92 protein-coding genes (2 of these 92 cut by a window edge) are annotated in these 115,343 nt (G+C 63.9%); 22 read left to right on the forward strand and 70 right to left on the reverse strand.

Annotated elements, in window-relative coordinates; genetic code table 11:
• Positions 1-557 carry the beginning of an SLC13 family permease gene (locus tag KIH76_RS01900; protein WP_219068997.1) on the reverse strand. It extends 640 nt beyond the left edge of the window, so 557 of the gene's 1,197 nt are visible here — the first part of the coding sequence; its start codon is at positions 555-557; its stop codon lies beyond the left edge, outside the window.
• A 180-nt stretch (positions 558-737) separates the two neighbouring features.
• Entirely contained in the window at positions 738-3,014 is a 2,277-nt protein-coding gene (locus KIH76_RS01905) for an alpha-L-arabinofuranosidase C-terminal domain-containing protein (protein WP_219068999.1), read from the reverse strand.
• A gap of 195 nt (positions 3,015-3,209) precedes the next feature.
• Here KIH76_RS01905 and KIH76_RS01910 point away from each other — a divergent pair, with 195 nt between their 5' ends.
• From KIH76_RS01910 to phnX, 5 genes are all read left to right on the forward strand, one after another.
• Positions 3,210-4,079: a MurR/RpiR family transcriptional regulator gene (locus tag KIH76_RS01910; protein WP_219069001.1), complete on the forward strand. Its 870-nt coding sequence runs from the start codon at positions 3,210-3,212 to the stop codon at positions 4,077-4,079.
• A gap of 293 nt (positions 4,080-4,372) precedes the next feature.
• Positions 4,373-5,185: an ABC transporter ATP-binding protein gene (locus KIH76_RS01915; RefSeq protein ID WP_219069003.1), complete on the forward strand. Its 813-nt coding sequence runs from the start codon at positions 4,373-4,375 to the stop codon at positions 5,183-5,185.
• Between the two features lies 1 nt (position 5,186).
• Positions 5,187-8,069, forward strand: coding sequence for an extracellular solute-binding protein (locus tag KIH76_RS01920; RefSeq protein ID WP_219069005.1), 2,883 nt, complete (start codon positions 5,187-5,189; stop codon positions 8,067-8,069).
• Between the two features lie 126 nt (positions 8,070-8,195).
• Positions 8,196-9,404, forward strand: a complete 1,209-nt coding sequence (locus tag KIH76_RS01925; protein ID WP_219069007.1) for a 2-aminoethylphosphonate--pyruvate transaminase — start codon at positions 8,196-8,198, stop codon at positions 9,402-9,404.
• A gap of 211 nt (positions 9,405-9,615) precedes the next feature.
• Positions 9,616-10,398: a phosphonoacetaldehyde hydrolase gene (phnX, locus tag KIH76_RS01930; RefSeq protein WP_219069009.1), complete on the forward strand. Its 783-nt coding sequence runs from the start codon at positions 9,616-9,618 to the stop codon at positions 10,396-10,398.
• A gap of 225 nt (positions 10,399-10,623) precedes the next feature.
• Here phnX and KIH76_RS01935 read toward each other — a convergent pair whose 3' ends face one another.
• From KIH76_RS01935 to pdxS, 4 genes are all read right to left on the reverse strand, one after another.
• A complete protein-coding gene (locus KIH76_RS01935; RefSeq protein WP_219069011.1) occupies positions 10,624-11,613 on the reverse strand; it encodes an isoaspartyl peptidase/L-asparaginase family protein in 990 nt (329 codons plus the stop codon).
• A gap of 41 nt (positions 11,614-11,654) precedes the next feature.
• Positions 11,655-13,319: an aminotransferase-like domain-containing protein gene (locus KIH76_RS01940; protein ID WP_219069013.1), complete on the reverse strand. Its 1,665-nt coding sequence runs from the start codon at positions 13,317-13,319 to the stop codon at positions 11,655-11,657.
• 128 nt (positions 13,320-13,447) lie between these two features.
• Positions 13,448-14,086, reverse strand: a complete 639-nt coding sequence (gene pdxT / locus KIH76_RS01945) for a pyridoxal 5'-phosphate synthase glutaminase subunit PdxT (RefSeq protein ID WP_219069015.1) — start codon at positions 14,084-14,086, stop codon at positions 13,448-13,450.
• A gap of 39 nt (positions 14,087-14,125) precedes the next feature.
• On the reverse strand, positions 14,126-15,001 hold the full coding sequence (pdxS, locus tag KIH76_RS01950; RefSeq protein ID WP_219069017.1) for a pyridoxal 5'-phosphate synthase lyase subunit PdxS: 876 nt from the start codon (positions 14,999-15,001) through the stop codon (positions 14,126-14,128).
• A 282-nt stretch (positions 15,002-15,283) separates the two neighbouring features.
• On the opposite strand from pdxS, the gene KIH76_RS01955 reads away from it, so the two are divergent.
• Positions 15,284-16,588, forward strand: a complete 1,305-nt coding sequence (locus tag KIH76_RS01955; protein ID WP_219069019.1) for an MFS transporter — start codon at positions 15,284-15,286, stop codon at positions 16,586-16,588.
• A gap of 16 nt (positions 16,589-16,604) precedes the next feature.
• Here the strand turns inward: KIH76_RS01955 and KIH76_RS01960 are convergent, their stop codons facing one another.
• The 6 genes from KIH76_RS01960 to KIH76_RS01985 form a co-directional block, all read right to left on the reverse strand.
• Positions 16,605-16,829, reverse strand: a complete 225-nt coding sequence (locus tag KIH76_RS01960) for a helix-turn-helix domain-containing protein (RefSeq protein WP_219069021.1) — start codon at positions 16,827-16,829, stop codon at positions 16,605-16,607.
• Between the two features lie 58 nt (positions 16,830-16,887).
• Positions 16,888-17,568: a hypothetical protein gene (locus KIH76_RS01965; RefSeq protein WP_219069023.1), complete on the reverse strand. Its 681-nt coding sequence runs from the start codon at positions 17,566-17,568 to the stop codon at positions 16,888-16,890.
• Positions 17,569-17,656: 88 nt separating this feature from the next.
• Positions 17,657-19,966, reverse strand: a complete 2,310-nt coding sequence (locus KIH76_RS01970) for an LTA synthase family protein (protein WP_236036743.1) — start codon at positions 19,964-19,966, stop codon at positions 17,657-17,659.
• Positions 19,967-20,072: 106 nt separating this feature from the next.
• Positions 20,073-22,226 carry a DNA primase gene (dnaG, locus tag KIH76_RS01975; protein ID WP_219069025.1) on the reverse strand — a complete coding sequence of 718 codons (2,154 nt, stop codon included), beginning with the start codon at positions 22,224-22,226 and terminating at the stop codon, positions 20,073-20,075.
• A 193-nt stretch (positions 22,227-22,419) separates the two neighbouring features.
• Positions 22,420-23,697 (reverse strand): deoxyguanosinetriphosphate triphosphohydrolase, encoded by a 1,278-nt coding sequence (locus KIH76_RS01980; protein ID WP_236036744.1) that lies wholly within the window; start codon positions 23,695-23,697, stop codon positions 22,420-22,422.
• Between the two features lie 72 nt (positions 23,698-23,769).
• Positions 23,770-24,723, reverse strand: coding sequence for a nucleoside hydrolase (locus KIH76_RS01985; RefSeq protein ID WP_214374229.1), 954 nt, complete (start codon positions 24,721-24,723; stop codon positions 23,770-23,772).
• 417 nt (positions 24,724-25,140) lie between these two features.
• Here KIH76_RS01985 and KIH76_RS01990 point away from each other — a divergent pair, with 417 nt between their 5' ends.
• Both KIH76_RS01990 and KIH76_RS01995 read left to right on the forward strand, forming a co-directional pair.
• Entirely contained in the window at positions 25,141-25,575 is a 435-nt protein-coding gene (locus KIH76_RS01990; protein WP_219069029.1) for a hypothetical protein, read from the forward strand.
• A gap of 180 nt (positions 25,576-25,755) precedes the next feature.
• Complete coding sequence (locus KIH76_RS01995) at positions 25,756-26,658, forward strand: acyl-CoA thioesterase (protein WP_214374227.1); 903 nt, start codon at positions 25,756-25,758, stop codon at positions 26,656-26,658.
• A 6-nt stretch (positions 26,659-26,664) separates the two neighbouring features.
• Here KIH76_RS01995 and KIH76_RS02000 read toward each other — a convergent pair whose 3' ends face one another.
• From KIH76_RS02000 to KIH76_RS02050, 11 genes are all read right to left on the reverse strand, one after another.
• Positions 26,665-27,207, reverse strand: coding sequence for a DUF3180 domain-containing protein (locus tag KIH76_RS02000; protein WP_214374226.1), 543 nt, complete (start codon positions 27,205-27,207; stop codon positions 26,665-26,667).
• Positions 27,204-28,760 carry a 2-amino-4-hydroxy-6-hydroxymethyldihydropteridine diphosphokinase gene (folK, locus tag KIH76_RS02005; protein WP_214374225.1) on the reverse strand — a complete coding sequence of 519 codons (1,557 nt, stop codon included), beginning with the start codon at positions 28,758-28,760 and terminating at the stop codon, positions 27,204-27,206. Before folK ends, KIH76_RS02000 begins: the two co-directional genes overlap by 4 nt.
• A 47-nt stretch (positions 28,761-28,807) precedes the next feature.
• Positions 28,808-29,689 (reverse strand): dihydropteroate synthase, encoded by an 882-nt coding sequence (gene folP / locus KIH76_RS02010; RefSeq protein ID WP_214374224.1) that lies wholly within the window; start codon positions 29,687-29,689, stop codon positions 28,808-28,810.
• 26 nt (positions 29,690-29,715) lie between these two features.
• Positions 29,716-30,282, reverse strand: a complete 567-nt coding sequence (gene folE, locus KIH76_RS02015; protein ID WP_214374223.1) for a GTP cyclohydrolase I FolE — start codon at positions 30,280-30,282, stop codon at positions 29,716-29,718.
• A gap of 115 nt (positions 30,283-30,397) precedes the next feature.
• Positions 30,398-32,467 (reverse strand): ATP-dependent zinc metalloprotease FtsH, encoded by a 2,070-nt coding sequence (ftsH, locus tag KIH76_RS02020; RefSeq protein WP_219069031.1) that lies wholly within the window; start codon positions 32,465-32,467, stop codon positions 30,398-30,400.
• Positions 32,464-33,027 carry a hypoxanthine phosphoribosyltransferase gene (hpt, locus tag KIH76_RS02025; RefSeq protein ID WP_214374221.1) on the reverse strand — a complete coding sequence of 188 codons (564 nt, stop codon included), beginning with the start codon at positions 33,025-33,027 and terminating at the stop codon, positions 32,464-32,466. Before hpt ends, ftsH begins: the two co-directional genes overlap by 4 nt.
• Complete coding sequence (tilS, locus tag KIH76_RS11510; RefSeq protein ID WP_236036745.1) at positions 33,002-34,267, reverse strand: tRNA lysidine(34) synthetase TilS; 1,266 nt, start codon at positions 34,265-34,267, stop codon at positions 33,002-33,004. Before tilS ends, hpt begins: the two co-directional genes overlap by 26 nt.
• Positions 34,268-34,335: 68 nt before the next feature.
• Positions 34,336-35,835: a D-alanyl-D-alanine carboxypeptidase/D-alanyl-D-alanine-endopeptidase gene (locus tag KIH76_RS02035; RefSeq protein WP_214374220.1), complete on the reverse strand. Its 1,500-nt coding sequence runs from the start codon at positions 35,833-35,835 to the stop codon at positions 34,336-34,338.
• An 18-nt stretch (positions 35,836-35,853) separates the two neighbouring features.
• Complete coding sequence (locus KIH76_RS02040; protein WP_214374219.1) at positions 35,854-37,524, reverse strand: ABC transporter permease; 1,671 nt, start codon at positions 37,522-37,524, stop codon at positions 35,854-35,856.
• On the reverse strand, positions 37,521-38,612 hold the full coding sequence (locus tag KIH76_RS02045; RefSeq protein ID WP_420829246.1) for an ABC transporter ATP-binding protein: 1,092 nt from the start codon (positions 38,610-38,612) through the stop codon (positions 37,521-37,523). The genes KIH76_RS02040 and KIH76_RS02045 overlap by 4 nt, the downstream gene beginning before the upstream one ends.
• 105 nt (positions 38,613-38,717) lie before the next feature.
• Positions 38,718-39,641: a glycosyltransferase family 2 protein gene (locus KIH76_RS02050; protein ID WP_214374218.1), complete on the reverse strand. Its 924-nt coding sequence runs from the start codon at positions 39,639-39,641 to the stop codon at positions 38,718-38,720.
• Between the two features lie 104 nt (positions 39,642-39,745).
• Here KIH76_RS02050 and KIH76_RS02055 point away from each other — a divergent pair, with 104 nt between their 5' ends.
• Both KIH76_RS02055 and KIH76_RS02060 read left to right on the forward strand, forming a co-directional pair.
• A complete protein-coding gene (locus KIH76_RS02055) occupies positions 39,746-41,299 on the forward strand; it encodes an AI-2E family transporter (RefSeq protein ID WP_219069032.1) in 1,554 nt (517 codons plus the stop codon).
• Positions 41,299-42,525: a glycosyltransferase family 2 protein gene (locus KIH76_RS02060; RefSeq protein WP_219069034.1), complete on the forward strand. Its 1,227-nt coding sequence runs from the start codon at positions 41,299-41,301 to the stop codon at positions 42,523-42,525. Before KIH76_RS02055 ends, KIH76_RS02060 begins: the two co-directional genes overlap by 1 nt.
• Positions 42,526-42,611: 86 nt before the next feature.
• Here KIH76_RS02060 and KIH76_RS02065 read toward each other — a convergent pair whose 3' ends face one another.
• The 3 genes from KIH76_RS02065 to KIH76_RS02080 all read right to left on the reverse strand — a co-directional run bounded on the left by KIH76_RS02065 (position 42,612) and on the right by KIH76_RS02080 (position 46,814).
• Positions 42,612-43,613 carry a hypothetical protein gene (locus tag KIH76_RS02065; RefSeq protein ID WP_219069035.1) on the reverse strand — a complete coding sequence of 334 codons (1,002 nt, stop codon included), beginning with the start codon at positions 43,611-43,613 and terminating at the stop codon, positions 42,612-42,614.
• A 773-nt stretch (positions 43,614-44,386) separates the two neighbouring features.
• Positions 44,387-45,538 carry a lactaldehyde reductase gene (fucO, locus tag KIH76_RS02075; RefSeq protein WP_219069039.1) on the reverse strand — a complete coding sequence of 384 codons (1,152 nt, stop codon included), beginning with the start codon at positions 45,536-45,538 and terminating at the stop codon, positions 44,387-44,389.
• A gap of 445 nt (positions 45,539-45,983) precedes the next feature.
• Positions 45,984-46,814 (reverse strand): sulfite exporter TauE/SafE family protein, encoded by an 831-nt coding sequence (locus KIH76_RS02080; protein WP_214374213.1) that lies wholly within the window; start codon positions 46,812-46,814, stop codon positions 45,984-45,986.
• Between the two features lie 68 nt (positions 46,815-46,882).
• On the opposite strand from KIH76_RS02080, the gene KIH76_RS02085 reads away from it, so the two are divergent.
• Entirely contained in the window at positions 46,883-47,653 is a 771-nt protein-coding gene (locus KIH76_RS02085; RefSeq protein WP_214374212.1) for a type III pantothenate kinase, read from the forward strand.
• A 217-nt stretch (positions 47,654-47,870) separates the two neighbouring features.
• On the opposite strand, the gene KIH76_RS02090 is transcribed toward KIH76_RS02085, so the two are convergent.
• Both KIH76_RS02090 and KIH76_RS02095 read right to left on the reverse strand, forming a co-directional pair.
• Entirely contained in the window at positions 47,871-49,250 is a 1,380-nt protein-coding gene (locus tag KIH76_RS02090; RefSeq protein ID WP_219069189.1) for an ABC transporter substrate-binding protein, read from the reverse strand.
• 183 nt (positions 49,251-49,433) lie between these two features.
• Positions 49,434-51,515 carry a beta-galactosidase gene (locus KIH76_RS02095; RefSeq protein ID WP_219069041.1) on the reverse strand — a complete coding sequence of 694 codons (2,082 nt, stop codon included), beginning with the start codon at positions 51,513-51,515 and terminating at the stop codon, positions 49,434-49,436.
• A 226-nt stretch (positions 51,516-51,741) separates the two neighbouring features.
• On the opposite strand from KIH76_RS02095, the gene KIH76_RS02100 reads away from it, so the two are divergent.
• Positions 51,742-52,731 (forward strand): LacI family DNA-binding transcriptional regulator, encoded by a 990-nt coding sequence (locus KIH76_RS02100; protein WP_219069190.1) that lies wholly within the window; start codon positions 51,742-51,744, stop codon positions 52,729-52,731.
• Here the strand turns inward: KIH76_RS02100 and KIH76_RS02105 are convergent.
• The 6 genes from KIH76_RS02105 to KIH76_RS02130 form a co-directional block, all read right to left on the reverse strand.
• The gene (locus tag KIH76_RS02105; protein ID WP_219069043.1) at positions 52,728-53,462 is read right to left on the reverse strand and encodes a pseudouridine synthase; all 735 of its coding nucleotides are present in this window, start codon (positions 53,460-53,462) and stop codon (positions 52,728-52,730) included. The two genes, KIH76_RS02100 and KIH76_RS02105, sit on opposite strands and share 4 nt — an antisense overlap.
• A gap of 337 nt (positions 53,463-53,799) precedes the next feature.
• Complete coding sequence (gene glmS, locus KIH76_RS02110) at positions 53,800-55,692, reverse strand: glutamine--fructose-6-phosphate transaminase (isomerizing) (protein ID WP_214374209.1); 1,893 nt, start codon at positions 55,690-55,692, stop codon at positions 53,800-53,802.
• Positions 55,693-55,811: 119 nt separating this feature from the next.
• Complete coding sequence (locus tag KIH76_RS02115; protein WP_219069045.1) at positions 55,812-56,978, reverse strand: ABC transporter permease; 1,167 nt, start codon at positions 56,976-56,978, stop codon at positions 55,812-55,814.
• Positions 56,966-57,655, reverse strand: a complete 690-nt coding sequence (locus tag KIH76_RS02120; RefSeq protein ID WP_219069191.1) for an ABC transporter ATP-binding protein — start codon at positions 57,653-57,655, stop codon at positions 56,966-56,968. Before KIH76_RS02120 ends, KIH76_RS02115 begins: the two co-directional genes overlap by 13 nt.
• A gap of 47 nt (positions 57,656-57,702) precedes the next feature.
• Complete coding sequence (locus KIH76_RS02125) at positions 57,703-58,578, reverse strand: efflux RND transporter periplasmic adaptor subunit (RefSeq protein ID WP_219069047.1); 876 nt, start codon at positions 58,576-58,578, stop codon at positions 57,703-57,705.
• A 157-nt stretch (positions 58,579-58,735) separates the two neighbouring features.
• Entirely contained in the window at positions 58,736-59,278 is a 543-nt protein-coding gene (locus tag KIH76_RS02130; RefSeq protein WP_219069049.1) for a hypothetical protein, read from the reverse strand.
• 198 nt (positions 59,279-59,476) lie between these two features.
• Between KIH76_RS02130 and KIH76_RS02135 the strand changes: the two genes are divergently transcribed.
• The 3 genes from KIH76_RS02135 (at position 59,477) to KIH76_RS02145 (ending at position 61,667) form a co-directional block, all read left to right on the forward strand.
• Positions 59,477-60,148, forward strand: coding sequence for a LuxR C-terminal-related transcriptional regulator (locus tag KIH76_RS02135; RefSeq protein WP_219069051.1), 672 nt, complete (start codon positions 59,477-59,479; stop codon positions 60,146-60,148).
• On the forward strand, positions 60,145-61,338 hold the full coding sequence (locus tag KIH76_RS02140; protein WP_219069053.1) for a sensor histidine kinase: 1,194 nt from the start codon (positions 60,145-60,147) through the stop codon (positions 61,336-61,338). The genes KIH76_RS02135 and KIH76_RS02140 overlap by 4 nt, the downstream gene beginning before the upstream one ends.
• A gap of 80 nt (positions 61,339-61,418) precedes the next feature.
• Positions 61,419-61,667 carry a helix-turn-helix transcriptional regulator gene (locus KIH76_RS02145; protein ID WP_219069054.1) on the forward strand — a complete coding sequence of 83 codons (249 nt, stop codon included), beginning with the start codon at positions 61,419-61,421 and terminating at the stop codon, positions 61,665-61,667.
• Positions 61,668-61,931: 264 nt separating this feature from the next.
• On the opposite strand, the gene KIH76_RS02150 is transcribed toward KIH76_RS02145, so the two are convergent.
• Positions 61,932-62,333, reverse strand: a complete 402-nt coding sequence (locus tag KIH76_RS02150) for an HI0074 family nucleotidyltransferase substrate-binding subunit (protein ID WP_219069056.1) — start codon at positions 62,331-62,333, stop codon at positions 61,932-61,934.
• Positions 62,320-62,607 (reverse strand): nucleotidyltransferase family protein, encoded by a 288-nt coding sequence (locus KIH76_RS02155; RefSeq protein ID WP_219069192.1) that lies wholly within the window; start codon positions 62,605-62,607, stop codon positions 62,320-62,322. Before KIH76_RS02155 ends, KIH76_RS02150 begins: the two co-directional genes overlap by 14 nt.
• A gap of 108 nt (positions 62,608-62,715) precedes the next feature.
• Here KIH76_RS02155 and KIH76_RS02160 point away from each other — a divergent pair, with 108 nt between their 5' ends.
• A complete protein-coding gene (locus tag KIH76_RS02160; RefSeq protein ID WP_338023533.1) occupies positions 62,716-63,279 on the forward strand; it encodes an ATP-binding cassette domain-containing protein in 564 nt (187 codons plus the stop codon).
• Between the two features lie 214 nt (positions 63,280-63,493).
• Here the strand turns inward: KIH76_RS02160 and KIH76_RS02165 are convergent, their stop codons facing one another.
• From KIH76_RS02165 to KIH76_RS11670, 10 genes are all read right to left on the reverse strand, one after another.
• A complete protein-coding gene (locus tag KIH76_RS02165) occupies positions 63,494-64,324 on the reverse strand; it encodes an amino acid ABC transporter ATP-binding protein (protein WP_219069060.1) in 831 nt (276 codons plus the stop codon).
• Between the two features lie 22 nt (positions 64,325-64,346).
• Positions 64,347-65,330 carry an amino acid ABC transporter permease gene (locus tag KIH76_RS02170; protein ID WP_214374206.1) on the reverse strand — a complete coding sequence of 328 codons (984 nt, stop codon included), beginning with the start codon at positions 65,328-65,330 and terminating at the stop codon, positions 64,347-64,349.
• 301 nt (positions 65,331-65,631) lie between these two features.
• Positions 65,632-66,564: an ABC transporter substrate-binding protein gene (locus KIH76_RS02175; protein WP_420829241.1), complete on the reverse strand. Its 933-nt coding sequence runs from the start codon at positions 66,562-66,564 to the stop codon at positions 65,632-65,634.
• A gap of 253 nt (positions 66,565-66,817) precedes the next feature.
• The gene (locus KIH76_RS02180) at positions 66,818-67,774 is read right to left on the reverse strand and encodes an ABC transporter substrate-binding protein (RefSeq protein ID WP_214374205.1); all 957 of its coding nucleotides are present in this window, start codon (positions 67,772-67,774) and stop codon (positions 66,818-66,820) included.
• A 135-nt stretch (positions 67,775-67,909) separates the two neighbouring features.
• Positions 67,910-68,389, reverse strand: coding sequence for an SsrA-binding protein SmpB (smpB, locus tag KIH76_RS02185; protein WP_214374204.1), 480 nt, complete (start codon positions 68,387-68,389; stop codon positions 67,910-67,912).
• Positions 68,390-68,508: 119 nt separating this feature from the next.
• Positions 68,509-69,948, reverse strand: a complete 1,440-nt coding sequence (locus KIH76_RS02190; protein WP_214374203.1) for a CHAP domain-containing protein — start codon at positions 69,946-69,948, stop codon at positions 68,509-68,511.
• 109 nt (positions 69,949-70,057) lie between these two features.
• A complete protein-coding gene (gene ftsX, locus KIH76_RS02195; protein WP_214374202.1) occupies positions 70,058-70,981 on the reverse strand; it encodes a permease-like cell division protein FtsX in 924 nt (307 codons plus the stop codon).
• Positions 70,978-72,444 (reverse strand): cell division ATP-binding protein FtsE, encoded by a 1,467-nt coding sequence (gene ftsE / locus KIH76_RS02200; protein WP_214374201.1) that lies wholly within the window; start codon positions 72,442-72,444, stop codon positions 70,978-70,980. Before ftsE ends, ftsX begins: the two co-directional genes overlap by 4 nt.
• Before the next feature lie 82 nt (positions 72,445-72,526).
• The gene (prfB, locus tag KIH76_RS02205) at positions 72,527-73,654 is read right to left on the reverse strand and encodes a peptide chain release factor 2 (RefSeq protein WP_214374200.1); all 1,128 of its coding nucleotides are present in this window, start codon (positions 73,652-73,654) and stop codon (positions 72,527-72,529) included.
• Positions 73,655-73,766: 112 nt separating this feature from the next.
• Positions 73,767-73,898: a hypothetical protein gene (locus KIH76_RS11670; RefSeq protein WP_338023534.1), complete on the reverse strand. Its 132-nt coding sequence runs from the start codon at positions 73,896-73,898 to the stop codon at positions 73,767-73,769.
• A gap of 88 nt (positions 73,899-73,986) precedes the next feature.
• Here KIH76_RS11670 and dapD point away from each other — a divergent pair, with 88 nt between their 5' ends.
• Positions 73,987-75,006, forward strand: coding sequence for a 2,3,4,5-tetrahydropyridine-2,6-dicarboxylate N-succinyltransferase (dapD, locus tag KIH76_RS02210; RefSeq protein ID WP_219069062.1), 1,020 nt, complete (start codon positions 73,987-73,989; stop codon positions 75,004-75,006).
• Between the two features lie 144 nt (positions 75,007-75,150).
• Here the strand turns inward: dapD and KIH76_RS02215 are convergent, their stop codons facing one another.
• The 15 genes from KIH76_RS02215 to KIH76_RS02285 all read right to left on the reverse strand — a co-directional run bounded on the left by KIH76_RS02215 (position 75,151) and on the right by KIH76_RS02285 (position 99,834).
• Positions 75,151-75,636, reverse strand: coding sequence for a GNAT family N-acetyltransferase (locus KIH76_RS02215; RefSeq protein ID WP_219069064.1), 486 nt, complete (start codon positions 75,634-75,636; stop codon positions 75,151-75,153).
• The gene (locus tag KIH76_RS02220) at positions 75,629-76,201 is read right to left on the reverse strand and encodes a glycoside hydrolase family protein (RefSeq protein WP_219069066.1); all 573 of its coding nucleotides are present in this window, start codon (positions 76,199-76,201) and stop codon (positions 75,629-75,631) included. The genes KIH76_RS02215 and KIH76_RS02220 overlap by 8 nt, the downstream gene beginning before the upstream one ends.
• Before the next feature lie 101 nt (positions 76,202-76,302).
• Positions 76,303-78,711 carry a glycoside hydrolase family 2 protein gene (locus KIH76_RS02225; protein ID WP_219069068.1) on the reverse strand — a complete coding sequence of 803 codons (2,409 nt, stop codon included), beginning with the start codon at positions 78,709-78,711 and terminating at the stop codon, positions 76,303-76,305.
• Between the two features lie 9 nt (positions 78,712-78,720).
• Positions 78,721-81,075, reverse strand: a complete 2,355-nt coding sequence (locus KIH76_RS02230; RefSeq protein ID WP_219069070.1) for a glycoside hydrolase family 95 protein — start codon at positions 81,073-81,075, stop codon at positions 78,721-78,723.
• A 22-nt stretch (positions 81,076-81,097) separates the two neighbouring features.
• The gene (locus KIH76_RS02235; RefSeq protein WP_219069072.1) at positions 81,098-83,143 is read right to left on the reverse strand and encodes a hypothetical protein; all 2,046 of its coding nucleotides are present in this window, start codon (positions 83,141-83,143) and stop codon (positions 81,098-81,100) included.
• Between the two features lie 96 nt (positions 83,144-83,239).
• Positions 83,240-85,267: a right-handed parallel beta-helix repeat-containing protein gene (locus tag KIH76_RS02240; RefSeq protein WP_219069074.1), complete on the reverse strand. Its 2,028-nt coding sequence runs from the start codon at positions 85,265-85,267 to the stop codon at positions 83,240-83,242.
• 49 nt (positions 85,268-85,316) lie between these two features.
• Positions 85,317-86,984: a glycoside hydrolase family 43 protein gene (locus KIH76_RS02245; protein WP_219069076.1), complete on the reverse strand. Its 1,668-nt coding sequence runs from the start codon at positions 86,982-86,984 to the stop codon at positions 85,317-85,319.
• Positions 86,985-87,017: 33 nt separating this feature from the next.
• Entirely contained in the window at positions 87,018-89,048 is a 2,031-nt protein-coding gene (locus tag KIH76_RS02250; RefSeq protein ID WP_214374191.1) for an alpha-glucuronidase, read from the reverse strand.
• 55 nt (positions 89,049-89,103) lie between these two features.
• Positions 89,104-90,813, reverse strand: a complete 1,710-nt coding sequence (locus KIH76_RS02255; protein ID WP_214374190.1) for a glycoside hydrolase family 43 protein — start codon at positions 90,811-90,813, stop codon at positions 89,104-89,106.
• Positions 90,814-90,860: 47 nt separating this feature from the next.
• Entirely contained in the window at positions 90,861-92,003 is a 1,143-nt protein-coding gene (locus tag KIH76_RS02260; RefSeq protein ID WP_219069078.1) for a family 8 glycosyl hydrolase, read from the reverse strand.
• Positions 92,004-92,042: 39 nt separating this feature from the next.
• Entirely contained in the window at positions 92,043-93,959 is a 1,917-nt protein-coding gene (locus tag KIH76_RS02265) for a sialate O-acetylesterase (RefSeq protein ID WP_219069080.1), read from the reverse strand.
• A 71-nt stretch (positions 93,960-94,030) separates the two neighbouring features.
• On the reverse strand, positions 94,031-96,154 hold the full coding sequence (locus tag KIH76_RS02270) for a glycoside hydrolase family 3 C-terminal domain-containing protein (RefSeq protein WP_214374186.1): 2,124 nt from the start codon (positions 96,152-96,154) through the stop codon (positions 94,031-94,033).
• A gap of 13 nt (positions 96,155-96,167) precedes the next feature.
• Complete coding sequence (locus KIH76_RS02275) at positions 96,168-97,136, reverse strand: carbohydrate ABC transporter permease (protein ID WP_214374185.1); 969 nt, start codon at positions 97,134-97,136, stop codon at positions 96,168-96,170.
• 13 nt (positions 97,137-97,149) lie between these two features.
• On the reverse strand, positions 97,150-98,133 hold the full coding sequence (locus tag KIH76_RS02280) for an ABC transporter permease (RefSeq protein WP_214374184.1): 984 nt from the start codon (positions 98,131-98,133) through the stop codon (positions 97,150-97,152).
• 102 nt (positions 98,134-98,235) lie between these two features.
• Entirely contained in the window at positions 98,236-99,834 is a 1,599-nt protein-coding gene (locus tag KIH76_RS02285; RefSeq protein ID WP_219069082.1) for an extracellular solute-binding protein, read from the reverse strand.
• Between the two features lie 305 nt (positions 99,835-100,139).
• Between KIH76_RS02285 and KIH76_RS02290 the strand changes: the two genes are divergently transcribed.
• Positions 100,140-101,183, forward strand: coding sequence for a LacI family DNA-binding transcriptional regulator (locus KIH76_RS02290; RefSeq protein ID WP_214374182.1), 1,044 nt, complete (start codon positions 100,140-100,142; stop codon positions 101,181-101,183).
• 5 nt (positions 101,184-101,188) lie between these two features.
• Here KIH76_RS02290 and KIH76_RS02295 read toward each other — a convergent pair whose 3' ends face one another.
• A complete protein-coding gene (locus KIH76_RS02295) occupies positions 101,189-102,211 on the reverse strand; it encodes a LacI family DNA-binding transcriptional regulator (RefSeq protein WP_236036746.1) in 1,023 nt (340 codons plus the stop codon).
• A gap of 290 nt (positions 102,212-102,501) precedes the next feature.
• Here KIH76_RS02295 and KIH76_RS02300 point away from each other — a divergent pair, with 290 nt between their 5' ends.
• Positions 102,502-103,923 (forward strand): carboxylesterase/lipase family protein, encoded by a 1,422-nt coding sequence (locus KIH76_RS02300; RefSeq protein WP_214374180.1) that lies wholly within the window; start codon positions 102,502-102,504, stop codon positions 103,921-103,923.
• 367 nt (positions 103,924-104,290) lie between these two features.
• Here the strand turns inward: KIH76_RS02300 and gnd are convergent, their stop codons facing one another.
• Together gnd and KIH76_RS02310 are read right to left on the reverse strand one after the other, a co-directional pair.
• On the reverse strand, positions 104,291-105,184 hold the full coding sequence (gene gnd, locus KIH76_RS02305; protein WP_214374179.1) for a phosphogluconate dehydrogenase (NAD(+)-dependent, decarboxylating): 894 nt from the start codon (positions 105,182-105,184) through the stop codon (positions 104,291-104,293).
• Between the two features lie 54 nt (positions 105,185-105,238).
• Entirely contained in the window at positions 105,239-105,856 is a 618-nt protein-coding gene (locus tag KIH76_RS02310; protein WP_236036747.1) for a gluconokinase, read from the reverse strand.
• A 196-nt stretch (positions 105,857-106,052) separates the two neighbouring features.
• Between KIH76_RS02310 and KIH76_RS02315 the strand changes: the two genes are divergently transcribed.
• Positions 106,053-106,793 (forward strand): FadR/GntR family transcriptional regulator, encoded by a 741-nt coding sequence (locus tag KIH76_RS02315; RefSeq protein ID WP_214374178.1) that lies wholly within the window; start codon positions 106,053-106,055, stop codon positions 106,791-106,793.
• A 127-nt stretch (positions 106,794-106,920) separates the two neighbouring features.
• On the opposite strand, the gene KIH76_RS02320 is transcribed toward KIH76_RS02315, so the two are convergent.
• The 4 genes from KIH76_RS02320 to KIH76_RS02335 form a co-directional block, all read right to left on the reverse strand.
• Positions 106,921-107,403: an S-ribosylhomocysteine lyase gene (locus KIH76_RS02320; protein ID WP_214374177.1), complete on the reverse strand. Its 483-nt coding sequence runs from the start codon at positions 107,401-107,403 to the stop codon at positions 106,921-106,923.
• 206 nt (positions 107,404-107,609) lie between these two features.
• Positions 107,610-109,649 (reverse strand): RecQ family ATP-dependent DNA helicase, encoded by a 2,040-nt coding sequence (locus KIH76_RS02325; protein ID WP_219069086.1) that lies wholly within the window; start codon positions 109,647-109,649, stop codon positions 107,610-107,612.
• Positions 109,650-109,792: 143 nt separating this feature from the next.
• Positions 109,793-110,974, reverse strand: a complete 1,182-nt coding sequence (locus tag KIH76_RS02330) for a cystathionine gamma-synthase (RefSeq protein ID WP_214374175.1) — start codon at positions 110,972-110,974, stop codon at positions 109,793-109,795.
• A 123-nt stretch (positions 110,975-111,097) separates the two neighbouring features.
• Positions 111,098-112,117 (reverse strand): pyridoxal-phosphate dependent enzyme, encoded by a 1,020-nt coding sequence (locus tag KIH76_RS02335; protein ID WP_219069088.1) that lies wholly within the window; start codon positions 112,115-112,117, stop codon positions 111,098-111,100.
• A gap of 673 nt (positions 112,118-112,790) precedes the next feature.
• On the opposite strand from KIH76_RS02335, the gene KIH76_RS02340 reads away from it, so the two are divergent.
• Complete coding sequence (locus KIH76_RS02340; protein ID WP_214372275.1) at positions 112,791-113,090, forward strand: DUF2089 family protein; 300 nt, start codon at positions 112,791-112,793, stop codon at positions 113,088-113,090.
• Between the two features lie 64 nt (positions 113,091-113,154).
• Positions 113,155-113,532, forward strand: coding sequence for a hypothetical protein (locus KIH76_RS02345; protein WP_219069091.1), 378 nt, complete (start codon positions 113,155-113,157; stop codon positions 113,530-113,532).
• 121 nt (positions 113,533-113,653) lie between these two features.
• Here KIH76_RS02345 and KIH76_RS02350 read toward each other — a convergent pair whose 3' ends face one another.
• Together KIH76_RS02350 and KIH76_RS02355 are read right to left on the reverse strand one after the other, a co-directional pair.
• Positions 113,654-114,124: a hypothetical protein gene (locus KIH76_RS02350; protein ID WP_219069093.1), complete on the reverse strand. Its 471-nt coding sequence runs from the start codon at positions 114,122-114,124 to the stop codon at positions 113,654-113,656.
• A gap of 111 nt (positions 114,125-114,235) precedes the next feature.
• A protein-coding gene (locus tag KIH76_RS02355) for a PIF1 family DEAD/DEAH box helicase (RefSeq protein WP_219069095.1) crosses the window boundary here: on the reverse strand, positions 114,236-115,343 show its 3' portion. 308 nt of this gene lie beyond the right edge of the window; only the last 1,108 of its 1,416 coding nucleotides appear in the window; its start codon lies off the right edge, out of view — the gene reads right to left on this strand; the stop codon is at positions 114,236-114,238.

Genomic DNA, 115,343 nt, shown 5'->3' on the forward strand with positions numbered 1-115,343 from the left:
TTCCTGCCGAATACGATGCACGAGATGATGACGAGCATCACCGCGGCGGTGGCCGAATACGGCGCCATGATGCCGATCATCTCCAGCGCGGGCATGCCGGTGAGCGCCTTCAGGTACAGGTTGTGCGCGTTGCCGATCGGGGTGAGCATGCTGCCCACGTTCGCGCCGATGGTCATGAGCGTGCCGACGAGCACGGCGTGCTCCTCCATGTCGGCCATGATGAGCACGGAGATCGCGAACGGGATGAACGTGACGAGCGCGACGTCGTTGGTGATGAGCATCGCCGAGAAGAACGTGAGCGAGATCAGCGTGATCACGAGGCCTCGCGCGGTGCCGACATGGTGCAAGAGTCGCGAGCCGATGATGCGGAACACGCCGATGCGCTGGAAACCGCACACCACAAGCATGAGGCACACCAACTGGCTGATCGTGCTCATGTGCACGTAGTCCTTGTAGTCGGCGTCCGGCGGGACGATGAAGCAGGAGATGATCGCGAGCACCGTGGCGACGATCAGGATCGTTTCGCTTTTGAGCAGCTCGATGGCCCAGCGACGCATTGTTCCTCCGAAGTTCACCGTTCGTTAACTTCAGCGATTTTAGCGGAGCGCCGGCCCAAGTACGTAGCTTCGCCGTGTTGTTTTCCGACCGATTCCAGCGAAAACAGCCGCTCAGCCTTACGGCCCGTAGCCCTGCGATTCCGACCGAACGGGATTGCGGCACGGCCGTCCGGAGTCGTCTCAGGAGAGGCGCACGAGGGTGAGGCTGTACGGCGGCAGCGCGAGCGAGACGTGCACCGGTCCGGAGCCTTGCGGCAGCACCGAATCGCGTACGGCGCGCGTCACGCAGTCGTGGCCGGCGCCGATGTAGCCGAGCGTGTTGCGCGCGTATGGGTCGGCGGTCAACGTTTCGACATGCAGCGAACGCAGGGTCTCGGCGGTACCGGCTACCGGAATGGTGACGTTGAGCGTCACGCCGATGCGGGTGCCGCCGGTGTTGACGAGTTTGATGAAGCGCTGCGCACGGTTGCAGACGCGATCGTTGTCACCGGTCTGCACGCGAACGTCGCCGGAACCTGCGGCGTCGGGGTCGTCGCCGGTTGCACAGACATATAGATCGTCCGTCTCCTCGTCGCTGTGGCAGTCGCAGATGAACGATCCGTAGTTCGTGGAGAACAGTCGTTCCGCCTCGTAGTTGACGCTGGGCTGTACATGCGCCGGGTTGAATTCGATGAGGTTCTGCTCCCAGCCGTGGCCGGTGACGTGCGACAGCAGCGGTGCGTACGATGTCATCTTCACAATGTCGGCGTTACGTTCGCATCCGGTGAGGAACGCGGCTTCGGCGAGCGCGGATCGCCATTGGCTGGCGTGGTCGTAGTCCTGCGGCTGGGCAGCGAAGTAGCCGTTGGCCGAGTATTCGCCGAAGTACACGCCGGTACTGTCTCGCCGGTAGTCATCGAAGCGGCGGACCTGGGAGATGAACCATTCCGGCGAATGATACGCATGTTCGTCCACGAGGATGGACGGATGGCCGAATCCGGGTTCGCGCGCAGTCGCGTCACGGTTCCCGGCGCCCGCCGGGGCCGCTTCCACGCCCGGCACCTGGCCGGCCGCGACCTGGTGCGCATGGTTCCAGGCGCGGCTCATCGGCAGACGGAACGGGAACAGGCCGGCGCTCATCACGCACAGCATGTGCGGGTCCTTGGCATGGATGGCGCGGCTGATCGCGTCAAATTTCTCGATGTAGTCTGCACCGAAGTTCTCGTTGCCCACGCCGATCATGTCAAGTCCGAACGGTTCGGGATGGCCCATGTCGCGTCGCACGGCGGCCCATGCGCTCGTGTCGGGGTCGCCATTGGCGAAGTCGATGAGGTCGAGATAGTCCTGCACGACGACGCTGCGGAACCAGTCGGAATCGGTGTCGACGTGTTTGGGATCGCGGTAGGGCGACTGGCAGGTGAGCCCCGCGAACAGGGTCGGCAGGGGCTTGGCGCCGAGATCCTCGCACAGGCAGAAGTATTCGTAGAAGCCGAGCTGGTAGCTTTGCGAATACGTGGAGCCGTCTGGCGTTTTGAACGCCCACATGTTGGCCTGCTGGCGGCGGGCGGGCGGCGCGCCGACCGTGTCCTTCCACCGGTATTCGTTGCCGGGCGTCACGCCTTCGACGATGCAGCCGCCGGGGAAGCGCACGAATGCGGGCCTGAGCGCGGCGATCGATTCGACCAGATCGCGACGCATCCTGCCGAACCGCCATTTCGGGTCGCCGGCGCCCCAGTAATCGGCGTCCATGAGCGAGACGAGGTCGAGATCAAACGAGGCTCCCTGCCCGCCGGTCACGTCGATGTGCAGCTTGCCATAGCCGGCATGGAGGCCGGGCAGCCGGTGCCGCACCTGGATCCATCCGTCGTGCAACAGCTCGCCGGCGAACCGGTCGACGTCGAATCGCACGTCGTCGGTGAGCGGCCGATCGTCGGCGCCGAGCACGACGACGTGCAGCGAGACCGGCGTGCCGTCGACCGACGGTGCGACCGGTCGAATGCATGCGCAGAATTCGTAGTCATGGCCGTATGCGATCGACATCGCGCAGGAATCCGCGTAATCGCCGTCGCCGTTGTATCCGAGGTTTTCGATCGACGCGGCGTCTCGCTCAACGCCGGCCGCGTCGCCGTGCGCGGCGTCCACCGTCAGCCGCACGTACCGGCTGTTGCGGTGGATGGGCGGCGCCGGACAGTCCGTGACGATCCGCTGGCCGTGATCCCCGCGGATCTCGGTGCCACAGCTGGTCGCGGACAGTCCGTCGAACCGCCAGTTGCGCAGCGGGTCGGCCTCGGTGCGCCACCGGTCGGCGCCTTTGAGCCGCAGCGATTCGTGACGCAGGTACACGCCGTCGAAACTGTAGTTGTTTACCATGTTCGCGTTCAGGCCGCCGTCCGCGCCATGGTTGATGTCTTCGAAGAAGACGCCGTAGAGCCGCTCGCTGGCCGGCTGCGTCGGCGCGCCCACCGTTATCGTCACCATGCGTTCCATTATCGCGCGACCGCGGTCCATCGCCGGCGCCGGTCTCGTCACGGGAATCCGCGCGGCGTATCGGCGTGGCGGAGTGGAAGTGTTCAATGCGTGTTCACCTTGCGGCCAACTTTCCACCGGCGCCGGGACACTCGCGTCGCATAAGCTGAGACACGAATCGAATCAGGGGCGTGAAGGAGATGTTTCATGCAGTCTTCGGTCGGCATCCGCGAGCGCATCGACCACGTGTACCCGTCGTTGCGTCCCGCGGAACGGGCGGTGGCACAGTATGTTCGAGATCATATCGCCGAGGCGGCGGAACTCACCGTCGGCCAGCTCGCGCAGGCGGCGCGGGTCAGCCAGCCGACGGTGATCCGCTTCTCCCGCAAACTCGGGTTCGGCGGGTACCGCGAGCTGCGTTATGTGCTGCGCCACCCGGAGGCCGAACGGCGCGTGACCTTCGACCCGCTGGAGGGTTTCGATCTCAATCCGTGGGATGATCTGGACTCCGTGCCGCTCAAGGCGGTCAGCAGTGCGAAGACGCTGCTGGACGACCTGTCCTCGTCGCTGGATCAGTCAGCGTTCCGCAAGGCGGTCACGCTGATCGCCGGCGCATCGCTGGTCGACATCTACGGCGTGGAGAACTCGCTCGTCCCGGCCACCGACCTGTTCACCAAGCTCGGCTATCTCGGCCTGAAGGCCAGGCTGAATACCGACGCCTACCTGCAGCAGATCGGCGCGGGCCATCTCGAGACGACGGACACGGCGATCGCGTTCTCGTATTCGGGATCGTCGTCGGATACGGTCAAGGCGCTGCGTCTGGCGAAGTCGCAGGGCGCGCACACGATCGCCGTCACCAACGCGGCCGGCACTCCCCTGGCCAGCTGGGCCGACGTGTGCCTGTACGCGGGCCGCGGCGAGCATACGATCTACGGCAACGCGATCTTCTCGCGCGTGGCGCACACGGCGATCGTCGACATGCTGTACATGGGCGTGATCCTGAGCGACTACGGCCGGTTCTCCACCGAGCTGGACCGTTCCGGCAAGATCATCGCCGACCGCGCGTACCGCGACTGACCCCTGCGCATCGTCGCCCGTGGCTCATGTCGCTCGCCGACTTCGCCACGCAACGCCCGCAAAACTACGAAACTACAACGTTGTGGCGTAGTTTTACTCATTGTTCACCATACTTTTATTGAGCTTTCCCCTCAACCGGCCTTGCGCGGCCGATTCGTGCCCGACCATGGAAACTGCGGCATGAAGTTCGGTCGCGACATAACTGAATACCGAACGGGGACGTCGGCGATCCGGCCGGCGTCGATAGCGCGCAGGCCGCCACGAGCAGTCTGCCGGAAGGCAAGTTGAGAAATATGCTCGAACTGAAAAACATCACCAAATCCTTCGGGGACACGCACGTCCTCAACGGCATCAGCCTGACGCTGGGCGACGGCCAGATCATGTCGATCCTCGGCCCGTCCGGCGGCGGCAAGACCACGCTGCTCAACATCATCCTCGGCATCACCGATCCGACCAGCGGCCAGATCATCTACAACGGCGAGGACTTGACGCAGGTGCCGATGGAGAAGCGCGGGTTCAACATCGTGTTCCAGGACTACGCGCTGTTCCCGAACCTCACCGCGTACGAGAACATCACGTACGGCCTGAGGAACAACCCGGGCATCTCGTCGGAAAGCGAGATCAAGGAGCTGATCTCGCTGCTCGGCCTCGAGGAGCATCTGGGCAAGCGCATCGACGAGCTGTCGGGCGGCCAGAAGCAGCGCGTCGCGCTCGCCCGCACGCTGGTGATGAAGCCGAAGCTGCTGCTGCTCGACGAGCCGCTGTCCGCATTGGACGGCGTGATCAAGGAGTCGATCAAGGCGAAGATCAAGCAGATCGTGGAGCAGTACAAGCTCACGACGATCATGGTCACGCACGACCCGGAGGAGGCGTGCACGATGAGCGACCGCGTGCTCATCATCAACCACGGCAAGATCGCGCAGTACGACACGCCCGAGAACATCATCGAGCATCCGGCATCCGACTTCGTGCGCAAGTTCATCCTGCACCAGCTCGAAGTCAAGCGCAACAATATCTACACGCTGTTCAACGAGGGCGACGCGCACGAGCCGGCCGCATCCGATGCCCAGCCGGCCAGCGCGACCGCCACCGCGCAGGAGGCCTGACATGTCCGCCGAATCGATCCAGGCGGCCAACCAGCTGCCCAACATCCGCCCCGAAATCGTCAACTACGAACGCCGCCCGAAGGCCCCGAAGCAGACCGAACTGTGGACGCTGCTGGTCATCGTGGCCATCGCGTTCGCCGCGTTCCTCGTCGTGCCGATGGCGCTCGTCATCATCCGCTCGTTCACTACAGCGGACGGTTCCGCGACGCTCGCCAACTACGCGGCCGTGCTCTCGCGCCCCGAATTCACGCGTTCGATCACCAATTCGCTGGCCGTGTCGTCCGTCTCCGCGCTCGTGGCCGTGCTACTCGCGTTCCTGCTCGCATACACGATCAACTGCACGAACCTGCCCGGCGGATTCAAGCGCGCGATCGGCCTGCTCTCCCAGCTGCCGATGCTGCTGCCGACCATCACGTACGGCTTCGCGATCATCTACTCGTTCGGCAAGCAGGGACTGATCACCCGACTGCTCGGCGGCCACCAGCTGTTCGACATCTACGGGTTCAACGGCCTGCTGCTCGGCTACGTGATCTACACGCTGCCGACCTGCTTCCTGCTGATCAACAACAGCTTCCAGTTCGTCGACAAGAAGTTCATCATCGTCTCGCACATCATGGGCGACAAGCCCTTGACCACGTTCCTCAACACGGTGCTGCGCCCGCTGATCGGCACGATGGCCGTCGCGTTCATCCAGTCGTTCTTCCTCGCATTCACCGACTACGGCATCCCGACGTCGGTCGGCGGCGAATACGACGTGCTCGCGATGACGCTGTTCAACCAGATGCTCGGCTCCATCCCGAACTTCAACCGCGGCGCCGTGATCGCCGTGTTCATGCTGATCCCCTCGATCATCTCGATCATCCTGATGACCGTGCTCGAACGCTTCGCGATCCGATACAAGCAGATCAGCCAGATCGACCTGCCGAAGGGGCCGCGCCGCGACTGGGCGTGCGGCATCGCCTCCGTAGTGGTGCTCGTGTGCACGCTGTCAGTGTTCGCGGTGATCCTGCTCATCCCGTTCGTCTCGGAATGGCCGTTCAACACGGCGCCGACGTTCGCGCACATCGCGAACATGTTCACCGATCCCGAACTCACGCAGGTGTTCACGAACTCGCTGTACGTGGCCGTGATGACCGCGATCATCGGCTGCCTGTTCGCGTACGCGGCCGGACTGGTGACCTCGCGCTCCAAGCTGCCGAACTGGGCGAAGCGTTCGGTCGACGCGATCTCGGCGATCATCAACACCGTGCCCGGCATGGTGCTCGGTATCGCGTTCCTGTTCGCGTTCTCCGGCTCCGGCCTGCAGAACACGTTCTGGATCCTGATCGCGGCGAACATCATCCACTACTTCGCCACCCCGTACCAGATGATCAAGGATTCGCTCTCGAAGATGAACGCCGGCTGGGAGACGACCGCCAAGCTCATGGGCGACAACTGGATCAAGACGATCGTGCGCGTGGTCACGCCGAACGCGCTGCCGACCATCCTGCAGGTGTTCGGCTACTACTTCGTCAACGCGATGGTCACGATCTCCGCGGTCGTGTTCCTGACCGGCGCCCGCACGCAGGTCATCACCACGAAGATCTCCGCGCTGCAGCACATCGCCAAGTTCGACGACGTGTTCGTGCTCTCGCTGCTCATCCTCGTGACGAACCTCGTCGTCAAGGGCGTGGTCGCGTTCGCCACGCGCGACCGTTCCGCCGAACGCGCCCGCGCCGCGGCCCGCGCCACCGTGCGCACGCCGCAGGTCGCCGCCGCACGGTCCACCGTCGCCGCCGACACGAAGCTGACCGCCGCGGTGCAAGCCGCCGAGAACGGCACGCCGGACTTCCCATTGCCGACCAGCGGCAACCGCCGCGCCCGCAACGCATTCACCGCGGGACTGTCGGCCGTGCTCGCCGTGCTGCTCGTCAGCTTCGGGTTCGGCGCGACCTCCACCGCCTCCGCCAACGGGCAGGTCGTGATCTACACGAACGCCGACGACGAGGCCGTGGTCGCCTTCCAGCACGCGCTCGACAACAACGGGTTCAAGGACCAGTACATCATCCAGAGCTTCGGCACCTCCGAGCTGGGCGGCAAGATGCTCGCCGAAGGCAAGGCGCTCGAGGCCGACATGCTCACCATGAGCTCCTACTACGTCGATTCGGCGCAGGAACGCAATCACATGTTCGCGCGTCTGACCGACGTGAAATCGCAGCTGCTAGGCACGTCCGAGAACTCGAAGGCGCCAGACTACCGCCGCCCGACCACCGCCCAGGAGGGCGCGATCATCGTCAACACGAAGGCGCTTGAAGCCGCCGGCGTGGACGCACCGAAGAGCTTCAAGGATCTCGCGGACCCGAAGTATGCGGGACTGATCTCCGTGCCCGACATGGAGGGTTCCTCGACCGGCTGGCTGATGATCCAGGCCATCGCGGACGCGTACGGCACCGGCGAGGAGGGCAAGGCCATCCTCACGGCGATCTACCGCAACGCCGGCCCGCACCTCGAACAGTCCGGCTCCGGCCCGCTCAAGGCCGTGCGTTCGGGCGAGGTGGCGATCGGCTTCGGCCTGCGCCACCAGGCCGTCGCGGACAAGAAGAAGGGCCTGCCGATCGACTACGTCGACCCCGAGGAAGGCAACTACTCGCTGACCGAATCGGTGGCAGTGCTCGACAAGGGCAAGGCGACGAACCCGAAGGCGCAGCAGATGGCCGCGGTGATCATCGACCAGGGCCGCAAGGAACTGCTCAAAACGTATCCGACGCCGCTGTACCAGGGCGAGAAGGCCCCGGCCAACGCATCCAAGCGTTCCAAGACGTTCCCCAAGCCCCTGACCGTCGACCTGCTCCAGCAGCACCAGGACTTCTCCGCCGAGTGCAAGCGCATCGCGCAAGGCAAATAAACGGTTACGCAACCAACAGAACTACAGACAACACGCCGACGGAAATCGTAAAACTACGTAGAAGATTACAGGAACTACGCAAGTGACTACAGTCGGCAATCGGAAACAGGAAAGGAACCAATCATCATGGCAAACGAATACAAGCTCCTCACTCCCGGCCCGCTGACGACCACGCGCACCGTCAAGGAGGAGATGCTCTTCGACCACTGCACGTGGGACGAGGACTATCAGCAGATCACGCAGAAGATCCGCCGCCAGCTGCTCGAGCTCGCGCACTGCGACCCGTCCGAGTACACCGCCGTGCTCATGCAGGGCTCCGGCACGTTCGGCGTGGAAAGCGTGCTGACCTCCGTGATCGGCAAGGACGAGAAGGTGCTGCTGTGCACGAACGGCGCGTACGGTGACCGTCAGGTGAAGATCTGCGAGCACGCCGGCATCAACTACGTCCAGTACGCGGAACCGTACGATCGCATCCCGGACGCGGCGAAGGTCGACGAATACCTGCGCAACGATCCGACGATCACGCACGTGTCCATGATCCACTCCGAGACCACCTCCGGCCTGCTCAACGACATCGCCGCGGTGGCGACCGTCGCCAAGGCGCATGGCTGCACGTTCATGGTCGACGCGATGAGCTCGTTCGGCGGCGTGGACATCCCGGTCGCCGGCTGGGGCATCGACTTCCTCGTCTCCTCGGCGAACAAGTGCATCCAGGGCGTGCCGGGCTTCAGCTTCATCATCTGCAACAAGGCGAAGCTCGAGGCGTCCAAGGGCAAGGCGCGTTCGCTCTCGCTCGACCTGTGGGACCAGTGGAACACGCTCGAGAAGGCGAACGGCAAGTGGCGTTACACCTCGCCGACCCACGTGGTGCTCGCGTTCTCCAAGGCCCTCGACGAGATGTTCGCCGAAGGAGGCATCCCCGTGCGCTCCGCCCGCTACGCGCTCAACAACCACCTGCTCATCGCGCGCATGAAGGCGCTCGGCTTCCGCGTGTTCCTGACCGAGCACCAGGGTCCGATCATCACCACGTTCCTGTACCCGGACGGCACGAAGTTCGACTTCCACGACATGTACGAGTTCATCAAGGAGCGCGGCTACGCGATCTACCCGGGCAAGCTCACCACCGAGGAGACGTTCCGTCTGGGCAACATCGGCGAGATCTACGCCGACGACATCGAGAAGGTGACCGAGCTGCTGGCGCTGTACATGGGCGAGCGCGGGCTGCTCGAGGCGGCCACCGGCTCGGATTCCGTGCCGGCCGCGATCGCCGCGATGGACGCCGCGGGCGAGCCGATCAAGGCCGCTGCCCCGGCCGGCGTGAAGCTCACCGCCTGAGACGAAGATACCGTTCAACCGCATCGGGTGTGACGGGGCGGCGGAGCGGTATGCGTTGCCCGATACGCTCCGAAGCCGCTCGGCTTCGCGCAGGCATGTGCTCGCGCAGCTTAGCACATGCCTGCGCTGCTTATGATCTGGCAACGCATACCGCCCCGCCACACCTCGGGATTTCGAGTTATTTGCCATCTACTTCGTAAGGAACAGTATTATGACCAATCGTTTTGAGGCCGTGATTTTTGATTGGGCCGGCACCACCGTGGACTATGGGTGCTTCGCACCGGTACGCGCGTTTCAGGAGGCGTTCAAGGAGTTCGGCGTGACGCCGACCATGGAGGAGACGCGCAAGCCGATGGGCATGCTCAAGCACGACCACATCAACACGATGCTGCACATGGACCGCATCGCCCGCGCGTGGGAGGACGAGCACGGTTCGGCGCCGACCGACGCGGACGTGGATGCCGTGTACGCGCATTTCGAGCCGAAGCTGCTGAGCATTTTGCATGAGTTCGCCGACCCGAAGCCGGGCGTGGTGGACGCGGTCGCCGCCCTGCGTGAGGCCGGCATCAAGATCGGCTCGACCACCGGATATACCGACAAGATGATGGACATCGTCGTGCCGCAGGCTGCGGCGAACGGCTATGCGCCGGACTGCTGGTTCAGCCCGGATTCCACGAACGGGTTCGGCCGCCCCTACCCGTACATGGTGTTCCGCAACCTTGAACGGCTCGGCGTGACCGACGTGCGCCGCGCCGCCAAAGTGGGCGACACGCTCTCCGACATCCGCGAGGGCAAGAACGCCGGCGTGTTCACGATCGGCGTGACGGAAGGCAGCTCGCAGATGGCGTTGAGCCAGTCCGAGTTTGAGGCGCTCTCCCCCACTGATCAGGCCGCGGCCCGCGCCGCCGCGCGTGACGCGTTCGTCAAGGCCGGTGCCGACGCCGTCATCGACACGATGGCCGAACTGCCGACGCTGCTCGCTCAGCTCGCCTGAGCCTGCATATCTGTCATCTCGGGCCTCTTGATCGTCAAACCACCGCGCACCTGCCGGAAGTTTGACGATCGAGAGGCTGTTTTGTCTCCGCACAGAGGTCGGTTTGACGATCGAGAGGCCGGTTGAGACGGCCATACGATCGAGATGCGTCTGTATACGGCCGATACGGCGTACTCCAAGTCCGGGCAGTTCCCGATCCAACCGTTCGCAAGAGGCGGGCGCGTTTCACCCGTTGACGCGCTCTCCGGCGGCGCTACGGTAGCCGAAATTCATCATTTCGCTGTTGTAGGCCACCACGCCGCGGCCGGTCGCGGGCAGCACGATCATGCCGCCGTCGCCGTGATGCGCGGCGACCTCCTCGAGCGTGGCCACGGCCGCGTCATGCACGGATTCTCCGGCGAAGCGCACGCGGTCGGCCACCTGATGCGCCGCGACCGCCTTGATGAACGCCTCGCCGATGCCGGTGCACGAGACGGCCACGGTGCGCTGGTCGGCGAATGTGCCGCATCCGGGCAACGGGGAGTCGCCGACGCGGCCGTGCATCTGGTTCGTGATGCCGCCGGTGGAGGTGCCGGCGGCGATCCGCCCGGCCGCATCGCGCGCTACCGCTCCGATCGTGCCGTGCTTCTCGTCGCCGATCACGCCGCCCTGCGCCTCGGTGCCGCCGGCCTCGCCGGCCCGTTTCGCCCATGCGTCGCCGCCGGCCTGCGCCTCGGCCAGCGAGCGCCGCCGCGCTTCGGTGACGAAATACTCGTTCGGCCGCGTCTCCACGCCCCATGCGGCGATCTCCTCGTCGGTCGGGTCGGCGAACAATACGTGCTTGGTCTGGTTCTTGACGGCCTGCGCCGCGTCGATCGGGTTCTTCACCGTGCCAACGCCGGCGACCGCCCCGACTTCGCCGTCGCCGTCCATCAGGCATGCGTCCATGCGCGCCAGTCCGTCGCCGGTGAGCGCCGCGCCGCGTCCCGCGTTGAATTCGGGCGCGTCCTCCATCACGTGGATGGCGGCGACCACCGCGTCCTCGGCCGCGCCGCCCGCTTCCAGCACCGTGTATCCGGCGTCCAACGCGCGCCGCAGATCGGCCTGCACCTGCGCCGATCGTTCCGGCGTATGGTGTTTGCCCCGATCGCCCGCCCCGGCGTGGATGATCAACGTGATGCCGTTCTCGTTGCCCGCCGATTCGACGGTCGCCAACGCGGCGGAATGTTGTGTCATGATGTGCCTCCCGCAAATGCCGCCGACGGTTTCCCGTCGGCCTATCGGCTTCGATTATCGGCCATATCGCAGATCACGCGCACGCCGTGTTCGATATCGGATGCGTCGGGCCGTACGAAATTGAGCCGGATGTGTGTGTCGTCGGTTTCGTCCACGTCGAATACGCCGCCCGGCATGAACGTGACGCCGCGCGACCGGCAGTCGGCCAGCAGGTCCAGCGCGCGCACGCCGTCCGGCAGCGTGACCCACACGTAGTAGCCGCCTTCGGGCACGATCCAGCGCATGCCGCGCGGCGCATGCCGTTCCAGCGTGTGCACGGCCGTGTCCCTCCGCGCGCGGTACGCCGCGGTCAGGTCTCGCACATGCGCGGCGATCCGACCTTCCCGCAGCAGTTCCAGGCAGATGCGCTGCGACGACGTGCTCGTATGCTGGTCGACCATGCGCCGCAGTGCGGCCAGTCGCGCGATCACATGCGGATCGGCCACCACCCATCCAGTGCGCAGCCCCGAAGTCACGGTTTTCGAGAACGTCGACAGGTACATCACGTAGCCCGCGTTCTCCATGCCCGTAAGCGGCACGGGCCGATCGTCCGGGCTCCCGTACCACAGTTCCCCGTACGCGTCGTCCTCGATGATCAGGCACTGGTATCGCCGCGCCACGTCGACGAGTTCGCGCCGCCGTGCAGTCGGCAATGTGGTGCCAGTCGGGTTCTGGAATGTGGGCACGGTGTAGATGAGTTTGGGATGGAAGCGCGCGCAGTAGCCGTCGAGCAGGTCGGTGCGCATGCCGTGTTCGTCCATCGGCACGCCGACGATGCGCGCGTCGGCCGAGCGGAACGCCTGCAGCGCGGGGAAGAACGTGGATTGTTCGACGAGCACGCGGTCTCCTGGGTTGACGAACGCACGCACGATCAGGTCGATGCCCTGTTCGGAGCCGGAGAGCACCATCACGTTGTGCGCGTTGCAGTGCACGCCGCGGGTGCGCATGTGGTCGGCGAGCAGGCCGCGCAGTTCGCCGAAGCCTTCGATCGGCGATTCGGGCTGGCCGTCGAAGTCGTGCGAGGCGAACGCTTCGAGACTGACGGCACGCAGCAGGTCGTCGGGAATGTCGGCCGGGTTGGGCGAGCCGGTCGCGAAGTCGACGCTCGTGCCGTTCGCGCCGGAGCCGCCGCGTTGCGCACGTTCCGCTTCGGCGATGTCGTGGTAGGTGAACCGGTTGGAGTAGTCGCTGAACAGCACCGACCACGGCGGGCGGATGACGGTCGGTTCGGGATTGGCCGCGACGCGCTGCGTGTCGCGGATGGTGACGACCTGCGAGCGGGGACGGCCCGGGGTGCCGGATGCCACGGGCGATGCCGGCGACGGAGCGAAGGACCATGCGTCGGACGAAGTCTCTGGCGCGTCTGACGAGAATGAGGATGACGTCGATGCCCCCGATGGAGCCGGTACCGGCGTAGACGCCGACGCCGCCACGGGCAGCACGAACGTGCCCTTGCCGACCCTGGACGCGATCAGTCCTTCGTCCTTGAGCTGCTGGTACGCCTGCAGGATGGTGGCGCGGTTGACCGACATCCGCGCGGCGAGCTCGCGTTCTGGCGGAAGCCGGTAGCCTTCGGCGAGCGCGCCGGAGACGATCTGCTCGCGCAGTTCGCCGGCCAGTTGCCGGTACATCGGCACGGTGCTGTGCCGGTCGAGTCGCAGCTGCATGCGTTCACCCCCCTGTTCGTCGTCATGCGACGCCGTCTCCCGTCACCCTACCTCTTCGTGGCGGTTTTCGCTCGGCGACTGACCCGTCATCGAACTAAAACCGCCGCGAAGGACGGGGCCGGCGACGGCTACAGCGAGAGGAACAGTTCGTGCAGCCGCGTGTCGTCGGTGAGTTCGGGGTGGAACGCGGTGGCGAGGATGTTGCCCTGCCGCAGCGCGACCGGATGTTCGTCGACACTGGTCTTGACGACGGCCTGCGATCCGACCGAAACGACGTAGGGCCCGCGGATGAACACGAGTGGCAGATCGGGCAGATAGTCCGGTTCGCCCGGCCGGCCGAAGTCGGCGGTGGCGGCGAACGAGCCAAGCTGCCGGCCGTACGCGTTGCGGCGGACGGTCGCGTCGAGCGCGCCGAAGTACACGTTCGGATCGTTGTCGAGACGATTCGCGAGCAGGATCATGCCGGCGCAAGTGCCGAACACGGGTTTGCCGGCGGCGATGTGCCGTGCGATCGGCTCGAACAGGCCGGTCGAATGCAACAGCTTGCCCTGGGTGGTGGATTCGCCGCCGGGCAGGATGACGCGGTCGATTGACGCGTCGAAGTCGCTGGCGGCGCGCAGCAGTTTCCACGGTGCGCCGAGTTTGTCGAGCACGGCCGCGTGTTCCGCGAACGCGCCCTGCACGGCGAGGATGCCGGTCACGCCGTGCTTCGCGGTTTCGGCGTCGGCGGATTCCTCTTTGGAGATGTATTGGACGGCTACGACCATGAACGAACCTCCGATCGGGTCAATGCAACGGACGCGGGGTCACTCGCCGCGGGCGGCCATGATGGTCTGGATCTCGTCCTCGTTGATGCCGACCATCGCCTCGCCGAGGTTTTCGGACAGTTTGGCGAGCAGATCGGCGTCCTGCCAGTTCGCGGTGGCCTGCACGATGGCGGCGGCTCGCTTGGCCGGGTCGCCGGACTTGAAGATGCCGGAGCCGACGAATACGCCTTCGGCGCCGAGTTCCATCATGAGCGCCGCGTCGGCCGGGGTGGCGACGCCGCCGGCCGCGAAGTTGACGACGGGCAGACGGCCGTTGTCGTGCACGTACTTGGCGAGGTCGTACGGCACGGCGAGCTGCTTGGCGGCCTCGTATACCTCGTCGTCGCGCAGCGAGACCAGTTCGTGGATCTGCTTGGTCATGGTGCGCATGTGGCGCACAGCCTGGATGACGTCGCCGGTGCCGGGCTCACCCTTGGTGCGGATCATGGCCGCGCCTTCGGCGATGCGGCGCAGCGCCTCGCCGAGGTTCTTCGCGCCGCATACGAACGGCACGTCGAACTGGTTCTTGTCGATGTGGTACACGTCGTCGGCCGGCGAGAGGACTTCGGATTCGTCGATGTAGTCGATGTCGATGGCCTGCAGGATGCGCGCTTCGGCGATGTGGCCGATGCGTACCTTGGCCATGACCGGGATGGACACGGCGGCCTGGATGCCCTTGATCATGGCCGGGTCGGACATGCGCGAGACGCCGCCGGCGGCGCGGATGTCGGCCGGGATGCGTTCGAGCGCCATGACGGCGCACGCGCCGGCGTCCTGCGCGATCTTGGCCTGTTCGGGCGTGGTCACGTCCATGATGACGCCGCCCTTGAGCATTTGGGCGAGGTTGCGGTTGAGTTCGGCGCGGTTCTGCGTCATGGTGTCCCCCTGTGGTCGGCCGGTCGCAAACGGCCGGAACGTGTTCGTGTATGTGCGATTGGCAACGCGACCATTATCAGATGCGCACATTGCCCGCATATGGACCAGTCCAATTCGGATCAGACCAATCCGATGGCTGTGCACCCGACCAATCCGATCGGGCCGCGCAGCCCTGCCCGGCATCACGGCGCACAAGAATTCACCTTCGCTTCACCGCAACACACCGCCCGGTCAACGGCGGCGACGATTCACGCGTCTACTACTGGAATCATGAAGATCAGGATGACATCTCCCCGCCTGAACCTCTCCCAAACGTTCTCCATCGGCTTCGGCATGCTCGCCATCGCCGCCGCATGGGCCATGTACAACGCGTTCGTCCCGATCAAGCTCAAGGAACTCGCCATTCCCACCGCCATCGTCGGCGTCATCATGGGCATCGATAACCTGTGCGGGTTCACCATCCAGCCGTTGTGCGGCATCCTGTCCGACAAGGTGCGCACCCGTTGGGGCCGGCGCATCCCGTTCGCCCTGTTCGCCATCCCCGCCGCGGCCGTATGCCTGATGCTCATCGCCGCCGCGTCGAACGCCCCGCTGACGATCGTCGCGGTCGTCGCCTACGCGGTGCTCATGTCGACCTGCCGTGCGCCGATCGTCGCGCTCATGCCCGACGTGACCGCGCCCGGCCAGCGCAGCACGGCGAACGGCATCATCAACTTCATGGGGTCGATCGGCAACGTGCTCGCGCTCGGCGGCGGCAGTCTCCTGTACCGGCGTTACGGCATGTCCGTCACGTTCGTCGCGGGCGCGTTCATCATGGTCGGCGCCGTGGCCGCGCTGACATGCCTGGTGCGCGAGCCGGCCGAGTACCGCACGAAGCCGCATGAGCCGGCACGGCTGCCGTTCGTCGGCTGGAGGGAGTTCCTTGACGCGGCGGTTCCGCAACTCGATCTTGACGCGGACGCCCACCGCAGGTTCCGCACGATCCTGCTGGTCTTGTTCCTGTACACGATGGGGTCGAGCGCGATCGAAACGTATTTCACGCTGTATGCGACGCATGATCTGGGCATGGATGCGGGTGCGGCGAGCGGCGGATTGGTCTGGTTCGCGGTCAGCGGCATCCTGTTCGCGATTCCGGCCGGTTGGCTGGGCACGCGGTTCGGCCGGCGTGCGACGATGAGCGCCGGCCTGGTATTGGCGACGGTGATGCTGGCGCCGATGCCATGGGTCGGCCGTGCCGAACTGCTGCCGTGGCTGGCGTTCGCGTTCGGGATCCTGTGGATGATGGTGCTGGTCAACGCGTTGCCGTGGGCGACCGAACTGGGCGGCACCGAGCATAGCGGCACGATGACCGCGTACTACTATCTCGCCACGTCGTCCGGCGCGGCGATCAGTCCAACGCTGTTCGGCCTGGTGCAGCAGGCGACCGGCTCATACCGGTGGATGTTCCTGTATGCGATCGCCGGATTCGCGGCGGCGCTGGCCCTGATGCCGTTCGCCGGCGAGACGGGCGGCACAGTGATCCTGTCGTCCGCACGATCCGCCGACTGGTCACGCGATGGCGAATCTCCCGCTTATGCCGTCGCGTGATTGATGCCCATCGCCGTCACGCCTCGTCGCCATCCGGCTCGTATGCAAGGATGTCGCCGGGCTGACAGTCGAGGGCTTCGCAGATCGCGGCGAGCGTGCTGAACCGGATGGCCGAGACGCGGTTGTTCTTGATCTTCGACAGGTTCACGTTCGTGATGCCCACCTGATCGGCCAGCCAGTTCAGCGAACGCCCACGCTCGACCATCATCCGGTCGAGCCGAAGCACGATCCGCCCGCTCATCGTCCACCTCCGTCCGCCGCAGTCACCGCGATCACCGCGATCAAATCCGCCGTGACGATCACAGCAGACCGTCCACGTCGTTTTGCAGCGCGGCGCCGTAGCCGAACACCCGCGCGAACATGAACGAGAGGACGCCGAGCATGATGAGGACGGCCGTGGATGCGCCGCCGGTCACGGACACCGCGCAGCCGAGCAGCGCGCAGATGCCGGAGACGACGAGTGCGGAGACGGGCGCTGCGATGAGGTACCAGCCGACGCGGTCGAGCCGTTCGATCGGCACGGTGCGGAACGGCGATGGCGTGCCGGAGTCGGTATCGGCGTAACGCGCGCGCTCGCGCAGCCAGTCGCGCAGGTTCGCCAGCAACGCGGCGAGTTCGCCGAACACGAGCGCAAGCAGCACGAGGATGGCCGTGCGTTCGAAGCTGACGAGCACGACGGCCGGCGCGTTGATCGTGTCGTTTGTCCAGTCGACGAGTCGGATGTCGCTGTCGAGGAAATGCCCGGTGATGGTCGCGGTGCCTATGCCGGCGTCCATCGACACGGCGTAGTCCGATGTGGCGTCGGGCGTGAACGAGCGTCCGTCGGCCAGGAACAGGACGGTGATGACGAGCTGGATGAGCGCGAAGAACGCGAGGACGACCGCCGCGATGCGCGCGATGATGATCGCCGCGCCGCCGGCACGGTCGAGCAGCATGTCCGGCTTGGATTGCCGGGTCGCGGATGCGGATTGCGTGACCATGATGACCTCCTTGTCATCGATAGTGATGCTTACGCTTCCAGTATACGCCAAATTTATCGTTTGTCGTTAATTTTTTAATGCGCAACGACTATTTTTCCGGTACGTCCATGAATCCCAGCGACTTGAGGTAGCCGTTGCCGGCGGTGATGTCGTACTGGATGAGCCGGTAGTCGTCGAGCAGCCGTTTGGTCGCGGCCGACGCGCGGCTCACGTCGATCTGCTTGCCGCTGCCGTCGAGGTAGAGCGGCGTTCCTTCCGGAATGCGCGTCCAGCCCTGTGTCACGTTGACCACGGGCGGTTCCATCGCGGGCACGGCACGGTGCATGGCCGTCAGGAACGCGAGGTACGGCGAGACGCGCGCGTTCAGGTGCGTGGCGGTCTGTGCCATGAGGTAGTTCGGCGACGTGTATGCGTTCTCGGCGGCGTTCGGACCGTCGCCGCCCGCATGATTGCCGCTCTTCGCGCCCACGGTCTCCGACTTGCCTGTCGCCTTGCGTGCGGCCTGGTTCGACCAGATGAAATAGTCTGTCTCGTGCAGCGGGATCGAATTGCGGTCGTCGGCGCTGGCGTGCTTATAAATGCTCGGCAGGTGGTCGCCGTAGAAGATCACGGTGACCGGCTTGTTCATCGCGTCGAGCTTGGCGAGGAACTCCTTGGTGTATTGGTCGGTGTAGCTCATGCCCTTGGCGTACGTGTCGATGTGCGTGCGTTCGTCGGCTGACAGCGGCGTGCCGGTGGTGGAGCTGGCCTTGAACTGGTTGTGGTCGTACCAGTTCTCGTAGCCCATGTGGTTCTGCATGGTGACCAGTTGGATGAACTGGCTGCCGGACGTGCTGTTCGCCGCGTCCTTGATGAGGTTCAGCACGCTGTCGTACGACGTTTCGTCGCTGATGTAGTGCGACCGGTCGAGTCGTTTCGCGTGGCCTGCGATGAGCGGATCGTTCTGCGAGTAGAAGTTCGCGAATCCGAACTTGCGGTAGTTCGTGGTGCGCGAGTACAGCGCGGGGTTGTACGGGTGGACGGCCTGGCTGGTGTCGCCGGCCGCGTTCCAGATCTGGTTGAACGACGGCGACCAGCTCATCTGCGGCACGAGCTGCTGGTAGGGGCTGGACAGCGACGCGTCGAAGTTGGTCATGCTCAGTCCGGTGAGCGCTTGGAACTCGAGGTTCGCGGTGCCGCCGCCGTAGCCGGACGAGAGCATCAGGCCGGATGTGGTGGTCTTTTTGAGTTCGCGGATGTATGGCATCGGGTCCTCATTGAGCGAGATGCCGGGCACTCGGGTCGGGTCGGAGAACGATTCGGACAGGATCATGACGACCGTGCCGTCGGTGAGGTTCGTGGTGCGCGTGCGGTTGATCGCGACGGCCTGCGACGAGTAGCGTTGCGCGAGCTTGCGCATGGTGGCCTCGCTGTAGCCGGCCGGCTGGTCCATGACCTTGGGACGGGTCAGACGCAGGAAGCCGACCGCGACGCCGTTCGACTGCGCGTCCTCGATGGAATCCCACAGTTTCGCCTTGTCGCCGAAGCCGGCGGCGAACGAGTTCGCCCATGAGCCGGTGGTGCCCAGGTCGGCGGCGAACGCGACGAGCATCGCGGTGCAGATCACGGCGGCGAGTCCGCGGCGGATGCGTCCGATGAACCGGCGCGGGGTGGCGATCAGCGAGCCGCGCCCGTCGAAAACGCGCGCGACGACGCAGACGGCGATCAGGATCGCGACCGTGACCGTCATCTGGATGATCGCCTCGAACGATCCGGCCGGCGTGTTGGTGACGGTGTCGCCCATGCCGCCCGCTCCGCCGCTGGCCATGAGCGTGATGTCGGTGGGCCGGATCGTTTCGGAACGGACGAGCACCTTCATACGTTCGAGCACGGCGATGACGCCGACCGCCGTGACGAACAGCCCGCTGGCGATCCAGAACCGGTTGACGGTGAGCACGAGCACCGCGTAGATCACGCCGATCACGAGCAGGTTGAGCAGGAATTGGAACTGGCCGGGTTGCGACGCGCGCCCGTCCGCGCCGATGCCGAACATCTTGATGAAGAACATCCACGGCGTGGTGCGGCCGCGCGCGACCATCACGCTCCATTGCAGCATGGACACCGCGGCGACCGAAAACAGCACGAACGCGATCGCATACGTCCACCACGGGAACGGACGACGCATGCGTTTCTCTGCCGTGGCGCCGCGTTCGCCGCGCAGATGCAGACGACGCGCGGACACCAGCCGTCTGCGCAGCCGTTCCCGGGCTCCGTCGAGCGGGCGGCGGACCGGATGCGGCACCGGTATGGCGCCCGGCACCTCCCACGGTTCGGGGATGGCCGCCGCGGATTCCATCGCCGCCATCATCTGCGGGCCCGAGGCCATTTCGATTCTGCCGTCATCACGCCACTGCTTCATGCTTTCAGCCTATGGCCGTGGAACGTCGCGCACCATGCCGGTCGCCAAGATGTCACCGCAGCGTAGGCAAAGTTCACCTGCAGGTCACGCATCGCGCACGACACCGTCAGGCGACGTTATTGCCGAAGATCTGGGCGGCAAGGTCCTTGCGAGCGGCTTCCATCTGGGTGATCTGGCCGAGGATGGCGATCTTCTGCTCGCCGTCCGGCAAGGCGGACATCTGGCGTTTGGCCGCGCCGATGCGTCGCATGAACCCCATGTCGAGCAGTTTCGCGGTCAGTTCGGCCGCGTACTGCTGTTCGGCGGGTGTGGCCGGGCGCAGTTGCGCGGCGGCGCCGTTCGCCGGTGCCGCCGTGGGGGCGCCCGCGTCGCCGGCCTTGAGATCGTTCTCGTTGGGTGGCAACGGCAGCGGCATCACCGCCAGTTCGTTGACCACCGGTTCAAGCAATGGTCCTCCGGCCTTGGCGAGATTGTGCAGCCATAGGCCCTGCGGCATGTCGGCGCTCGGCAGTCCGCCGGCCGCGGCGATCGCCTGGAACAGGGAGCGGAACACCGGCGTCATGAAGTTCGACAGCGTGAGCGAGGCGAACATGGTCGGATCGATCGCGCGCGGCACCTGGATGAGCGTGGCCATGAACTGCTGTTCGCAGATGAACACCGCATCGTCGACATGATAGTAGGTCTGTTCGTTCGCGTCGCGCCTCTCCAGCGACCGTCGTGCGGCCGGGTTCGCATACGGGTTCTGCCCGGGCGTCGCGCGTCCGGCGAAACCGGCGCCCGGCATGCCCGGCTCGCCGCCGAATTCGCCGCTCTCCCCCGGCATGCCGCCGCCGAACGCACCGCCGCGGCGTTTGGCCGCGTACGCGTCCTCGTCGCGCGTGTGCAGCCGGCGCACCGCGTCTCGCACCTCGCGCTGCATGATGTCCAGGTCGATGCCGATGCGCCGGGTCGCCTTGCGCGCGTACACGTCGCGTTGGGAACGGTCGCGGATCTGCGCGATCAGCGGGGCCGCGGCCTTCACCGCGCCTAGCTGGCCCATCGCGTACGACGTGTCGAACCGGTCGACCACCGCGTCGATCACGAAGTCGTACAACGGTTTCGCATGGTCGATCAGCGAGCGCACCGCCTCGTTGCCGCGTTCGATCCTCAGGTCGCACGGGTCGAGGTTGTCGTCGGCCACGGCCACGAACGTCTGCGAGAGGAACGCCGCGTCGAGTCCGAACGCGTGCAGCGCGGCCTTCTGGCCGGCCGCATCGCCGTCGAACGTGAACACGATGCGCGAGCTGAGCGACTGTCCGTTGACCTTGAGCGGGCCGACCAGTTGCACCGCGCCGAGCGAGTCGTCGGCGATGAGACGGCGCACGATCTTCGCATGCTCCGCGCCGAACGCGGTGCCGCAGGTCGCCACGGCCGTGTCGATGCCGGCCAGGTGCATGGCCATGACGTCGGTGTACCCTTCGACGATCACGACCTGGCGTTTTTTGACGATCGCGGCCTTGGCGATGTCAATGCCGTACAGCACCTGCGTCTTGCGGTACAGGGCCGTGTCGGGCGTGTTGATGTATTTCGCGTTGACCGTGTCGTCCTCGTACAGTTTGCGCGCGCCGAAGCCGAGAGTGCGGCCGGTCGAATCGCGGATCGGCCAGGTGACGCGTCCGCGGAAGTAGTCGTAGATACCGCGCTGGCCCTGCCGGGCAAGACCGGCGTCGAGCATCTCCTGCTGGGTGAAGCCCTTGCCGGCCAGGTGGCGTACGAGATTGTCCCAGCCTTGCGGCGCGTAGCCGCAGCCGAAGCGTTCGCAATCGGCCTGGCTGAAGTTGCGGCCGCCGAGCAGCTTGCGGGCGGGCAGCGCCTCCTTGGTGAGGATTTGTGAGACGAAGAAGCGCTGCGCCTCCTCGTTCGCCTCGAGCAGGCGGGCGCGTTTGGATCCGGCAGGCTTGTCGGTCGACTGACCATTCTCGTAGTGCAGTTCGATGTGGTATTTGTCGGCGAGCAGTTCCACGGCCTCGCGGAAGTCGATGTTCTCCTGCTGCTCGACGAATTTGAACACGTCGCCGCCGAGCCCGCAGCCGAAGCAGTGCCATACGCCGAGCGCCGGGCGCACGTTGAAGCTCGGGGTCTTCTCGTCGTGGAACGGGCACAGTCCGACGAACGTGCCCGTGCCGGACGCCTTGAGCGTCACACTTGCGGATACGATGTCGTACAGGTCCGCGGCGGCGCGCACCTTTTCCACGTCTTCTTTCTTGATCATCCCGGCCATAACGTTCTAGGATACCGTCACGCTGGGAGCTGGCTTGTCGGCTCTGTTTTACGTTGAGGCCGGTGGGTATCGGCATACATGATGTTCGACACGCTCCGGGCCGCTCGGCCAAGTCATACGGTCGCACATCATGTATGCCGATACCCACCTCGTTCCAGCAAAACGTTACGTATGTCGTTTCGTAACAGCCGACTCAGCACAGAATCGAGTGGAGGGCGAGGGCGGAGTTGTCGGTGAGGGATGCGACCTGATCGACGGCGACACGCAGGCGTTCGTTGTCGTTGGTGGCTTCGTTCCAATCGTCGAGGAACACGCTTTCGAGCGCGTCCGAAGGCGCGGCGCCGTTCGCCATGAGCACGTCGATCAGGTCCTCGATGATCCTGCGCTCCTCCTGATGCATGGGTTGGCGTTCGTTCGGCGCCATGACGAAGTACACGGCGATGCCTTTGAGCGCGACGATCTCATAACCCGTCTCGTCGGGAATGACCACGTTCGCGCCATAGCGCACCAGCGGGCCATCGCCGTACGTGTCGCGGGTGGCCTGTTCGACCGACCACGAGAACCGGCCGATCAGATCGCTGGTGATGTTCTTGAGCCCCGCGAGCGAGGACCGGGAGCCGGTGAAATGGTCGGGGAACAGGTGCAACGCCTTGAGCCGGCACAGGGCGGCGAGCAGTTCGTCCGCATCCCACCGGCTGCCGTACCATTCGCGTGTCGCGGTCACGATGCCGTCCAATACACGCGGATCGACGAGCGAGACAGGGTCGAACGAGCCTGTGGCGATCGCGTCCTCCACGTCATGCACGCTGTAGGCGATGTCGTCGGCCAGGTCCATCACCTGGCATTCGATCGGCCTGGCGGCAACAGGCGCGTTGGCCTTGAGCCACCGGAACACCGGCTCGTCGTCCGGATAGACGCAGAATTTCTTGCTGCGCTCGCCTTTGGGATGCAGATCCGCTTCGGCGAGCGTCCACGGGTATTTGACGGCCGCATCGAGCGAGGCGCGGGTGAGGTTCACGCCCGCGGAACGCCCGTCGGGGTGGAAGACCTTCGGTTCGAGGCGGGTGAGCAGCCGTAGGGTCTGCGCGTTGCCTTCGAATCCCCCGATGCTCGCGGCGATGTCGGCCAGGGCGCGTTCGCCGTTGTGTCCGAACGGTGGATGGCCGAGGTCGTGGGCGAGGCATGCGCAGTCGACCACGTCGGGGTCGCAGCCGAGCAGTGTGCCGATCTGCCGGCCGATCTGGGCGACTTCGAGCGTGTGGGTGAGCCGGGTGCGGGCGAAGTCGTCGGTTCCGGCGATCAGGATCTGGCTTTTCGCGCCGAGCCTGCGCAACGCGGAGGAGTGGATGAGCCGCGCGCGGTCGCGTTCGAACGCGGTGCGCGAACGGGATTTAGGCGGTTCGGGAGCCCATCGTTCCTCGTCGAACGCGCCGTACGCCTCGCCGGCCGGTATCGTTTCGTGCTGCTGCATAGGCATCCCCTCCCTGCCGCCCAGCTTAGCAGCGGGCGACAGGATGTTCCCGGCGGGCGACGCCGGAGGCGGTCAGTGCTGTGCGGCGATGGCCGTAACACGGCCCATGAAGTCGTCGAGGAAGCGCGACACGTTGACCGCGATGGCGACCGACGTGGTCTTGAACGGGTCGTTGAGTCGGTCGTAGTCGCCGATCGTGCGGCCGCGCGTCGGCCCGTCCAGTTCGACTTTGAGGTTGATCGGCAGCGTGGCCACGAGCGTCGGGTCGAGCGCGGTGGCGACGGCGAGCGGATCGTGCAGTCCGCAGCCGCCGAGCCCAGGCGCGGTCTGTTCGTAGGCGCGGATGTAGTAGTCGGTCATGTCGGCGAGGAACCGGCCGGCCGGCGTGCCGAGCTCGCGCCATTGCGAGGTCTGCTTGCGGGTGAGCAGCGTCTGCATGGTCACGTCGAGGCCGATCATTTCGCTGCGTACGCCGGAACGGAACAGGTAGTCGGCCGCTTCCGGGTCCTGCGCGATGTTCGCCTCGGTCCATGCGTTTACGTTGCCGGGCACGGTGAGCGCGCCGCCCATGAGCACGATGCCGCCGAGCAGATTGCGGATTTCGGGGGCGCGTTGCAGCGCGGTCGCGATGTTGGTCAGCGATCCGGTGGGCACGTAGGTCAGTTCCTTGCCGTACGTTTTGGCCGCGTCGATGATGAAGTCGACGGCCGGTTCGGATTCGGGCTCGCGGTTCGAGTCGGGGATGTCGACCTCGCCGATGCCGTTCTTGCCGTGGATGAACGCCGATCCCGCGCTCACCGAGAATGTGTCGCGCGCGAGCGGATGGTCGACGCCGCGGTAGACGGGGACTTCCGGGTGCCCGAACAGGTCGGTGACGGCGAGCGCGTTGCGCACGCCCTGGTCGACGGTCACGTTGCCGAACGTGCCGGTGATGCCGACGAGTTCGGCTTCCCCGCTGCCGAGCGCGTAGGCGATGGCGAGCGTGTCGTCGATGCCGGTGTCGAGATCGAGAATGAGTTTCTTCATGTCCGGGCCTCCCTTACCTTATCTGGTGTGATGCTTCTTCCCAGCGTATCGCCGATCGACGGCCCGCGCCATACACGCGCCTGCACCCGCGACGGATTTCAGCCAGATGTCTCCCGCAGGTCAGCCGTCATTCACCACGGATTACGCGTCCGGCCATACCGGCCGGACGCCAATGGTCGACCGATACGGCAGCACGGGAAACAACGAATGGAATCATCACGGTAATTGCATGGAATATATGCCATGCAATACCCCCGTCATATCGCTCAGATATTATTGTGGATTTATCGCGGGATTTATCCGCATATTATCTGTTGTATTATGCGATTTCAACGTTAGGATACGATACAATATTGCGTGTTGATATAACGTGCAGTAATTGCGCAACATTATCCGTTCTATTAAAGGAGCATAATTATGGCATCCGCGCTGCAGGGATTCGAGGAAGTGCGTCTGGTTAAGCCCGCCGGCCAGACCGTGATGACGGTCACCGCCAACTCGGTGAAGTTCAACAAGTCCACCGCCATCGAGCTGGGCTACCCGGCGTACGTGAAGGTGCTGATCAACGACAAGACCCGTCAGATCGCCGTGACCCCGACCACCGCCAAGGCCGACAACTCGGTGAAGTTCAGCAAGCCGGAAGGCAAGCAGACCGCGTCCGTCAGCATCAAGGACGCCACGCTCGTGGCCGCCATCGGCAAGTACTTCGACCTCGCCGAGGCTCCGGAGGACGAAATCTCCTTCCAGTCGGTCGACGGCACCGTGTTCGCGAACGACAAGGCCGTGATCTTCGACGCCGACAAGGCGACCGCCGGCACCATGAAGCGCCGCGGCCGCAAGAAGGGCGAGTGAGCCGATAACCGACGCGAGCATACGGCATTGAACGGCCGGTGACGTTGATCCGTCACCGGCCGTTCATATTTTCCTTACGCGAGGCTTACGCTCGTTACAAAACTCCCTGCCGTTTTTTACCTGCGACCGATAGACTGCTTGCGTTGCATACGAATCGTCACATGGGGAGTTGGTACAGTCATGACGCAGACGACGTTGACGCCATTGGAACATCTGGTGAAGGTGCTGCGGCTCGGGGAACCGTCGCAATACCGGGGCCACACGTACATCAACGGGGAAAGCCTGTACTTCCCGACCGGCCGCGTGTACGGCGGCCAGGTCATCGCCCAGTCGCTGATCGCCGCCTCGAAGACCGTCGACCCCGACCGTCTGCCGCATTCGATCCACGGCTACTTCATCTCCGCCGGCGACATCCACCAGGACCTGCTGTTCGACGTGGAGACGCTGCGCGACGGCCGCTCGTTCTCGGCGCGCCGCATCAACGTCACGCAGTCACAGGGCCCGATCCTCACCGCGATCGCCAGCTTCCAGCAGACCGGCCAGACCGGCGTGGAGTTCTCCGACCCGATGCCCGACGACGTGCCCGACCCGGAAGGTCTGACCAGCGCGAAGGAACTGATGACCCCGTTCGCGCAGCGCTCGCCGTTCGCGAAGTTCTATGCGGAGAAGTCGCCGTTCGACATTCGCCACGTGACGCGCACGATCATGCTGGGGCCGGACAAGGAGAGCGCGCGTCAGGATTCCGGCACGCAGATGGTGTGGATGAAGGCGGACGGTGCGGTGGACGTGCCGCAGGTGATGCACCGCGCGATGCTGGCGCTGGGCTGCGACCAGCTCATGATGGAGCCGGTGCTGCGCCGCGCGGGGCTGAGCATCGCGACGCCGGGGATTTCGTACGCCTCGATCGACCATTCGATGTGGTGGTATCGCGACGTGGACATCAACCAGTGGCATCTGTACGTGCAGGACACGCCGACCGCCGCGCACGGCCGCGGATTGGGTTCTGCGAAGGTGTATTCGCGCGACGGCGAACTGGTCGCCGTGATCGCGCAGGAGGCCATGATCCGCGTCCCGCAGGCGTAGCCGGGGCTACGGCCTTGACTTGACGGCCGCCGGCGCAATGCCGCGCTGGCGGCGCGCAGCCTCCTTCATCTTGGCGCTTTCCGGGCCGTCCATCGGCGGCAGCTGGCACAGCCACTCCCCCACGATGCCGATCACCATGTCAGCCACGCACACGACGCACGCGATCGCGCATTCGAGGATTACCTGCGCATAATACTGCGCTTCGGCATGGTCGATGATCATGAGGATCTGGCCGCCGTACCATCCGGCGAGCGCCGCGCCGACCAGACCGAGCGATTTGGCCAACACCAGCGTGGATACGGCCTTCTGCGGGTCGAGCGGCTTCAACGCGGCACGTTTGCGCGGGTCGGTCGTCGCGTACTTGTGCACCTGCAACGCCATGATCAGCACGCTCACGCCGATCAGCAGCAACAGTGCGGAGATGAACCATGGCACGCCGATCAGCGCGAATCCGGTTGCCTCATCGTATTTGGCGAGCAGCGCGCCGCCGATCAGACCGCATACGATGGCGATGAGGTAGTACCACCACGGTGTCCGGTGTGCCTTCATAGCGTTCCTCCGATGATCCAATGGTCCGTCAGCAGCCCGACGCGGTCGGCGTCCGGCGCCATGGCAAGCAGGAACGAGACCGGTTCTCCGCCGAGGCGGGCGTCCGGATCCATGTCGAGCCACGGCGCGAGCACTGCCGCATGCCGGCTTGCGCTCGGCCACGGCACGCGGCAGTCCGGTTCGTTCAAGGTCACGCCATCTATATCGATCAGGTCGAGGTCGAGCAGACGGTGACGCGACGGTTCGTCGGGCGAAGTGTCTGTGTCCGCGCCCGCAACAGCGGACACGACGGACTGTTCGATGCCTTCGAGCACGCCGATCAGATCGCGTGCGCCGAGGTTCGTGGTCAATTGCACGACGGCGGCCATCGCGTCCGGCCCTTCGAAGTTGCTCACGTGGTAGAGCGGCGAGATGCCGTCGATCTGTGTGCCCGGCACGCCGTCGATCGCGACGATCACGGAGCGGAACAGGTGTTCAGCGTCGTGCGACGTGCTGTCCATCGATACGATCGCGGTGCGGAACACCGGCGCGTCCGGTTCGGTGGCGGCATCACATCGTCCGGCGATGCCGTCGTCGTGCCGCCCGAACACGCAAGCGGGCGCGGTCGCGTCCGACGGGCCCGGCTCGCAGTCACGGTCATCTCCGCCGGTCATCCAGTCGGCGGCGTCCTCGTACACGTCGTCGCGGTCGGGCGCCGCGGCGAGTAGCTCCGTGACCGTTCCCCCGTGCCGTCCGCCGAGCGTGGCCTTGGGGTCGAGCGCGTGCCATGGTGCGAGCACGAACGCCCGCTGCCATGCGCGCGGGTGCGGCAGGGTGAGGTTCGGGTCGTCACTGACGATATGTTCGTAGTCGATGATGTCGAGGTCGAGCGTACGCGACGACCAGTGTGCCTCGCGCGTGCGGCCGTGCGCCGCTTCGATCGACTGCAGTCCGGCCAGCAGATCGGCCGCCGGCAGCGTGGTGGCGACTTCGAGCACGGCGTTGAGGAAATCCGGTGTACCGTCGGCCATGCCCCATGCGGCGGTGCGGTACAGCGGGGAAACGCCGGTGACCTGCGTGCCTTCGAGGCCGTCGATGTCGGCGACGGCGGAGCGCAGCGTGGCCGCCACGTCGCCGATGTTGCCACCTATCGCGATGACCGCATGATGGACGGTCGCGGACTGCACGGGCTGCGAGGCGGATACGTCCGCGTCGTCGCGCGTGCGGCTGATGGAGACGGCCACGTCGGCGAACGGTACAGTGATCGGCGCGTTCGGCTTGTGCACAGTGATGTCGACGGACCGCACGAGCGGATGTTCAGTGAGGATCGCGTCGGCGATGCGGGCGGCGAGCCGTTCGATCAGATCGACGTGCTCGCCCTGGATGATGTCGACAATCCGTTCGGCGACCAAGCCGTAGTTGACGGTGTCGCCGAGATCGTCAGTGTGGCCGGCGCGTGTCAGGTCGACGTGCAGCACGGCGTCCACGACGAACGGCTGGGGCTGCTCGTGTTCGAAATCGAGCACGCCGTGCGTGCCCTCGGCCTGCACGCCGGTCAGACGAATCGTGTCCATCACCACGCTCCTTTATTCGTCAGTTATTCGTCAGTCGGTGCATTCGTTTACTTGGCCGCGCGCCACTGAAGGCCCACGGCGACGGCGGCGCGGCTGCGGCGCACGTCGTGCACGCGCACGGCCCACGCGCCGTGTTCGGCGCTCAGGGCCGAGATCGCGGCGGTCGCGTTGTCGCGGTCATCCATGTCCGGCTCGGCGAATCCGGCTTCGGCCAGCACTGCGGAGACGAACCGCTTGCGGGACGCGCCGATCAATACCGGATAGCCGGTGTCCTCGAACGCCTGCAGACCGGCGAGCAGCGGCAGATTGTGCTCGATGCCGGGCTTGGAGAAGCCCAGACCCGGGTCGATGACGATGCGTTCGGGCTTGACGCCGGCCTCGAGCACCGCGTCGACCTGACGCATCAGTTCGTCCTTGACGTCCTTCAGCACGCCGTGCTCGTAGTGCGAGGTGTCGGCGTCCGGCGTCGCGCCCTTCGCGCCGGCAAGCCAGCCGCGCCAATGCTGCACGATGTACAGACAGTCGTGGTCGGCGACGACGTGCGGCAGCTCCTTGTCGAGCGTGCCGCCGGAGACGTCGTTGATGATCTGCGCGCCGTCCTCGAGCGCGGCCGCGGCGACGAGCGCGCGGGTCGTGTCGATCGACAGGATCGCGTCGTGATGGCCGAGCTCGCCTCCGAGCAGCGCCTTAACCGCGCCGGTGACGCGGTTCAGCTCGTCGGCCTCGGACACGCGCTTGGCGCCGGGGCGTGTGGATTCCGCACCGATGTCGATGATGTCGGCGCCGTCGTCGAGCATCGCGAGCCCGTGCTCGCGAGCCTTGGCCGGGTCGAGCCACAGTCCGCCGTCCGAGAACGAGTCCTCGGTGATGTTGAGCACGCCCATCACGAGCGTGCGGTCGGTGTCATGCAGTGCCTGCAAATCAGTCATATATTCCCCTTCCACAACGATATGCATTAATGCTGCGCCATGATCAGGCTCATGGCTTCAGCGCGGGTGGCGGGATTGCGCATCACGCCGCGCACAGCCGAGGTCACGGTGCGCGAGGCGGGCTTGTTCACGCCGCGCATCGCCATGCACATGTGCTCGCATTCGGTCACGACGATCACGCCCTTGGCGTCCGCGTATTCCATCAGCGCGTCGGCCACCTGCTGGGTGATGCGCTCCTGTACCTGCGGACGGCGGGCGTACAGTTCCACGAGGCGGGCCAGCTTGCTCAGCCCCACGACCTGGCCGTTGGACGGGATGTAGCCCACGTGGGCCACGCCGTGGAACGGCAGCAGGTGGTGTTCGCACACCGAGAACAGTTCGATGTCGCGCACGAGCACCATCTCGTCGGTCTCGACCGGGAATCGCTTGGCGAGCACCTCCTGCGGCCCCTTGCCCAGTCCCGAGAAGATCTCCCGTCCCGCTCGCGCGATGCGGTCGGGGGTCTCGAGCAGCCCCTCGCGGTCCGGATCCTCGCCGATCGATTTCAGGAACAGGCGCACCGCCTGCTTCACGCCTTCCTCGTCATATGCCATACGTCTTCTCCTACTTCGTTCTCGGGTTCCCGGTCAGGATGCAGGGAACCTCACATACAAGTTGCGGCGTGCCGTCGATGCAGCACGCCGCAACTTCACTCATCTTGCCGTCGCCTCACTCGCCGGGCTTCATGCCGACCGAGCGCTTGAGCGACTCGGGGATCTCCACCGGCGGCAGATCCGAATCCGGCCGGCGGTCGTTCGACAGCCATACCGGGCGTTCCGGGGCCTTGCGGATCTTCGAGAAGATCTCGGCCAGTTCCTTCTCGTTGAGCGTCTCCTTGACGAGCAGCTGGCGCACGAGTTCGTCGAGCACGTCACGGTTCTCGTTGATGATCGTCCACGCCTCGTTATGCGCGGTCTCGACCAGCTTGAGCACCTCCTCGTCGATGATCTCGGCGGTCTGGTCGGAGTACTTGTGCGGGGCGAGTGCGTCGTAGTCGGCACCGTTGGTGTCCTCGCTACCCCACTTGATCGCGCCGAGCCGCTTCGAGAAGCCGTATTCGAGCACCATCGTGCGGGCGATGGCCGTGGCCTTCTCAATGTCGTTGGACGCGCCGGTGGTCGGGTCGTGGAACACGATCTCCTCGGCGGTGCGGCCGCCCATCGCGTACGCCATCTGGTCGAGCAGCTGGTTGCGGGTCTGCGAGTAGCGGTCGGAGGTCGGCATGACGGCCGTGTAGCCGAGCGCGCGGCCTCGCGGCAGGATCGTGACCTTGGTGACCGGGTCGGTGTTGTGCAGCGCGGCGGCGACGAGCGCGTGGCCGCCCTCGTGGTACGCGGTGTTGCGCAGCTCGTCGAGTGCCATGCCCTTGGACTTGCGCTTCGGACCGGCCTGGACGCGGTCGATGGCCTCGTCGATGGCGCGGTTGTCGATCAGCTGCGCGCCGGCGCGGGCGCACAGCAGCGCGGCCTCGTTGAGCACGTTCGCCAGATCGGCGCCGGTGAAGCCCGGCGTGCGCACGGCGACCATGTGCAGATCGACGTCCGGCACGAACGGCTTGCCCTTGGCGTGCACCTTGAGGATCTGCTCGCGGCCTTCGAGATCCGGGGCCTCGACGGCGACCTGACGGTCGAAACGGCCCGGGCGCAGCAGCGCGGGGTCGAGCACGTCGGGACGGTTGGTCGCGGCGATGATGATGAGGTTGGTGTCGTTGTCGAAACCGTCCATCTCGACGAGCAGCTGGTTCAGGGTCTGCTCGCGCTCGTCGTGGCCGCCGGAAATGCCGGAGCCGCGCTTGCGGCCGACGGCGTCGATCTCGTCGATGAAGATGATGGCAGGCGCGTTCTTCTTCGCCTCGTCGAACAGGTCACGCACACGGGAAGCGCCGAGGCCAACGAACATCTCCACGAAGTCGGAGCCGGCCATCGAATAGAACGGCACGCCCGCCTCGCCGGCGATGGCTCGCGCGAGCAGCGTCTTGCCGGTGCCCGGAGGGCCGTACAGCAGCACGCCGCGCGGGATGCGCGCGCCGAGCGCCTTGTACTTGGACGGGTCCTTGAGGAAGTCCTTGATCTCCTCGACTTCCTGCACGGCGGCGTCCTCGCCGGCCACGTCGGCGAACTTGGTGGTCGGGGTCTGGCCGTCGAGCAGCTTGCCGTTGTTCTTCTTGCCGCCCATGCCGAGCATGCCGCCGGCACCGCCCATGTTGCGCATGAGCAGCCACCAGCAGGCCACGATCAGGATGATCGGGAACAGCATGTTCGCCAGATAGCTGATGATGCCGCTCTGCTGCATGCTGGTGGTCCAGCCCTTCGACGGGTTGGCCTTGTTGATGAGCTGCACGACCTGGGCGCTCTGCGCGTACGCGTAGTAGAACTGGACGTTCTTGCCGTAGTTGCGCGTTTTGCCGGTGTCGGCGTCCTTCTTGACGAAGTCGTTGTTCAGCTCGAGCTTGATCTGCTGCGTGTTGTCGACGATCTCGGCGTACTTGATCTCGCCGGACTGCAGCAGCGAGATGCCGTCCTTCGTGTCGATGGTCTGCGAGCCGGAACCCGCGAAGATCTGGAACGAGACGACCGCGAGCACGACGAGCAGCACGCCCCACAGCCACGGCGACTGCCAGAACGGCTTCTTGCCGCCGTTGTTGCCCGCGTTGTTGTTACCGTTATTGCGGTTGAACGGGTTGCCGAACGGATTGTTGTTGCCCGGCCCCTGCTGCTGGGGGCCCTGGGGATAGCTCATGCGTTCACTCCTTGATACACTTCGGGCTTGAGCACCGCGATCGAGTCGAGATTGCGGTAGCGCTCGTCGTAGTCGAGGCCGAATCCGACGACGAATTCGTCGGGGATCTCATAGCCGCGGTATTTCACGTCGACGTCGACCTCGCGCCGCGCGGGCTTTTCCAGCAACGCGAAGATCTCGACGGAGGCCGCGCCGCGACGCTTGAGTTCGTCGACCAGCCATGCGAGCGTACGCCCGGAGTCAATGATATCTTCGACGATCAGGATGTGCCGGCCGCGAACATCGGTGGACAGATCCTGACGGATCGTCACGGTGCCACTCGACTTGGTGCCCGAGCCATAGCTGGACAGGCTCATGAAGTCGAGTTGGACGGGGATGCTCAGCGCTTGCGAGAACGCGGCAAGCGTATTGACCGCGCCTTTGAGCACGGCGACGAGCAGCAGGTCCTTGCCGCGGTATTCCTCGCTTACGCGGGCCGCGATCTCGTTGATCTTGCTGTCGATCTGTTCTTTGCTGACCAGTTCGTGGTCAATGTCATTCTGGACGTCGGCGATTCGCATGCGCACCATCTTGGCACACACGAATGACGTGTTTCTGACGGAAGGCTGAGTATCCTCTGGGAAGATTCACAGCCGACTGACCGTGCCAGTCGGCGATGAGACGGTCGATGGATTCGATCTGCGTGGCCGTGGCGGCGACGTTCGCGGCGCCCAGCGCGTGCGCGATGACACGCAGCCGGATGGCGGGGTGTTCGGACTGCAATGCGGCGACCGATAGTCTGACGGCATCTTCCGGTTCGGGATCGAGTACGGCCTGTGCAGCGGCGCGATCGGCTTGCATGTCGAGATAGTCCTTGTCCCGTCTCATGAGACGGGCGCCGTCCGCAAGATGCGAGACGACGTCGGAGCCGGTGAACTGCACCAGCAACGGCATCAGCCCGTGGCGAATCCGTGATCTGAGGGGAAGATTCGCGTCCGAAGAGGCCTTCACACCGTCATTTCGAGCGAACGCAGCCTTCACACCGTCATTTCGAGCGAACGCAGCCTTCACACTGTCATTTCGAGCGAACGCAGTGAGTCGAGAAATCTGTTCACTCGTTTCCTCCGAAAGATCTCTCCGCTCCGCTACGCTCCGGTCGAGATGACATCTCGCGAGGCCGTCCCCGTTGGTCGGGTCGTCCCACCATTGCAGTCCGAGATCCTCACATACGCCGGTGGTGTCTTCACGGGTCATGCACAACAGCGGCCGGGCGAACACGACATCTTCACGCACGAACCGTTCCGGCATGCCGGCGAGCGCGTCCACGCCGCCGGAACGCAGCAGTCCGATCAGCACCGTTTCCGCCTGGTCGTTCTTCGTGTGCGCGAGCAGCACCGCGGCCGCATCGGCATCTCGTGCCGTCTCGCAGATCGCCGCGTACCGTGCGTCTCGAGCCGCGGCCTCCGCTCCCCTGCCGTCGGCGCGCACCTGCACGCGGCGCACGGTCACCGGACCGAGGCCCAGGCCACGGCACCGGTCGGCGGCCCGCGCCGCGACCTCGGCCGAACCGTCCTGCATGCCGTGGTCGACGATCACCGCGCCGCAGCGCACGCCCAGACTCGCGCACACCGTGCCGGCCAATGCCGCCAACGCCATCGAATCGCGTCCGCCGGAGCACGCGACGAGGACGAGAGGCGCATCCGCGGCCGCCTCATGCTCGCCGTGCCGGGCGAACCGCTCGTCCTGCCGGTCGATGCCGATCCCGAGCAATGCCGCGCGCACCGCACCGATGCCGGCTTTCAGTCGTTTCGTGTACACCATGTTTTCCGCCTTTGCCCCGGGTGCCCGTCACGGACGGCGGCCGACTGCCGTTGCGCCCGACCGGGCCGTTAGAGTCGTGCCAGCCCGTCCACGAACACGTCGATCGCGTCCTTCGCCGCCGCCCAGTCGTCCGGCTGGTTGACGATCACCGAGAACGCGAGCGTGCCACCGCCGATGCGCGAGACGTTGCCGGTCATCGAGGTGACCTCGCTCAGGCTGCCGGTCTTGACGCGCAGCAGGCCAAGCGTGTCGTCGCTGACCGCACGGTTCGCGGCCGTACCGACGAGTCCGGGGATCGACAGTCCTTCGGCCGCCGCTGCCGCGCCGGACGCCGTGAGGTTGTGCGCCTGTACTTCGACGAGTGTCTTGACGCTCACCTTCGAGCCCGGCGATAGTCCCGAACAGTCGGCCATCGTCAGCCCGTCCGTGTCGATGCCGAGCGCGGCCAGCGCGGCGCGCACGGCCTTGGTCGCGCCTTGCGGCGTGTTGTTCTCTCCGGCGGCGAGTGCGGTGAGTCGGCCGAACTCCTCGGCGAGCGTGTTGTCGGAGTGGCGTAGCGTGAAGGCGAGGATTTCGGCGAGCGTGGCCGATTCGACGGATGCGATCGGCGCAAGTCCGTCGCTTGCCGTCGCCGGTTCCGTTTCGGCCACGTCGATGGTCGTATTGGAGACGGTGATGCCGTGCTCGGCGAGCCGCGCGGCGAATACGTTCGCCGCATCCGAGGCCGTGGTCTGGCTGAGGCGCGGGTATGCGCTGAAGATGTCGGGGTCGGCGGGCGCGCCGCCGTCCCATTGCCGGCCTCCGTCGATGGCGAGGGAGCTGACGCCCGTGTAGTACAGGTTGTCGGGATTGTTGTCGGCGATGTCGGACGGGTACCTCTCGGAGCCGAACAGGGAATCGTCGACCATCAGTGTCACCGAGCTGACGCCTTGCTTGCGCAGCGCCTGTGCCGTGCGCGCGGCGAGCGTGCCGAGCCCGGCCCGGCCGTTGACGTGATCGGGGTCGTTGTTCCCTGCGGACAGCAGCATGTCGCCGTTGCCGCGCAGGATCAGCGTGCCGGTGCCGCCGGAGTCATCGACGTCGGTCAGGTACACGTCGGTGGAGAGCGTCGATCCCATGTCGAGCGTGCTGGATGCGGCGAGCGCGGTGAGCGTTTTCATGGTGGAGGCCGGCTCTCTCGACGTGTCGGCCTCGTGTTGGGCGACGATCGTGCCGTCCGCGGCGGCGATCGCGACCGAATAATGGTCGCCGACGCCGCTGGTTTTGCCGAACGCGTCGATCAGCTGCTTCGCGGCGGCGGTGTCGATGGCGGCCGACGAATCCACGATACCTGCGATCATGCCGGCTGTACGCGAGGACAGTGCGGCCGGGATCGTCTTGCGTTCGACCGGCTGCAAGGTCAGTGGTCCGGCGATCAGATCGGTGACGTCGGCGATCACGTACGCGCAACATAGTGCGACGACGATCAGCGATGTGACGGTCACGCGAAGGATACGCCGTCGGCGGATCCTCACGATCGTGCGCGACCATTGCCGTTCACTGATGGTCGTTGCGGTTGCGACCGACACGTCACTCTCCTTGCCGATTTACTTCTGCAATGATGCGAACGAGTCGAGCGTATGCACGACCGACAACATCCGCGCGTCCAACAGCTTACCGCCGAGCCACGAACCGAGCGCGAGCGCGCCCACGCCGTTGAGCAGCGCGATCGGGATGAGTAGCCAGTAGATCGTGCCGAACGAGGTCGGGAAGACCGCGATCATGATAATCGCGGTGATGCCGGTCGGCAGCATGGCGAGGAAACTGCCGATCAGGTACACGAACGGGAAGAATCCCTGCGCGACCATGCGGCCCTGCGGCGAGGAGAACGGCTTGTCCATCGAGGCGACCGGATACATGAGCACGCACGACGTGATCTCGGCCAGTCCGAGTCCGCTGAACGCGACGCCGAGTCCGGCGGCGGCGAACGTCAGTCCGGTCACGAGGCCGCCCGGCCGCGCCCAGTCGCCGGTGATGACCGCGACTGCGACGAACAGTATGGCCATATAGACGACGATGATGGACGCGTAGACGCGCACGCGGCCGATGCGGTCGGTGAACCCGGGCACGCCGGCGATCACCTGCATGGTGAAACCACGGCCGTCGTAGGCCAAACCGTTGCTTTCGACGATCGCCATGCCCCAGCCGGACCAGATGAGCACCTGCCAGACGATGCCGCTGATGCCGTGCGCCTGCAGCGAGAAGATGACGAGGAAGAACACGGGCATGACGAACATCATGGCCTGCCGCGGGTCGCGTCTGAGATAGGTCAGCAGTCGGGCGGACACCGCGCCGGACGGCGAGTCGGGCATCCAGCCGAACGCGCCGATGCCCTTCGTTTTCACGGCCTTGTCCCCTGCGCCCACGGTGAGTCGTTCACGGCGAAGACACCACGTGCACACCATGAAACACAGTATCCAGGCAATCGCGAGGATCGCGATGCGTGCGAGCAACACCGGCCAGTCGCCGAGCATCGCGTCGTACGGCAGCTGGAACGGCGCACCGAACGGCGTCCATGCGACGAGGGACGCGACCAGCGCGACGCCGTCGAGGCTGAACCCGTCCGCCGCGCCGGAATTGAGCACGATGCTCGGAATCTGCATGAGACTGACGAACAGCATGACGATGACGATATAGAACACGCCGGTGCCGCGTTTCGACGTGACGAGTACGGTCGACAGCGACAGCAGCATCTTCGACACGCTCATCATCGTGAGGACGGCAATCGGAGCTGCGGCAAGCGCGACGATGACGATGGCGGGGCCGAACATGCGGAAGGCCATGGCCCATAGCATGAGCGAGAGCAGGCCGGTGATCGCGGGCGTGCCGGTCAGGCCGGACAAGAGCAGTCCGAATTGCAGTTCGCGGTCGGGAATGCCGTAGAGCGCGAACTTGCGCGGGCTCATCGTGGAGCCTTCGCCGATCAGCATGATCTGGAACAGGCCGACCGCGAGCGTGAGGAACGCGCCGACCAGCACGACGACCGAGTTGACGACGCCGGACGGGCCGAGGATGTTGACCGGCGGGAAGCCGGGGGCTTGGGACGGGACGAACGGCGGCAGGTCGCCGATGAACCATGCCATCACGGCGACGCCGACAACCGTGCCGGCCGCCATCACGAGCGCGATCGCATAGCCGATGGTTTGCCATACGGATTTGCGCAGCGTCGCCCAAGTGAGCGCCCAGCGCATGCGCACGAGCGTGAGCGCGGCGGTCATCGCGTCTCTCCCGCGTTACAACCGTTGCCATTCGTCTCCTCATGGCCACGTTCGACGGAATGCTCGTTTTCATTGTCATTTCGAGCGGAGCGAAGCGAAGTCGAGAAATCTTGCGCGCCCACAACCTGATCAGATCTCTCCGCTTCGCTACGCTCCGGTCGAGATGACACAGCATCGACGCTCGACGGTACCACCGTATTCGCGCCGCCGTCGAGCCAGCTCAGGTGCGCGGCCTCGTGCCGGCCGCCGACCAGTTGCAGGAACCGGTCCTCCAGATCCTCGCCGGCCGCGACCTCGTCCACGGTGCCGGCCGCGCACACCTGACCGTTGTTGATCACGGCCACATGCGTGCACATCTTCTCCACCAATGCCATGACATGCGAGGAGATGACGACCGTGCCGCCGGTCTTGGCGTATTCGATGAGGATGTCCTTGAGATTCGCGCTGGAGACCGGGTCGACCGATTCGAACGGCTCGTCGAGTACCAGGATGCGCGGGCTGTGGATCATCGCGGAGGCGAGGCAAATCTTCTTGGTCATGCCGGCCGAATAGTCGGTGACCATCGTGTTCGCGGCCTGCGTGAGATCGAACGCGGCGAGCAGGTCGTTCGCGCGGCGCACCGATTCGGCGCGTCCCATGCCGCGCAGCATGCCCGAGTAGACGAGCAGCTGCAGGCCGGTGAGCCGGTCGAAGATCTGGTCGGGCTGCGGCATCACGCCGATCATGCGTTTGGCCGTGTTCACGTCGCGCCACACATCGTGGCCAAGGATCATCGCCAGACCCGCGTCGGGCACGAGCAGACCGGTCACCATGTTGAGCGTCGTGGTCTTGCCCGCGCCGTTGGGGCCGACGAGTCCGTAGAACGAGCCGACCGGAATGTCGAGCGACAGGCCGTTGACGGCGATCTTCTGATCGAATCGCTTGCACAGGCCGCGGATCGACATGGCCGCCGCCGGATTCGGCGGGACCGGCTGCGGTGGATACGGATATGACGGATACGGTTGCGCGAACTGCGACGGTACTGTCTGCGTCTGCTGCGTTGCCGCCGTCATGGGCGTCCCGGCCGGAACCCCCATCGGCTGCGGCATCGTCGGTTGAGTCGGAAATCCAACATTCCCCTGCGTGTTGTCTACACTCATGCATCCAACTCTAGCCGAGCAAGCCGCAACACGCCGTCATACCGCAGACCGATGCTACTCGTGCTTTTCGTCGTACTCCTCGTCGGTGGGCGTCTCGTCGTACAGTTCATGGCCCTGCTTCTCGGCGATCTTCATCTGCTCGTTGATCCACGCCGCCTCGGCCGGGTTGATGTCCGCCGTGTTGAGCACCTTCTGCCACACCGGGTAGAACAGGTGCATCGCCGGGTACATGGCCGTGAACAGGATCTCCGGCTTGTGCTTGCGCCAATGCTGCGGATGCGCGTCGAACGTGTTCTTGAAACGGCGCATGTAGTTGAGGAACGAGCCGAACGACGTGTCCATGCGCCGCGCGCTCATGCCCGCGATCATGCGGGGCGAATACACGGTCTTGAGCCCCTTGCCGATCAGATGCAGCGACAGGTCGATGTCCTCATGCATCACGTCCGACTTGTCGCGGCACACCTCGCCCGCGATCTGCCGCCACGCGCTCGAGCGCACCGCCATGTTCGAGCCGAACAGCAGCGGCTGACCGCCGTCCGCACGGTAGATGCGCTTGCGGATCGAATTGTCGCCCTTCAGGCCGAAATGCCGCGACGGCATGTCATAGTACATCACCGGACCGGTCGCGCCCATCGCCTCCGGGTCCTCGGTGAAGATGCCCGACACGACCTCCACCCAATCGGGCTTGATCATGCAGTCCGCGTCGAAACGGCCCAACACGTCACCCGTGGCCGCGTTCAGACCGAAATTGCGCGTCGGGATCAGCCCCTGCTCCTCGTTCTGATGCAGCAGCTTGATCGGCGCCTCCGGGTGTTCGGCCATGAACCGTTCCACGATCGCGCACGTGTCGTCGGTCGACCGATTGTCGACGACGATCACCTCATACGGCATCACCGTCTGCCGGACCGTGTTCAGCAGACAGTCGGCGATGCGCTCGGATTCGTTCCACGCGGGAATGACGATCGAAACATTCAGCATATCTTCAGCATACAAACGCCGCACGAACACCCGCATCATCCGCACGGACGAGATCACCGCAACCTCCCCGCCGAAATGACCGCCCGCCGTTAGAATAGGGAGCCATGACTGGACAGGATGACCAAAGAATCGATTTCGCGTCGGTGTTCCCGGCGAAGGGGGACTCGCGCAGACCGCCGGACTGGTGGGGCCGCGGACTCCTCTACGCCGTGATCGCCGTGTTCCTCGCCTACTTCGTCTGGAACTCGTGGGCGAAGATCGACTACATCGTACTCGATCTGGTCATCTCGATCTTCATCGCGCTCGCCATCGAACCGATGGTGCTCATCATGATCCGCCACGGCTGGAAGCGCGGCGTCGCGTCCGCGGTCAGCCTGGTCGGTCTTGCGGTGATCATCTGCGCGTTGTTCGCGTTGTTCGGTTCGATGTTCGTTCAGCAGGTGATCTCGATGGTCAAGGGCATTCCCGCCCTCTACGACCAGATCGTCGCGCTCGTCAACCAGTACTCGTCGTTCAAGATGCCCGAGATCGACGCGCTCGGCGGCGAGATCGTCAAGAACCTGCAGACCTCGTGGGTGGCGAACTTCGCCGGCCAGGCCGTGAGCACCACGATGGGCCTGTTCAGCGCGCTGCTCGACCTGATGACCATCGTGATGGTCACGTACTACATTTCCGCGGCGGGCCCGAAGATGCGCCGCAGCATGTGCCAGTGGCTCGGCGACAGCCAGCAGCGCCGCTTCCTGCTTGCGTGGACGATCGTGCAGGACCAGATCTCCGGCTTCCTGTTCTCCCGTTCGATCCTCGCACTCATCAACGCGACGTGCACCGCGATCTTCCTCGAGATCATCCACGTGCCGTACTGGCTGCCGCTCGCCCTGTTCTGCGGCATCGTATCGCAGTTCATTCCGACGGTCGGCACGTATATCGGCGGCGCGCTGCCGGTCGTGTTCGCATGGGGGTCGAACGGCGTGCTGTATGCGGTGGGCGTGCTCGTGTTCATCACCGTCTACCAGCAGTTCGAGAACCTCATCCTGTCTCCGAAGATCTCGCAGCGCACGATGGATCTGAACCCGGCGATCGCGTTCCTCGCGGTGCTCGTGTTCGGTTCGGTGTTCGGCGCGCTCGGCGCATTCCTCGCGCTGCCGATCACCGCGAGCCTGCAGGCGATCTTCAAGGTGTACACGAAACGCTACGAGCTGGTCGATTCGCCGTTGCTGTATGACCCGGACACGGTGAAGAAGTCGAAGGTGGTCGAAGGCGCGGAGGCGATCGGAGAGCACGTGTTCAAGCCGGTCACCGACCATATGCCGCGCGCGGCGAAGGGGTCGAGCGCGCGCGTGCCGATCGACGAGGAGCTGCGCCATCTGACCGAGCAGGTATATCGGATGCCGACGTCGGAGCAGTTGGACGATTCGGAGACGATGGCGATCCCGAAGGGCGTGCTCGGCAAGTGGGACGAGACGCGGCACGGCGGATTGGCAGGACTGAACGGCACCGACGATACGGACGGCAAGATGGCAGACACGTCCGACGACGATACGACGGCGGCCGGCGCAACCGGCACGACCGACGGCAACGCCGATCACGACGCGGCCGACCGCACGCAGGACGCCACGCGCACCCCATCCGACGACAATCCAAGAAGCAGGTGGCGCTGATGGCCCTGTTATCCATCCTCGACATCCTCATGTACATCGTCGGCACGGTCGGCATCGGATACCAGGCGATCTGCGTGGTCATCTCGCTGGTCTCCAAGCCGATCACGTTCCCCGACGCGCCGATGGACCGGCACTACGCCGTCCTCATCTCCGCACGCAACGAGGAGAGCGTCATCGGCAACCTCATCGGTGACATCCAGACGCAAACGTATCCGAACCGGCTCATCGACATCTGGCTCGTCGCCGACAACTGCGACGACCACACCGCCGATCTGGCCCGTTCCAAGGGCTGCCACGTGATCGAACGCTTCAACAAGGAGCTGGTCGGCAAGGGCTACGCACTCACCTACCTGCTCGACCAGATGAACGAGACCGGCGCAAGCGACAAGTACGACGCGTTCTTCGTGTTCGACGCCGACAACCGGCTCGCCCCGAACTACTTCGAGGAAATGAACAAGGCGTTCCAGTCCGGGTTCAGGATCCTGACCAGCTACCGCAACTCGGTCAACCTGTCCGACAACTGGGTATCGTCCGGCTCAGCACTGTGGTTCATCCGCGAATCGCGCTTCCTGTCCGCCTCGCGCATGCGCCTGGGCACCAGCTGCCACGTGGGCGGCACCGGATTCATGTTCTCCAAGGAGGTCATGCAGCGCAACAAAGGCTGGAAATTCCACCTGCTGACCGAGGACCTCGAATTCACGATGGACTCGGTGCTGCACGGCGACCGCATCGGCTACTGCGGCACCGCGATGCTGTACGACGAACAGCCGGTCACCTTCCAGCAAAGCTGGCGGCAGCGGCTTCGCTGGAGCAAGGGGTTCCTGCAGGTGTTCCGCTACTACGGCCCGGCGCTCATCAAACGCGCGGTGCGCGAACGCGACTTCTCGGCCGTGGACTTCACACTGCTGCTGTGCCCGTTCACCGTGCTGGCGATCGCCCGAATGATCCTGGGATGGCTGTTCGCCGCGTGCGGATTCGTGACATGGCAGAGCCAGGTCGCCTCGCTCGGCGGATGGGCGTCCAGCATCGTGACCGCCGTGGTGACGATGATGGCGCTCGCCGCGCTCACGATCATCGTGGAACGCGACCATATCGGCGCGACAAACAAGGAGCTGCTCGCCTATGTGCTGAGCTTCCCGATCTACATGCTGAGCTATGTGCCGATCTCGTTCCAGGCGATCTTCGCCAAGGCCCAGTGGAAGCCGATCGCGCATAAAGGCGCATGAGACGCGACGGCTAGGAGCAGGGAGCCGATCAGGGTAAGTCGGATGTGCCGGCACGGCGGGGTCGCGCGAGTCAATGCGCATGGTCGTCATTCGCCGTCCCTGACGATTTCCGGATCGGAGGCGTCCGCGCTTGCGGTGAACCCTCCCGTATACCACGAATCCCACGCCGGCGTCTGCGTCGAATGACGCATCGCGTCCCGCGCGGCCTTGACGGTGAACTTGTCGCCGTCGATGCGCGTGATCTGCGCGATCTCGTAGTGGATATTCAGTCCCTCATTCCGCATGCCGGTGATGAATGCCGATACGAGCGAGGCGAACCGGTCACGATCGGTGACGGTTGTCGGGGAGATGTAGATTTCCGCGCTGCCGACGAAATACGAGGCGAGATCGTCGGCTGCAACGGACGGCGACAACTCCCATTGGGTCTCATTCTTCGGACCGGTGGGATCGCTGATCTGATAAACGCAGTCGAGATCGGGATGCGCCGCAAGGAACCGTTCGATTCGCGCCGTGAGATGGCTGTTGTAATCGTCCTTGCGCAACGCGGTGAAATACGTGTCCGCGACGTACGGCTCGGAACCGTCCCTGTCCACATAGTCCACTTCGAATACCTCGCCCTGCAGCGACCCGGACGTGGGCGTCACGTTGATCCACCATGTCGGGTCGAGCAGTTCCGGTCTATGGAATCCTTCGGATGCCTGGAATTTCACGCCGTACCGTTCCGACATCCCGTCAAGCAGCGTCTCCGCCAACGTGACCAGACGGAACAGCTGCACGTCACTCCAGCCCGCTTCCATGCCAGCGACGCCCGCATCCCGTTCCTGACGATCGTTTAGCAGCGCCTTCGCTATCGTGATCTGCCGCGCGGTGGGTTTGGCCTCCATGTCGTATCTTTGCTTCGCATATGGCGGCCAATCCGAAAACGTTTCGTTTCCGGTGCCGTCGACATCCGACCCGCTCGCGCCCGTATCGGCATGATGCGCGAACCATGATGGAGCGGCGCATCCGCAAACTGCGGTGATGATGGCCGCGATCGTCGCCAATGCCGCCACGTATGCCGCCCATCGGCGGTTTCCTGCCCGGCTCATTGATATTCCCCGTCTCCGTTGACGCTCCGATATCCTCAATTACCAATGTTCGACTTCCAGATATATAGTAGCCGGAAACGTGCAATTGGGCGAGAAGCGTAACCGAAAAACATACATATGAAAGTCATCATCGACCAACAAATCAGCAATGCAATGCTGGTTATATACAAATATAAAAGCAGCAAAACAATATCAAGCAAAATAAAGAATACGGAAAACTTAAGAACGATAAAAGCGTTTCGCATGGTTGAGGAGTATATGACATCGGAGCTAACGTGTTCGACATCATACTCCACAAGCGATCTTCGTTCCCAATACCGATGCGTCACTCCGATCGAAGCCACCGCCGAGCATGCAAGAACGATGCAGACAATAACTGGAAGATGACGATACGGCGAATCTCCTAATATGCCATCAAGCCAACGAAAGACGATGCAAGCCAGCACAACGCAGAAGGAAACGGAGGCAGGGCTCGGTCCGACCGTTTTACCCCATGAACCCTTATCGGAATAAAATACATGAGTTTTTGTCTGGTAATACAGGACAGGGGACATGGATGACCCATAGTCAATCGCGCCTATGGGCACGAAATCAGCATACTTGGATTCACCCATTTCAATCATCGTTTTCAGGAGAATTTTGGTATTCCGTCTTCGGATTCGCCGTTTGGTACGTTTCCGGAGAAACCATCAGACCGTTTTTCCACGGAAACAATGATGGGGCGGAACCGATCACGGTTTTGCCCCATCATGCGTCTCATCCGATCACGGACGTCACATCAGCGACTTGTAGATCGCGAGGATGTCCTCTTCGGTGGCCTTGCGCGGGTTGCCCGGCGTGCACACGTCGTTGAACGCATCGTGCGCGAGCGGCTCAAGGTCGGCCTCGGTGGCGCCGACCTCGGAGATCGTGGTCGGGTTCTTGAGATCGACGGTCAGCTTGTGGACGGCCTGCACGGCCTCTTCGCGCACCGTCTCGAGGTCTCCGGTGTACGCGTCGGCCACGCCGAACGCGTCGGCGATGTCGCGGTACTTCTCACCGGTGAAGTCCTTGTTGTACTCCATGACCGGGGCCAGCAGGATGCCGTTGGCCACGCCGTGCGCGACGCCCAGACGGCCGCCCAGCGGATGCGCCATGCCGTGCACGAGGCCGAGGCCGACGTTCGAGTAGGCCATGCCGGTGATGTAGGAGGCGTACGCCATCTGTTCGCCGGCCGGAATGTCGCCGTCGGCGGACTTGGCGAGGTTCTTGGCGATCATGCGGATGGTCTGCATCGACAGGCAGTCCGACAGGCTCCACGCGCCCGGCGTGATGTAGCCTTCGATCGCGTGGGTCAGGGCGTCGAGGCCGGTGGCGACCTTGAGGCCGCGCGGCATGGAGTCCGTGAGATCAGGGTCGACGAACGCGACGATCGGGATGTCATGCGGGTCGACGGCGACGAACTTGCGCTTGTTCGCGGTGTCGGTGATGACGTAGTTGATGGTCGTCTCGGAGGCGGTTCCGGCGGTGGTCGGCACACCGAAAATCGGCACGGACGGGTTCTTCGTGTCCGCGACGCCTTCGAGCGAGAGCACATCGGCGAACTCCGGGTTGGCGGTGATGATGCCGATGCCCTTGCAGGTGTCCTGCGGCGAGCCGCCGCCCAGACCGATCAGGAAGTCGGCGCCGGACTCGGCGAACTTCTTCACGCCGTCCTGGATGCATTCGACCGGCGGGTTCGGCTTGACGTTGGAGAACACCTCATACGGCATGCCGGCCTCGTCGAGCACCTTGGTGACCTTCTCGGCGGTGCCGGTCTCCAGCAGCACCGGATCGGTGACGATGAACGCCTTGGTGAAGCCGTGCGACTTCGCGACGGCCGGGATCTCCTTGATGGCGCCGCGGCCGAAATACGCGGTCTGATTGAAAATCATGCGATAGACCATACTGGTTCTCCTTCGAAACAGCGATGCGACTGCGCAACCATGCGCCGTGCCGCACCCTTGTCGGTTACAACGCCTCCCATCCTACCCTCATCGATGTGATTTCGCTGGAAACCACGTCACAACACGCCGACGACATCCCATCATCCACGGCTACATGTCTCTTCCGGACTCTTCCCGGGCATACTGCCGTTCTAGGCCTCCAAACCGACCGTAAGCCCGGGAAGGAGCAATCCAGCCCCAAGCATACGCCCACTCTTCCCGGGCATACTGCCGCTTTGAACCTCCAAACCGACCGTAAGCCCGGGAACTTAACCCAACTACCCGGGCATACGGCCGGTTTACACACCGAAAACGGCCGTAAGCCCGGGAAACCAACCCAACCACCCGGGCTTACGGCCGGTTTGAACCCTCGAACCGGCCGTATGCCCGGGAAGGGACCTTGCGATCAGGAGCCGGCGCGCACGGATCGTGTGACCCTGAGCGCGGAGATCGTGCTGCGCACGGCGAGGAACGCGAGCCACGCGGCGAACAGCAGCGATCCGGCGCGCGGGGTGAGCCAGCCGGCCATCATCGTGCCGAGCGGCGCGGTCACCACAGCGCAACAGCCGATGATCAGCCCACTCTTCAGATGTACGATCCGCCGTTTCCAGTTCGCCGCCGTGCCGGAGATCGCACCGGGGAACATCACCAGCAGCGACGTGCCACGCGCCATCAGGTCGCTCGCGCCGAACAGGAACGAAAGCGCCGGCATCATGATCGCCCCTCCCCCGATGCCGAGCACGCCGGCGAGCGCACCCGTCACCACGCCGAGCAGCACGAGGAACACGCCCGACCACACGTGCAGCACGAGATGCCCTTCGCGCGGCGGCGTGAACGTGACCTGCTGGATGATCACGAACACGAGGAACGCCACCCAGACCCATCGCAGCACGACTTCGGGCAAGCGGCTGAGCAACAATGATCCAAGCTGGCTGCCTGCGATCACGCCAAGGGCGAGCAGGGCCGCGGCCAGCCAGTTCACGTTGCCTTCCGTGGCATAGGAGATCACGCCGGAGATTGACGTGGGCACGATGGCCGCGAGCGAGGTCGCCGCCGCGTGTCGTTGGCTCAGACCGAGCCAGACGAGCGCGGGCACGATGATCGTGCCGCCGCCGATGCCGAACAGGCCGGACAGCAGTCCGCACGCGAGTCCGGTGGCCACGAGCACGAGCACGCCGCGCCGATCCAATCGCGCGGCCGCAGGTTCCTCCACAACAGGTTTTTCGTCGTCGTTCACATGCGTCACCCTACCGCACCGACTACACTGAATATCCAGCGCATTCCACTCGGCAGAAGGGAAATCTCATGCTTGTCGCGGTCGACATCGGCAACACCAACATCGTGCTCGGTTTTCTGGATCGCGGCGACATCGTGGGCACGTACCGCATCACCACGAAGGCGAACCACACGTCGGACGAGTACGGCCTGATGATCATGCAGTTCCTCGAGCTGAGCGGGTTCTCGCCCGACGACGTGGACGACGTGATCATCTGTTCGGTGGTGCCGAAAGTGATGCATTCGTTCCGCGCGAGCATGATCAAGTTCCTCGACGTCGATCCGATGGTGGTCGGCCCCGGTGTCAAGACCGGCATCAACATTCGCATCGACGATCCGAAGTCGCTCGGCGCGGACATGCTGGCGGATTCGGTCGGCGCGTACGTGACGTACGGCGGGCCGGTGCTGGTGGTCGATTTCGGCACGGCGACGACGTTCGACTACGTGGATGCGAAGGGCACGATCACGGCCGGCATCATCACGACCGGCATCCGTACGGCCGCCGCGGCCTTGTGGGGTGAGACGGCACAGCTGCCGGAGGTGGAGATCACGCGGCCGAATTCGATTCTGGCGACGAACACGCGCACCGCGATGCAGGCCGGTCTGTATTACAACTTCCTAGGCGGCACGGAGCGCACGATCCGACAGTTCCACGAGGAGATCGGTGAGGATTTCCAAGTGGTGGCGACCGGCGGGCTCGGCCGCGTGCTCGAGAACGACACGCAGCTGATCGACGTGTACGACCCGGACCTGATCTTCAAGGGCATGGCCGCGATCTACGAGCGCAATACCGCACGGTAGCAGAAATAGGTAAACACCGTCATACAGACCGGGAGTAAGAGAATCCGTCATTTCGACCGAACGTAACAAGATCCCTGTCATTTCGACCGAGCGTGAGCGAGCGGAGAAATCTCCCGCCGATCAACGGGTGTGAAGATTTCTCGACTCGGCTTCGCCTCGCTCGAAATGACATTGCTCCGACGAAATGCACGCGAACTCGCACGACACCTGGACAATCTCACTTGATCGTGAAGCCCTGGTTGAAACCGTATTCCTTGAGATCCTTCTGCCATGAGGTGATGCCGTCGAGCAGCGTGATGCGCTTGCCCGGGTGCTTGGGCAGCGTGAGCGGCTTGCCATTGGGTTTGGTCTCGCCGGCCTCGATGCGGTCCTTGATGCTTTCGTATTGGTATTTGGCCGCAGACCAGTCGTACGCCTTGCCGACGGTCGCGCTGAAATCGTTGCGCGCGTAGACTTCGAACGGCAGGTACTGGTAGCCGGTCGTCACGTTTTCGGCCGCTTCGGAAAGCACCTTGTTGTACTGTTGGCCGCCGAAATACGCGATGTCGATGTTGCGCGAGTCACGCACGGTGGTCTTGTTGGCGAAGTCCGCGTCGGCGAGCGTGGCCTTGTCTGCGGGGAACGAGCCGCCATCGATGCGCGTGGCGATGCCGGCCGCATTGTGGCACACGTAGTCCACGAACCGGAACGCGGCGTCCGGTTTGCGGGTCGACTGCAGTACGCTCAGCGCCGATCCGCCGTTTTCCGAAGTGGCTTCGCGCCCGTCTTCGGTCGGCATCTGCGAGACGCGCCACAGTCCGGCGCCGCCCGGCACGTCCGACAGCAACAGCGACGGCATCCACGCGCCGGAGAACACCGAGGCGACCGTGCCGGCGCCGAGCTTCTTCTTCCAGCCGTCCGACCATGTCTTGCTGGTCGTGTCGACCAGTCCCTCGTTGATCATCTTCTGCCAGAATTCAGTGAACGTGCGCGTGCCGTCGTCGCCGGTCAGGTCGACGGTCACGGTCTTGCCGTCCGATGACGTGTGGAACGGGCGGCCGCCGGCCAACCAGATCATCGCGTTGTAGAAGCTCGCATCACCCGAGTCGGCAGCGATGTACACGTCGATCGCCTTGAGTTTCTTCGCGGCCTCGTAATAGTCGTCCCAGGTGCGGATCTTCGCGGCGTCCACGCCGGCCTGTTCGAACACGTCCTTGTTGTAGAAGAACGCCATCGGGCCGGAGTCCATAGGCAGGCCGTACGTGCGGCCGCCGAGCTGGACGGAACCCCACGAACCGGGCGTGTAGAAGTCGCCGTAGCCGCCCACGCGGTCGGTGATGTCGAGCAGCTGGCTGCTGACCGCGTACTGCGGCAGCGCGAAGTATTCGAGCTGGGCGACGTCGGGCAGACCGTAGCCGTCCTGGATGGCGCTGTTGAGGTTCTCGTAGCCGCTCGTGTCCCTGATGGTGACGCGGATGTCGGGATTGGCCGCCTCGAACGCCTCGGCCAGGGCTTTCATGCTCGGTTCCCACGACCAGACGACGATTTCGGTGCGCGTGTCGCGTTGGCCACATGCGGCGACGGCAAGCAGACAGACGACGGACAGGATCGCGGCCATGATGCGTGTCATTGGTCCTTGCGTCCGTCCGGTCAACCGTCGTGCAGTCATGCCGCCGCTCCCCTGATTCGAGATGTCGATGTCCGTATCGAGTGTACACACCGAGTCATAAGACGGCATAAGAAAACGGCTCTTCTCACGGTATACCCGCAAGAAGAGCCGCTGATCAGTAGCGTTACTGGGCTACCGCTTGACGATGGCGACGCCGTTCGGGTCGATCGTCACCGTGCCGTCGTCGCCGGTGTGCGCGAGCGACGCGACGACGACCTCGCCGTCGGCCGGCACGCTCACCGGGTGGTGCGTGCGGTTGAACAGGAAGTGGAACGTGACGTCGCCGGCCTCGTTCGTGCGCTCGACGCGCAGCACGTCGCCCGCGCCCGCCTCGCCGGACGCCACGTCGACACCCATCGCCTCGAGCAGCTCGGGCAGGCTCTTCGCCAGGCCCTCGCGGCCGAGTCGGCAGCCGACGTACGCGGCCTTGCCGTCGCCGTACTCGTTGACGGTGATCGCCGGCACGCCGTTCATGCCGACCCACGGTTCGGACTTGTACGTCTCGAGCACGCGGGCGGAGTCAGCGGTGGAGGTGATCACGTCGGCGAAGTCGTGCGCGACCGCGCCGTTGGTCAGCTCGAGGTGGTCGAGCGCGCCCTCGAAGTCAGTGCCCATCGGCGCGAACTCCTCGATGCGCACGCCCACCACGTCGCGGATCGAACCGGGGTAGCCGCCGAGCCAGATGTGGTCCTTCTCGTCGGAGATGCCGGTGTAGTAAGTCACGAACAGCTTGCCACCCTTGGCGACGTAGTCGCGCACGCGGCGGGTGTTGGACTCGTCGAGCAGGTACACGCTCGGCAGCACGGCGGCCTCGTAGGTGTCCCAGTCGGAGCGGATCGGCACCACGTCGGCGGTGACGCCCAGATCGGCGAGCGCGCGGAACCATGCGAGCGGCTCGGTCCAGTGGCGCACCTGCTGGGTCGGGGTGGCGGTGTGTTCGGTGGCCCATTCGGACTCGTAGTCGAACACGACGGCCACGCGCGACTTGGCGAGCGTGGTGTCGAGCACGCCCGCGTCGGCCAGGCGCTGCAGGTCCTCGCCGAGTTCGCACACGTCGCGGAAGTCCTGGCTGTCCTCGCCCGCGTGCGGCACCATCGCGGTGTGGAACTTCTCGGCGCCGGCCTTGGACTGCCGCCACTGGAAGTAGCAGATCGCGTTCGCGCCCATCGACAGGTGCACGAGGGCGTCGCGCACGAGCTGGCCCGGCTCCTTGCGGTAGTTGATCGGACGCCAGTTGACGGCGCCGGTGGAGTTCTCCATGAGGAACCACGGGTTCTTGCGGGCGATGCCGTCGGTCAGGGAGGCCGAGTAGGCCATCTCGTCGAGGTGGGATTCGCCGGGCGTGAAGTAATGGTCGTTGGAGACGAAGTCGACTTCCGCGCCCCAGTCGTCGTAGTCGAGGCCGGTGCCGCCGGCGGAGACCATGAAGTTGGTGGTGAGCGGCCGGCCGGGGGTGAGTTCCTCGAGCAGGTCGCGCTCGGCGATGTAGAACGCCTTGAGCGCGTCGGAGCTGAAGCGCTTCCAGTCGAGCAGCTTGCCCGGGTTCATGAAGTTGCCGTCGCCGATGAAGCGCGGCGGGACGATCTCGGAGAAGTCGTTCATGTGCTGCGCCCAGAAGGCGGTGCCCCACGCGTCGTTGACGGCGTCGATGGTGCCGTAGCGATCCTTGCACCAGTCCTGGAAGGCGCGCTCGGCGTCCTCGGAGTAGTCGAAGCGGTTGTGGCAGCCGTACTCGTTGCTCACGTGCCATGCGACGACGTACGGGTTGTCCTTGTAGTGTTCGGCCATTGCGCGGCACAGCTTGAGCGCGTACTCGCGGAAGACCGGGCTGGTCGGACGCCAGTGCTGGCGCGCGCCCGGCTGGCACACGTCGCCGCGGTAGTCCTGCCACAGCACCTCGGGATGGGCCTGGGTGAGCCACATCGGCGGCGAGGCGGTGGCGGAGGCGAGGTCGACGGCGATGCCGGCCTTGCCGAGCTTGTCGATGATGCGGTCAAGCCAGTCGAAGTCGAACACGCCTTCGCGCGGCTCGATCTTCGCCCAGCTGAAGATGCCGACGGAGACGAGGTTCACGCCGGCCTTGGTCATCAGGCGGATGTCGTCGTCCCAGACCTCTTCCGGCCACTGGTCGGGGTTGTAGTCGCCGCCGTACCAGATGCGGGCCGTCTGGCCCTCAAGCGGTTGCGGCCAGCGAAACGCTCTGCGCTGCGTCATTGCTGTCCTTTCATCATTGTTCGGAACACGAATGTTTGCGTTATCATTCCTTTCGCACTGCCATCATATCGCACCCCTAGCCACGCGCCACGCCGTACGGAACAAATCATCGCAAATTCTTTTACAGATCCGCCAAAATGCCTCACCGCCCGTCATCATCCCGTATAATGGCAACGAAAACATCGCCGTTCGGAAGTGAATCATGAACCGTCCATCCACGATATCCATGCAAGACGTCGCCATCGAAGCCGGCGTCTCCCCGCAGACCGTCTCCCGCGTCGCCAACGGCAGCACCGCCGTCAAGGCTGCGACCCGAGAGAAGGTCGAGGCGGCCATGCGCAAGCTCGGCTACCGGCCGAACTACGCGGCGCGCGCGTTGAAGCACGGCCGGTTCAAGGACATCGGCGTGGTCATGTTCAACATGAGCGCATACGGCAACGTGCGCATCCTCAACGCGATCTCCACCGCCGCCAACGAGCACGGCTACGCGATCACGATGCTCACGATCGGGCAGGGCCGCGAACGCACGCTGCGCGCGGCGGTCGACCGCGTCAAGCAGCTGCCGGTCGACGGCGTGATCGTCGTCATGGAGGAGCAGACGGCCGATTTCCTGACCTTCGAGCCGCCGGCCGAACTGCCCGTGGTCATCATCTCGGAGAAGCCGACCGACCACTGCCCCACCGTCGACGCCGACCAGTACGGCTGTTCCGAGGCCGTGGTCGACTATCTGACCGGCAAGGGGCATCGCACGGTGTATCACATCGCGGGACCGTCAACGTCGGTCGCGGCCGAGAACCGCGAGGACGGCTGGCGGCGGGCGCTGCAGCAACGCGGACTGCCGGTGCCGCCGGTGTATATAGGCGATTGGGAGGCCGACAGCGGCTATCAGGCCGGGCTGGCGCTCGCGCACGAGCGGGACTGCACGGCGGTGTACGCGGCGAACGACCAGATGGCGTACGGCGCGATGCTCGGGTTGCGCGCGGCCGGCAAGCTCGTGCCCGAGGACGTGAGCGTGATCGGCGTGGACGATTCGCTGATCGGCACGGTGCCGCGGCTGGAATTGACGACAATGCGGCTGGATTTCGACGGGATCGGCCGCGAGGCGTTCTCGATGGTGACCCGCCAGTGCGAGGGAGAGACGCTGCCCACCGGCGTCAAGCATGCCATCCCCGCCACCTTGATCGAACGAGCTTCTGTGCGCGATCTCAACGCCTAGCCCAGCGGGATGCGGGAGACGAAGGTGCGCGGTTCGTGGGTGACGGGGTCGATGAACGACAGCCGACGGGCGACGAGCTCGAGCGGCCGGCTGAAGTCGTCATAGGCGCGTTCGATGATGCGCGGATAGAAGTCGTCGCCGACGATCGGCAGTCCGAGCGAGTTCATATGGACGCGCAGCTGATGCGTTTTACCGGTGCGCGGATGCAACGTATAGGCACGAATATTCCGTTTTTCGACGGCACCAGCGTCACCCAGTTTGATCACCGTCTCGGCATTGACCTCGCCCGGCTCCTCGTACGCCTGCAATATCCCGCGTTGCTTGACGATGCGCGAGCGCCGCAGCAGCGGAAACACGCGCGGCGACTCGAGCAACGCGACCGTCCCGTACCGAGGCCTGCGAATCGGCGCGGCCGGCGCTAGACACTCGTACACCTTGGTCGTGCGCCGTTCCTGAAACAGCATCTGATACGCCCCGCGCAACGCCGGGTCACGTACGAACACCACCACACCGGCCGTAAGCCGGTCCAACCGGTGTGCCGGCACAATATCCGACTCGCCATACCGCTCGCGCAATCGGATCAACGCCGTCTCGCGATACCACATGCCGCGCGGCGTGGTCGCCAGAAAATGCGGCTTGTCAATGACGATGATCCCCGCATCCTCATACAGCACATCAACATCAAACGGAATCCGCGGCTCGTCCGTCACCCAGCGATGCCGTTGCGTCATCTTACCTGCTCACCCGCACTTTCCACAGTTCCAGCGGTGACCGGGAGTGGTCGGGGCATGCATTGCCCGACACGCTCCGGGCCGCTCGGCCGAGTCATACGGTCGGTCAACGCATGCCCCGACCACTCCCTCAGCGATACGCAACGTTACGTTTGCCAGCCGTATTTACAGACAGATAAAACGTGACATTCCAACGCAACGAGGTGTCGGCCGGCATGCATGTTGCTCGACCGTATGACTTGGCCGAGCGGCCCGGAGCGTGTCGAGCGACATGCATGCCGGTCGACACCGGCCAACGCCGGAACTATCTCACCGCCAGAACCGTTATAACGAACCGCTACTCGACCGTGACGGACTTGGCGAGGTTGCGCGGCTTGTCGACGTCGTAGCCCTTGAGCTTGGCCATGTCCATCGCGAACAGCTGCAGCGGTACCACGTCGACGAGCGGGCTCATCAACGTCGGGCACTGCGGTCGCCAGAACACGACGTCCGCGTAACGCTCCACATCCGGATCGCCCTCCTCGGCCACGGCGATGATGAACGCGCCGCGCGCCTTGACCTCCTCGATGCCGGAGATCACCTTCGCGTGCAGCACGTTGCGGCCGCGTTCGGGCGGCACGATGAACACGATCGGCTCGCCTTCGTCCACGAGCGCGATCGGGCCGTGCTTAAGCTCGCCGGCCGCGAACCCTTCCGTGAACGTGTACGCGATCTCCTTGAGTTTCAGCGCGCCTTCCATCGCCACCGGGTAGCCGACGTGGCGGCCGAGGAACAGGAACGACTTCGCGTTCACCATCTGCTCGGCGGCTTTCTGCACGGCCTTGGTCTGCGTGTCGAGGATCCACTGGATCTTGCGCGGCATGGCCTTGAGCGCGTCGAGCGTGGCGTGGATCTCGTCGCGGAACATCGCGCCCTTGACCTGCGCGAGGTACAGGCCGAGCACGTAGGCGGCGGTGATCTGCGCGACGAACGCCTTGGTGGAGGCGACGGCGACTTCGGGGCCGGCGTGCGTGTAGAGCACGGCGTCGGATTCGCGCGGGATGGACGCGCCCTGCGTGTTGCAGATCGCGAGCACCTTGGAACCCTGTTCGCGGGCGTGGCGCAGGGCCATGAGCGTGTCCATCGTCTCACCGGACTGCGAGATCGCGACGACGAGCGTGCGCGGGGTCAGGATCGGGTCGCGGTAGCGGAACTCGTGCGCGAGCTCGACCTCGACCGGGATGCGCACCCAGTGTTCGATCGCGTACTTGGCGACCATGCCGGCGTATGCCGCGGTGCCGCACGCGATGACGATGATCTTGTCGATCGCCTTGAAGTCATGCTCCTCGATGCGCACCTCGTCGAGGTTCAGGTCGCCGTGCTTGTCGAGACGGCCGAGCAGCGTGCGCTGGACGGCGGCCGGATCCTCGTGGATCTCCTTGTCCATGAACGAGTCCCAGCCGCCTTTTTCGGCCGCGGACGCATCCCAGTCGACGGTGTACGTCTTCGGATCGTCGATCACGTTGCCGTCGAAATCGGTGACGATCACCTTGGCGGCGGAGACGCACACGGCCTGGTCCTGGTCGACTTCGAGCGCGCGCTTCGTGTACGCGACGAACGCGGCCACGTCGGAGCCGAGGAAGTTCTCGCCGTCGCCAAGTCCGACGACGAGCGGCGAATCGTGGCGTGCGCCGACGACGATGTCCGGCTGGCGGCAGTCGGTGGCGAGGATCGTGAACGCGCCTTCGAGCATGCGCGCCAGACGGCGCACGGCCTTGAACAGGTCGGGCTTGCCGTCCTCCGCGATGATCGCATCCACGATCTTGCCGAGCAGTTTCGCGGCGACCTCGGTGTCGGTGCTCGACGCGAACCGGTAGCCTTCGGCCTGCAGATCGAGGCGCAGCTGGGAGGCGTTTTCGATGATGCCGTTGTGGATGATCGCGACCTTGCCGTCCGCGCTGGTATGCGGGTGCGCGTTCACGTCGGACGGTTCGCCGTTGGTGGCCCAGCGCGTGTGCCCGATGCCGACCGTGGCGAGCGGCATCGGATTGCGTTCGATGTCCTCGACGAGGTTGGCGAGGCGGCCGGCCTTCTTGCGCACGGCGACCTGCTCCATGCCGGGGGCGCTCAGGGCCACGCCAGCCGAATCATATCCGCGGTATTCGAGGCGCTTCAAGCCCTGCAAGCACACTTCCAAGGGCTTGCCGCACGCGGTTTCAACGTTTCCTGCATATCCAACGATTCCACACATAGCCCACTACCCTACCGGACGCATGTTGCAACGCGAAACCGCAACCCGCGACCATGCCCGTATTCTTCACGCGGGATGGGTCCGATCGCCACTTCGGGTCGCGTTGTCACCGCAACTTATCACCGCAACGCCAACGCGGGTTGCAGGCGGGCGGCTTTAATGGCCGGTGCCAGCGAGCCGAACAATGACGTCGCACAGGCGGCCAGGCATGCGGCGAGCGCGGCATCCGTCGGATACCGCGATGGTTCCAGCGGCACGTCCAGCGTGAGCAAAGGCGGAACGACTGCGACGAGCACGGCCGATATGGCGATGCCGATTGCGGCGACCAATATGCCGAGCAGCAGCGACGAGCCGACCACCAATACGGCGATGGCGGTTCGCGTGGCACCGAGCGCTCGGCGAATGAGCAGTTCACGGGAACGCTGTTCGATGCCGGACAGGCCGATGTTCACCAATCCGATGGCCGAGACCAACAGCAACAGCAATGCGGTGATCTCGGTGCCGACTTGCAGGAACAGCAATACCGAAGCATACGATTGCGCGCCGTCGACGCGAGACCATCCCGCCGCGACGCCGCCGATGGTATCGGCAAGCATATCGTTCAGGGCACCGACCACTTGTCGATCATCCAACTCGTCGCCATGCCAATATACCAACAACGATTGCGGACTCCACAGTTGCGGCGCGAACGTTGCAAGGCTCGCGGCGTTTACGTACAGTCTGGCATCACTTGCTCCATCGTTGGCAACGCCGTTGATACGGGCGGAGACCTGTTGTGCGGAGCCGCGCATCCCGATCACCATCATGCCATCGTGCCGTCCGATCAGATTCGACGCGGCACGATTGGCAACGACCTCGACCGGAGCGAACCCGTCCGCGTCGGTGAGCCAACCGCCATCCACATTCATCGGGAATACGGCGAGCCTCTGGGCATCGGTCAATATGAACTCCGCGTGCATATCCGCGGACATGCCGTTCGACTCGGCACGAACCGTCAAATCGTCCTGCTGGTAGGCGACGCTCATCGCGCCGTCCGGGAATGCGGCCAAAGCATCCATGAGCGCAAGATCGGCGTTCGCGTTCCCCGGATCGGTGCCGTTGATCGTGGCGCACCATGTAGGTTCACGACCGTTCATCCTCGCATGCACCGCTTGAAGATAATCCGTTCCCAACGTGCCGATCAGTACCGAAGCGATCAGGGCGAGAATGCCGATCAGCATGGATATCGCGGTGAGCGCCGTACGCAACGGCGTGAGACGCAGATCGTTGACGATCATGCCGAGCATCGCAACCCTCCTTGGCTCATGTGCAGCACACGTTCGCATCGTGCGGCGAGTCGCGGGTCATGAGTGACAAGAATCAACGTGGTACCGTGATCGCGTATCTGGTGAAACAGCATGTCGGCCACCATACGTCCGGTGACCGTGTCCAAGGCACCGGTCGGTTCATCGCAGATCACCAGATCGGGGTTCGCGACCAACGCCCGGGCAATCGCCACACGTTGCTGCTCGCCGCCCGAAAGCCGCGAAGGCCTATCCTTGGCACGATCCCGCAGACCGACTTCGGCCAATCTGCGCATGGCGATCCGTCGTTGCGCCAAACGTCTCGCACGCCCTTGGTATTGCAACGGAAGCGCCACGTTCTCCCACACGTTCAGATGATCGATCAGCGAGTAGTTCTGGAAGACAAAACCGATATGCCCGTTGCGTAGTTTCGCGCGCCGCGCGTCCGAGCAACGTGACATGTCCTCACCGGCGAAGCGCAGTTCACCGGTGAAGTCGACGTTGAGCAGCCCGATGATCGACGCAAGGCTGGTTTTTCCTGAGCCGGATGCCCCGACGATCGCCGTGGAGGTGCCGCGTTGGAACGTCGCCGTCACATCGTCTACGGTGATCAGTCTGCCGCCTCGTGGCAAACGTATGCCTGCGCTCACGTGGTCAAGCGAGATCAGCGGCTCCGACATCGTTTGGAGACGATGTTCGTCGGATGAAACGCCGCACACGTTCACGGTCATGATCCGACCGACTGAGGGACGAGATTCGGCGCTGCCGCGGATACCTCATCCCCCTCCCGCAATCCGGACATGATGATGATCGAAGTGCCGTCCGAGGCTCCCAAGGTCACTTTGACCTTCTCGAAACCGTCGTCGGTTTTCTTCAACACTTCGCCCGAACCGCTCCGCCCGGCCACGGCCGTGATCGGCACGATCAGCGATCGCTCGGTCTGCGGTGCCCGTAATACGGTGGTGACGCTTTGCCCAGTGCGCGCGGACACGTCTTTGGGGAACAGGCACTGCATGGTCGATGACGACGATTGAGGCACCAACGAGGACCCCGCCGCACCATCATCCCCAGATTGCGTCGCGTCGGAGGAATCGTCGCCGCCGGCGATGGTTCCGGCTCCGATCGCAACGACGTTTCTGGCATCATCGTCGTCCGGAATCACGGCGGCGATGCCGTTCGTCGCGCCATCCGCGGTATCGTCTGCCGAAAACGCAGCCACGGATGTTTCCACGACGGCCAAGCAGTCCGTCGGCCCCTGGCCGTCGCGTATCTGGAACCGCCCCCGCAACACGGTGTCGATCCCCACGGTTTTCAGCAGCGCCGAAGCATCCACGGTGGACGACATGCCGGTATATCGGATGGAGAACACCGGATAGTGCGCGGCGACGTCATTGGCGTCGGCCACGGCCTCGACCACTCCATCTACGGGCGATGCGATCCTGGTTCCTCCGACCCAGCCGAGCACGGCATCCGCCGTCACATAGGCGCCAAGTTCCACGGTTGGGCGGAACCAGCCGCGCACAGGGGCGATGACCGTGAATGCAGCGGCGGAACGCACCACGTCGGTGAATGAGGCGACCGGAACCAGTGCTCCTTTGGTCACACTCACCGTCCGGATCTCCGGAGCGGACGTATCGATCTGTGCGGATGAGCCGACCGGTACGGACGAGCATCCGCATAATGCGATCGCGAGTGCTCCTGCACCCGCTATCGCACCCATTCCTCGATTCATGACGTTCACCGGATCATCACCGCCATCATCAGGAATCCTGCCGAGCGAGGATACTCAGGCATGCACCCGCATCGAAATTTTGCTTCAGCCCCGACATATCACCCAGTTCGGCCGCGTCGAGCGCATTGACGAAGCGACGATCCGGGTCCTCGACATGGGCTTGGTACCAGTCCGTATCGAGCACCCGCCGCAATTCGGCGATGGATGTCTGAGCCTGTTGCGGGTCGGATTGCACATGGTCCAGAACATCCTTCTCCACCGAGCACATCCAGAAAAAGTACGCCTGGCTTGCCCCGCTGCCCCGCTCATACAGCACCGGATCGCCGTTCTCGTCGGTACTGCCGGTTTTGGTCATATCCTGCGGAAAGCGATCCCCGTTCTTCAGTTCGAACGGAAAGGACGACACGGTCTTCCGATACTCCTGATTGGCCTTGTCCCAATTCATAAAACGAGAATCGGGCTCGGAACCACCGTCAATCGCAGCCATTCCACCTGACGGCGCGCAGCCGGACAACGTAACGAGCAAGATTAATCCGGCCGCAGCCAATGGCATCATGCCTGATTTACGCATATGCATTCCCGCCGTTCAGATATGCAACGTGCCGGACCAATATGATTTGCATGCCGTATTATCTTGTCCCATACGTCCATACTTGTTGTTCCTTTCCTCTTTGAAGTGGTATGCTGGCAACGTCTTGCAAACGTTGTCTATATCGTATGGATATGCGAATTCCGTTCGCAATCTTTCATAGTCCAAAGGATGACATCAATGATGACCACATCACCGCAGACAACGCATTCGATTGCAATAGTCGATAATGACGTGCTTTCGATTCACGCTCTCGCATCGCTTCTCGGACGAACCGGATCATTCGGCATTCTGTGGACCGAACGCAACGGACAGTCCGCGCTCGAACATGTTCGACGTTCCGTCGCCGGCATGAGGCCACTGCCCGAACTCATATTGGTGGATATGTCGATGAAAGGTTTATCCGGAATCGATCTATGTGAAGCGCTGCGTTATGAAAATGGCAGGATAATACTGCTCGGCATCACATCGTACGAGCCATCAGCATATTACGACGAGGCACGGCGCGTTGGAATGCAGGGAGTGATGCCAAAAGAAAAAATCGGACGGCTGGAAAACGTCATGACGGCACTGCTCGAAGCGGATCCGACATTCGGTGCTCAATTCGATGACCCGCATACCGCGCATCTTCGTTTGACGTCAACCGGCAAACCATTCGTATTGTTATTATCCGCGCGTGAAAAAGACATCCTTTCGCTCAGCTCACAAGGATATTCCTCCGAACAAATCGCACATTCTTTGGGAATCACGGCGTCGACCGTCAAAACTCATATCGCCCATGCCGTACATAAATTAGGCGTCGGCAGCAAACGAGAAGCAATCGCCCTATGGTCACGGAAAGTACATGCATGACACGAATACCGAATATCATGACATCGGCATTACAGCGGTATCAGCACAACCAAACTCTTGCCATACTATGCACGATAGTCACGGGATACTCACTGCTGCAATTCTCAATCATGAAGCCTGAAAACATCTGGCAGTGGTCGGTTGCCATCATCCAGTCGCTGACGTTAATGACACTGCCGTGTATTCCGGTAATCAGCGGCTATGCCGAAATAACACTATTTGCGATTCTTCTCGCAAGCCCATCATCATATGGGCGGTCCATTCTCGAGATAGGGGTGTGTTTCGTCCTTGGATTATTCGCATATATCGGCAGACCACGGCATATCATATTCCCCGTCGTGCTCGCGGCCTGCACCCTGCTATGGCACAATTATCTATTGTTCAGGCAATGGACAACGTTCTCCTTGATGAATATGGGACTCACATTCATATTCGCTGCCATGTCATACGTTTTCGGGTTCATTCTTCACGTCCATGAGGAAAATGAGCGGCTTGCAATACGACAGCGGCAACAGGACATCGAATACCACCATATTCGGCAAGCCGAACAGCAGCTTCTCTTGGCCCGCGACCTGCATGACTCAATAACGGGAGATTTGACGGGAATCATATTGCTGGCGCAACAGAATATCGACGACGGTACGACGCAGGATCCTCGTTTGACCGATATCATGCATCTCAGCGAGCATGCGTTACGCAACATTCGCACCATGATAAGCACGCTCAGCGAAACGACCCATGCCGATCATCCAGCGTCAAAACATGCATGGACCGACATTCGTCGATCCATAGGAGAAGGGCAAGAGAATCTTAAAAGACACGGATTCACCGGTCATATCGATATCAGCGTAGACGCATCTCCATGCATTGAAGATGCAACGGGCACTGAAATAGTGCATTTAATTACCGAAATATTCGCCAATATTCTTCGCCACGGTTCAGCCGAATCAAACTATTACATGATAGTCACGGAAAACGATGACGCTGTTACCATCACACAGACCAACACCGTCAAGGAAAAGATGGTGTCTAATCTGCCAGCTTCCGGAGAAGGGCTACGCATGCATCATATGATAATCACATCCCTTGGAGGCGAATTACGGTTTAACAGCGAAGATAATGAATGGACTTTATATGCTCTCATTCCATTACATCATGGCTCATATCCACGCAAAAACATAGACGAATAACCGTCAAACGTATCTGTCTGATTGGAAAACCGCTGCAATAACTTCTGACAGGAGTAACGCCAGAGAAAGCAAGCATGATTATGAGCACGACGAAAGAAGAATCGGACGGTATCTACCCTCAGATCGGACAGGCGCTGGTACGGGCGCGCAAGGAATCGGGACTGACGCAGGACCAGCTGGCGGAACGGTCGCGGGTGTCGCGCATCACCATCGCGCGCATCGAAAACGCGCGCATCAACCCGTCGTTCAAAACGCTCGAAGCGCTGGCTCACGGCATGGGCCGCACCCTCACCATCGATTTCACGCCCGCCGACGACATAACTGATTAGCATTTCGGTTCGGCGTGGCAAAACGGATAGACTATAGCAAAAACACCACGCCGACAGGCATCCCAGCGAAGCAATCAGGCGAAGAACTAGCCGTTTTGCAACGCTGGGACAGCCAAGCGTGGCGAAATGAACAGACCGTTGCAAAAGCACCACGCCGACAGAGGTCTCAGCGGGGCAATACGGCAACGGACTAACCAATCTGCCACGCTGAGAGATGGCCGTGAGAGAGATGGCCGTGCCAAGAGACAGCCAGGCTAAGAGCACCTATTCGGTCAGCATTGCACCGTATCGCTCGACCAGCCCTTGATCCACACGCTCGAATTCGGGAATATAGTCGGCGATGATCGCATCCACCAAGCGCAACGCCTTGTCCGCGTCGTAGATATGCGCCGAATCGTTGCGGTCTCGTAGCATGCGCAACCATGTCGTCTCATCCACGAAGTCGTAATACTGGAACGCGGTTTTCAACACGTCGCGGGGCGAGCCGAAGGTCGACACCGGATCACCTTCGTATGCGAGCAGCGCATTGAACAGCTTCCAGCCGAGTTCGAACTGCAACTCAAACTTGTCGATCACGCCGCTCTGCACGAACTCATTGCTGAGGTCCTGGTCGGGAGCCTGACGCAACGAACGCAGGGCAGAGGCGTAGTTCTCATACTTTTTCATAGAGGACCTTTCCGGTCGTCGCGATTTCGTCGCGCAGTTCGTCGGTGATCGGCTCATCCAGATTGATCACGTCGATTTTGAGCAGCGACCACAGGTCATCCTGCAACCGCCGGTACAAACGATCGAAATCGGGACATCCGGCGATCGCGATGTCGATGTCGCTTTTCGGGCGCGCGGCACCCTTGGCCCGCGAGCCGAACAGCACGACCTTCGCAGCTCCCGCGGCGACGGCGAACTCTACGATCTGTCGATACACGTCCTCAATCGGAATCATGGTCATCTCCTTGCCGTTGCCGTCGGCTCCCATTGTAAAACATCGAAAACAACAGCCCCCCCCCCGCGGCGTACCATGAGGCGCGTGAGTGCTGTAGGTATGCGGAATGTGTTGGGGAATGTGGGCGCGCAGCTGCGCGATGCCACTGTCACGACCGCGTTGGGGCGACTCGGCGCGACCAGCATGACGTTTCAGGACTTCACCCGACTAGAGGTCACCGTACGCGAGTTCATCGACCCGACCGGGCGGAAAACGGACCGGCAACTCTGGGACGGACTTGCCCGCGCCCGCGCCGACACCTATATCGCCGGCCAGCCGAACGGACTGGACACCCAGCTCGGCGCGCAATGGGGCGGCATCGGCCTGTCCGGTGGCCAATGGCAACGCCTCGCGTTGGCACGCACGTTCCTGTCCGACCAGCCGCTGTGGATACTGGACGAGCCGACCGCCGCGGTGGACGCGACTGCCGAAGCCGCGATCTACCACGACCTGACCGAGAACCGGCCGAAAGACACCACCGTGATCGTCATCAGCCACCGACCGCACGTGCTGGCCCATATGGACCGGATCGTCGTGCTTGATCGCGGCCGCATCGCCGAAACCGGTACGTACGACCAGCTCATCGCGGGTCACGGCATGTTCAGCCGACTGGCGCACGACAGTCTGGAGTAAGTGGTTTTTGATTGGTATCGTGCTGCCGCACGATGCTGTGTTGTTGGCGGCGCTGGCGCGCCGCAGTACCCCAACCCGCCCGGCCTGCGCCGGGCACCCTCCCCTGAGAGGGGAGGGAATGTTCTCAATCCTCGGACCATCAACGAAATCGCCCGTGGACAGTTCAATGAACTATCCACGGGCGATGGGCACCGAGGTAAATTTGACAGCCTTCTTACAGCACGTGCTGTAAGAAGTCCTTGAAGCGGGGTTCGGTGGGGTGGTCGATGATGTCGGGGCCGCCTTGTTCGACGACCACGCCGCCGTCCATGAAGACGACCTGATCGGCGACCTCGCGGGCGAAGCCGATCTCATGCGTGACGACGATCATCGTCATGCCCTCCTTGGCGAGCGAGAGCATCACGTTGAGCACTTCGCCGACCAGTTCCGGGTCGAGCGCCGAGGTCGGCTCGTCGAACAGCATGATCTCGGGCTTCATGGCGAGCGCACGCGCGATGGCGACACGCTGCTGCTGGCCGCCGGACAGTTCGGACGGGTAGTAGTCGAGCCGCTCCCCCAAGCCGACGCGCTGCAGCTCAGCGACGGCGAGTTCGCGCGCCTCGGCCTTGTTCATGTGCTTGACGTGCACGGGCGCTTCCATCACGTTTTCGATGGCGGTCATGTGCGGGAACAGGTTGAACCGCTGGAACACCATGCCAAGCTTGGAACGCTGCGCGGCGACGGCCTTGTCGTCCAAGGTCTGCCAGATCTCGCGGCCGTCGGCATCGGTGCGACCGGTTCGCTTGTAGCGGATCAGTTCGCCGTCGACTTCGATCTCGCCGCCAGTCAGCGTCTCAAGCTGGTTGATCAGGCGCAGGAACGTGGACTTGCCCGAGCCGGAGGGGCCGAGGATTACGGTGACGGTGCCGGGCATGACGGTCATGTCGACGCCCTTCAACACGTGCAGCGAGCCGAACGCCTTGTGCACGCCGGTGGCCTTGACGGCCGGAACGACACCGGCGGTGGAGGCCACAGAAGCCGCGGAAGTCGTAATGTTGTCAGTCATCTTCAATGCCACTCCCCTCGGCTCACGCGGTCATGCCGGTGAATCCGGCCTCGTTGATCTTGTTCACGTCGTCCTTCGGCTCGCCTTCGGTCTTGCCCGGCAGCGGCGGCTGCTTGCCGCGCGTGCCCATCGCGCGCGCGTCGAAGCCCTTGCCGAAGTGCTTTTCGATGCGCGACTGGATGACCATGAGGATCGATGTGATGAGCAGGTACCAGAAGCAGGCCACGAGCAGCAGCGGAATCGGCTTGTAGATGCGGTTCGCGATCGCGCCGGTGGCGAACTGCAGTTCGAGCGTGAACGGGACGGCGGTGACGAGCGACGTGGTCTTGAGCATGCCGATCGTCTCGTTGCCGGTAGGCGGGATGATGATGCGCATGGCCTGCGGCAGGATGATGCGGCGCATGATGAGCGAACGCTTCATGCCGAGGGCCTGCGCGGCCTCGGTCTGGCCCGGGTCGACCGCCTCAAGGCCGGCGCGCACGATTTCGGACAGGTATGCGGCCTCGTTCAGGGCCAGGCCGATCCATGCGGCGTTGAACGCGGTGATCACATCCTGCGAGTTCACGCTCCAGAACGCGATGTCGGTGAACGGGATACCGAGGCTGAGCTTGGGCACGAGCACGGCGAACAGGCCCCAGAACACGAGCTGCGTGTACACAGGGGTGCCGCGGAAGAACCAGATGAAGAACCAGCTGACGCCGCGCAGCACCGGGTTGATGGACTTGCGCATGATGGCGAGGATGATCGACAGGATGATCGCGACGACCATCGAGATGACGGTCAGTTCGAGCGTGTACCGAATGCCTTCGAGCACGTTCTCGTTGAACAGGTACTTCCAGACGGTCGGCCAGTCGAGCCGCGGATTGGTGATCATGCCCTGGATGAGCATCGCCGCGAGCAGCGCGACGATCACGGCGGCCACGATCGGGCCGGGACGGCGCACGGGCAGCGCGTCGATGCGGTTCGGGATGTTCAGTCCGTCGCCGTCAGCTTGTTTCTTCGCCATATGTATATCAGTCCTTATGTAATATCTCGGCTCCCTCGGCTGAGGGACGTTGCTGTGAAGCAAACGCGGGAGCGTTTGCCAGCAACGTGCGAGCCGTGAGGCGAGCTAGTAAATAGCCAGCCGGAGGCTGGTCCGCAATTGCAGGATGCTGTCAACGTAGCTGACTGGGGGAGGGTCAAAGCCATTGCCTCTTAGTCCCACTTCGCTGATTAAGGGGCAATCAAAAGCAAAACCCTCTTCTCTCCCTCAGTCAGCCTGCGGCTGACAGCTCCCTCATCAGAGGGAGCCGAGTAATAGAGGTTTACGCCAGATCGGTGGGGTTGATCTCGGCCTTGTCGAGCGCACCGGATTCGACGCCCCAGTGCTTGAGGATCTTGCCGTACGTACCGTCGTCCATGAGCTGCTGCATGGCGGCCTGCACGAACTTGTCCATCTCCTCGTCGCCCTTCTTGATCGCGACGCCCTGCTTCGCGGTGCCCTCGACCTCGCCGAGCATCTCCAGCTCGCCGCCGGTCTGGCTGATCGCGTAGCCGCCGACCGGCGAATCCGCGTAGAACACGTCGGCCTTGCCGGTCACCACGCTGGTGGCCGCATCGGTCTGCAGCTTGGTGGAGAGCACCTCGACCGCATCCTTGCCGTCGGCCTTGCACTGCTCGGCGGCCTTGTTGGCCTCCTCTTCCTGCACGGTGCCGGTCTGCACGGCGATCTTCAGGCCGCACAGCTGCGCGGAGTCGACCTTGTTCGGGTTGCCCTTCTTGACGACCCAGCTCGAGCCGGCACGGTAGTAGCTCACGAAGTCGACGGCCTCGAGACGTTCCGTGGTGATCGTCATCGCGGTGATGCCGAGATCGTACTTGGATCCGACGGACGGGACGATCGAATCGAACGTGGACGAGACGATGTCGGTCTTGACGCCGGCAAGCTTGCCGATCGCGGTGGCGATGTCGACGTCGTAGCCGACCGGGGTCTTGCCGTCCTCGGCGAGGAATTCGGCCGGCGCATACGACAGTTCCATGCCGACGGTCAGCTTGCCCGCGCTCTTGACCGCGGACGGCAGCAGCGCGGCGACGTCGTCGTTGGTCTTGACGCCGCTCAGGTCGTAGCCCTCGGTGGTGTTGGTCGCGTTGCCGTCCGCATCGGTGGCGGTGTCGGTGGTGCCGCAGGCCGCCGTGGCGAACAGCATGGCGGCGCTCAGCGCGAGCGCGGCGGCGGTTTTGAGGTTCTTGAACATCATGGTTCCTCTCTGTGTTCTCTCGGTTCTCGATGTGTTTACCGAGTATACAGAGAGGACAGGTTTTTCCTGTTACGAATGATGCCGCGGTTATTTCGATCAGACGAGGCACACTCACCATTGTCATGTCGACCGAGCGAAGCGAGCGGAGAAATCTTCCGGAAGCCAGCCTCCTTAAAGATTTCTCGACTCGGCTTCGCCTCGCTCGAAATGACAGGGGGTAACAGTCACTCCAGTCGAAACGACACGTTCTCGATCACACGGTCGGGTTGATCTCGGCCTTGTCTATCGCGCCGGACTTGACGCCCCACGCGTCGAGGATCTTGCCGTACGTGCCGTCGTCCATCAGCTTCTGGATGGCTTTCTGCACGGCTTCGGCGGTCGCCGAATCGCCCTTCTTGATCGCCACGGCCTCCGGCGTCACGCCGGTGTCGTCGCCGAGCGTCTCCAGCGTGTCGCCGGTCTGCGAGATCGCGTATCCGGCGACCGGCGAGTCGGCGTAGAAGATCGACGCCTTGCCGGACGCCACGGCGGTGGTCACGTCGGTCTGCAGCTTGGACGACTGGATGTCGATCGCGTCCTTGCCGTCGGCCTTGCACTGCTCGTTGGCCTTGTTGACCTCTTCCTCCTGCGTGGTGCCGGTCTGCACGGCGACCTTCACGCCGCACAGGTTCGCGGTGTCGACCTTGTCGGGATTGCCCTTGCGCACGACCCACGTGGAGCCGGCCTTGAAGTAGGTGACGAAGTCGACGGCCTCCATGCGTTCCGGCGTGACCGTGAACGAGGAGATGCCGATGTCGTATTTGCTGCCGACCGACGGGATGATCGAGTCGAACGTGGACGAGACGGTCGTCTCTTTGAGACCGAACACGGCGGCCAGCGCCTTGGACAGGTCAACATCGAAGCCGACGGCGGTCTTGCCGTCCTCGGCGAGGAATTCGGCCGGCGCGTACGAGGTGTCGGTGCCGACGGTGAGCGTGCCGTCGCCGGCCACCGAGTCGGGCAGCAGCGAGGCGATCGCGTCGTCCTTCTTGATGGAGCTCGTGTCAAAGCCCTGCGTGGTCGACGAACCGGAGTCCTTGGAGTCGTTGCCGGACGCGCTGTTGCCGCCGGTATCGGTGGTGCCGCAGGCCGCGGCGGCAAAGATCATGGCCGCACTCAACGTGGCGGCCGCGATGGAACGGATCGAACGTATTCCCTTGCTGTAAGACATTGGATTTCCTCTCTCAGACATGTCGACCGGCGGGTATGTTTCCGGCTAATTCGAGAGAGTACGTTTCCGATGCTACGGTATCGTAAACCGAACACGGATTGTCCACTGTATGGACAATCCGATCATCCACCCGCCTTACCGGGCGCGCATGTTCTTGTAGCGCATGACGCGCAGCGCCTCGCGCTTGTCCTGCTCCTCGCGCAGGGCCTGGCGCTTGTCGTATTCCTTCTTGCCTCGCGCCAGCGCGATTTCGGCCTTGACGCGCCCGTCCTTGAAGTACAGGCTGATCGGGATGATCGTGTAGCCCTTCGCCTCGGACTGGCGGGAGAGCTTGACGATCTCGCGTTCGTGCAGCAGCAGCTTGCGCTTGCGCTTTGGGGCATGGTTGTTCCACGTGCCGTTCAAATATTCCGGGATGTTCGCGCCTTCGAGCCACATCTCGCCGCGGCGGTCGATGGAGACGAACGCCTCCGCCAGCGACGCGCGTCCTTCGCGCAACGACTTGACCTCCGTGCCGGTGAGCACGAGCCCTGCCTCGTAATGGTCCTCGATCAGGTAATCGTGCCGGGCCTTCTTGTTCTGCACGATCAGCTTCGTGCCGGTTTCCTTGGCCATCGTCCCCTCCTTTCGTCATGCAACGCAACAGATCAGAATATCACAGCATACGCGAAGGGGCTTCCTCTCGGAAAGCCCCACGCGACGCGAACGACAAACGGCAAGATGCCGCCAGCAGTTCAGTGCACAAACCAGTACTGGCCGGAGTTGGTCAGCACGCGGCTGTGCATCATGTACAGGCCGCCCCAGTTCATTTCGGAGATGAGGAACGTGCCGTCGGAATACACGGCCTCGACCACGGCGACATGGCCGTACGTGCCGTCGGAACCGTCCTGTCCGGGAAGGAACGACAGCGCCGCTCCGACCTGCGGTGTACGGTCCACGCGCAGGCCATACGAGGGCGCGGTAGCCCACCATTCGCCGCCGTTGCCCAGATAGGACGGCGTGCCGATGCCCATTTCCTTGCGGCGGTTGTAGGCGTACCACGTGCACTGGCCGGCCGCGTAGGCGTTGCCGCTGTCGCCGTTGCTGGTGCCTTGGCCGCTGGACGAGGTGCCGGCGGATGACGAGGAACCGGATGACGACGAGCTGTTGTTGGTCGTGCCGCCCGTATTGGTGGAGGTACCGGCATTGGTCGTGCCGCCGGTCGAACCACCCGTCGACGGCGTGACATCCACGGACGGGGTGACGTTCGGATCGGTGGTGCCCTGTTCGCCGCTGCTCGGCTGCTGCGCGGCCGCGGCCTGCTCCGCCGCGTACTGCTCGTTGAGCGCGTCGATGCGGGACTGGGTCAGCACTTGGCTGGCGGCCTCCTTGGCCGCGCTGTCCTCAAGCTGGTCCTGCAGGCTTTCGAGTTCGGACCTCTTGGCCTCGCCGCTCACGCGCAGCGCCTCAAGTGAGTCGCGCTTGGCCTTCGCGTCGGCGGCTGCGGCCTGGGCCGTGGCCACCGCGTCGTCGGCCTTGACCTTGAGCTGGGCGATGGTAGTTTCGATGGCGGCCAGTCGTTCGCTGCGGTTCATCGACGTGTTCAAGGTGACGGCCGCGTCGGACGCCGCGTTCGACTCGGTGCGCGAGAGCGCGTCTCGCGTCTGCATCGAGTTGACGAATTCCTTGGTGCTGGTCGATCCGGTGACCACGCTCATCACGTCGGACGCGTTCGAGCCGTGCATGGAGTCGCGCGCCATCTGGGCCACGGCCGCGTGCGCGTCGTCGTAGTCCTCACCGGTCTTCGCGATCTCGGCCTCGAGCGTCTGCTTGTCCTTTTGCGCGGCGGCGAGGCGTGCGGCCAGCGCGTCGGCCTCCTGCTGCGCCTGGGCCGCGGCGTCGTTGGCCTTGGTCACGGCGTCCTGCGCGGCCGGGATCGTCGTGTTGGTCAGCTTGTCGAGTTCTACGATCTTGTCGGCCAGTTCGCTGTTGACGCCGGCCAGACGCGAGCGCAGTTCGGCTTCGCGGTCGGCGCTGGCCTGCTGTTCGGCCTGTGCGTCGAGCAGGTCGCTGTACGTGTCGGCGGATGCGATCGGCACCACCGATCCGCTGAGCGCCGCGATCCCCATCGTCAGGCACAATGCCGTCGCCGACATCATCGCGATCGCCGGTCTACCCGCTCGTCTACGCACCATCAACGTATCCTTTCGTCACAAACAGTGCTCACCATAACATACGAATCTGTGTATGCGCTGGGCCGTTCGCGCCCGGCTCGTGACCTATCTCACGGGCGCGCGAAACGTCTCATGCCTTGAGATAGCGGCGCAGCGAGATCATCGACGCAACCATCGACAGCAGGATCGCGCCGGCCACAAGGAACGGCGAGATCATGAGCACGGTCATCTGGTCGACATACGGGATCCACGTGACCGACTGCGCGAGCCAGCCGGTGATGAACGTGCGCACGATCACCGACAGCATCACGCACGACAGTACGGAGCCGACCAGCGACGCGACCGTGCCTTCGAGGATGAACGGCAGCCGGATCGTCCAGTTGGACGCGCCGACCAGCCGCATGATCTCCGTCTCCTTGCTGCGCGATGCCGCCGACATGCGGATCGTGGTCGCGGTCAGCAGGATCGCGACGAGCACCATCACCGCGGCGAGCACCGCCGTCACCACGGTGGCCCGGTTGAGCACGGCGAACACCGGCTCGAAGATCTGCCGCTGGTCGGAGACCTCCTCCACGCCGTCCTGGCTGGAAAGCACTTCGGCGACGACCTGGTACTTCTCCGGATTCTTGAGCTTGAGCCACAACGAATCCTGCATGTCGTCGGCGGTGAGCGTACGGCCCTGATACTCACCGTTCGGATACTGCTTGAGGAACGTGTTCTTATAGAACTCGTCCTTGGACATGTAGGTGATCTTGGAGACCACGTCGGGCAGTTCGTCGCGGATCTTCTGCTGGAGCGCGGTGATTTCGGACGCGCTCGGCGACTTGCCGGACGCGCAATTGGCGGACTGGCTGGTGCCGTCCGGGCATAGCCACACGACGACCTCGACCTGGTCATACCAGCCGGACTTCGCCTTGGTGATCTGCGCCTGCGTGAGCACGGACGCGCCGATGAACAGGAACGAGATGAACGTGACGAGCATGACCGACAACAGCATCGGCACGTTGCGCCTGAGGCTCGTCCAGGTTTCGGACAGGATGAACCGCACTCTCATCGGGTTTCCTCCTTGCTGTCGCCGTCGTTTGCGCGGCCGGTCTGATTCGCGTGATTCGTTTGGGTCGCCGGATCGGATGCGGCGCGGGCGTGCGGCGGGGCCGGCGGCGCGGGCGGCATCGGCGGAAGCGGCACGTCGGGCAGATCGGTCGACGGTTCACGGTCGTCGTGTTTCACGGATTGTTTCACAGGCTGTTCCACAGGCTGCGCGAAAGCCGGCGCAGGTGCCGGCGGCTCCGTGGCGGCGCCGGCTGCCGGAATGGTCTCCGCAACAGCCGACGGCTCGGATGCCTGACGGAGCGCGTCGGCAGCGCCGGCATCGTCCCCAGACCGATCCGAATCGCCGGTCTGGGGACGGGCGGATCCATCTGCCCGTTCGGAACCGACACCGGACTCGGCGTCCCCCTCGCCCGCGTCGGCCTTCGCGGCCTCCTGCTGGGCCGCATACTCTTCGAGCCTGAGTCCCTTGCCCCACGTCAGCGTCGTCTCGACCGGCGCGAACACCTCGCCGTAGCGGCCGGTGCGCCCTGAATGCACGGAGTTGGCGAGCCGGGCGATGCCCTCGTCGGTCTCGTCGCTGTTGATCACCTCGGAAACATGTTCGACGACGCGTTCGGCCTGCTGGGAACGTGTGCCAGTCGTCTCGTCGATCGTCACCGCAGGAACGGACGCCGGCTGCGCGGAACCGGCCACGACAGCCTGCGACTGCTGCGCGTCGGTCATGCCGAGCGCTTGCTTGGACTTGGATTCGACATCGGCGTCGGGGAAGAACAGCGCGGAATCGTAGGAGCCCTGCCGTTCGTCGCGTACGATCTGGCCGGCATGCAGTTCGACGACGCGCTTGCGCATCGAATTGACGATCTCCTCGTTGTGCGTGGCCATGACGATCGTGGTACCGGTACGGTTGATCGCGTCGAGCACCTCCATGATGCCGAGCGACGTGGTCGGATCGAGATTGCCGGTCGGCTCGTCGGCGAGCAGGATCTGCGGATGGTTGACGTAGGCGCGAGCGATGGTGACGCGCTGCTGCTCGCCGCCTGACAGCTCGTGCGGATAGCTGTTCTCCTTGCCCGTGAGCCCCACGGTCTCGAGCACCTTCGGCACGAGCGACTTGATGGTCGAACGGCGCGTGCCGATCACCTCGAGCGCGAACGCGACGTTCTGCCAGACGGTCTTGTTGTTGAGCAGCTTGTAATCCTGGAAGATGAAGCCGATCGAGCGGCGATACTGCGGCACCTGACGGTTGGTGAGGCGGCGCAGGTCGTTGCCGGCGACGTGGATCTCGCCGCCCGTGGCCTCCTCTTCGCGCAGCAGGAGACTGAGCAGCGTGGTCTTGCCGGAGCCGGACGCGCCGACGAGGAAGACGAAATCACCCCGGTCGATGTGCAGATTGACGTCGTCCAGCGCGGGCCTCGTGCCGCGCGGATAGATCTTGCTCACATGATCCAACGAGATGAGTGCCATGATCTTCCTTTGTTATATATGTGTGATGGCTCGCAATACCATCTTGGTTCCCTTGCCGGCCGGCAAGGGAACCAAGAACGAGTTACTCGGCCTCGGCCGCCGCGGCGCGACGCTGCTCGTGACGCCAGCGGATGCCGGCCTCGATGAACGCGTCGATGTCGCCGTCGAACACGGCCTGCGTCTGGCTCGTCTCGTAGCCAGTGCGCAGATCCTTGACCATCTGGTACGGGTGTAGCACGTAGGAGCGCATCTGATCACCCCAGCTGGCCTTGATGTCGCCGGCGATCTCCTTCTTCTTCTTGGCCTCTTCCTCATGGCGCAGCACGAGCAGTCGGGACTGGAGCACGGCCATGGCGGCGGCGCGGTTCTGGATCTGCGAGCGCTCGTCCTGCATGGTCACGACGATGCCGGTCGGAAGGTGGGTGATGCGCACCGCGGAATACGTGGTGTTCACGCCCTGGCCGCCGGGGCCGGAGGAGCAGTACGTGTCGATGCGGATGTCGGTGTCCGGGATGTCGATGTGGTCGGTCGCCTCGACGAGCGGGACGACCTCGACCGCGGCGAAGCTGGTCTGGCGGCGGCCCTGGTTGTCGAACGGGGAGATGCGCACGAGACGGTGCGTGCCGCCCTCGACCGACAGGCGGCCGAACGCGTACGGCGCGTCCACCTGGAAGGTAGCGGACTTGATGCCGGCCTCTTCCGCGTACGAGGTATCCATCACCTTGGCCTTGTAGCCGTGGCGCTCGGCCCAGCGCAGGTACATGCGCAGCAGCATCTGCGCGAAGTCGGCCGCGTCCACGCCGCCCGCGCCGGAGCGGATCGTCACGACCGCGGAACGCTCGTCGTATTCGCCGTCGAGCAGCGTCTGGATCTCCATGTCGTCGAGATCCTTCTGGATCGACTCGACTTCGGTCTTCGCCTCGGCGAGCGAATCGGCGTCCTCCATCTCCTGGCCGAGCTCGACGAGCGTCTCCACGTCGTCGATGCGCTGGCTTGCGGAGTTCAGACGGCGCAACTGGGCCTGCGCGGCCGACAGCCGGCTCGTGATCTTCTGCGCGTTCTCCGGGTCGTCCCACAGGCCAGGCTCGGCCGCCTGCGTTTCGAGATCCTTGATGTCGGCCTTGAGCCGGTCGACGTCGAGTGCCTTGGCGATGGACTCGTACTTGGCGCGAGCGTCGCCGATTGCTTGGGAATAATCAAATTCTGCCATCGTATACCACCATATGTGTCGTTGCTGATGTATCCGGTCGTTTTCCTAGGTGCGCACAATATATGCATGAAAAACGCATATCCCTCGTTGGGCATGCGCGGGCAAAGGTGCGTCAAAGACCGGCGTAGATAGCCGGGATGACAAGGCTGAGCAGCATGGCGGCAGCGACGACGATGCACACCGCGCGCATGATGTTGCGACGGCGGCGTTCGCGCTGCTCCCGTTCAGTCTTGTAATCGTTCACAGTCCGCCATTGTAACGACTCGCCCGGATTTATGACGCGCACGAATTAAGCTGGAGGCATTATCACATGATCTGATAAGGAGCACTCAATGGCAAACGAACGCACCGCATGGGGTTGGGGCCTGGCCTCGGTGGACGCGGCCGGCGCGACGCTGGACGTCTGGTATCCGAAGCTCGAGCTGGGCGCGGCGCCCGCCGAAGCCGACCGTCCGAACCACGGGTTCGGCACACTGGTCCACGACACGGCCGACGCGCGCGGCGTGCGCCGCATCCCGGTGTTCACCGTCGGCGACCTCGACGCGCCGATCGCCGACGCCGCCGACGCCTACCTGCGCTTGCACCTGCTGTCGCAGCGTCTCGCCAAGCCGAACACGCTGAACCTCGACGGCATCTTCGCACGACTCACCAACGTGGTGTGGACGAACTACGGCCCGTTCGCGGTCGAGGACTTCGCGCTGCGCAAGATCGACGTCGAATCCGCGGCGATCACCGCAGCCGACGCGTTCGCCGCCCAGGTCGGGCTGCCGACCGCCGCTCCGGCCGCGATGGTCACCGTCCTCGCGCTCGACAAGATCCCGCGCATGATCGACTACGTCACCCCGACCGGCGTGCGCATCGGCGACGCGGACCGCGTGCGTCTCGGCGCACATCTGGCCGAAGGCACCACCGTCATGCACGCAGGATTCGTGAACTTCAATGCGGGCACGCTCGGCGTCTCCATGGTCGAAGGCCGTGTCTCGCAGGGCGTGGTCGTCGGCAACGGCTCCGACATCGGCGGCGGCGCGTCCATCATGGGCACCCTGTCCGGCGGCGGCAAGCTGCGCAATTCGATCGGCGAGCACTCCCTGCTCGGCGCGAACGCGGGCATCGGCATCTCGCTGGGCGACAACTGCGTCGTCGAGGCGGGCCTGTACATCACCGCCGGCACCAAGGTCACCGTCTACGACAAGGCCAAGGTCGCCGCGGGCGAGCCGCTCGACGTCGTCAAGGGCGCGGACCTGTCCGGCAAAGACAACATCCTGTTCATCCGCAACTCGGTGTCCGGCCGCATCGAGGCCCGCTACCGCAAGACCGGAATAGAACTCAACGAAAAGCTGCATAAGAACTGAATGGTGAATAACGGAGCATATACCGCCTAGGGACGAAAACGGCACGATGATGCGTGCGGTATCAAGACGCACCGAGGGAAGGCGCACTGCAGTGCGTCGACCGAGGAGCAACGCAGATAACGCACCATCATCGTGCCGTTTTCGCTACCATTCGTGGCGTTGGTAGGCTATGCGGGTCGTATCGGTGGGGCGGTCGAGGAGCTGGATGAGGCCGCAACGGGCGAAGCCGCTGGTCTCGAGGACGTGTTGCATGGCCTTGTTGTTGGGATGAGTGTCGGCGCGCACGTTGCCGTAGTGCTTGAGCGCCCAGCGGATGCAGTCGCGGGCGGCGTGCTTGACGAGTCCGGACGAGGCGATGCGGTGGATGGTCACGTAGGTGTCGTCGTCGAGCCATGCGCCGTCAATGTGCGCGTAGGTCGGGTCTTCGCCAGGGCACAAGGCGAACTGTGCGAGGATGCGTTCGTGGCCGTTCGCCGTGTCGACGAGCAGCATGGTGCGTCCGTGCGCGATGTCGTCGCGTATGACCTCCTCACGCGGGAATGTGGAGCCCCACTGGGTCGGGTTGCCGTTGCGGGCCATGAGTTCGCGCGCATGGGCGTAGATCTTCTGCATCTGCGGAAAATCACGCATGGTCGCATGCCGGAACCGCCGGGACGACGTGACGGATGACGCTTCGGAACCCACAACTCACCTCATGCTCGAACGGAACGTAACTGAGCCGATAGGCTACCACGTCTGCGGCACAATCGGTGCCGCGCATATCGCCGATGTGTTCGCGGTACGACCAGACCATGTATCCGGTGCCTGCCGATTCGATGTAGGTTATGTCGAGACTGATCGCGTCCGACGCGAGCAGTTCGCCGTCACGCCGGCGAACCGGTATCGGATCCTCCCAGCTGGCCGGGTCGGTGAGTGGCATGCCGGCTTTGAGATGCATCACCTGGCATTGCGGAGCCCATTCGTTCCCGCCGACCGAGAACAGGATGTACGCCTCGCCGCCGATGACGTGGAATTCCGGCGCCCAGAACGTCTGAACCAATCCACGCGACTCGTCGTACGGCAGGATGAGATGCTGCTCGACGCCCGACGCGAATAGCGCTTGCGGCGTGTCGGCCTCTCGGATGTACAGGCCGATGTCGTCGAGATTGTCGTTGGTGCCGAGGAAATAATACCGGTCGTTCCACGGGAAGATCACCGGATCGCCGTATCCTTCGGCCAGCGGGAACGGGTACCGCCGGCTCGTCGATCACATCAGCCGGCCCGCCCTGTGGACAGCTGCGATCGGATGCCGGTCAGTCAGATCACGATCAATCGGGCGATGCGGTTGTCCGGCCGTACGGTGACGCGGATGTATCGGGCACGCCATGAGCCGCGGCATTGGTATTCGCCCGGTCGATCGCCCGGGTGCACCGTCACCGATTCGTACCGTTCGCCGTCAAGCGATAAGCCGATCTCGGTGATCGGAGAACCGGTCGCGTGTATGCGGATGACCGATATGACGGTGTCGCCTTCCAGATCGACCCTGATCCACGGTTCGGATTCGGGTTGCGGCTGCCACCAGTCTTCCGTCGCATCAGTAACGTGCGATGGCTCATGGCCAGGGATATATGAGCTGGAGAACACCGGATGGTTCCTCGCAAGATCGGCATCGTTCGGCGATCGACCCGTTGCGGTGTGCCGCAGTTCGTCCGCGCTCATGAGTCGCGGCGGCGGAACCATTGCGATCGGAGCCCGCGTGCAGACGGGCGCGTCGACCGTGACGGTGACGGATACTGAAGGCAGTCCGTCCGCCGTGGCCGTGATCACGTTGACTCCTCCGTAGTATCCGCGAAACGTCACCGCTCCCTCACCGTCCAGCATAGTGCGGCGTTCCGCACACAAAATCGTGCTGCGGCCGGTTGGGAAGATGCCGGTGCCGTCGATGTGCAATGTCACCGAGCGTTCGTCGGATACCGGTTCACCGTCCGCATTGCATAGGACAACGTGGATGAACGCATCTTCCTGCCCGTTGCCTGCGATCGTCGTCCGATCCGCGGTCAGTCTGATACGTTCGGCGGGACGTTTCGGTTTGGCAGGCGGCACAGGAATGCCGCGCAGCCACGATCGATACCAGTACCACGTGTTTTTGGGCAGGCGATGGTAGTCGATCATGCCCATACGGCCCATGTCGCCGAGGATGCTGCCGTGGTCGAAGCCGCACCACAGGGCCTTGCCGCTGCGCCACGGATAATCCGTCTCGGCCCCGTCGGAGAAGTTGCCGTCGCAACGTCCCGGACGGTCTTCGATGCGACTTCCATATTCCGACACGAGATTCGCGAATCCTGGATCGTGGAACAGCGTCGCCCCGTCCCCGTTGTAGCCGGTCACGTCGCCGATGCCGCCGAAATCCCCACGCTGCGCGCCACCCACGGCCGCCGGACGCGTGGGGTCCAGTTCATGAACGCGATCCACGAGTCGGCGCGCAAGCCCGCGGGCCTTGTCCATGACCTGATCGTCGGAGAAGAACGGCTCATTGCATACGCTCCATGCGATCACGCTGGGATTGTTGCGATGCTGGCCGATCATTTCCTCCAGCGTCGCCAGGCAATGCCTCTCGAACGGTTCCTGGTCCCGCTCGTGCGGCGGATATCCGCTGGCCGTCCACCATCCTTCGATGTTCGGCCCTCCGGTGCCCCAGAAGCACAGTTCCGACCAGTACATCACACCAAGACGGTCGCATTCGTCGACGAAGAACGGATGGTGCGGATAGTGCGATCCGCGGATGAAGTTCATGCCGCAATCCTTGATCATCCGCACATCCCGACTGATGGACGATCTGGTGACCGCGTCCGCCCAACCGCCCTGGTCCTGATGCACGTTGGCCCCGAGGATCCGCTCATGCCGGCCGTTGAGGAAGAATCCCCCGTCCTTGTCGAATCGTATCGTCCGTATGCCGAACGTCGTCCATTGGCGATCGACCAGCTCGTCGCCGCGGTACAGGCTGCTGCACAGTCGGTACAGGTTCGGATGGTCGAAATGCCATAGCTGCGGGTTTTCGATGCGCAGCCGTTGCCGGATTCCGACATCGTCCGCGACACCGTTTCCGACGGTCGTATCGACCGGGGAGTCGCACACGGCCACGCAACGGTCGCCGAAGAACGTTTCCGAACGCAGCGTCAGTTCCTCATCCCGAACGACGATGCGGGTGGATGTCGATATCGTGGCCTCGCGTTCGCCGAGCCGTTCCGTGGTGACGGTGACACCCTGCCAGCGCAGGTGCGACGGTTCGACGACGTGCAGGTATACGTCGCGGTAGATGCCGCCGTTGAACTGGTGTTCGCCGGCCCGCGGAGCGACCTGCGGCTGCCAGAGGTTGTCGACGAGCACGGTCAGTCGGTTCTTGCCGGGGACGATCGCATCGGTGATGTCCACGCAGAAACAGGTATATCCGCCGATGTGGCGGCCGGCCGGCACGCCGTTCACGATGATGTCGGCGCGCTGGAACACGCCGAAAAACTCCAGAAGGAACCGTTTGCCGGCCCAGTGCGGCGGAACCGTCAGCGTCCGCGTGTACGTGCCGTATCCGACATAGAAGTCGTTGGTCATCTCATACGGTATGCCGAACGAATGCGGTAGTCCGATGTCACTCCAGCCATCGCACAGTTCCGCACGGTGGTCGCCGTAGCGGAATTTCCAGTCGTTGTTCAGCAGCAAGGTGGTACGCATGGGGCATGCTCACTTTCCGTGCAAGACTGTCGGATCGACGGTAATGCGCTGACCGGCGGTGAACAGGACATCGACGAAGGCGCCGGACGGGCCGGTCAGGCGGACCTTGCCGTCGCGCAGGCCGGTCAGGGTCAGCGAGGACACGCGGCCGTCGCGCCAGCTCAGGTCGACGCTCGCGCCGGCCTCGAGCACGACGCCATGCGCATGCCCCGAGGCGAGGGCATCCGGCAGCGCCGGCAGCACGAACGCCTCGTCGCCGTAATCCTGTAGCAGCGTCTCGTACATGGCGGCCACGGCGCCGAAGTTGCCGTCGATCTGGAATGGCGGATGGTTGTCGAACAGGTTGTCGAGCGTGGAATCCGCAAGCAGCCTGACGATGTTGGACCACACCTGGCCACGGTCGCGCAGACGTGCGTAGAGCGCGATCACCCACGCCTTGCTCCAGCCGGTCGCGCCCGATCCGTGTTCCATGCGCCTCTTGACGAACGCCGCGGCGGCCTCGGCAAGTTCGGGCGTGCGGTCGACGCGGATGTCATGCCCGGGGAACAGAGCGAATAACGGCGAGAAATGCCGGTGGCCGGGTTCGGTATCGGCCCGGTCGCGAGGCCATTCCATGATGCGCCCGTCCGCGCCTATTTGGGTCGGCCGCAGTCCCGCCAGACGTTCGCGGGCATCCGCGGCGAGATCGTCATCGTCGCGGCCGAGATCGTGCGCGACGGCGAGGTATTGACCGAACAGGTCATGCAGGATCTGATTGTCCATCGTCGAGCCGATGCACAGCACGCCGTCCCGTCCGTCCGCGGTCCGGTACGCGTGTTCCGGCGACAGGCTCGGCCCGACGGCCCAGTATCCGTCCGCATCGCGGATCATGGTGTCCGTGAAGAACAGCACGGCGTCGCGCAGCACGTCGAAATACCTGTCGATGAATGCGCGGTCTCGCGTGTACCGGTAGTGTTCGGCGATGTGCAGGCTCAGCCACGCGCCGCCCAGAGGCCAGACCGACGCCGTCATGCACGCGTCCTGCGGCGCGCAGTCGCCCCAGATATCGGTGTTGTGGTGCGCCACGAACCCACGCGCGCCGTACATGGCGCGGGCGACCTCGCGACCGCGCGCGTCCATCCGGCGAACATGTTCGAGCAGCGGCGTGTGCAGTTCGCCAAGTCCGGCGCGTTCGGCGAACCAGTAGTTCATCTCCGCGTTGATGTTGATCGTGTACTTCGATCCCCATGCCGGCTCGTAGTCGCGGTTCCAGATGCCCTGCAGCGTGGCCGGCAGGCTGCCCGGCCGGCTTGACGAGATCAGCAGGTAGCGACCGAACGCCAGATACGTCTCCCACAGGCCGATGTCGGTGCCGCCGTCGGCGACACGACGCAGCCGCTGCGATGTCGGCAGCGATTCCAGCGACGGATCCTTGATATCGTCGTCGAACGTGATCGCGCCGCGATCGTACAGTGCGCGGTAATCGGCTATGTGACGGGCACGCAGCTGCCCGTATGAGCGTGCGCTCGCCGCGTCGAGCGCGGCCATGCACCAGCCGGCGGGATCGCTCGTGCGGAATGTGGTGCGTCCGGCGATCAGTACCGTCACCGATCGTGCGTCCGTGACGTCGATCGTCACTCCGGTGCGTGCGGCCTCGCCGTCGTCTGCGATCACGCGCACGGCCATCTCGTAGCCGATGCCGTCCGCGCCGCCGTTGACGCCGTGCAGCCGGATCGTGCGGTCGTCGATCGGTCCCACGCCTTCGCATCGCCAGATGAGCCCGTTGTGCACGTCGTTGCGCGACGCCGTGACCGTACAGGAGAACGGCGTCTTGCCGTCGACCGACTCGATGCGATAGACGAGCACGTCGTCGGGGTTCGATGCGAAGCATTCGGCATGCAGCGACGGATCGCAGCCGAAGTCCTCGACCATTGCGCTGTCCGAACCGCCGGACATGCGGTCGACGAACGCCACCGCCTCGTCCACGTCAAGCCCGCGGCGAACCGCGGGAGCGCCGGCTCGACCGCCGTCAGGACCGCCGTCGCCGCCATCGTCACCGGCATAGTCCGGAAAATCGATCCACACATCGCCCAATGGCTCGTAGTGGCGCATATCCGGCACCGTGGAGTACAGGCTGCGCTCGGCCAGACGTTGCGCGCCCTCGACGTCGCCGTCGAGCAGCAGCGAGCGCACGCGTCCGACGGTGCGGGCCGCGTCGGGGTTCGACCGGTTCATCGGACCGCCCGACCATACCGAGTCCTCGTTGATCTGCAGGTGCTCGCGCCGCGCGCCGCCGTGGATCATCGCGCCGAGGAACCCGTTGCCGACCGGGATCGCCTCGTTCCAGTCGTGTGCCTCGCGGTCGAACAGTATCGTGTGCTTCATTGTCGTCTCCAGCCTTTCGTCATCATTGTCCGTCGTAATCCCCGTGCAGTCCGGTCAGCCCGTCTAGGATCGAGCCGACTGCCCACGGCATCAGCGCGAACCATGTGCTGGCCACGTCGCCGTTCGGATAATGCTCTTCCAGCAATCCCTGGCTGTAGCAGAACCGTTCGGACATCCAGCCGACCTTGCCGTAATCGTATTCCCCGTCGACCGTGTTGTAGGTCTGACAGCTCCATGCGACGGTGTCATCCATGCGCGAACGTACGTATTCATCGTCGCGCACGCTCAGGTAGTAATCCATGTCTCCGATGACGTTGCTGGACATGGGGTGGATATGCGGGTTGCAGGTCGACGTGATGCTGCCGCCGCAGCTCGACCATCCGACGTGGCTGAGCGGAGGCACGCTTACTGGCGAGTTCCAGCAGAACTTGAATGTGGACTCGTAGCACAAGGCGTCGCGCAGATGGTCGAGGTACAGCGTGTCCCCGGTGATCTCGTGCAGCCGGCGAACGGCCTTGATGTATGCGAGAACGCCTTCGGAGTCGATGGCCTTCGCGGTGTCGAGCGGGGCGCCGTAACATTCCATGCGCCGCACGTACGCGTCGTAATACCGGCGCTCGGCTCGTTGCAGTCCGTCGAAGTATCGCCGATCGCCGGTGATCAGCGTCCAGTAGGCTCCCGCCGCCAGGCACCATGCGCCCGCGAAGGAATCGTAGTCGAGGCCGGCTCCGGTCCGCTCACTGAACAGGTACGGGTATTCGTCGTCGCCGTTACGGCCGCGTTCGAATACGGCGACGATCCGTCCCGCGAAGTCGAGCCAGTCGGCGTGTATACATGATCGCAGGTTCAGTTCGTTGCGGTAGCAGTCGAGGATGTAGTACACGGCCTGTCCATCGAGATACGAGCTGTGGCCGGCGGACGGCAGACGTTCGAACCACCATCCGTGATTGCTCCGTACGCCGCGGTTGACCGCGTCGTACGGCAACCCGCTGGCGAGATTCATGCTGTGATGCACGATGTCGTCGATGCAATCGATGGCATGGACGCGCATGACATCGTCATGCAGCCGCAACGCCGAGGACAGCATTGGACCGGCCGCGGCCATGCCGTTGGTCCAGCTGATCGATCCGAGTTCCTGGTATTCGAGGCCGCTCTTCCCTATCCAGTCGGCGATGTCATGATGGCTGTCGAACACGAAGCCGGCATACATATGCCGGTCGGCCAGCCATGCGTCGCGATCGACCGCCTCGCTCAGGTCGCGTACCGCGCGTTCGACGGAGCCGACGACACGCGGCGGCTGGTGGAACCGGCGGTACGTGTATTCGACGGCTCGTTCGATGCCGATTTCGCTATTGGCCGGGTAATCGAAGACGTCGATCCGTATGGTGACGTCCGCTCCCGGCCGCAACGTCAGGCAGTTGTCGTTCAGCGGGGCACGGTCGTGCACGTTGGACGAGCTGACGAACAGCCATGGTGCGTTCTCGTATCCCAGGGTCACGCCGACGGACGGCGTTCCGGAGACGCTGCCGTCGTCGCAGCTGTAGCCGGCGTATTGTGCGAACGTTGTCGGTTCGTCATCGGATTGTGACGGAACGGTCCGTGGCTCCCAGCCGTGCATATCGCCGTCGCCGGATTCGACCAGATACGGGCTGGCGCACAGTCCGACGACACGCGTGCCGTCGAACGCAAGCGCGCACGGGTTCGACAGCCGGTCGCCGCGCACCATCCACCACGATGATGCCGGACACGACGGTTCGCCGGATCGCATGCGCGGGAATCGTTCCGGTACAGCGATCGGGGCTTCGCCACGGTTGCGGCCGTACATGAACCCCGGCAGAAAGAACCGCAGATCATCCGGGCAGGTCGTGGTGGCAAACGGCAGATCAATGCGGATCACCCCTCGGAACGTCGTATCCGACGCATTGGTCATGGTGACCGTATACACGGTTATGCCGTTCTCTGCCGAGTCCATCATTGGTCGGCAGACCGCGGCGAGGCCGCTTGTTTCCAACGGACGGTATCTGGTTCCTTCATCGGCTTGGTCGCGTACGACAAAAGTCAGCATCATTGCTCCTTGATAGTGATATGAGCACGGCCGGGGTCGACATCGATCAGCGGCGATCGGCATCGATCCTGGCCGTGTGATTCGGATTCGGACTCTGGGTCACCACACTTTAATGCGGTTATGGCCCGGCACGAGCGATTCCAACGGACCGGCGTGGCGTGTCGCGTCGACGGCTCGTTCGCCGGTCATGTCCGTGTCGAGCACGTACGGCGTGCCATCGGCGTGCTCGTAGAGTTCCTCGACAATGCGCGGCGTGCCGAGCGTCGCGGTGGTCACGACCGGCACGTTCGACGCGGCGACCGCTTCGGGGATCTCGCATTCGAGGTACAGGCCGTCGTCCGTTTCGGTCAGCGAGATCGGCATGGATGTATCGGCCGCCGTCTCGCGTGCGTCAAGCCCGCCGAAGTACGGCAGGTCGGCCATGTTGCGTACGGGAGCGCCTCCGACAGAACCGTCGTCCGTCGCCGCCTGGGCACCGGTCAGGTACAGGTTGCCGCCCGCGTACAGCGGCTGCAGCGGGTTGCGTTCGCCGCCGCCCTGCTGCGGGTCGAGCCACATCCGGCGTACGCGCTCGCTGTATTCCGGCTTGTCGACCGGGTGCTTGGCGTATTCGGCCAGTCCGAACGCGCCGATCGGGGCCGATGCGTGCTGCGGCGCGAAGATGTTGTTCAGGTAGCGTTCGTCGCCGCCGGAGACGACCGCGCAGCCGGCGACCTCGGTGGTATGCGGGAAGTGGTACGGGGTGGAGCGGTCGGGCACGGTGTGCGTTTCGATGGACCCGCAGATGAGGTTGTTGACGAATGCGCCGCCCTGCGACCAGTTCTGGAACATGATGTCGGATGCGAAGATGTTGTCGTCGACGAGGTACGGGCCGTGGCTGACCTCGATCATCAGGTCACGCACGTTGCGGTGGAACACGTTGCCGGTCACACGTGTGCCCTGTGCCTGCCAGTCGAGCCACATGCCCAGCGAGCAGTCGTGGATGTTGTTGTGCGCGATGACCGTGTCGAGCGCCGCGTGGAACTTGATGCCGGCGACTTCCCAGCCGAAGAACTCGCGTTTGAGGCCGATGTGGTGGATGTGGTTGTGTTCGATGAGGCTGAACGCGCAGCCCATGTGGCCGACGACGCCGTTCTGCCCGCAGTCGTGGATATCGTTGTTGCGCACGATGTGCGAGCCGACCTGACCGCGTTTCCAGCCGACGCGCAGGCCCTTGAACACGGCTTCGAGCTGGTATTGGTAGCCGGTTTTGCGGTCGGTGCGCCACCATTCGTTGTCTCCGGAGGAGATCTCCTTGCCGAGGCTGACGGCGCTGAACTTCGCGTCGTGCAGCACGTTGTCTTCGATGATCCAGCCGCACGACCAGTTCGGGCCGACCATGCCCCACTGCCGTGAGGTGGGCGGCGCCCAGTCGCATGCGGCCTGGCACATTTCGAAGCCGCGCACGGTGATGTAGTTCACGAAGTTGCGCGACGGGAAGAAACATGTGCGGCGCACGCTGATCTCGACCAGTTCCTCGTTCGGATCGTGGTCGTGGAAGTTCGCGGTAATCGTGGTCGTGCCGGAGGCCGCGTCCACGCTCGCATGCCACACGTAGCGCGTCTGGTCGGGGTCGATCACCGGGCAGTCGAATCCGAGCGCGTTGTCCTTGACCGTCGTGCGTTCGACCGGCTCGTACACGTCCGCAAGATCGGTGACCTCGTAGAACGACCGTCCGTTGAGGTACACGTCTCCCAGATGCTTGATCGGGTCGTGGCCACGTTTGGGGGCTTCGAGCCAGTCGCCGAAGATGATCTCGGCAAACGGGTTGAAATCGCCGAACATCGAGTTGGACACGCTCACCTGCCATACGGACGGGTGGCCGTCGACCTGTCGCCATCCGGCGATCCGTTCGGAGCCCTTGATGATCGGCCGCCGCTCCCCCGGCGCGCCTTGGTAGACAATGCGATTCTGGTCGCTCAGGCCGCCGCGCGCCGGGTCGACCGACTCGCGGTAGACGCCTTCGTGCACGGTCACGGTGTCGCCTGCGACCGCGAGCGCCGCCGCGCGCGAGATCGTGGCGAACGGATGTGCCGCGTCGCCGATGTTGGTGTCGTCGCCATTGATGCCGACATGGTATTCCGTCATTGGAATCACTCCTCATATATTTGCGTATCTTGTATGGTCGTCGTCGCGACTATCTGCCGGCGTCGATGCCGGACGCCCCGATGAACCGGAAGTCAGAGAAAACCGCGGTGCCGCCAGCCGTCACGGTCGAGTAAGCGAACAGTCCGATGCGGCAGCCGATGAAATAGTCGAGCGTGTAGTACAGCCGGTACGTGTCTCCCAGCCGCCGCCATGGTCCGCGCGCTTCATAAGAGGTCGTGTCGAACGTGCCACCGTCCGGACCATCCGTGTCATCGACGGTCCGGTAGAAGAACGTGACCGTGTCGTTCATGTCGGTGAAGTCGTACTCGGCGCGCAGTCTCACCAGCGGTCGTTCAAGCGTCGCGGACGCACTTTCCGCGGCGGATGATTCCCAGTCCCCGTCGCCGAACGTTGTGCCGTCGCGGTACGGCTTGAACCGAATGGTCAACCGCGTGCCTCCAGCCGTCCGTTCCACACCGATGAACCGGTAGTAGCCTTGGAACGCCGCCAGTCCCGCGGTGTCTCCCTCGTGCAGTCCGGTCACGTCGAGCGTGACCTCGGCGGCACAACGCGGTCCGATGGTGCGCTGAGTGAGCGTGTTGCGCGCATGGTTGATGTTCGAGACGATGCGGTCGGTGCGCAGTATCAGCGATCCGGGCCGTTCGGTCAGCGACCATGCGCCGCGCTCGGGATTATGGTTGAACTGCCAGAACGGTTTGAGATCGGTCAATTCGACGTCCGTCTTGCTGTCGCGCGGCTCATAGCGGAAATCGTCGCCGCCGTTGAGCGGCGCGTACCGGTGACCCGCCCGTTCGGCCGTCACGCCGGTCACGCTCACTTCGATCGGTACACGGCCATGGTCGCCGAGAATCGGGAATCCGTCTTCGCCGAAGCGCATCGGCATGATCGTCAATGCGCGGCCGAGCGCGCCGCGGTCGTGCATCATGAACGCGTACCAGTCACCGGCGGGTGTGTCCACCATGCCGCCTTGCGCGTCGCCGAGCCCGTGGAAGCCGAGGTCGTCGTCGAGGATCTCCCGGGCGGTGAATTCGCCGTCCAACGAGTCGGCGACGAGGCAAGCTTCGGTCTTGCGGTGGTTCGGCGGGAAATGGCAGGTCCACACGTAGTAACGGCCGTCATGCTTGTAGATGTGGCAACCTTCGTAGCCGAGTCCAGAACGCGGGTCGTCCTCGGCAATGATGCGGTCGAGTCCTCCCGGCTTGGGCCGGCTCAAATCGGGTTCGAGTTCGGTCAGGTGCAGCTGCATGTTGCCGTAGACGATGTAGACGCGACCATCATCGTCGTAAAGCACGCTGTTGTCGTGGTAGAAACCCTCGATCGTGCGTTTCGTCCAAGGCCCGGCCGGATCGCGGGCTTCGAGCACATAGGTCCGGTGCGTGTCGTTGGCCACGAACACGATGCGGTATGTGCCATCGTGGTAGCGCAGCGAGGGTGCCCACATGCCCTTGCCGTACGCGTTGCGGCCCGGCTCGTCGAGCCGTTCGGCCGGCGTGTCGTCCAGTTCGGCGTAGGCATGGGCGAGGAATTCCCAGTGCACCAGATCGTAGGAACGCAGGATGTCGCATCCGGGCATGAGGAACATCGTGGTGGTGGCCATGTAGTAGGCGTCGTCGACCCTGATGATGTCGGGGTCCGGGAAGTCGCCGTTGATGACCGGGTTGATGCCGGTCACGGTCGTGTATCGTGTTTCGTTCATCGCTGTTTCTTTCTATCGGTGCCGCCGTGTCATTTACCGGTAGATCAGACGGCCGTGTTCGTCGGGGATGCCGCTCATGCGCAGGAAGTAGGTGTTGATCTGGTCGCGCCATTCGACGGCGTTGCGGCGTTGGCGTTGCAGGCGTTCGGCCACGTTCGAGAATGTCGCCTCGTCGATGCGCCCTTCGAGTGCGCTCCAGCGTCGGATGTACTCGTCGACCGTGTCGACGCCGGCGAAATGCGTGTCGTAGATGTGCTGGATGACGGTTTTCCCGCTGTGCAGCACATGCGTGTACGGCACGTGGTGGAAGAACAGCAGCATGCCGTCGGGGCAGGTGCCCGCGTCTTCCAGCGTGGCGGCGATGCGCGGCGCATACTGGCCGATGTAGCCGGTTCCGGTAGCGACGGTGCGGTCGACGCCGGTGCCGTCGCGGTCGGAATAGTGGTAGGTGCCCCAACGGTCGTATTCAAAGTCGTTGATGCCGACGCCGTAGTGGTTCTCGCGTTTGACCATGAATCCGACGCCGAGCGGCGCCGCATAGGATTCGTAGGTTGCGTTGGAGGTGTCGAGGATCCATTCGATCGTGTCGCGCGCGTCGGCGTCGGCCCGGGCGAACGTGAGCGAGGTCCATTCGCGGGCGATGTCGTCCGCGGTGAGCGAGCCATCCCAGCACATGCGGCCATAGCCGTACAGGTTGGCCTGGGCGAGCCTGTGCCCGGTCCAGTTGTCGTCCATACCGACGTTGGCGACGGCCGCGTAGCCGACGTTGCGCCGGTCGACGGCGGCGAGCGGCAGATATGCGGGAACGGTCACGGCCGCGTCCGCATCGTATCCGGTGTCGGTGGCAAGACTCGCCAGCCATTGCGGCAACGCGTAGTTGATGTCGATCTGATGACCGAGGTATTCGGCGGCGATCTGGAACTCGACGATGAGGTTGGTGTGCCGCATCGCGCCGATGAGCGGGCTGAGCGGTTCGCTGGGCTGGAAGTCGATGGGGCCGAACTTGACCTGCAGGATCGCGTTGCGGGCGAATCTGCCGTCCAACGGGCGGAACGTGTCGTAGGCGGCGCGGGCGCGGTCGAGCGTGCGGTCGCGCCAGTCCATGTGGCAGTCGTAGACGAACGCGCGCCAGATCACGCGTCCGCCGTGCGGTTCGAACGCACGGGCGAACATGTTCGCGCCGTCGGCGTGGTCGCGCCCATAGGAGAACGGCCCCGGCTCGCCTTCGGAGTCGGCCTTGACCACGAATCCGCCGAAGTCGGGGATCGTGGCGTAGATGTCGTCCACGGTCTGCCGCCACCAAGCGTTGACGGCCGGGTCGAGCGGGTCGCAGGTGTCGAGTCCTCCGATGATCCTCGGCGCGGCGAAGTTGACCGACAGGTACGTGTCGATGGCGTACGAGGAGAAGATGCGGGCGATCTGCGCGACGCGGTCGAGCCACGGGTGGACGATGAGCCGGACCGCCGCGCCGCGCACGTTCACGTTGTTGAGGCTGACCGCGTTGATGCCAACGGATGCGAGGAACCGGGCGTACCGTTCGATGCGGTCCATGTCGCCGCGGAACACGTCCGCATCGGTGCGCTCGGGGAATTCGGTGAACTCACGGTGCTCATTGCTGTTCCACCGGCCGAAGAAGATGGATTCACCAGCGTAGCCGCGTTCGACCGAACCGTCGGTCTGGTCCCAGTGGTCGATCATGCGGATCGGCTGAGATGGGATGCTCACGATGCGACCGTCGATCGTCTCGCCGAGCATGCGCCGGCGCAGCCAATCGTAGAAGCCGTAGACCAATGCGCGCGTGGTGTTGCCCGTGATCTCGGCGGCGCCGTCGACGGCGTCGATCACGAATCCCTCATCCGATTCGAGCACGGACGGCCGTGCGATCAGCCGCACCGTCGCATCCTGCGGGTTCGCGGCGCACGGTCGTTCGAGCAGTTCGGCGATGTCGGCGCGGATGCGCAGCGACCGCCGGTCCTCACCGACCGCGGTCACGTCGAGATAGAACGAATCGTCGCGAACCGCGTCGCGGACTACGTCCGGCTCCAGCCACATATGATCGATCATAAAAACTCAACTCCTCTTTGTTGTAGATGACGAATATCGCGGACTATGGAACGATTCAGCGGGCCTGGACGCCGGCCAGGCATCCGACGAATCCTCCGGCATGCTCGGTGCTCAGGAACCGTGCATCGTATGAACGCAGCGTCCGTGAACGTTCGCCGGGCACGCCGTCGCGCAGGACATGCAACGAACCGTCCTGCCCCGGCAAGGCCTCGGTGTCCAGCGCGAACACGTCCAGCCGGTTGCCGTGCAGACGCAGCCCGACCGCCTCGCCCGCCCGCAACGCGAACTGGTCCCATGCCGGTTCGTCGCCGTCGACGCGATGCACCACGACGATCGGCCCGTTCTGCGATGCCTTCGCCTCCACGGTGGCGTAATGCCCGGTGTCCTGGCGCAGCATCAGCGCGTTGCCCGGCACGATCGCGCCGGACCAGTCCATATCGTCGACCGGCTGGAACCGGTATGCGCCGGCAGCCTGCACGCGGATAGCCGGCACGTCGTCGCCGGCCGTCGCAACATCATCCGTCACGCCAAGACGCTCACATTCGCTGTCCGAAACCGATTCGACCGCAGCCGCGCGTCCATCTTCGTCAACGTCCACCCGCAGCCATGACGGAACACGGCCATAGCCCGGCGCGACCGTCGGCCAGCCGGGATCCTGGCCTTCGCCCGGCAACGGCTCGGGCAACGTATCCTGCGAATCCTCATAATCCCAACGCACCGGCGCGACGAACGTCTCACGGCCCAGATAACTGCGCCGCTCCCCCGGTCCGCCTCCTAACGTCTGTCGCACGCCGAGACAGGTCAACATCCAACCGGCTTCAGGATGATGCAGCAGATCGGCGTGGCCGATGCACTGCACCGGCTCGGCCGATCCCAGATGACGGTGCGTGACGATCGGATTGCGCTTGCACGCGCGGAACAAGCGATCATAGTCGCCCAACACGCTGCGCTCCCCCTCACGGGCCGGGCGAATGGCCACGCCGCGCGCCGCGCAGTCGTGCGCAAATCCCTCGATCGCCGCAGCAAAACCGTCAGGCGCAAACGCACGCATCATCATCTCGCTGTGCTCGAACGACGTACCGCCCTCCGCGGTCATCAGATACACGAAGTCGCCCACCCGGTACAGGTGAGGCCCCTCCGCCCACACCGCATCCAGACCGTACCCGCGCCAGATCACCGTGCGCTCGCCGGCGATCGTCCAGGTGTCCGGGTCGAGCGGCGCGGTCCATACTTCGGTCTGACCGTCCCAATGCGAGTCGACGGCGGGACGCGTCTGCGTCCACCAGACTTTGCCGTCCCGGTCCTCGAAGATGTCCGGGTCGATGCCTTCCGCGCCGCTCACCCAGAATGGTCCCTGCCACGGGCCTTCGAGCGTGTCGGCGGTGATGATGAAGTTGCCGCCGGCCGTGTCGCATCGCGCGAGTTCGTCACCTAGACCGGCGGCCTCCGCATGATCGCGGTCGATGCGGGTCGTGGTGCATGCGATCACGTATCGGCCGCGGATGCGACGCAGGGTCGGCGCGTACAGGCCTCCGGAGTCGGCTACGCCGTCGAGGAACAGACGGCGCGCCATGTCTTCGTCGACTGCGTCGGCGACGTGCGTCCAGGTCGTGAAGTCCCGGGTCGTGTGGATCGGCAGTCCGGGGATGAGCTCGAACGACGAGTTGACGAGCGCTACCTCGCCGCGCGTCCCGTCCCAGATCCACGAGGGGTCGGGGTGCATGCCGTGCAGGACGGGGTTGTGGATGAATCGGGTGACTGCCATGTGATTCCTTTGATCGTGACCGAGTCCGGTCGGCGGATACGTTTCATTCACCAGTCGCGCCGGTATCGGCCGGCGAGCGCGAGCATGGCGAAGGCGTAGAGGAAGTTGTCGTAGTATCGGCGCGGGCCGATGCGCAGGGGCGTGTTCCACAGCAGGTCGACCCATGCGCGCGCGTTGCGTTCGGCGTCGGGGTGCCGGCTCGGATCGGCGTGGATGGCGGCGAGCGAGCCTTCGGCGGTGGCTGCGATGAAGCCGACCGGGTGCAGGACGCGTTCGTCGGCGACGGGCGTGCCGTCCACTTCGTAGGCGCAGGTGCGGTCGTGGGTGAGGAAGAAACGTTGCAGGGCGGCCACGCGGTCGCACAGCACGGGGTCGGTCACGCCGTTCCAGCTCACGTCGAGTCCGATGTTGCCGGCGGTGCGGTAGGCGTCGGAGTAGAACCAGTCGTGGCGGCCGAACTGCGCTTCGGTGTGCGGCGTGCCGTCGTACAACGAATATTCGGGATTCAGGCCGGTCGTCTCGTCGCAGGCGCGTTCGAGATACGCGCGGCTCGCTTTCGCCGCGGTCTGCCAGAATGCGCGGTCCTCGTCGCCGACGTATTGCGAGAACACCTCGTAGAAGTGCGGAAGATGGTACGAGGGGTCGGTCCATTCGGTTTCGGGGATGAATTTGATGAGATGGTTGTCGACGTTCCACATCGGGTCCCCGGCTTCTTCTCGTCCCTTGTGCACGCAGTGGTGCAGCAGTTCGCGCGCCTGGGCGACGTAGTCGTAGATGCCGTCGCGGCTGCCCCATCGGCGTGCGGCGAGGAACAGGTCCATCGCGAAGTATTCCTCGCCGTCCGGGGCGGGGCCGCCGGCGCGTTCGGAGCCGTCGGGTTTGACCGACCATGAGAAGTAGTGCACGTGGTGTCCGTCGGCCATGTACATGTGCTTCATGACCCATCCCCACAGCTTGTCGAACACGTCCTGCCGGTCGTATTGCACGGCGAGCATCATCGCGTAGCTCATGCCTTCGGTGCGCACGTCGTCGTTGCCGGTGTCCATCACGTAGCCGAGCCCGTCGTCGGTGTCCCAGTAGACCTTGTCCGGTCCTTCGAAGATCGCGTGCCAGACCTGTGCGAGTCGCGCGTCGATGTCGGTCTGCGCGTATCCGCACTGCGCGAACATGGATGGTGACGTCGTCGTCATGATTTTGGATCCTCCTTGATCGATATGGTTTGACTTCCGCTAGTCGATGGGCATGGAGAAAGGGGTGGCGAGCAAACCGGCCGAGTTAGCGAGCACCAGAGCGGGCTTGGGCTCCCACAGGAAGCGCAGGCTGGCGTCGCGGCCCGGGACGGTACCAAGCGGCAAGTCAACGGCGATGCGGTCGCGGGCGATGATATGCCCGTCGAACGTGGCGACGCGCGGCAGTCCGGCACCGTTCACCACATCGAACCGCAAGGGGCCGGCCGCGCGCAGACCGTCGCCGACGTGCGTGAACCGCACGACGAGCCGATTCGTCTCGCTGCGCACCCAGCACGGCACCGGTCCCATCGGCTCGCCGTCACCGCCGTAGGCGAGCGACTCGGCCGCCACGGCCATGCGTTCGGCCACGGTTTTCTTGTCAAACGGGTGCAGGTCGCTGTCCTCGCCCGCATCGTAGGTCGTGACCATCGCCGTGTTGTGCACGGCGAGCGCCTTGCGCTGTTCGTCGCGCAGGTACAGCCACGACGAGGGATCGTCGAGCTGGTAGTTCGGCAGCTGCGCGTAGATGAACGGGAACTCGCCCTGATCGAACAGGCGACGCCAGTCCTGTACGAGCGACGTCTGCAGGTCCGCGTACCCGTACGGATGCCAGCAGTTCGACTCGCCCTGATACCACAACGCGCCGGTCAGACCGAGGCGGCGCAGCGGCACGATCATCGCGTTGTAGTCGCCGACCGGTTCCATGCGGAAGAACTCGTCGTTCGGTTTGACGGGCATCCATACGCTGCGACGGAACCGCCAGGGGCCGAGCGAGTCCACGTCGATCACACCGTCGGTGGAGGCCGCGTCGAGATTGGCGTGGTCGGTCAGGTCGCGTTCGAGCGCGTCTCCGACGATGATGAGATGCCGCTTGCCCTTGGTGAATCCGCCCATGGCGCCTTCGACCTTGAGCCGTATCGCGAGGGTGAACGTGTGCGGCAAGGCACCGATATCGTAGTCTCGCGGCGGATACTGATAGAACGTTTCGCCGATCAGGCGTCCGTCAAGGTAGATGCGGTCGGCGTCGTGGATGGTGCCGAAGCGCAGCTGGGCCGGTTGGCCGGCGTACCGTTCGGGCACAGTGATGCGCTTGCGCAGCCAGATGATGCCGGGCGATTGCAGTTCTGGACGATCCGATTCAGTGAGTTCCATCGTGTCCCAGTCGGAGTCGTCGGCATCCGGCGATTCCCAGTGTTCCACAAGTCCACGGTCCGCATCGTCGGCTTCCTTGTCGTACGCCGCTGCGGCCGCGGTGAACAGCCGCTGCTGGCGTTCCACGTAGTCGGTCGTGTACTTGTCGAAGTCGTCGGGCAGCGCGCCCATCGATTCGAGTCGTTCGCGGCTCATCCATGTTTCGATCTTGCTGCCTCCGACCGCGGTGTTCACCAGTCCGATCGGCACGTTGTGCGTTTCGCGCAGTTTCTTGGCGAAGAAGTAGCCGATCGCGGACATGTCGGCCGGCCGGTCCTTCGCCGAAACGAACCACTCTCCCGCATCCAGGTCGTCATGCGCGTGCTGGAAGTCGAAGACCTGCGGCACGTTGAACCAGCGGATGCCGTCGTCATCGGCGTCGTCCAGCAGATGCGGGGCCTCGTCGGCGATGCGCTCCATGCGCATCTCCATGTTCGATTGTCCGGCAAGCAGCCATACATCGCCAAACAGCACGTCATGGATGACGCCCGTCGTCTCGCCGTCCGTGACGGTGATCGTCGCCACGGTGCCGGCCGGCTGCGCGGGCAGCGCAACTTCCCAGCGGCCGTCTGCGGCGACGTCCGATTGTACGGATACGGACGACTCGGCCGTCGTCAGCGTCGCCGCGATCGTACGGCCCGGCCCGGCGGTACCCCAGACGACGACCGGCCTGTCACGTTGGATCAGGCAGTGGTCGGATACCAGAGGTGTGATGTGCAGCGTCATGACTGTGCTCCTTGGACAGGATTGAAACGGATTCGGCCCGGCAATGTCCGGATGCCGGGCCGAACGTGATATCAGAATTCGATGGTCGTGGATTCGGGCGCAAAACCAAGCAGTTGTGCGGACCTGGCGTCGGGCTGACTGACGCCGGCGTAGATCGCGAAACGGTTGCCGTCGACGATCTGCTTGCCGTCCTCGTCGTAGACCGTGAACGCATCCGGATCGACCGGCACCGTAACGGTCGCGTTTGCGCCTGCAGCGAGATCGACCGGCTGAAATCCGGCGAGCTGCCAGTTACGCGGGGCGAGCGTCGAATCGAGGTTCTTGACGTACACCTGCACGATCTCGCGTTCGTCGCGACCACCCGTGTTTTCGAGTGTCAGACTCACGTTCGCGGTACGGCGCTCGCGGTCCACGTCCACGTTCATGTCGCCGAGCGCAGTGGTCGAATACGTCAGGCCGTAGCCGAACGGGTAGAGCGCCTCGTCTTCCAGGTATCTGTAGGTGCGTCCCTTCATGGAATAGTCCTCGAAATCGGGCATGCCGTCGCAGTTGCGGTAGAACGTGACCGGCAGTTTGCCGGACGGCGCGGCCTTGCCGAAGAGCACGTCGGCCACAGCGTCGCCACCCTGACCGCCCGGATACCATACCTGCATGAGCGCGGCGAGATTCGGATGGTCCTCAAGTCCGTCGAGGCTCAACGCACTGCCAGCGGCGAGCAGCACGATCACCGGCTTGCCGACCTCAAGCAGTCGTTCGAGCAGATGGCGCTGACGTCCCGGCAGACTCAGATTCGCCTTGTCCCCGGCGCCCATCGAGTTGCCGGCGTCGCCCTGTTCGCCTTCGATGGTGGCGTCGAGGCCGAGGACGGCGATGATCACGTCGGAATGTTCGGCGTTGATAACCGCTTCGGATTCGCGCTCGTTCTCTCGCGACAGGCCGGATTCGGCGTGTATGCCGAACAGCGAGCAGCCGAGGCCGGAATAGACGCGCACGTCGTCGCCGCACGCACGTTCGATGCCTTCGAGGATCGTGGACTTGTGGCTCGGCCGACCGAAGTAGTTGCCGAGGATCGCCTGCACGGAGTCGGCGTTCGGACCGGTGACCGAGATCGCGTCAAGCTTGGATTTGTCGAGCGGCAGGATGCCGTCGTTCTTGAGCAGCACGAATGTCTTCGGAGCGAGCGAGCGGTTGAACGCGCGGTGTGCGGCGGAGTCGTTGGCCGCGTAATCGATCTGGTCGTATTCGCAGTCGTCAGCGAACATGCCGAGGCGAACGCGCGTGGCATACAACGCCTCGACGGCGCGCGTGACCTCGTCCTCGCTCACGAGGCCGCGTTCGATGGCCTCCTTGGTGGCACCGGAGCAGTGGCCGGCGCACAGGTCGAGTCCGGCCCTGATCGCGTCGGCCATCGTTTCGGCCGCGTCCTTCGTGTAATGGTGGTTCTCGTGCACGTCCTCAAGCGCCATGAAGTCGGAGACGACGTGACCTTCGAAGCTCCACTGGCCGTAGAGGTGGTTCTTGAGCAGATCGTCGTTGACGGAGCACGGCTGACCGTTGGTGGAATTGTACGCGGTCATCACGCATTCGACGTCCGCCTCCTCGACCGCCGCCTTGAAGGCGGGCAGATAGGTTTCGGCCATGTCCTTCTTCGAGGCGACCGCGTCGAACTCGTGCCGCTTGGCCTCCGGGCCGGAGTGCACGGCGAAATGCTTGGCCGTGGCGGCGAGCTTCAGATACCTGCCGTCGCCCTGCAGTCCGCGGATGAACGCGACGCCGAGACGGCTGGTCAGGTACGGGTCCTCGCCGTACGTCTCCTGCCCCCGCCCCCAGCGCGGGTCACGGAAGATGTTCACGTTCGGCGACCAGTAGGTCAGGCCCTTGTAGATGTCACGATCGCCATGCGCCGAATACTCGTTGTACTTGGCGCGGCCTTCCTCGGCGATCACCTCGGCCACGCGCTTGAGTCCGGCGTCGTCGAACATGGCGGCCATGCCGATGGCCTGAGGAAAGACGGTGGCGACGCCCGCGCGGGCCACGCCGTGCAGCGCTTCGTTCCAGTAGTTGTATTCGGGGATGCCGAGCCGTTCGATGGCGGGAGCCGTGTAGTTGAGCTGGCCGATCTTCTCGTCGAGCGTCATCTGCGCGACGATGCGCTTCGCCTGTTCGAGCGCCTCGGCGTGGGTCATCTGAGTCATGGTGTCGATCCTTTCAGCCCTTGACCGCGCCGATCATCACGCCCTTGTTGAAGTACTTCTGCAGGAACGGATACAGGATCAGCAGCGGGAGCGTGGAGACGATGATCACGCCGTACTTGATCTGGTCGGCGACCTGACGGGCCTGCTGGGCGGTGTCACCGAAGGTGGCCGTGTTCTGCGCGGACTGGTTCGACAGCAGGATGGACTGCAGAACCACCTGCAACGGCTGCTTGTTGGTGGTGCGGATGTAGATGAGGCCGGTGAAGTAGTCGTTCCAGTGGCCTACGAAGTAGTACAGCGCGATGACGGCGATGATCGCCGAGCTCAGCGGCAGCACGATCTTCCAGAAGTACCCGAAGTACCCCAGGCCGTCGATCTGCGCGGCGTCATGCAGGTCCTCGGGAATCGAGGTTTCGAAGAACGAGCGGGCGATGATCAGGTTCCACACGGACAGCGCACCGGGCAGGATGAACACCCACATGGAGTCGAGCAGGCCGACCTGCTTGTACAGCAGGTAGCTCGGGATGAGGCCGCCGGAGAAGAACATCGTGAAGGTCAGCAGGAACAGGATCACGCGACGCGGCTTGAATTCGCGGCGGGACAGGCCGAACGCCATCGGCAGCGTGACTGCCATGTTCAGCGCGGTGCCGACGAACGAGTAGATGATCGTGTTGCGGTATCCGCTCCAGATGCGGGCGTCTTCGAAGATGCGCTGGTAGCCGCCCATCTGCACGCCGCGCGGCAGAAGCAGCACCTTGCCGGTGGCCACGAGCTTGGGGTCGGAGATGGACGCGATGATGATGAACCACAGCGGATAGAGGATCGCGAGGATCACCGCGACCATCAGCACGGCGATGACGATGTTGACGATCCAGTCGGAGACGGTCTGCTTCTGACGAACGTGCTTGTTCCACGGAATGTCTGCGGATGAGGCCTTCGGCGCGGCGATGGTCGCGGGCGCCTGGACTGCTTGGGTGCTCATGATGTGTCTCCCCTTAGAAGATGCTGGTTTCCGAGGTCTTCTTGGCGATGAAGTTCGCCAGGACCAGGAAGAAGAAGTTGATGACCGTGTTGAACAGGCCGATGGCCGTCGAGTAGGAGAACTGGCTCTGCTGGATGCCGATCTTGTACGTGAAGGTGGCGATGACTTCGGAGGCCGGCTGGTTGAGCACGTTCTGCATGAGGTAGACCTTCTCGAAGCCCACGGAGAGCACGGAGCCCATGTTCATGATGAGCAGGATGCCCATGGTCGGCAGGATGGTGGGAATGTCGACGTGGCGGATGAGCTGGAGTCGGCCGGCGCCGTCGATTTTCGCGGCCTCGTACAACGCGGTGTTCACACCGGACAACGCGGCCAGATAGATGATCGAGTTCCAGCCGACGTGCTGCCAGACCTCGCTGATCCAGTACAGCGCGGTGAATGCTTTCGGCTCGCCCATCAGGCTGTGGCCGGGGAAGAAACGGCCAATGATGCCGGTGTTCGGGGTGAGCAGGATGTTGAGCATGGAGACGATGACGACGGTCGAGATGAAGTGCGGCATGTAGGTGACCGTCTGGATGAACCCCTTGACCTTGGTGCTGGACACTTGGTTGATCATCAGGGCGAGGATGACCGGGAAGATGAATCCCATAACCAGCGTCCACAGACTGATGCGCACGGTGTTGGTGATGACTGCGGTGAAGTTCGGGTCGGTGAAGAACTGGTTGAAGTACTTGAACCCGACGAACTTGCCGCCGGTGATGCCTTTGCGCGGGTCGAAGTCGCGGAAGGCGAGCTGAATGCCCCACATCGGCACGTACGAGAAGAACAACACGAAGCAGCAGCCTGGCAGGATCATCAGCCAGATCTGCCAGAATCGCTGGAAGTGCCGCGCCAGTCGCACGGGCAAAGGCTGGCTTCGCTGGATGGCGATGTTGTCTGGGACGGATGACGAGAGGGCTACGGCGGATTGCGCGCCACGTTGCGCTGTCTTTCTCATGGTTGGTCTTTCTTTTGCAGAAGTTGTCGATTCAATCGTGGAATGACCGCGGAGACGCGGATGACCGTGTCTCCGCGGCATATGGGTGGAGCCGTGTCGGCGTTACTGTTCGTCCGGGAACAGCGGCAGTGGATCAGTCACCTGGTCGTCGTATGCCTTCTGCCACAGGTCGAGCATCTCGTCGAGGCCGGCGGCCTTGACCTGCTTGACGTAGTCGTCCCATCCGTCCTCGACGCCGCCGTTCTGGATCCAGTTACCGGTGGTGGTCATGACGTAGGTCATCACGCGGTTGTACAGGTTGCTCAGCGTGGTGCCGTCCTCGGTGCTCATCTTCACGTAGACCGGCATGTAGCTCTTCTCGTTGACGTGGCGCTGGGCCGCTTCGAACGGCGCGTCAACGGCCTTGTTGCGGTCCACGTCCACGTCGCCCTTGATCACGATGTCGTCGGGAATGTAGGTGGTCATGTTGATGGTCGGCGCGATCTTGAGATCCGGGTCGTAACGGGACGGATCGACCGTGTATTCCTTGTCACCGGTCTTCTTGATGTAGTCGGTGCCGTAGTTGATCTGCAGCGCCATGTCGGTACTGTACATCTTGTCGACGATCTTCCAGATCGCTTCCTTATTCGGAGCATCCTTGGCGACCGCGAGCGTGCCCTGACCGTACTTGGACGCCTGCAGGGAAGTATCCCAGACCAGGTCGTCGTCGGACATGGACGAATCGTACTTCAGCGGCCCGAGGGCGACGTACTGGTCGGCAATATCTGATCCCATGGAGTAGGCGTTGGCTTCGATGGCGACGCCAACGGAAGCGGTCGTGCCCTCGCCCTGCTTCTCGGAGTCATAGGAGGAATCCTCGTGGGTGAGCGCGTCAGCGGGCAGCAGGCCCTTGCTCATCAGCGTGTGGTAGAACTCGATGGCGGCCTTGTAACGGTCGTCGGTCAGCCACGCCTTCACGGTGCCGTTCTCGACGTAGACGCCTTCCTGGCCGGGGGCGGTGTTGAACGAGGTCGGGATGCCGGTGTCGTTCATGATGACGAACGGATCCCACCAACGGTAAGACGTGGTCGCGAACTTACGGATGTCCATCGGGATCTCGTCGGCTTTGCCGTTGCCGTTCGGGTCCTCGGTCTTGAACTTCTCGAGCACATTGATCAACTCGTCCCATGTGGTCGGCATGTCGAGGCCGAGCTTGTCGAGCCAGGTCTTGTTGATCAGACGGCGGTGCACGGACATGCCGCCCTGCACGTTGCTCTGGCCCATCACGTAGATATGGCCTTCAAGATCGGTGACCCACTTCTTGAGCGTGGGCTGCTCGTCGAGCATCTTCTTGACGTTGGGCATCTGGTCGAGATGCTGGCTGAGATCCTCGAAGTACGGATACTGGCTGACCGCATCGGAGTAGTACAGGCCGTTGATGGAGATGTCGGCAACGTCACCGGCGGCAAGCGCGGTGGCCTTCTGCTGGTCCCATGCGGTGGTGGAGACCTCCTTCCATGTGATATGGCAGTCGCAGGCCGTTTCCAACTCGTCGGTCCATTTCATGTCCTTCATGGCCGCCTGGTTATCCCACTTGAGGACCTGGATTTCCACCTCGGGCTTGCCGTCCGAGGCGAGGCGCTTGCCGTCGCCTTCGGAACTCGACCCGCAACCGGCCAGAATGGTGAGGGCCGCGCAGGCCGCCGCTGTAATGCTAAGCATTCGGGCTTTGCCACTTCGTCGTGTCATTGCACTCTCCTTTGTGCGAAAATTTTCTCTCCATTCTCGATATCTCAAGAACAATTCATTTATACAACTCGGCATATGCATTTGTCAAACAACCGCAAAACACCGTTCTCGAAACTTTTTTCGAGAGAATCTCTTATGCTAAAACATTGAAAGTAAGCCGTTTACAGTCATACACACGCATCGAGATTGCCATCACAGGCATCATAAACAACGACTCTTGTGTACAATCATTTTTAGAAGTTTTTTCGAAAATTTCATCTCAACGAGGAGGTGCCCACATGCCACAATCCACGCGCATCAGACCATCGGCAAGCCAGTCCCGGTCGAGAAGACGCCCGACGCTGACCGAAATCGCCAGCCAGCTGGACGTCTCCGTGGCCACGGTGTCCAAAGTGATCAACGGGAAACCCGACGTGGCCGACGCCACCAGAAACCGCGTGCAGGCCGCGCTGGACGCGATGAACTACGCGAAAAGCAGGTCCTCGACATCGCCGCTGATCGACGTGGTGCTGGAGCGGCTCGACAACGTCTGGGGACTGGAAGTCATCATCGGCGTGGAACGGGCCGCCCGCAGCCATCGCCTCGGCGTGGTGATCACGGAGACCCGAGGCGTCAGCGACGACCCCTCATTCTGGGTGGATGCATGTGTGGAGCGCAATCCGATCGGCGTGATCCTGGTGCTGAGCGATCTCGCCGAAGACGCGGCGCAACGACTGGCCGCCCGAAACATCCCCTACATGCTGCTCGACCCCTCGGGAGATCCCGACCCGGGCTCGGCATCCATCCGCGCCGACAACTGGAGCGGCGGGTTGGCAGGCACCCGGCATCTGCTGGATCTCGGCCACACGAACATCGGGGTCATCACCGGCCCCTCATCCATGCTGTGCTCACAGGCGCGACTGGCGGGGCATCTGGCCGCCATGGCGGAACGCGGGCTGTCCGTCGACGAATCGATGATTCTGGAAGGCGACTTCACCACGACATGTGGACGCGAGCTGGCGGCGAAGCTGCTCGCCCGCACGCCGCGCCCCACCGCCATCGTCGCCGGCAACGACCTGGAGGCCATGGGCATCTACGACGCCGCCCACACGTTCAACCTGCGCATCCCCGACGACCTGTCGGTCATCGGATTCGACGACGTGCAGACCTCGGCCTATATGGGGCCGCCGCTGACCACGGTGCGCCAGCCCATTCGCGAGATGTCGTCGGAGGCGGTCGACCTGCTGCTGCGCTGGGACGAACGTGACACGCTGATGACCAATCTGACGCTGCCCACCACGCTGATCGTCAGAGGCAGCACCGCGCCATCGCCCGACGAATGATCCGATCAGGCCTGGGGTGCGCCGGTGGTCTGGCGCACCTCGAGCCTTGGCGTCATGACGATGCGGCGTTCCGATATGCGCCGCCCCTCGTCCTGCTGGGCCTTGGCGTTCATGATCATCTTGACCGATTCCTGCGCGACGCCGAGAAACGGCTGGTGCACCGTGGTCAGCCCCATACCCGCTACTGGAAACACATCGTCGAAGCCGATAACCGAAAGCTCCTCGGGCACCAGCACCCGAAGGCGGGCCGCCGCATGCAGGATGCCGATGGCCGTCAGATCGTTGAACCCGAAGATGGCGGTCGGCGGCTCTGGCATCCGCAGGAAACGCATGGCGGCATCGAATCCGGCCTCCGACATGAAGTCGCCCGTCGCGACCAATGCCGGATCGAGCTGAAGACCAGCCTCACGCAGCGCCATGCCAAGCCCCGCCATACGCGCAGCCGACGATTCGGAATCATCGGGCCCCGACACGACCGCGATGCGCCGGTGCCCCAACCCGACAAGATGCCGGCCGGCGATCAATCCGCCGGTCCAATTGTCGACGCCTATGGAAAGCGTCTCCTCGCTGGAGCCACGATTCATGTCGACGATCACGAACGGGATCGACCGGGATCGGAACAGCTTGCGTTCCTTGTCGGTGACATCGGGAAGGTCGACGATCATGCCCAGCGGGTTGCGACGCAGGATCTGCAGGAACAGCTCATAGCGGTCTGCTCCAGGCTTTGTTTCACTGACCGTCACGCCGGCGCCCATCGCGTTGGCCTGCGAGGTCGCTCCCCGCAGGAACTCGACCAAGCCGTTGCCATCCCCATACGGCAAGATCAGTTCGACGGTGGACGACATCTTCGCGTCAAGCTGCCTCTTGCGGCGATACCCGACCTGTTCCAGCACCTTCTCGACGTTCTGCCGAGTGGCGTCCGATACGCCGTCACGTCCGTTGACCACCTTGGACACCGCGGCGATCGACACGCCCGATCGCTGGGCGATCTCAGCCAACGTGACTTTTCGCTCTGCATTGCCTGTCATAACCACCTCAGTTAATAGAAAATTTTCGTTCTTGTTTCAGTATAGCGAAACCTCGCAATCAGTCAGGCAATCCTTCATATTCCAGCAATACATGCTGATAGACATCATTCTTGACACAGGTTCCCCAACTGATAGCATTACTCATGTCGATATTTTTCTAAATTTAAAAGAAAATTTTATATCAGCGGCCGTCATCCGGCATTCATCCGGGGCGCGAACCGCCGACGACGGAGTCCCCCGGAGCCCGACCGTCCGGTTCGCCGCCCATCGTCATCAGGCAAAGGAGCAAGATGGTAGCACGACAAGTCATCACCCGATACGGGGCCATCGAGGGCCTTGCCCTCGAGGATCCGAACATTACCGCATTCAGGGGCGTGCCGTTCGCCGCTCCCCCGGTCGGCGAGCTGCGCTGGCGCGCCCCGCAGCCGCTTCGGCCGTGGGACGGCGTGCTCAAAGCGCATGATTTCTCGCCGATCAGCATGCAGCCGATGAGCGGCCCGGACGAGTTCTATGGCAGGGAGTGGGGCGTCGATCCCGCGACACCGCGCTCCGAGGACTCGCTCTACCTGAACATTTGGACGCCCGCGCTGCGAGGTTCCGGCGACGAGGTCGGATTCCTCGGCGCAGACAACCCGCGATTGCCGGTGCTGGTGTGGATCTACGGCGGCGCCTACCAGTGCGGCACCGCTTCGGAGAAGGAGTTCGACGGAGCGTCGTTCGCACGCCGCGGCATCGTCGTGGTGACTGTATCCTATCGTCTCAACGTGTTCGGCTTCTTCACGCACCCCGGTCTGCGGCATCCCACCGAACCGACCGCGAACTTCGGCATGCTCGACCAGCAGGCGGCCATCGCTTGGGTCAAGAACAACATCGAGGCGTTCGGCGGCGACCCCGGCACCATCACCGTCGCCGGCCAGTCGGCCGGTTCGGCCAGCGTACTCGCCCAATGCGCGTCCGCATCGTCAGACGGCCTGTTCCAGCGCGCGATCATGCAGTCCGGCGGCGGGCTCGGCGTCTTCAACGAGCACCTGTGGTCGCTGGCGGAATCGCAACGCAACGGCGAACGGTTCCTCGCTTCGCTCGGCGTCTCGTCGATCGACGAGGCCCGATCGATCCCCGCCGCCGAACTGCTCGACGCGGCCTGTGCATTCCCGGTACCACCGGACTCCGGCCGCGAAGGCGACTGGCCGATGCTGGTCAACTGGATCCCCTGCGTCGACGGTCGGTTCCTCACCGACCAGTATGGTGACGCCCTGCTTCATCCGCACAGCGAGCGCCATCATCGTCGCAAGCTGCTGATCGGCAACACCACCGGCGAGTTCACCGTCCCCGGACCGAACGGCACGCCGGTGCCCGAAGGCGAGCTGGGCAATATCAGGCTGGCGAACGCATGGATCGAAGCCGGCGACCCGAAACCGTTCTTCTACCGGTTCGACGTGCAGATGCCCGGTGACGACGCCGGCGCGTTCCACTCTTCCGACCTGTGGTTCACGTTCAACACGCTGCACACCTGCTGGCGTCCGTTCTCCGGCTGGCATTACGACCTGTCCGCCGCCATGTGCGACTACTGGGCGAACTTCATCCGCACCGGCGACCCGAACGGCAGCGGGTACGACGGCACGCCGCTCCCCCGCTGGGATGCGTTCGATCCGTCGCATCCGCAGGCCATGCGATTCGGCCGCGAATCCGGCATGGAGTCTCTGGCCGGTTGATCGCCGGCCAAAACGAATGCGGGGTGTGACCGTTGTGCCTGTTGCAACGGTCACACTCCGCACGACCATCTATGCCCGAGCAGCGCCGCGGGCACGTCACTGCGTCCGGATTCCACCAGCAGCATCGCCTTCCTGATGGAATCCGGACGCGGCAACGGCCATCAGCGTCCGCTTTCCATGAGCAGTGTCATCTTCCTGGAGGAAAACGGACGCCGCGAAGGCCGCAGGCGTCCGTTTTTCTCCAGCAGCCGCCGATCCGAGGAGATTTCGGACGCTTCAGTATGCCGGCTCGGATTCGGCTAGAACTCGTGACATCCTCGACGAATCCGGCCCGCCAGACAGCGGCACCGACGAGATCGCAACCCGCTCAGTGGGTCGCGATCTCGTCGACCTTGGTGACGTGGCCGCCGAACTGGGCCCTGAGGGCCGTCACGACGCGCAGGATGTCGTCGGCCGCGCCGCGCGAATCCTGGCGCTGCCACAGGGCCGCGGCGGTGGTCGGCGTGGGCACGCCGAGTTCGAGCGCCGCCTCGACCATCCACTTGGCCTCGCCGGACTCGTTGGCGACCGGCGGCACGTTGTGCAGCGTCGGATCGTCCTTGGTCGCGTTCTCGAACAGGTCGAGCAGCCAGCTGGCGACGACCGAGCCGGAGCGCCACGAGGCCATCGTCTTGGCCGGGTCGGTCACGTATTCGCTGCGCATCATCGTGGCGAAGCCCTCGCCGAACGCCTGCATCATGCCATATTCGATGCCGTTGTGCACCATCTTGGCGAAATGGCCGCCTCCGACCGGGCCTGCGTGCACGAGACCGTACTCGCCTTCCGGCTTCAACGTCTCGAAGATCGGCAGCACGGTGGCGTAGTCCTCGGCCGAGCCGCCGACCATGAGCGCATAGCCGCGTTCCGCGCCCCACACGCCGCCGGAGACGCCGCAGTCGAGAAAGCCGATGCCACGTTCGGACAGCACGGACGCATGTTCGCGGTCCTCGGTGTACTTGGAGTTACCACCGTCCACAACGATGTCGCCCGGCTCGAGCAGCTCGCCGAGCTTGGCGCTCGTGGATTCGGTGGGCACGCCGGCCGGCACCATGACCCACACGACGCGCGGGGTCCTGAGCGCGCCGACGAGCGCCTCGAGCGAGTCGACGTCGCGGCCGGAGTCGGGGTTCATGTCGAAGCCGACGATCTCATGGCCGCCTTCGCGCAGCCGCTTGACCATGTTGCCGCCCATGCGGCCGAGTCCGATCATTCCCATTTGCATGATGGTTGCACCTTCCTTGGTGAATATGTGATGGGTGAATTGGTTGTGTGAGATTTACAGTCCGAGCGCGGCGACGACCGCCGCGGCCTCCTGGTCGGGCGTGGTGCCGTGGCCGATCTCGACGTCGACGTGTACCTCGTCCGAACCCGGCTCCTCGAGGATGTCGAACTGGGACTGGAGCATGCTGGTCTTCATGAAATGGCCCTGGCGGTGCGACATGCGCGCCAGCACCTCGTCGTAGGTTCCCTTCATGTACACGAACACCACGCCCGGCCTGCGCAGCTTGTCGCGGTACGCCTTCTTGAGCGCGGAGCAGGTGACGACGGCCGGCTCGCCCGCGGCCACGCGCTGGTCGATCCATGCGGCGAGCGCGTCGAGCCACGGCCAGCGGTCCTCGTCGGTCAGCGGGTGGCCGGCGGCCATCTTCTCGATGTTGGCCTTGGGGTGGAAATCGTCGGCTTCGGCGTATTTGACGCCGAGTTTGGCGGACACGTGCTCGGCGACGGTTGTCTTGCCGCAGCCGCACACGCCCATGATGATGGCGATGGGTTTGGTGTGCGCGAAGTAGCCTTCCGGAATGGTGTTGGCCGAAATGAGATCAGGCCGCTCGTCCGACTGTGCGGACCGCGACGCGACATCCTGGGTCTGAGCCGAAATCTCGGTATTCGTCATCTGACGCTCCCTTGATATGATCGCGCAACCACGCGCTGTTTTGCATGACGTTTTATTTATCGACGTACATTTCGTATGCCTTTTCATACTATATCACATCATTTGGAATACGCAATACGAAATATATGCGACTCACCCATTACGTATGCCAATACGAATGACCTACGTTGCTTTTGTATGTGCGATACTTGACGGTATGACTGTCAATACGACCAACGACAGCGGACGCAACGCGGACCGTCCGCTGCACGACCGCCTGCTTGAGGAATGGGGCATGGCCGTGGTAAGCGGCGACATCGCCGTCGGAGAACGCTTGCCCGACCCCGCCATGGACGGCGACACGCCGCCGTCGCGCACCGTGACGCGCGAAGCCACGAGGGTGCTGGAATCAATGGGGCTGGTGAGCGTCAAACGCAAGACCGGCGCCACCGTCAACCCGATCGAGCAATGGAACATGTTCGACCCGCAGGTCATCGGATGGCGACTGCGCGGCGCCCATCGGCTCGACGCGTTGCACGAGCTCTCCCAGCTGCGCGCCGCGGTGGAACCGATGGCCGCGCGACTCGCGGCGAGCGCCGCCACGCCCGACCAGTGGGCGGCGCTGACCGAGGCCGCCATCGGCATGGTGTCGCATTCGAATCATGCCAACGGCCCGGATTATCTGGACGCCGACATGCGCTTTCACCGCACGCTGCTGCAGGCGTCCGGCAACCGCATGTTCGCCGAGCTGGGCGACGTGATCGCCTCGACGCTGAGGGGACGCACGCAGCACGAGCTGATGCCGCAGACCGCGGACCAGACCGCGCTGAATTTGCACGCCGAGATCGCCGCGCTGATCCGCAAAGGCGACGGCGAGGCCGCCGAGACGGCGATGCGACGCATCGTGGACGAATCCGAGGCCGCCATCGTGCGCCTCGCCACGGCCGACGAACGCTGAGATCCCGCCGCACACGCAGCCCGCAACCGGCATGACGACGCCCGGCTTCCATCGCAACGGACGGAACGCCGGGCGTCGTCATGCCGGACTCCCGACGGTCGGGAACCGAACCGGCCATCGGTTCAGATCAGACGACCTTGCGCTCGAACGGATCGGAGCTGATGCCCTTGGCGAGGATGTCCTTCGCCCATTCCTTCGCGGTGAACAGGCTGTGGTCGCGGTAGTTGCCGCAGCTTTCGATCGTCGTGGCCGGCACGTCGTCCCACGTGGCCTGGTAGGCGATGAACTCGAGTGATTCCTTGAGCGCCTTCGCCACGTCCTCGGTCGAATGCGTGCCCCAGGTCAGCAGATGGAAGCCGGTGCGGCAACCGAACGGCGAGCAGTCGATGTAGCCGGGGATGCGTTCGCGCAGCAGCACGGCGATCGTGTGCTCGATCGTGTGCAGGCCGGCAGTCGGGATCGCGTTCTCGTTCGGCTGGACGAGACGCAGGTCGTAGTTCGAGATCACGTCGCCGTTCGGGCCGGTCTGCGTATCGATGTAGCGCACGTACGGGGCCTTGACCTTCGTGTGATCGAGTTGGAAGCTTTCGACGACTGGCTTGTCGGCCATTTCAGACTCCTTGTCTTGAGGATGATGTCCGTCTCCTATTGTTCCACCATCGACGGCGTTCATGGGGCGGATCGGCAAAATCGCTATAGACGCTGCTTATAAGCGAGGACGCTTCCGCGCTGCTCGCCGGCACGTCGTTCCTCTGTCGGAGGGGCCACGTCACGCAGCGTCCGGGATCATCGTCCCCGCATAACCAGCGCGCGACGCTAGTCGCCGAACCCGGCGATCGCCTCCATGAACCGTTCGCCGTATTGCTTGAGCTTGCTTTCGCCCACGCCGTTGACCCCGAGGAACCGCTCGTCGGTGGTCGGTTTGACGCGGGCCATGTCGCGCAGGGTCTTGTCGGAGAACACGATGTACGGCGGCTTGCCGATCTCCTGCGCGATGTCGCGACGCAGGGCGCGCAGCCGCTGGAACAGCGCCTCGTCGGCCTCGCTGACCGGCTCGAACGAGCCGAGCGCCGGGCCGGACGCGACGGTCGCGGCGCCGAACCGGCCACTGCTCGCGGCGCCGGAACGGCTCGATGCCGCCCGTTCCACGCGTTTGATCTCGTAGTGGAAGTCCGGCGCGACCGTTTCCGCGGCCCGCTTGCCGAATCCGACGATCGGCAGTCGCCCTTCGGACACGAACAGGAATCCGTCGGTCGTCATCTGACTGAGCACATCGCGAACGCGCGCTTCGGGCGTCTGCTCCAGTCTTCCGTAGCTCGGGCATCGGTCCAGTCCGCGGGCAAGCACGTCCTGGGCACGCGAACCGCGCAGCACGGCGACGATTTTTCCCGAGCCAAGCCCCTGCCGCATCGGCGTGCGCGTCGGCCGGTTCCGATCGTCGTAGTCGTACATCACGTCGTGCACGCACCGGCTGATCGCGCGCGCGATGTCGGTCACGTCCAGCGTCTCGAACGTGCTGTCGCAGTTCGTGCAGCCGCCCTTGCATTTCGCGGCATCTCCGTTGCCGTTCGCGTCGCCGGTGCCACTGCCGGCCGGTGCGGTTTCGCCGAAATAGCGGGTCATGTACGTGTGCAGGCAGTCCGTGGTGCGGCAGTATCCGATCATGGCGTCGAGCAGACGACGTTTGTTGGCGCGGTTGATCTCCTGCTCCTCGGGCGTCATGCGATCGTTCTCATAGTCGCTGTCGAGCAGACGGCGGCGGGTGACGATGTCCGATTCGTTCCACAGCAGCGTGCAGCGGCTCGGTTCGCCGTCACGGCCCGCGCGGCCGGCCTCCTGGTAATAGGCTTCGATCGATTCGGGCATGTTGTGATGGATCACGTAGCGTACGTTCGACTTGTCGATGCCCATGCCGAACGCGTTGGTGGCCACGACCACGGGGATGCGGTCAGTGACGAAGTCGCGTTGGGCCTGGTTGCGTACGTCGGCCGGCATGCCGCCGTGGTAGGCGACAGCGACCGGGCCGAGGCTGTCGAGACCATCCGCCACGCCGCCGGCCGCATCTCCCGCCGCGCGCAACGCCGGCACGGCCCGGTTGATTGCGGCGGCCAGCTCCTCGGTCGTCTTGCGCGTGGCGCAGTACACGATGCCGGATTCGTCCGGGTGCGAGGCGATGTAGCTTGCCACCCATGCGGCCTTGCGCTTGGTGTCCATGCGGATCACGTCGAAATACAGGTTCTCGCGGTCGAAACCGGTGACGGTGACCTGCGGATTGCGCAATCCCAGCATGCCGACGATGTCGCGGCGCACGCGTTCGGTGGCGGTGGCGGTGAACGCGGCGACGACCGGGCGGGCGGGCAGATTGGCGATGAATTCGCCGATGCCAAGGTATGAAGAACGGAAGTCCTGGCCCCATTGGGAGACGCAGTGAGCCTCGTCCACGGCGATGAGGCTGACGGGCGTACGGGCGGCGAAATCCCGGAACCGATCGGTGTCGAGGCGTTCCGGGGCGACGTAGAGGAGCTTCACGTCGCCGCGGGCGGCCTGCGCGAGCACCATGCCCTGCTCGTCGGGGCTTTGCGTGGTGTTGATGAACGCGGCGGGGATGCCGGCGTCGGTCAGGGCGTCGACCTGATCGCGCATGAGGGAGATCAGGGGCGAAATGACCACGGTGATGCCGGGCAGGAGCGTGGCCGGAATCTGGTAGCACACGGATTTGCCCGCGCCCGTGGGCATCACGCCGAGCACGTCGCGTCCGGCGAGGATCGCCTCGACCAGGCCGGATTGGCCGGGCCGGAACGAATCGTAGCCGAAATACTGTTTGAGCGCCCCCAGCGCCGCCGCGTTGTCTGTCATGCCTCCCAAGTGTAGGCGATGGCGGGCGATCCGGGCATGTCGCGGGCTGGCGCACAAGCCATGATGGCACTATGCGAAAAGTCTCCCGGCCGTCGTCGCAAGGGGAACGGTCGGGAGACTCGGGGCCGATACAAGGACCGACGTCAGATCGCCTTGAACGCCTGATCGAGGTCGGCGATCAGGTCGTCGGCATCCTCGACGCCGACCGACAGGCGGATCAGGTTCGCCGGCACCTCGAGCGTAGTGCCCGCCACGGAGGCGTGGGTCATCGCACCCGGGTGCTCGATCAGCGATTCGACACCGCCAAGCGATTCGGCGAGCGTGAACACCTGCGTCGCACCGGCGAAGCGCTTGGCCGCCTCGAATCCAGCCTTGATCTGCACGGAGATCATGCCGCCGAATCCACCGTGCATCTGGCGTGCCGCGATCTCGTGGCCCGGATGCGATTCGAGGCCCGGGTACCACACGCGTTCCACCTCAGAATGGCCTTCAAGCCACTGCGCGATCTTCAGCGCATTGCGACTATGCTGCTTGACACGCAGGTCAAGGGTCTTGAGTCCGCGGATCTCCAGCCACGAGTCGAACGGCGAAGGCACCGCGCCGGCAGCGTTCTGCAGGAACGCCACCTCGTCGCGCGTTTCCTCGTCGTTGAGCACCACCGCGCCGCCGACCACGTCGGAGTGCCCGCCGATGTACTTGGTGGTCGAATACACAACCACATCTGCACCTTCCGCGAGCGGGTGCTGCAGCACCGGCGAGGCGAACGTGTTGTCGACCGCGACCTTGACGCCATGCTCGTGCGCAAGCGCCGCCACGGCCTTGATGTCGGTGATGTTGAGCAGCGGGTTCGACGGCGTCTCCACCCAGATGTACGCGTAGGGCTTGGTCTTGAACGCCGCAGCCACCGCGTCCAGATCGGTGATGTCGACCACGTCGAGGCCCACGCCCCACGGCACGAACACCTTCGACAGCAGTCGGTAGGTGCCGCCGTACACGTCGTTGCCGAGCAGGATGTTGTCACCGGGCTTGATGGTCGAGCGCAGCAACACGTCGATCGCAGCGAGGCCGGAGGAGAACGAGAGCGCGTATTTCGCGCCTTCGACGGAGGCGAGCTGCGCGTCGAAGCTGTTGCGGGTCGGGTTGATGGAGCGGCTGTAGTCGTAGCCGTGGCGCAGTCCGCCGACGCCGTCCTGCTTGAACGTGGAGGTGGCGTAGATCGGCGTGACGACCGCGCCGGTGGTCGGATCGGGTTCCTGGCCGGCGTGGATGGCGCGAGTGGCGAGCTGGGATGCGGCAAGTGCGGCGGCGTTGGTGGAGATGGTCATGGTCGGTTCCTTTCGAATGTCCCTCTTGCGAGGGTAATGGTGTGATTCGGTTTGTGTGGTGGCGTGGCTATCGGAGTTGCCGATAGCGCGTTATGTGTGGGGTCGAGCTGACGGTTCGCCCGCTCACAGGTATTGCGCGGCGAGCGCGGGCCGGCTGGTCGCCTCGACGATGTCGCCGTAGCCGTGGTCGCGCATCCAGTCGTCGTTGAAGATCTTCTCCAGGTAGCTGCGGCCGGAGTCGGGCGCGAGCACGACAACGAGCTGGTTCTCGTCGAGCTGCCGTTCACGCGCGTATCGCACGGCTGCGGCGACCGCCATGCCGGACGATCCGCCGACGAGCAACCCTTCCTCCCCCGCGAGCCGGCGCGTCATGAGGAACGCGTCGTGGTCGTTGACCTTGACGATGTCGTCGGTGATGGTCCGGTCGAACGCCTTCGGATAGAAGTCCTCGCCGACGCCTTCGATGTCGTACTGGTGGACAGCGCTCATGTCGCCGCCGGCGGAGTAGATCGAGCCTTCCGGGTCCGCACCGACGACCGTGACCACGCCGTTCGACGCGTCCTTGAGGTAGCGTCCGGTGCCGGAGATCGTGCCTCCGGTGCCGATGCCGGCCACGAAGTGCGTGACCTTGCGGTCGGTGGCCTGCCAGATTTCCGGGCCGGTGGTGGCGTAGTGGCTGGCCGGTCCGTTCGGATTGTCGTACTGGTTGGGGCGGAACGCGCCGGGGATGGTGTTGGCGAGCCGCTCGGCGACCTGATAGTAGGACCGCGGGTCGTCGGGGCCGGCGTCGGTGGGGGTGACGACGATTTCCGCACCGTACGCGCGCAGCACGGCGCGTTTGGATTCGCTGACTTTGTCGGGCAGGGTGAAGATGGTGCGGTAGCCGCGCTGCTGGGCGACGAGCGCGAGGCCGACGCCGGTGTTGCCGGAGGTCGGTTCGACGATCACGCCGCCGGGCTTGAGTTGGCCGGAACGTTCGGCCGCGTCGATGATGCGTTCGGCGATGCGGTCCTTGGACGAGCCGCCGGGGTTGAGATATTCGACTTTGACGGCGATGGTGGCCTTGATGTCGTTGGCGACGTGGTTGAGTTTGACGAGCGGGGTGTTGCCGATGGTTTCGGCGATGGAGTTGTGGACGGTCATGGTCGGTTCTCGTTTCTTCTGCGGGGGATGTTCTGGTTTTCGCGATATGGATGAGATAGGAGAGGTTCTGGCTCATCGGCCAACGCCGCAGGTATGAGAAACGGGATTGATGATTTTCGATGGCATGTGTGATCGGTTGAGCTGATACCGTCTTGAACCGATACCGTTTGCGATCACAGACCGATGATGGTACGAGACGATCCGCAACCGATGATGGCATGAAACCACCATGCACAAACAAAGTGGGATGATCGAAAAAGAATGACCCTTATCTCAAGTTATGCGTTGTCAACCGCTTGCCAATGCCCGATGTGGGCAGCACGGTTAGCGGCAACAACAACACAAGAGATTCGTCATGTCTCACACCATACCACCCACCCCAACCCCAGCGTGTCGCCCATCTCATATCCTGACACCGGTTCATCATCCCGGCCAAGTGCATATGGCGCTGGCAAGACATTGATAAACGATGCGCAAGCAGCGCCGGCCGGCCAAATCCGCCCCTATTCGCGTATGATGCCGGCGGAGCCTCGGCTCCCTCAGCCGAGGAAGCGTCGCGGCATGTCAGTGTTGTCACATCCAGCAACACCACACATTGATCTTTAATATTATTAAAGATATACTTAATTTTATTGAAATTATTATTCAAGGAAGAAAGGAGAAATCACATCGTATGAATACCGCGCCACCGTGGATGCAGAATCTTGACGACGAAGACATGGCCTTCATCAAGCGGTTTCTGCTTGCTTCCGGCTCAATGAAGGAGGTCTCCGCCGAATACGGCGTCTCCTACCCCACCGTCAGGCTTCGTCTCGACCGTCTCATCCAGAAGATCCGACTCGCCGAGCAGATCGACAACGAGCCGTACATCGCCCTTATCAAGCGGCTTGCCGTGGACGATAAACTCGACTTCGACACCGCGAAAATACTCATCACCGAATATCGCAGACAATGCGATCGTTCCGATCAGTAGCAGCACCCATCCATACGTGAGGCTCATCATCGGACTGGTCACGCAACTCAACGAGGAGTGCATTATGGAACAGTTCATTGCCGATCATATCGAACATCTCTCTACCGCGGCCACCGTGCTGCCGATCATCGTGATCGTTCTGTTCGTTCTTTCCGTAGTCTTGCAGTTCCGTCTGACCCGCACCGGCGACACACGATTCTGGCTGATACCGCCGATCGTGTGGATCTCGCTCGGCGTGGCATGGGCGATTGGATGGAACCTGTTCGTGTTGGTCATGTCAGGAGCACCATGGGATGCCGTCGGCCCGATGGTGGTAATGGGCATCGTCTCCGGAATGATCAGATACAGCATTCCGGGACTGATTCTGCTGGGCATCGGCTGGTACCGGCACGACAAAGCTAGTCGGCGCAAGGAAACGCACATGGCAGTGCAGGACCTGTGAGACGGCACAGTGAATGCCTTAACCGGCCGCCGCATAACCAGCAAACAACAAGGCTCTCCGAAAAAACACCGCGTTCTTCGGAGAGCCTTGCGCTTCAAACCGGCGGAAACCGGCTAGTCGCTCACTGCTTGAGGCTGGCGTTGACGGCGTCGACGGCCTTCTGCAGGGTCTTGGTGTGGTCCTGGTACCAGGTGGTGTTCTTCTTGATGTTCTCGATCGCGGTTTCGTATTCGGAATCCGCGTCGACGTTGCAGGAGGCAAGCTCCGGGGTCTCGACGGAGAGTTCCTTGTTGAGCGCGTCGAGGGTCTTGGCGTCGTTCACGTCGTCCTTGGTATAGGCGGACGCGGTGGCGGCGTCGCCGTTGACGAGGCCGTTGTATTCGTTCTGGGCGACACGCAGGTCGTCGGACGCGGTCGCGCAATCGGCCTTGAGGGTCTCTACGCTCGGACCGCCGAACACGGTCACGCCGACCACGACGGCGGCGACGATGACCACGACCGCGACGATCGCGGCGATGACGATGGCCTTGATGTTCTTCTTCTGTGCGCCTTCACCGGCCACGGCAAGCTCCTTCTTGTCTCCAGTTGTCACTTGTTGTTGCTCCTTTCCGAGCAAACCCACGACACTGTACCAGAACCGCATACGTTAGCAACCGTCGCGGCCCTGTTCGTCTCACCGAAGCCCCGCGTTTTTGGACAATCGCTAGAACAGCTCGCCCTGCTCGAACTCGTCGTCGGCCGAGCCGCCGGCGGCACGGGCGCGCGGGTCGAACGCCTCGGCGCCGTCCTGCGCAAGCAGGTCGGCGGCCGCATCGGAACGGTCGCGCAGCACGCCGTCGAGCCGCACCGCGTCGGGCGACACGTAGAACATCCGCTCGTTGACGCCCTCCAGAAACAGTCCGTCCATCGACTCGACGCGCGAAAGCGCCACGTACCCCATGCCCGGCGCGAACGTTCGCCGCAAATCCATCACCGCACGCTCCAACGTCATGCCCTGCGACTTGTGAATCGTGATCGCCCACGCGCACCGCAACGGCACCTGGTTGATCGACGCGAGCACCGTCTCGCCGTCCATCATCTCCCACGCGGCCGGCTTCATCGTCACCACGTTGCCGTTCTCGAACTCGACGATCGGCCAGCCGCCCTTCGCCTCGGACGCGAACCCGCGCACCGTGCCGAGCGACCCGTTGACGAACTGCCGGTCGGCGTCGTTACGTAGCGCCATCACCGCAGCACCGGTCTTCAAGACCAGTTTCTCCGGCGCGAGCATGTTCTTCTTCAGCCGGTCCACGAGATTCACCGGACCGGACGATTCCGCGAAGAACGTGTGCTCCGCCGAGCCGATCTGCGCAAGCCGCAGGTCGTTCAGCCCGTCGGCCTGCCGGTTGACCGGGAACAGGTGCACGGCCACCTCGTCGGCCTCCGGCACGACGCCGAGCCGCGTGACCAGCGCGTCACGGTCGTCCTGGTCAACGCAGCCGTCGCGGATGTCGGTGAGCACGCCGAGCAGCTGCCCGTCGTCCTGACGGTGCTGCTCGGTCAGATAACAGACGACCGGATCAAGTTCGGCCCATACGAGCGATTCGGTGACGAATCCTTCCGGGTTCAGCCCGGCCTTCGCGTAGCGTTCGCGGGCGGCGACGAACTCGGGCGTGGGCGTGATCAGATCATTGTTGCGGCCCGACACGCTTACCGGCGGCAGCTGGAAGAAGTCGCCGGACAGCACGACTTGGATGCCGCCGAACGGGCGCGGGTCGCGGCGGATCGCGCGGCAGACCTGATCGACCATGTCGAACAGCCACGCGTGCATC

The organism is Bifidobacterium simiiventris, assembly GCF_019331715.1.
Classification (GTDB): domain Bacteria; phylum Actinomycetota; class Actinomycetes; order Actinomycetales; family Bifidobacteriaceae; genus Bifidobacterium; species Bifidobacterium simiiventris.

Coding starts and splice junctions, on each gene's coding strand:
- KIH76_RS01905 (WP_219068999.1), bottom strand. CDS start 3,014: ATGGTGACGATAACGGTGGGCGCGCCGACGCAGCCGGCCAGCGAGCGG.
- KIH76_RS01910 (WP_219069001.1), top strand. CDS start 3,210: ATGCAGTCTTCGGTCGGCATCCGCGAGCGCATCGACCACGTGTACCCG.
- KIH76_RS01915 (WP_219069003.1), top strand. CDS start 4,373: ATGCTCGAACTGAAAAACATCACCAAATCCTTCGGGGACACGCACGTC.
- KIH76_RS01920 (WP_219069005.1), top strand. CDS start 5,187: ATGTCCGCCGAATCGATCCAGGCGGCCAACCAGCTGCCCAACATCCGC.
- KIH76_RS01925 (WP_219069007.1), top strand. CDS start 8,196: ATGGCAAACGAATACAAGCTCCTCACTCCCGGCCCGCTGACGACCACG.
- phnX (WP_219069009.1), top strand. CDS start 9,616: ATGACCAATCGTTTTGAGGCCGTGATTTTTGATTGGGCCGGCACCACC.
- KIH76_RS01935 (WP_219069011.1), bottom strand. CDS start 11,613: ATGACACAACATTCCGCCGCGTTGGCGACCGTCGAATCGGCGGGCAAC.
- KIH76_RS01940 (WP_219069013.1), bottom strand. CDS start 13,319: ATGCAGCTGCGACTCGACCGGCACAGCACCGTGCCGATGTACCGGCAA.
- pdxT (WP_219069015.1), bottom strand. CDS start 14,086: ATGGTCGTAGCCGTCCAATACATCTCCAAAGAGGAATCCGCCGACGCC.
- pdxS (WP_219069017.1), bottom strand. CDS start 15,001: ATGACGCAGAACCGCGCCGAACTCAACCGCAACCTCGCCCAAATGCTC.
- KIH76_RS01955 (WP_219069019.1), top strand. CDS start 15,284: ATGACATCTCCCCGCCTGAACCTCTCCCAAACGTTCTCCATCGGCTTC.
- KIH76_RS01960 (WP_219069021.1), bottom strand. CDS start 16,829: ATGAGCGGGCGGATCGTGCTTCGGCTCGACCGGATGATGGTCGAGCGT.
- KIH76_RS01965 (WP_219069023.1), bottom strand. CDS start 17,568: ATGGTCACGCAATCCGCATCCGCGACCCGGCAATCCAAGCCGGACATG.
- KIH76_RS01970 (WP_236036743.1), bottom strand. CDS start 19,966: ATGAAGCAGTGGCGTGATGACGGCAGAATCGAAATGGCCTCGGGCCCG.
- dnaG (WP_219069025.1), bottom strand. CDS start 22,226: ATGGCCGGGATGATCAAGAAAGAAGACGTGGAAAAGGTGCGCGCCGCC.
- KIH76_RS01980 (WP_236036744.1), bottom strand. CDS start 23,697: ATGCAGCAGCACGAAACGATACCGGCCGGCGAGGCGTACGGCGCGTTC.
- KIH76_RS01985 (WP_214374229.1), bottom strand. CDS start 24,723: ATGAAGAAACTCATTCTCGATCTCGACACCGGCATCGACGACACGCTC.
- KIH76_RS01990 (WP_219069029.1), top strand. CDS start 25,141: ATGGCATCCGCGCTGCAGGGATTCGAGGAAGTGCGTCTGGTTAAGCCC.
- KIH76_RS01995 (WP_214374227.1), top strand. CDS start 25,756: ATGACGCAGACGACGTTGACGCCATTGGAACATCTGGTGAAGGTGCTG.
- KIH76_RS02000 (WP_214374226.1), bottom strand. CDS start 27,207: ATGAAGGCACACCGGACACCGTGGTGGTACTACCTCATCGCCATCGTA.
- folK (WP_214374225.1), bottom strand. CDS start 28,760: ATGGACACGATTCGTCTGACCGGCGTGCAGGCCGAGGGCACGCACGGC.
- folP (WP_214374224.1), bottom strand. CDS start 29,689: ATGACTGATTTGCAGGCACTGCATGACACCGACCGCACGCTCGTGATG.
- folE (WP_214374223.1), bottom strand. CDS start 30,282: ATGGCATATGACGAGGAAGGCGTGAAGCAGGCGGTGCGCCTGTTCCTG.
- ftsH (WP_219069031.1), bottom strand. CDS start 32,467: ATGAGCTATCCCCAGGGCCCCCAGCAGCAGGGGCCGGGCAACAACAAT.
- hpt (WP_214374221.1), bottom strand. CDS start 33,027: ATGCGAATCGCCGACGTCCAGAATGACATTGACCACGAACTGGTCAGC.
- tilS (WP_236036745.1), bottom strand. CDS start 34,267: ATGGTGTACACGAAACGACTGAAAGCCGGCATCGGTGCGGTGCGCGCG.
- KIH76_RS02040 (WP_214374219.1), bottom strand. CDS start 37,524: ATGACCGCCGCGCTCACGCTCGTGCGCATGCGCTGGGCGCTCACTTGG.
- KIH76_RS02045 (WP_420829246.1), bottom strand. CDS start 38,612: ATGCCGCAGCCGATGGGGGTTCCGGCCGGGACGCCCATGACGGCGGCA.
- KIH76_RS02050 (WP_214374218.1), bottom strand. CDS start 39,641: ATGCTGAATGTTTCGATCGTCATTCCCGCGTGGAACGAATCCGAGCGC.
- KIH76_RS02055 (WP_219069032.1), top strand. CDS start 39,746: ATGACTGGACAGGATGACCAAAGAATCGATTTCGCGTCGGTGTTCCCG.
- KIH76_RS02060 (WP_219069034.1), top strand. CDS start 41,299: ATGGCCCTGTTATCCATCCTCGACATCCTCATGTACATCGTCGGCACG.
- KIH76_RS02065 (WP_219069035.1), bottom strand. CDS start 43,613: ATGAGCCGGGCAGGAAACCGCCGATGGGCGGCATACGTGGCGGCATTG.
- fucO (WP_219069039.1), bottom strand. CDS start 45,538: ATGGTCTATCGCATGATTTTCAATCAGACCGCGTATTTCGGCCGCGGC.
- KIH76_RS02085 (WP_214374212.1), top strand. CDS start 46,883: ATGCTTGTCGCGGTCGACATCGGCAACACCAACATCGTGCTCGGTTTT.
- KIH76_RS02090 (WP_219069189.1), bottom strand. CDS start 49,250: ATGGCCGCGATCCTGTCCGTCGTCTGTCTGCTTGCCGTCGCCGCATGT.
- KIH76_RS02095 (WP_219069041.1), bottom strand. CDS start 51,515: ATGACGCAGCGCAGAGCGTTTCGCTGGCCGCAACCGCTTGAGGGCCAG.
- KIH76_RS02100 (WP_219069190.1), top strand. CDS start 51,742: ATGCAAGACGTCGCCATCGAAGCCGGCGTCTCCCCGCAGACCGTCTCC.
- KIH76_RS02105 (WP_219069043.1), bottom strand. CDS start 53,462: ATGACGCAACGGCATCGCTGGGTGACGGACGAGCCGCGGATTCCGTTT.
- glmS (WP_214374209.1), bottom strand. CDS start 55,692: ATGTGTGGAATCGTTGGATATGCAGGAAACGTTGAAACCGCGTGCGGC.
- KIH76_RS02115 (WP_219069045.1), bottom strand. CDS start 56,978: ATGCTCGGCATGATCGTCAACGATCTGCGTCTCACGCCGTTGCGTACG.
- KIH76_RS02120 (WP_219069191.1), bottom strand. CDS start 57,655: ATGTCGGAGCCGCTGATCTCGCTTGACCACGTGAGCGCAGGCATACGT.
- KIH76_RS02130 (WP_219069049.1), bottom strand. CDS start 59,278: ATGCGTAAATCAGGCATGATGCCATTGGCTGCGGCCGGATTAATCTTG.
- KIH76_RS02135 (WP_219069051.1), top strand. CDS start 59,477: ATGATGACCACATCACCGCAGACAACGCATTCGATTGCAATAGTCGAT.
- KIH76_RS02140 (WP_219069053.1), top strand. CDS start 60,145: ATGACACGAATACCGAATATCATGACATCGGCATTACAGCGGTATCAG.
- KIH76_RS02145 (WP_219069054.1), top strand. CDS start 61,419: ATGAGCACGACGAAAGAAGAATCGGACGGTATCTACCCTCAGATCGGA.
- KIH76_RS02150 (WP_219069056.1), bottom strand. CDS start 62,333: ATGAAAAAGTATGAGAACTACGCCTCTGCCCTGCGTTCGTTGCGTCAG.
- KIH76_RS02155 (WP_219069192.1), bottom strand. CDS start 62,607: ATGATTCCGATTGAGGACGTGTATCGACAGATCGTAGAGTTCGCCGTC.
- KIH76_RS02165 (WP_219069060.1), bottom strand. CDS start 64,324: ATGACTGACAACATTACGACTTCCGCGGCTTCTGTGGCCTCCACCGCC.
- KIH76_RS02170 (WP_214374206.1), bottom strand. CDS start 65,330: ATGGCGAAGAAACAAGCTGACGGCGACGGACTGAACATCCCGAACCGC.
- KIH76_RS02175 (WP_420829241.1), bottom strand. CDS start 66,564: ATGATGTTCAAGAACCTCAAAACCGCCGCCGCGCTCGCGCTGAGCGCC.
- KIH76_RS02180 (WP_214374205.1), bottom strand. CDS start 67,774: ATGTCTTACAGCAAGGGAATACGTTCGATCCGTTCCATCGCGGCCGCC.
- smpB (WP_214374204.1), bottom strand. CDS start 68,389: ATGGCCAAGGAAACCGGCACGAAGCTGATCGTGCAGAACAAGAAGGCC.
- KIH76_RS02190 (WP_214374203.1), bottom strand. CDS start 69,948: ATGGTGCGTAGACGAGCGGGTAGACCGGCGATCGCGATGATGTCGGCG.
- ftsX (WP_214374202.1), bottom strand. CDS start 70,981: ATGAGAGTGCGGTTCATCCTGTCCGAAACCTGGACGAGCCTCAGGCGC.
- ftsE (WP_214374201.1), bottom strand. CDS start 72,444: ATGGCACTCATCTCGTTGGATCATGTGAGCAAGATCTATCCGCGCGGC.
- prfB (WP_214374200.1), bottom strand. CDS start 73,654: ATGGCAGAATTTGATTATTCCCAAGCAATCGGCGACGCTCGCGCCAAG.
- dapD (WP_219069062.1), top strand. CDS start 73,987: ATGGCAAACGAACGCACCGCATGGGGTTGGGGCCTGGCCTCGGTGGAC.
- KIH76_RS02215 (WP_219069064.1), bottom strand. CDS start 75,636: ATGCGTGATTTTCCGCAGATGCAGAAGATCTACGCCCATGCGCGCGAA.
- KIH76_RS02225 (WP_219069068.1), bottom strand. CDS start 78,711: ATGCGTACCACCTTGCTGCTGAACAACGACTGGAAATTCCGCTACGGC.
- KIH76_RS02230 (WP_219069070.1), bottom strand. CDS start 81,075: ATGAAGCACACGATACTGTTCGACCGCGAGGCACACGACTGGAACGAG.
- KIH76_RS02235 (WP_219069072.1), bottom strand. CDS start 83,143: ATGATGCTGACTTTTGTCGTACGCGACCAAGCCGATGAAGGAACCAGA.
- KIH76_RS02240 (WP_219069074.1), bottom strand. CDS start 85,267: ATGACGGAATACCATGTCGGCATCAATGGCGACGACACCAACATCGGC.
- KIH76_RS02245 (WP_219069076.1), bottom strand. CDS start 86,984: ATGAACGAAACACGATACACGACCGTGACCGGCATCAACCCGGTCATC.
- KIH76_RS02250 (WP_214374191.1), bottom strand. CDS start 89,048: ATGATCGATCATATGTGGCTGGAGCCGGACGTAGTCCGCGACGCGGTT.
- KIH76_RS02255 (WP_214374190.1), bottom strand. CDS start 90,813: ATGGCAGTCACCCGATTCATCCACAACCCCGTCCTGCACGGCATGCAC.
- KIH76_RS02260 (WP_219069078.1), bottom strand. CDS start 92,003: ATGACGACGACGTCACCATCCATGTTCGCGCAGTGCGGATACGCGCAG.
- KIH76_RS02265 (WP_219069080.1), bottom strand. CDS start 93,959: ATGACGCTGCACATCACACCTCTGGTATCCGACCACTGCCTGATCCAA.
- KIH76_RS02270 (WP_214374186.1), bottom strand. CDS start 96,154: ATGACTCAGATGACCCACGCCGAGGCGCTCGAACAGGCGAAGCGCATC.
- KIH76_RS02275 (WP_214374185.1), bottom strand. CDS start 97,136: ATGAGCACCCAAGCAGTCCAGGCGCCCGCGACCATCGCCGCGCCGAAG.
- KIH76_RS02280 (WP_214374184.1), bottom strand. CDS start 98,133: ATGAGAAAGACAGCGCAACGTGGCGCGCAATCCGCCGTAGCCCTCTCG.
- KIH76_RS02285 (WP_219069082.1), bottom strand. CDS start 99,834: ATGCTTAGCATTACAGCGGCGGCCTGCGCGGCCCTCACCATTCTGGCC.
- KIH76_RS02290 (WP_214374182.1), top strand. CDS start 100,140: ATGCCACAATCCACGCGCATCAGACCATCGGCAAGCCAGTCCCGGTCG.
- KIH76_RS02295 (WP_236036746.1), bottom strand. CDS start 102,211: ATGACAGGCAATGCAGAGCGAAAAGTCACGTTGGCTGAGATCGCCCAG.
- KIH76_RS02300 (WP_214374180.1), top strand. CDS start 102,502: ATGGTAGCACGACAAGTCATCACCCGATACGGGGCCATCGAGGGCCTT.
- gnd (WP_214374179.1), bottom strand. CDS start 105,184: ATGCAAATGGGAATGATCGGACTCGGCCGCATGGGCGGCAACATGGTC.
- KIH76_RS02310 (WP_236036747.1), bottom strand. CDS start 105,856: ATGACGAATACCGAGATTTCGGCTCAGACCCAGGATGTCGCGTCGCGG.
- KIH76_RS02315 (WP_214374178.1), top strand. CDS start 106,053: ATGACTGTCAATACGACCAACGACAGCGGACGCAACGCGGACCGTCCG.
- KIH76_RS02320 (WP_214374177.1), bottom strand. CDS start 107,403: ATGGCCGACAAGCCAGTCGTCGAAAGCTTCCAACTCGATCACACGAAG.
- KIH76_RS02325 (WP_219069086.1), bottom strand. CDS start 109,649: ATGACAGACAACGCGGCGGCGCTGGGGGCGCTCAAACAGTATTTCGGC.
- KIH76_RS02330 (WP_214374175.1), bottom strand. CDS start 110,974: ATGACCATCTCCACCAACGCCGCCGCACTTGCCGCATCCCAGCTCGCC.
- KIH76_RS02335 (WP_219069088.1), bottom strand. CDS start 112,117: ATGACCGTCCACAACTCCATCGCCGAAACCATCGGCAACACCCCGCTC.
- KIH76_RS02340 (WP_214372275.1), top strand. CDS start 112,791: ATGAATACCGCGCCACCGTGGATGCAGAATCTTGACGACGAAGACATG.
- KIH76_RS02345 (WP_219069091.1), top strand. CDS start 113,155: ATGGAACAGTTCATTGCCGATCATATCGAACATCTCTCTACCGCGGCC.